Origin of the sequence: Pseudoxanthomonas koreensis (genome assembly GCF_041890415.1) — a bacterium.
Classification (GTDB): domain Bacteria; phylum Pseudomonadota; class Gammaproteobacteria; order Xanthomonadales; family Xanthomonadaceae; genus Pseudoxanthomonas; species Pseudoxanthomonas koreensis_A.
On record NZ_CP169056.1, the window covers coordinates 617274 to 727652 of the forward strand.

At 68.8% G+C, this 110379-nt stretch carries 112 protein-coding genes and 5 tRNA genes (2 of these 117 running past the window's edge); 92 read left to right on the plus strand and 25 right to left on the minus strand.

Features of this window, described 5'->3' with window-relative positions; genetic code table 11:
• The 8 genes from putP to ACEJ41_RS02860 form a co-directional block, all read left to right on the plus strand.
• Window positions 1-172 carry the 3' end of a sodium/proline symporter PutP gene (gene putP, locus ACEJ41_RS02825; protein ID WP_374013286.1) on the plus strand. Its footprint begins 1316 nt before the window's first position, so 172 of the gene's 1488 nt are visible here — the last part of the coding sequence; its start codon lies off the left edge, out of view; its stop codon occupies window positions 170-172.
• Window positions 173-183: 11 nt separating this feature from the next.
• Window positions 184-1155 carry a tRNA (adenosine(37)-N6)-dimethylallyltransferase MiaA gene (gene miaA, locus ACEJ41_RS02830; RefSeq protein ID WP_374013287.1) on the plus strand — a complete coding sequence of 324 codons (972 nt, stop codon included), beginning with the start codon at window positions 184-186 and terminating at the stop codon, window positions 1153-1155.
• A gap of 60 nt (window positions 1156-1215) precedes the next feature.
• A complete protein-coding gene (hfq, locus tag ACEJ41_RS02835) occupies window positions 1216-1491 on the plus strand; it encodes an RNA chaperone Hfq (RefSeq protein ID WP_374013288.1) in 276 nt (91 codons plus the stop codon).
• A 14-nt stretch (window positions 1492-1505) separates the two neighbouring features.
• Window positions 1506-2825 (plus strand): ribosome rescue GTPase HflX, encoded by a 1320-nt coding sequence (hflX, locus tag ACEJ41_RS02840; RefSeq protein ID WP_374013289.1) that lies wholly within the window; start codon window positions 1506-1508, stop codon window positions 2823-2825.
• A gap of 72 nt (window positions 2826-2897) precedes the next feature.
• Window positions 2898-3278, plus strand: coding sequence for a RidA family protein (locus tag ACEJ41_RS02845; protein ID WP_374013290.1), 381 nt, complete (start codon window positions 2898-2900; stop codon window positions 3276-3278).
• A gap of 34 nt (window positions 3279-3312) precedes the next feature.
• A complete protein-coding gene (recG, locus tag ACEJ41_RS02850) occupies window positions 3313-5448 on the plus strand; it encodes an ATP-dependent DNA helicase RecG (RefSeq protein ID WP_374013291.1) in 2136 nt (711 codons plus the stop codon).
• A 101-nt stretch (window positions 5449-5549) separates the two neighbouring features.
• The gene (locus ACEJ41_RS02855) at window positions 5550-5798 is read left to right on the plus strand and encodes a type B 50S ribosomal protein L31 (protein WP_374013292.1); all 249 of its coding nucleotides are present in this window, start codon (window positions 5550-5552) and stop codon (window positions 5796-5798) included.
• 260 nt (window positions 5799-6058) lie between these two features.
• Window positions 6059-7348 (plus strand): citrate synthase, encoded by a 1290-nt coding sequence (locus tag ACEJ41_RS02860; protein ID WP_374013293.1) that lies wholly within the window; start codon window positions 6059-6061, stop codon window positions 7346-7348.
• A gap of 227 nt (window positions 7349-7575) precedes the next feature.
• Here ACEJ41_RS02860 and ACEJ41_RS02865 read toward each other — a convergent pair whose 3' ends face one another.
• Both ACEJ41_RS02865 and ACEJ41_RS02870 read right to left on the minus strand, forming a co-directional pair.
• Complete coding sequence (locus ACEJ41_RS02865) at window positions 7576-8229, minus strand: hypothetical protein (protein ID WP_374013294.1); 654 nt, start codon at window positions 8227-8229, stop codon at window positions 7576-7578.
• A gap of 96 nt (window positions 8230-8325) precedes the next feature.
• The gene (locus ACEJ41_RS02870; RefSeq protein ID WP_374013295.1) at window positions 8326-10803 is read right to left on the minus strand and encodes a penicillin-binding protein 1A; all 2478 of its coding nucleotides are present in this window, start codon (window positions 10801-10803) and stop codon (window positions 8326-8328) included.
• Between the two features lie 220 nt (window positions 10804-11023).
• Between ACEJ41_RS02870 and ACEJ41_RS02875 the strand changes: the two genes are divergently transcribed.
• The 13 genes from ACEJ41_RS02875 (at window position 11024) to tkt (ending at window position 26248) form a co-directional block, all read left to right on the plus strand.
• Window positions 11024-12082 carry a pilus assembly protein PilM gene (locus tag ACEJ41_RS02875; RefSeq protein WP_374013296.1) on the plus strand — a complete coding sequence of 353 codons (1059 nt, stop codon included), beginning with the start codon at window positions 11024-11026 and terminating at the stop codon, window positions 12080-12082.
• The gene (locus ACEJ41_RS02880) at window positions 12082-12858 is read left to right on the plus strand and encodes a PilN domain-containing protein (protein ID WP_374013297.1); all 777 of its coding nucleotides are present in this window, start codon (window positions 12082-12084) and stop codon (window positions 12856-12858) included. Before ACEJ41_RS02875 ends, ACEJ41_RS02880 begins: the two co-directional genes overlap by 1 nt.
• Window positions 12855-13517 carry a type 4a pilus biogenesis protein PilO gene (locus ACEJ41_RS02885; protein ID WP_374013298.1) on the plus strand — a complete coding sequence of 221 codons (663 nt, stop codon included), beginning with the start codon at window positions 12855-12857 and terminating at the stop codon, window positions 13515-13517. Before ACEJ41_RS02880 ends, ACEJ41_RS02885 begins: the two co-directional genes overlap by 4 nt.
• Window positions 13518-13564: 47 nt before the next feature.
• Window positions 13565-14062 carry a pilus assembly protein PilP gene (locus ACEJ41_RS02890; protein ID WP_374014049.1) on the plus strand — a complete coding sequence of 166 codons (498 nt, stop codon included), beginning with the start codon at window positions 13565-13567 and terminating at the stop codon, window positions 14060-14062.
• A 14-nt stretch (window positions 14063-14076) separates the two neighbouring features.
• Window positions 14077-16056, plus strand: a complete 1980-nt coding sequence (locus ACEJ41_RS02895) for a type IV pilus secretin PilQ (protein WP_374013299.1) — start codon at window positions 14077-14079, stop codon at window positions 16054-16056.
• Between the two features lie 100 nt (window positions 16057-16156).
• Window positions 16157-17149 carry an AAA family ATPase gene (locus tag ACEJ41_RS02900; RefSeq protein WP_374013300.1) on the plus strand — a complete coding sequence of 331 codons (993 nt, stop codon included), beginning with the start codon at window positions 16157-16159 and terminating at the stop codon, window positions 17147-17149.
• Entirely contained in the window at window positions 17146-18099 is a 954-nt protein-coding gene (locus ACEJ41_RS02905; RefSeq protein WP_374013301.1) for a DUF58 domain-containing protein, read from the plus strand. The genes ACEJ41_RS02900 and ACEJ41_RS02905 overlap by 4 nt, the downstream gene beginning before the upstream one ends.
• A gap of 6 nt (window positions 18100-18105) precedes the next feature.
• Complete coding sequence (locus ACEJ41_RS02910; protein WP_374013302.1) at window positions 18106-18558, plus strand: DUF4381 family protein; 453 nt, start codon at window positions 18106-18108, stop codon at window positions 18556-18558.
• Complete coding sequence (locus ACEJ41_RS02915; RefSeq protein ID WP_374014050.1) at window positions 18558-19580, plus strand: VWA domain-containing protein; 1023 nt, start codon at window positions 18558-18560, stop codon at window positions 19578-19580. The genes ACEJ41_RS02910 and ACEJ41_RS02915 overlap by 1 nt, the downstream gene beginning before the upstream one ends.
• Window positions 19577-21316, plus strand: a complete 1740-nt coding sequence (locus ACEJ41_RS02920) for a VWA domain-containing protein (RefSeq protein ID WP_374013303.1) — start codon at window positions 19577-19579, stop codon at window positions 21314-21316. The genes ACEJ41_RS02915 and ACEJ41_RS02920 overlap by 4 nt, the downstream gene beginning before the upstream one ends.
• Window positions 21313-22731: a protein BatD gene (locus tag ACEJ41_RS02925; protein WP_374013304.1), complete on the plus strand. Its 1419-nt coding sequence runs from the start codon at window positions 21313-21315 to the stop codon at window positions 22729-22731. Before ACEJ41_RS02920 ends, ACEJ41_RS02925 begins: the two co-directional genes overlap by 4 nt.
• Window positions 22732-22778: 47 nt before the next feature.
• A complete protein-coding gene (locus tag ACEJ41_RS02930) occupies window positions 22779-24056 on the plus strand; it encodes a dicarboxylate/amino acid:cation symporter (protein WP_374013305.1) in 1278 nt (425 codons plus the stop codon).
• Between the two features lie 191 nt (window positions 24057-24247).
• On the plus strand, window positions 24248-26248 hold the full coding sequence (gene tkt, locus ACEJ41_RS02935) for a transketolase (protein WP_374013306.1): 2001 nt from the start codon (window positions 24248-24250) through the stop codon (window positions 26246-26248).
• Between the two features lie 105 nt (window positions 26249-26353).
• Here the strand turns inward: tkt and ACEJ41_RS02940 are convergent, their stop codons facing one another.
• Window positions 26354-26680 (minus strand): BolA family protein, encoded by a 327-nt coding sequence (locus ACEJ41_RS02940; protein WP_374013307.1) that lies wholly within the window; start codon window positions 26678-26680, stop codon window positions 26354-26356.
• A gap of 153 nt (window positions 26681-26833) precedes the next feature.
• Here ACEJ41_RS02940 and ACEJ41_RS02945 point away from each other — a divergent pair, with 153 nt between their 5' ends.
• From ACEJ41_RS02945 to ACEJ41_RS02955, 3 genes are read left to right on the plus strand one after another with little or no spacing between them, the layout of a single operon-like run.
• Complete coding sequence (locus ACEJ41_RS02945; RefSeq protein ID WP_374013308.1) at window positions 26834-27223, plus strand: BlaI/MecI/CopY family transcriptional regulator; 390 nt, start codon at window positions 26834-26836, stop codon at window positions 27221-27223.
• Window positions 27213-28832, plus strand: a complete 1620-nt coding sequence (locus ACEJ41_RS02950) for a TonB family protein (protein WP_374013309.1) — start codon at window positions 27213-27215, stop codon at window positions 28830-28832. The genes ACEJ41_RS02945 and ACEJ41_RS02950 overlap by 11 nt, the downstream gene beginning before the upstream one ends.
• 44 nt (window positions 28833-28876) lie before the next feature.
• Window positions 28877-29425, plus strand: a complete 549-nt coding sequence (locus tag ACEJ41_RS02955; RefSeq protein WP_374013310.1) for a hypothetical protein — start codon at window positions 28877-28879, stop codon at window positions 29423-29425.
• An 84-nt stretch (window positions 29426-29509) separates the two neighbouring features.
• Here the strand turns inward: ACEJ41_RS02955 and ACEJ41_RS02960 are convergent, their stop codons facing one another.
• Together ACEJ41_RS02960 and ACEJ41_RS02965 are read right to left on the minus strand one after the other, a co-directional pair.
• A complete protein-coding gene (locus tag ACEJ41_RS02960) occupies window positions 29510-30769 on the minus strand; it encodes a topoisomerase (protein WP_374013311.1) in 1260 nt (419 codons plus the stop codon).
• A gap of 101 nt (window positions 30770-30870) precedes the next feature.
• Complete coding sequence (locus tag ACEJ41_RS02965) at window positions 30871-31683, minus strand: S1/P1 nuclease (protein ID WP_374013312.1); 813 nt, start codon at window positions 31681-31683, stop codon at window positions 30871-30873.
• A 266-nt stretch (window positions 31684-31949) separates the two neighbouring features.
• Between ACEJ41_RS02965 and gap the strand changes: the two genes are divergently transcribed.
• From gap to ACEJ41_RS02985, 4 genes are all read left to right on the plus strand, one after another.
• The gene (gene gap / locus ACEJ41_RS02970; protein WP_374013313.1) at window positions 31950-32954 is read left to right on the plus strand and encodes a type I glyceraldehyde-3-phosphate dehydrogenase; all 1005 of its coding nucleotides are present in this window, start codon (window positions 31950-31952) and stop codon (window positions 32952-32954) included.
• 203 nt (window positions 32955-33157) lie between these two features.
• A complete protein-coding gene (locus tag ACEJ41_RS02975; RefSeq protein ID WP_374013314.1) occupies window positions 33158-35941 on the plus strand; it encodes a DUF2339 domain-containing protein in 2784 nt (927 codons plus the stop codon).
• The gene (locus ACEJ41_RS02980; RefSeq protein WP_374013315.1) at window positions 35938-37305 is read left to right on the plus strand and encodes a DUF3999 domain-containing protein; all 1368 of its coding nucleotides are present in this window, start codon (window positions 35938-35940) and stop codon (window positions 37303-37305) included. Before ACEJ41_RS02975 ends, ACEJ41_RS02980 begins: the two co-directional genes overlap by 4 nt.
• Window positions 37306-37463: 158 nt before the next feature.
• On the plus strand, window positions 37464-38639 hold the full coding sequence (locus ACEJ41_RS02985; protein WP_374013316.1) for a phosphoglycerate kinase: 1176 nt from the start codon (window positions 37464-37466) through the stop codon (window positions 38637-38639).
• Window positions 38640-38699: 60 nt separating this feature from the next.
• Here ACEJ41_RS02985 and rnk read toward each other — a convergent pair whose 3' ends face one another.
• The 4 genes from rnk to ahpC form a co-directional block, all read right to left on the minus strand.
• Window positions 38700-39131: a nucleoside diphosphate kinase regulator gene (gene rnk, locus ACEJ41_RS02990; protein WP_374013317.1), complete on the minus strand. Its 432-nt coding sequence runs from the start codon at window positions 39129-39131 to the stop codon at window positions 38700-38702.
• A gap of 147 nt (window positions 39132-39278) precedes the next feature.
• Entirely contained in the window at window positions 39279-40238 is a 960-nt protein-coding gene (locus ACEJ41_RS02995) for a LysR substrate-binding domain-containing protein (protein ID WP_374013318.1), read from the minus strand.
• A 58-nt stretch (window positions 40239-40296) separates the two neighbouring features.
• Window positions 40297-41898, minus strand: a complete 1602-nt coding sequence (gene ahpF / locus ACEJ41_RS03000; protein WP_374013319.1) for an alkyl hydroperoxide reductase subunit F — start codon at window positions 41896-41898, stop codon at window positions 40297-40299.
• A gap of 246 nt (window positions 41899-42144) precedes the next feature.
• A complete protein-coding gene (ahpC, locus tag ACEJ41_RS03005) occupies window positions 42145-42708 on the minus strand; it encodes an alkyl hydroperoxide reductase subunit C (RefSeq protein ID WP_374013320.1) in 564 nt (187 codons plus the stop codon).
• 226 nt (window positions 42709-42934) lie between these two features.
• Here ahpC and prmC point away from each other — a divergent pair, with 226 nt between their 5' ends.
• Window positions 42935-43798, plus strand: a complete 864-nt coding sequence (gene prmC / locus ACEJ41_RS03010) for a peptide chain release factor N(5)-glutamine methyltransferase (protein ID WP_374013321.1) — start codon at window positions 42935-42937, stop codon at window positions 43796-43798.
• A 31-nt stretch (window positions 43799-43829) separates the two neighbouring features.
• Entirely contained in the window at window positions 43830-44777 is a 948-nt protein-coding gene (pip, locus tag ACEJ41_RS03015) for a prolyl aminopeptidase (protein WP_374013322.1), read from the plus strand.
• 21 nt (window positions 44778-44798) lie between these two features.
• On the opposite strand, the gene ACEJ41_RS03020 is transcribed toward pip, so the two are convergent.
• The 5 genes from ACEJ41_RS03020 to ACEJ41_RS03040 all read right to left on the minus strand — a co-directional run bounded on the left by ACEJ41_RS03020 (window position 44799) and on the right by ACEJ41_RS03040 (window position 48460).
• Window positions 44799-45473, minus strand: coding sequence for a DUF2242 domain-containing protein (locus ACEJ41_RS03020; RefSeq protein WP_374013323.1), 675 nt, complete (start codon window positions 45471-45473; stop codon window positions 44799-44801).
• Window positions 45474-45574: 101 nt separating this feature from the next.
• Complete coding sequence (locus tag ACEJ41_RS03025; protein ID WP_374013324.1) at window positions 45575-46372, minus strand: N-formylglutamate amidohydrolase; 798 nt, start codon at window positions 46370-46372, stop codon at window positions 45575-45577.
• Window positions 46362-46925 carry an NUDIX hydrolase gene (locus ACEJ41_RS03030; RefSeq protein WP_374013325.1) on the minus strand — a complete coding sequence of 188 codons (564 nt, stop codon included), beginning with the start codon at window positions 46923-46925 and terminating at the stop codon, window positions 46362-46364. Before ACEJ41_RS03030 ends, ACEJ41_RS03025 begins: the two co-directional genes overlap by 11 nt.
• A gap of 9 nt (window positions 46926-46934) precedes the next feature.
• On the minus strand, window positions 46935-47888 hold the full coding sequence (locus ACEJ41_RS03035) for a 5'-3' exonuclease H3TH domain-containing protein (protein WP_374013326.1): 954 nt from the start codon (window positions 47886-47888) through the stop codon (window positions 46935-46937).
• Window positions 47885-48460 carry a nitroreductase gene (locus ACEJ41_RS03040; protein ID WP_374013327.1) on the minus strand — a complete coding sequence of 192 codons (576 nt, stop codon included), beginning with the start codon at window positions 48458-48460 and terminating at the stop codon, window positions 47885-47887. The genes ACEJ41_RS03035 and ACEJ41_RS03040 overlap by 4 nt, the downstream gene beginning before the upstream one ends.
• A 237-nt stretch (window positions 48461-48697) precedes the next feature.
• On the opposite strand from ACEJ41_RS03040, the gene ACEJ41_RS03045 reads away from it, so the two are divergent.
• Together ACEJ41_RS03045 and ACEJ41_RS03050 are read left to right on the plus strand one after the other, a co-directional pair.
• Window positions 48698-51046: a DUF1631 domain-containing protein gene (locus ACEJ41_RS03045; protein ID WP_374013328.1), complete on the plus strand. Its 2349-nt coding sequence runs from the start codon at window positions 48698-48700 to the stop codon at window positions 51044-51046.
• Window positions 51047-51231: 185 nt separating this feature from the next.
• The gene (locus ACEJ41_RS03050) at window positions 51232-52350 is read left to right on the plus strand and encodes an NAD(P) transhydrogenase subunit alpha (RefSeq protein ID WP_374013329.1); all 1119 of its coding nucleotides are present in this window, start codon (window positions 51232-51234) and stop codon (window positions 52348-52350) included.
• 85 nt (window positions 52351-52435) lie between these two features.
• Here ACEJ41_RS03050 and ACEJ41_RS03055 read toward each other — a convergent pair whose 3' ends face one another.
• From ACEJ41_RS03055 to ACEJ41_RS03065, 3 genes are read right to left on the minus strand one after another with little or no spacing between them, the layout of a single operon-like run.
• Window positions 52436-52861, minus strand: coding sequence for a DUF3106 domain-containing protein (locus ACEJ41_RS03055; protein WP_374013330.1), 426 nt, complete (start codon window positions 52859-52861; stop codon window positions 52436-52438).
• 3 nt (window positions 52862-52864) lie between these two features.
• Window positions 52865-53209 (minus strand): hypothetical protein, encoded by a 345-nt coding sequence (locus ACEJ41_RS03060; RefSeq protein WP_374013331.1) that lies wholly within the window; start codon window positions 53207-53209, stop codon window positions 52865-52867.
• Window positions 53206-53775 (minus strand): RNA polymerase sigma factor, encoded by a 570-nt coding sequence (locus ACEJ41_RS03065; protein WP_374013332.1) that lies wholly within the window; start codon window positions 53773-53775, stop codon window positions 53206-53208. The genes ACEJ41_RS03060 and ACEJ41_RS03065 overlap by 4 nt, the downstream gene beginning before the upstream one ends.
• A gap of 198 nt (window positions 53776-53973) precedes the next feature.
• Between ACEJ41_RS03065 and ACEJ41_RS03070 the strand changes: the two genes are divergently transcribed.
• Window positions 53974-54273 carry an NAD(P) transhydrogenase subunit alpha gene (locus tag ACEJ41_RS03070; protein ID WP_374013333.1) on the plus strand — a complete coding sequence of 100 codons (300 nt, stop codon included), beginning with the start codon at window positions 53974-53976 and terminating at the stop codon, window positions 54271-54273.
• Complete coding sequence (locus ACEJ41_RS03075) at window positions 54270-55685, plus strand: NAD(P)(+) transhydrogenase (Re/Si-specific) subunit beta (protein WP_374013334.1); 1416 nt, start codon at window positions 54270-54272, stop codon at window positions 55683-55685. Before ACEJ41_RS03070 ends, ACEJ41_RS03075 begins: the two co-directional genes overlap by 4 nt.
• 40 nt (window positions 55686-55725) lie before the next feature.
• Here the strand turns inward: ACEJ41_RS03075 and ACEJ41_RS03080 are convergent, their stop codons facing one another.
• Window positions 55726-56157 (minus strand): hypothetical protein, encoded by a 432-nt coding sequence (locus tag ACEJ41_RS03080; protein ID WP_374013335.1) that lies wholly within the window; start codon window positions 56155-56157, stop codon window positions 55726-55728.
• A 113-nt stretch (window positions 56158-56270) separates the two neighbouring features.
• On the opposite strand from ACEJ41_RS03080, the gene sufT reads away from it, so the two are divergent.
• The gene (sufT, locus tag ACEJ41_RS03085) at window positions 56271-56822 is read left to right on the plus strand and encodes a putative Fe-S cluster assembly protein SufT (protein ID WP_374013336.1); all 552 of its coding nucleotides are present in this window, start codon (window positions 56271-56273) and stop codon (window positions 56820-56822) included.
• A gap of 24 nt (window positions 56823-56846) precedes the next feature.
• Here the strand turns inward: sufT and ACEJ41_RS03090 are convergent, their stop codons facing one another.
• From ACEJ41_RS03090 to wrbA, 3 genes are all read right to left on the minus strand, one after another.
• Window positions 56847-57332, minus strand: coding sequence for an asparaginase domain-containing protein (locus ACEJ41_RS03090; RefSeq protein WP_374013337.1), 486 nt, complete (start codon window positions 57330-57332; stop codon window positions 56847-56849).
• Window positions 57333-57448: 116 nt separating this feature from the next.
• On the minus strand, window positions 57449-57787 hold the full coding sequence (locus ACEJ41_RS03095) for a DUF2069 domain-containing protein (protein WP_374013338.1): 339 nt from the start codon (window positions 57785-57787) through the stop codon (window positions 57449-57451).
• Entirely contained in the window at window positions 57787-58380 is a 594-nt protein-coding gene (gene wrbA / locus ACEJ41_RS03100; RefSeq protein ID WP_374013339.1) for an NAD(P)H:quinone oxidoreductase, read from the minus strand. Before wrbA ends, ACEJ41_RS03095 begins: the two co-directional genes overlap by 1 nt.
• Before the next feature lie 89 nt (window positions 58381-58469).
• Here wrbA and ACEJ41_RS03105 point away from each other — a divergent pair, with 89 nt between their 5' ends.
• Together ACEJ41_RS03105 and ACEJ41_RS03110 are read left to right on the plus strand one after the other, a co-directional pair.
• The gene (locus tag ACEJ41_RS03105) at window positions 58470-59750 is read left to right on the plus strand and encodes a YihY family inner membrane protein (RefSeq protein ID WP_374013340.1); all 1281 of its coding nucleotides are present in this window, start codon (window positions 58470-58472) and stop codon (window positions 59748-59750) included.
• 3 nt (window positions 59751-59753) lie between these two features.
• Window positions 59754-60398: a TlpA family protein disulfide reductase gene (locus ACEJ41_RS03110; protein ID WP_374013341.1), complete on the plus strand. Its 645-nt coding sequence runs from the start codon at window positions 59754-59756 to the stop codon at window positions 60396-60398.
• On the opposite strand, the gene prfA is transcribed toward ACEJ41_RS03110, so the two are convergent.
• Window positions 60340-61422 carry a peptide chain release factor 1 gene (prfA, locus tag ACEJ41_RS03115; RefSeq protein WP_374013342.1) on the minus strand — a complete coding sequence of 361 codons (1083 nt, stop codon included), beginning with the start codon at window positions 61420-61422 and terminating at the stop codon, window positions 60340-60342. The genes ACEJ41_RS03110 and prfA overlap by 59 nt on opposite strands.
• Window positions 61394-62692, minus strand: a complete 1299-nt coding sequence (hemA, locus tag ACEJ41_RS03120) for a glutamyl-tRNA reductase (RefSeq protein WP_374013343.1) — start codon at window positions 62690-62692, stop codon at window positions 61394-61396. Before hemA ends, prfA begins: the two co-directional genes overlap by 29 nt.
• A gap of 61 nt (window positions 62693-62753) precedes the next feature.
• On the opposite strand from hemA, the gene ACEJ41_RS03125 reads away from it, so the two are divergent.
• The 55 genes from ACEJ41_RS03125 (at window position 62754) to ACEJ41_RS03395 (ending at window position 106972) form a co-directional block, all read left to right on the plus strand.
• Window positions 62754-64484: a tetratricopeptide repeat protein gene (locus ACEJ41_RS03125; protein ID WP_374013344.1), complete on the plus strand. Its 1731-nt coding sequence runs from the start codon at window positions 62754-62756 to the stop codon at window positions 64482-64484.
• Window positions 64481-65137 (plus strand): lipoprotein insertase outer membrane protein LolB, encoded by a 657-nt coding sequence (gene lolB, locus ACEJ41_RS03130; RefSeq protein ID WP_374013345.1) that lies wholly within the window; start codon window positions 64481-64483, stop codon window positions 65135-65137. Before ACEJ41_RS03125 ends, lolB begins: the two co-directional genes overlap by 4 nt.
• Window positions 65134-66006, plus strand: a complete 873-nt coding sequence (gene ispE, locus ACEJ41_RS03135; protein ID WP_374013346.1) for a 4-(cytidine 5'-diphospho)-2-C-methyl-D-erythritol kinase — start codon at window positions 65134-65136, stop codon at window positions 66004-66006. Before lolB ends, ispE begins: the two co-directional genes overlap by 4 nt.
• Before the next feature lie 3 nt (window positions 66007-66009).
• Window positions 66010-66086: transfer RNA gene (locus ACEJ41_RS03140), tRNA-Gln, on the plus strand.
• A gap of 112 nt (window positions 66087-66198) precedes the next feature.
• Complete coding sequence (locus tag ACEJ41_RS03145; protein WP_374014051.1) at window positions 66199-67158, plus strand: ribose-phosphate diphosphokinase; 960 nt, start codon at window positions 66199-66201, stop codon at window positions 67156-67158.
• Between the two features lie 83 nt (window positions 67159-67241).
• On the plus strand, window positions 67242-67862 hold the full coding sequence (locus tag ACEJ41_RS03150) for a 50S ribosomal protein L25/general stress protein Ctc (RefSeq protein WP_374013347.1): 621 nt from the start codon (window positions 67242-67244) through the stop codon (window positions 67860-67862).
• Between the two features lie 53 nt (window positions 67863-67915).
• On the plus strand, window positions 67916-68497 hold the full coding sequence (pth, locus tag ACEJ41_RS03155; protein ID WP_374013348.1) for an aminoacyl-tRNA hydrolase: 582 nt from the start codon (window positions 67916-67918) through the stop codon (window positions 68495-68497).
• A gap of 74 nt (window positions 68498-68571) precedes the next feature.
• On the plus strand, window positions 68572-69663 hold the full coding sequence (gene ychF, locus ACEJ41_RS03160; protein ID WP_374013349.1) for a redox-regulated ATPase YchF: 1092 nt from the start codon (window positions 68572-68574) through the stop codon (window positions 69661-69663).
• Between the two features lie 103 nt (window positions 69664-69766).
• Window positions 69767-69852 (plus strand) — tRNA-Tyr (locus ACEJ41_RS03165).
• A 70-nt stretch (window positions 69853-69922) separates the two neighbouring features.
• A tRNA-Gly gene (locus tag ACEJ41_RS03170) sits at window positions 69923-69996 on the plus strand.
• Between the two features lie 39 nt (window positions 69997-70035).
• Window positions 70036-70111 (plus strand) — tRNA-Thr (locus ACEJ41_RS03175).
• A 95-nt stretch (window positions 70112-70206) separates the two neighbouring features.
• Window positions 70207-71397 carry an elongation factor Tu gene (tuf, locus tag ACEJ41_RS03180; protein WP_374013350.1) on the plus strand — a complete coding sequence of 397 codons (1191 nt, stop codon included), beginning with the start codon at window positions 70207-70209 and terminating at the stop codon, window positions 71395-71397.
• A 104-nt stretch (window positions 71398-71501) separates the two neighbouring features.
• Window positions 71502-71577: transfer RNA gene (locus ACEJ41_RS03185), tRNA-Trp, on the plus strand.
• Window positions 71578-71637: 60 nt separating this feature from the next.
• Window positions 71638-72051 (plus strand): preprotein translocase subunit SecE, encoded by a 414-nt coding sequence (gene secE / locus ACEJ41_RS03190; RefSeq protein ID WP_374014052.1) that lies wholly within the window; start codon window positions 71638-71640, stop codon window positions 72049-72051.
• Between the two features lie 13 nt (window positions 72052-72064).
• Window positions 72065-72622 (plus strand): transcription termination/antitermination protein NusG, encoded by a 558-nt coding sequence (gene nusG / locus ACEJ41_RS03195; protein ID WP_374013351.1) that lies wholly within the window; start codon window positions 72065-72067, stop codon window positions 72620-72622.
• A gap of 199 nt (window positions 72623-72821) precedes the next feature.
• The gene (rplK, locus tag ACEJ41_RS03200; protein ID WP_374013352.1) at window positions 72822-73250 is read left to right on the plus strand and encodes a 50S ribosomal protein L11; all 429 of its coding nucleotides are present in this window, start codon (window positions 72822-72824) and stop codon (window positions 73248-73250) included.
• A gap of 4 nt (window positions 73251-73254) precedes the next feature.
• Window positions 73255-73953 carry a 50S ribosomal protein L1 gene (gene rplA / locus ACEJ41_RS03205; RefSeq protein ID WP_374013353.1) on the plus strand — a complete coding sequence of 233 codons (699 nt, stop codon included), beginning with the start codon at window positions 73255-73257 and terminating at the stop codon, window positions 73951-73953.
• A gap of 363 nt (window positions 73954-74316) precedes the next feature.
• The gene (gene rplJ, locus ACEJ41_RS03210) at window positions 74317-74853 is read left to right on the plus strand and encodes a 50S ribosomal protein L10 (RefSeq protein WP_374013354.1); all 537 of its coding nucleotides are present in this window, start codon (window positions 74317-74319) and stop codon (window positions 74851-74853) included.
• A 55-nt stretch (window positions 74854-74908) separates the two neighbouring features.
• Window positions 74909-75283 carry a 50S ribosomal protein L7/L12 gene (gene rplL, locus ACEJ41_RS03215; RefSeq protein ID WP_374013355.1) on the plus strand — a complete coding sequence of 125 codons (375 nt, stop codon included), beginning with the start codon at window positions 74909-74911 and terminating at the stop codon, window positions 75281-75283.
• Window positions 75284-75729: 446 nt separating this feature from the next.
• Window positions 75730-79884 carry a DNA-directed RNA polymerase subunit beta gene (rpoB, locus tag ACEJ41_RS03220; protein ID WP_374013356.1) on the plus strand — a complete coding sequence of 1385 codons (4155 nt, stop codon included), beginning with the start codon at window positions 75730-75732 and terminating at the stop codon, window positions 79882-79884.
• 110 nt (window positions 79885-79994) lie between these two features.
• A complete protein-coding gene (gene rpoC / locus ACEJ41_RS03225; RefSeq protein WP_374013357.1) occupies window positions 79995-84194 on the plus strand; it encodes a DNA-directed RNA polymerase subunit beta' in 4200 nt (1399 codons plus the stop codon).
• A 249-nt stretch (window positions 84195-84443) separates the two neighbouring features.
• Complete coding sequence (rpsL, locus tag ACEJ41_RS03230; protein WP_374013358.1) at window positions 84444-84818, plus strand: 30S ribosomal protein S12; 375 nt, start codon at window positions 84444-84446, stop codon at window positions 84816-84818.
• 15 nt (window positions 84819-84833) lie between these two features.
• Window positions 84834-85301 carry a 30S ribosomal protein S7 gene (gene rpsG, locus ACEJ41_RS03235; RefSeq protein WP_374013359.1) on the plus strand — a complete coding sequence of 156 codons (468 nt, stop codon included), beginning with the start codon at window positions 84834-84836 and terminating at the stop codon, window positions 85299-85301.
• A gap of 131 nt (window positions 85302-85432) precedes the next feature.
• The gene (gene fusA, locus ACEJ41_RS03240) at window positions 85433-87562 is read left to right on the plus strand and encodes an elongation factor G (RefSeq protein WP_374013360.1); all 2130 of its coding nucleotides are present in this window, start codon (window positions 85433-85435) and stop codon (window positions 87560-87562) included.
• Between the two features lie 88 nt (window positions 87563-87650).
• Window positions 87651-88841 (plus strand): elongation factor Tu, encoded by a 1191-nt coding sequence (gene tuf, locus ACEJ41_RS03245; RefSeq protein WP_374013361.1) that lies wholly within the window; start codon window positions 87651-87653, stop codon window positions 88839-88841.
• A 320-nt stretch (window positions 88842-89161) separates the two neighbouring features.
• Entirely contained in the window at window positions 89162-89473 is a 312-nt protein-coding gene (gene rpsJ / locus ACEJ41_RS03250; protein WP_374013362.1) for a 30S ribosomal protein S10, read from the plus strand.
• Window positions 89474-89484: 11 nt separating this feature from the next.
• Window positions 89485-90135: a 50S ribosomal protein L3 gene (rplC, locus tag ACEJ41_RS03255; RefSeq protein WP_374013363.1), complete on the plus strand. Its 651-nt coding sequence runs from the start codon at window positions 89485-89487 to the stop codon at window positions 90133-90135.
• Between the two features lie 11 nt (window positions 90136-90146).
• Window positions 90147-90752 (plus strand): 50S ribosomal protein L4, encoded by a 606-nt coding sequence (gene rplD, locus ACEJ41_RS03260; protein WP_374013364.1) that lies wholly within the window; start codon window positions 90147-90149, stop codon window positions 90750-90752.
• Window positions 90749-91048, plus strand: a complete 300-nt coding sequence (gene rplW / locus ACEJ41_RS03265) for a 50S ribosomal protein L23 (protein WP_374013365.1) — start codon at window positions 90749-90751, stop codon at window positions 91046-91048. Before rplD ends, rplW begins: the two co-directional genes overlap by 4 nt.
• Before the next feature lie 10 nt (window positions 91049-91058).
• The gene (gene rplB / locus ACEJ41_RS03270) at window positions 91059-91886 is read left to right on the plus strand and encodes a 50S ribosomal protein L2 (RefSeq protein ID WP_374013366.1); all 828 of its coding nucleotides are present in this window, start codon (window positions 91059-91061) and stop codon (window positions 91884-91886) included.
• Between the two features lie 6 nt (window positions 91887-91892).
• The gene (gene rpsS / locus ACEJ41_RS03275) at window positions 91893-92159 is read left to right on the plus strand and encodes a 30S ribosomal protein S19 (protein ID WP_374013367.1); all 267 of its coding nucleotides are present in this window, start codon (window positions 91893-91895) and stop codon (window positions 92157-92159) included.
• 12 nt (window positions 92160-92171) lie between these two features.
• A complete protein-coding gene (gene rplV, locus ACEJ41_RS03280; protein ID WP_374013368.1) occupies window positions 92172-92507 on the plus strand; it encodes a 50S ribosomal protein L22 in 336 nt (111 codons plus the stop codon).
• Between the two features lies 1 nt (window position 92508).
• Entirely contained in the window at window positions 92509-93234 is a 726-nt protein-coding gene (rpsC, locus tag ACEJ41_RS03285; RefSeq protein ID WP_374013370.1) for a 30S ribosomal protein S3, read from the plus strand.
• A 5-nt stretch (window positions 93235-93239) separates the two neighbouring features.
• On the plus strand, window positions 93240-93653 hold the full coding sequence (gene rplP, locus ACEJ41_RS03290) for a 50S ribosomal protein L16 (RefSeq protein WP_374013371.1): 414 nt from the start codon (window positions 93240-93242) through the stop codon (window positions 93651-93653).
• On the plus strand, window positions 93653-93841 hold the full coding sequence (rpmC, locus tag ACEJ41_RS03295; RefSeq protein WP_374013372.1) for a 50S ribosomal protein L29: 189 nt from the start codon (window positions 93653-93655) through the stop codon (window positions 93839-93841). Before rplP ends, rpmC begins: the two co-directional genes overlap by 1 nt.
• 12 nt (window positions 93842-93853) lie before the next feature.
• The gene (gene rpsQ / locus ACEJ41_RS03300) at window positions 93854-94120 is read left to right on the plus strand and encodes a 30S ribosomal protein S17 (protein WP_374013373.1); all 267 of its coding nucleotides are present in this window, start codon (window positions 93854-93856) and stop codon (window positions 94118-94120) included.
• Window positions 94121-94134: 14 nt separating this feature from the next.
• Window positions 94135-94503: a 50S ribosomal protein L14 gene (rplN, locus tag ACEJ41_RS03305; protein ID WP_014161372.1), complete on the plus strand. Its 369-nt coding sequence runs from the start codon at window positions 94135-94137 to the stop codon at window positions 94501-94503.
• Window positions 94504-94519: 16 nt separating this feature from the next.
• On the plus strand, window positions 94520-94837 hold the full coding sequence (gene rplX / locus ACEJ41_RS03310; protein WP_374013374.1) for a 50S ribosomal protein L24: 318 nt from the start codon (window positions 94520-94522) through the stop codon (window positions 94835-94837).
• Window positions 94838-94848: 11 nt separating this feature from the next.
• Complete coding sequence (gene rplE / locus ACEJ41_RS03315) at window positions 94849-95391, plus strand: 50S ribosomal protein L5 (RefSeq protein ID WP_374013375.1); 543 nt, start codon at window positions 94849-94851, stop codon at window positions 95389-95391.
• Window positions 95392-95409: 18 nt separating this feature from the next.
• Window positions 95410-95715 carry a 30S ribosomal protein S14 gene (gene rpsN, locus ACEJ41_RS03320; protein ID WP_374013376.1) on the plus strand — a complete coding sequence of 102 codons (306 nt, stop codon included), beginning with the start codon at window positions 95410-95412 and terminating at the stop codon, window positions 95713-95715.
• A 184-nt stretch (window positions 95716-95899) separates the two neighbouring features.
• Complete coding sequence (gene rpsH, locus ACEJ41_RS03325) at window positions 95900-96298, plus strand: 30S ribosomal protein S8 (protein WP_374013377.1); 399 nt, start codon at window positions 95900-95902, stop codon at window positions 96296-96298.
• Between the two features lie 19 nt (window positions 96299-96317).
• Window positions 96318-96845 carry a 50S ribosomal protein L6 gene (gene rplF, locus ACEJ41_RS03330; RefSeq protein WP_374013378.1) on the plus strand — a complete coding sequence of 176 codons (528 nt, stop codon included), beginning with the start codon at window positions 96318-96320 and terminating at the stop codon, window positions 96843-96845.
• A 94-nt stretch (window positions 96846-96939) separates the two neighbouring features.
• A complete protein-coding gene (rplR, locus tag ACEJ41_RS03335; RefSeq protein WP_374013379.1) occupies window positions 96940-97296 on the plus strand; it encodes a 50S ribosomal protein L18 in 357 nt (118 codons plus the stop codon).
• 152 nt (window positions 97297-97448) lie between these two features.
• On the plus strand, window positions 97449-97985 hold the full coding sequence (gene rpsE / locus ACEJ41_RS03340; RefSeq protein ID WP_374013380.1) for a 30S ribosomal protein S5: 537 nt from the start codon (window positions 97449-97451) through the stop codon (window positions 97983-97985).
• Window positions 97978-98169 (plus strand): 50S ribosomal protein L30, encoded by a 192-nt coding sequence (gene rpmD, locus ACEJ41_RS03345; protein ID WP_162311770.1) that lies wholly within the window; start codon window positions 97978-97980, stop codon window positions 98167-98169. Before rpsE ends, rpmD begins: the two co-directional genes overlap by 8 nt.
• A 10-nt stretch (window positions 98170-98179) precedes the next feature.
• Window positions 98180-98617 carry a 50S ribosomal protein L15 gene (rplO, locus tag ACEJ41_RS03350; protein ID WP_374013381.1) on the plus strand — a complete coding sequence of 146 codons (438 nt, stop codon included), beginning with the start codon at window positions 98180-98182 and terminating at the stop codon, window positions 98615-98617.
• 7 nt (window positions 98618-98624) lie between these two features.
• Entirely contained in the window at window positions 98625-99980 is a 1356-nt protein-coding gene (gene secY, locus ACEJ41_RS03355; RefSeq protein WP_374013382.1) for a preprotein translocase subunit SecY, read from the plus strand.
• Window positions 99981-100305: 325 nt separating this feature from the next.
• Window positions 100306-100662 (plus strand): 30S ribosomal protein S13, encoded by a 357-nt coding sequence (rpsM, locus tag ACEJ41_RS03360; RefSeq protein WP_374013383.1) that lies wholly within the window; start codon window positions 100306-100308, stop codon window positions 100660-100662.
• 12 nt (window positions 100663-100674) lie between these two features.
• Entirely contained in the window at window positions 100675-101067 is a 393-nt protein-coding gene (gene rpsK / locus ACEJ41_RS03365) for a 30S ribosomal protein S11 (RefSeq protein ID WP_374013384.1), read from the plus strand.
• A gap of 15 nt (window positions 101068-101082) precedes the next feature.
• Window positions 101083-101712, plus strand: a complete 630-nt coding sequence (rpsD, locus tag ACEJ41_RS03370; protein WP_374013385.1) for a 30S ribosomal protein S4 — start codon at window positions 101083-101085, stop codon at window positions 101710-101712.
• Between the two features lie 157 nt (window positions 101713-101869).
• Complete coding sequence (locus tag ACEJ41_RS03375; RefSeq protein WP_374013386.1) at window positions 101870-102868, plus strand: DNA-directed RNA polymerase subunit alpha; 999 nt, start codon at window positions 101870-101872, stop codon at window positions 102866-102868.
• Window positions 102869-103164: 296 nt separating this feature from the next.
• Window positions 103165-103536: a 50S ribosomal protein L17 gene (gene rplQ / locus ACEJ41_RS03380; protein ID WP_374013387.1), complete on the plus strand. Its 372-nt coding sequence runs from the start codon at window positions 103165-103167 to the stop codon at window positions 103534-103536.
• Window positions 103537-103675: 139 nt separating this feature from the next.
• Window positions 103676-104197: a disulfide bond formation protein B gene (locus ACEJ41_RS03385; protein WP_374013388.1), complete on the plus strand. Its 522-nt coding sequence runs from the start codon at window positions 103676-103678 to the stop codon at window positions 104195-104197.
• 114 nt (window positions 104198-104311) lie between these two features.
• A complete protein-coding gene (locus tag ACEJ41_RS03390) occupies window positions 104312-105619 on the plus strand; it encodes a class II 3-deoxy-7-phosphoheptulonate synthase (RefSeq protein WP_374014053.1) in 1308 nt (435 codons plus the stop codon).
• Between the two features lie 168 nt (window positions 105620-105787).
• Window positions 105788-106972 (plus strand): mechanosensitive ion channel family protein, encoded by a 1185-nt coding sequence (locus tag ACEJ41_RS03395; RefSeq protein ID WP_374013389.1) that lies wholly within the window; start codon window positions 105788-105790, stop codon window positions 106970-106972.
• Here ACEJ41_RS03395 and ACEJ41_RS03400 read toward each other — a convergent pair.
• Together ACEJ41_RS03400 and typA are read right to left on the minus strand one after the other, a co-directional pair.
• Window positions 106955-108547 (minus strand): amidase, encoded by a 1593-nt coding sequence (locus ACEJ41_RS03400; protein ID WP_374013390.1) that lies wholly within the window; start codon window positions 108545-108547, stop codon window positions 106955-106957. The genes ACEJ41_RS03395 and ACEJ41_RS03400 overlap by 18 nt on opposite strands.
• Window positions 108548-108614: 67 nt before the next feature.
• Window positions 108615-110379, minus strand: the 3' portion of a protein-coding gene (gene typA, locus ACEJ41_RS03405) for a translational GTPase TypA (RefSeq protein WP_374013391.1). It continues 65 nt past the right edge of the window; the window shows 1765 of its 1830 coding nt (coding positions 66-1830); its start codon lies beyond the right edge, outside the window; its stop codon occupies window positions 108615-108617.

Sequence of the window (110379 nt, forward strand, 5' to 3'; positions counted from 1 at the left end):
AACGGTGATCGTCTGGAAGCACTCGGGCAGCGACCTGTACGAGATCGTGCCCGGCTTCCTCGCCGCCGGCGTGGCGGTGGTCGTGGTCAGCCTGCTCGGCCGCGCGCCGCCGCAGGCGGTACTGGCCACCCACGCCCGGGTGCGTGCCGCGCTGCACGCGCAGCGCGACTGAGCCGCCACTGCGTGGGCATCGATACCAGGCCACCGGCGATCGCGGTGATGGGGCCCACCGCCTCGGGCAAGACCGCGCTGGCGATCGCGCTGGCGCAGCGTCATGGCGGCGAGATAGTCAGCGTGGATTCGGCCCTGGTCTACCGCGGCCTGGACATCGGCGCGGCCAAGCCGGACATGGCCGAGCGCGCGGGCGTGCCGCACCACCTGATCGACGTGCGCGATCCGTGGCAGGCCTACTCGGCTGCCGAGTTTGCCGTCGATGCGCGCACGGTGATCGACGGGATCGTCGCCCGCGGCAGGCTGCCGGTGCTGGCCGGTGGCACCGGGCTGTACTTCCACGCCTTGCTGCACGGGCTGTCGCCGATGCCGGCGGCCGACCCGGCACTGCGCCAGGCCATCGCTGCCGAGGCCGCCGAACGCGGCTGGCCGGCGCTGCATGCGCAACTGGCCCGGGTGGATCCGGAGGCGGCCACGCGCATCAGCCCCGGCGATGCACAGCGCATCCAGCGCGCGCTGGAAGTACAGCGCCTGAGCGGGCGTCCGATCACTGCCTGGCAGCGCGACCGGCCACCGCCGCGGCTGCCGCTGCGGGTGCTCAAGCTGGTGCTGGCGCCGGCCGCGCGCGCCGAACTGCACGCGCGCATCGCGCAGCGTTTCGAGATGATGCTGGCCGCCGGCCTGCTGGACGAGGTGCGGCGCCTGCGCGCACTGCCGGCGCTGCGTGCGCATCCGCGCCCGCTGGACCTGCCGGCCCTGCGCGCGGTCGGCTACCGCCAGGCGTGGGAGCACCTGGACGAAGCGTGCGATGCATCGCAGTTCCGCGCGCGTGGCATCGCCGCCACCCGGCAGTTGGCCAAGCGCCAGCTCACCTGGCTGCGCGGGCAACTGGACGGGCGCTGGTTCGACCCCGGCCGGCAAGGCGCGGACATGCACGAAGCGGTGCGGCGTTTCCTGCCGGCCGCCGCGCACCGGCTTGTGTAACATGCCCGGTACCGGGCGGGGAGCCCGGGTGGCCCATAAGAACAAGAAGGGGGAAGCCAGATGTCCAAGGCGCAATCGTTGCAGGATCCTTTCCTGAATGCACTGCGGCGCGAGCGCGTGCCGGTGTCGGTCTATCTGGTCAACGGGATCAAGCTGCAGGGCACGATTGAGTCCTTCGACCAGTTCGTGGTACTGCTGCGCAGTACCGTCAGCCAGATGGTCTACAAGCACGCGATCTCCACCGTGGTACCGTCGCGCAACGTCCGGGTCGGTCCCGGCGGTGGCTATGTACAGCAGCCCGGAGAGCCCGCCGAAGGCGAGGACCCCGGCGAGTGACGACGGAGTACTGATTGTTCGAACGTTCCCGCAAGGGTGAACACGCGCTGCTGATCCAGCCCCACGCCGGCGGCGCGGTGGCCGAGGATGTCCTCGAGGAGTTTGCAGACCTGGCCCGTTCGGCCGGTGCCAGCGTGGCTGCCACCCTGACCGCGCGCATCGACCGCCCCAACCCGGCCATCCTGATCGGCAGCGGCAAGCTGGAGGAGGTCAAGGCCGCGGCCGAGGCCACCGGCGCCGACCTGGTGCTGGTCAACCATCCGCTCAGCCCGGTCCAGGAGCGCAACCTGGAAAGGGCGTTGCAGCGCCGCGTGGTCGACCGCACCGGGCTGATCCTGGACATCTTCGCCCAGCGCGCGCGCAGCCACGAAGGCAAGCTGCAGGTCGAGCTGGCGCAGTTGCGGCACATGGCCACCCGGCTGGTCCGCGGCTGGAGCCATCTGGAGCGCCAGCGCGGCGGCTCCATCGGCCTGCGTGGCCCCGGCGAAACCCAGCTGGAAACCGACCGCCGGCTGCTGCAGAAGCGCCTGGAGCAACTGCAGCGACGCCTGGACAAGGTGGAAGTGCAGCACAGCCAGATGCGCCGCGCGCGGGTGCGCAGCGAATTGCCGCGGGTGGCGCTGGTGGGCTACACCAACGCCGGCAAATCCACCCTGTTCAACGCGCTCACCGGCGCCGACGCCTACGCCGCCGACCAGTTGTTCGCCACCCTGGACCCGACCGTGCGCCGCATCGCGCTACCCGGTGGCAACGTGGTCCTGGCCGATACCGTGGGCTTCGTGCGCGACCTTCCGCATGAACTTGTGGCCGCGTTCCGTTCCACCCTGTCCGAAGCGCGCGAAGCGGACCTGCTGCTGCACGTGATCGACGCGGCCGACCCGCAGCGTGACGAGCGCATCGCCCAGGTCGACGTGGTGCTGGCCGAGGTCGGCGTGGGCGACCTGCCGCAGTTGCTGGTGTTCAACAAGATCGACCGGATCGAAGGCGCCGAGCCACGCCACGACAACGCCGGGGCCGCTGCCGACGAGCCGGGCCACCGCGAGCGCGTGTGGCTGTCCGCGCGCGACGGTCGCGGCCTGGAACTGCTGCAGGCCGCACTGGCCCGGCGCCTGGACCTGCAGCGGGTGCAGGGCGAACTGCGCCTGCCGCCACAGGCCGGGCGCCTGCGCGCGCGGCTGCATGCGCTGGATGCCGTGCGCAGCGAGCAGGCCGATGAACACGGCTGGCTGCTGCAGGTGGACCTGGCGCGCGCCGAGGCCGAGCGGCTGGCCGCAGGCGCCGGTGGCATGCCACTGCACGCGCTGCTGCCCGCCCGCGACGACGCGCAGGAATGAGCGCGGCCGGCGCGCCGCGTGCGCCGCCGGCCAGGCGCTAGAATCGGAGCTCGTTCCATCACGGGAAACCCCATGTTCCAGATCGTCCAGACCGGGCACGCGCCGGCGGCCATCGGCCCCTACTCGCAGGCCGTCCGCAGCGGCAACACCGTGTACTTCTCCGGCCAGATCCCGTTGCTGCCGTCCACCGGCGAAGTGGTCGACGGCGACATCACCGCGCAGGCGCGGCAGGTATTCGAGAACCTGCGCGCGGTCGCCGAGGCGGCGGGCGGTTCGCTTGACCGGTGCGTGCGCCTGGGCCTGTACCTGACCGACCTGTCGCAGTTCGCCGCGGTCAACGCGGTGATGCAGGAGTACTTCACCGCACCCTTCCCGGCGCGCTCGACCATCGGCGTGTCGTCCCTGCCCAAGGGCGTGGCGTTCGAGGCCGACGCAGTGATGGTGCTGGACTGACCCGCATCGCCGGCCCCCGCAGGTGCACGCCGACGTGAGCGCCACCCGGCAGGCCGCACCCGCGCTGGCCGGCGGCGATACGCCGCTGGCGTCGCTGCGTGGAGTGGGCGATGCGATGGCGGCCAGGCTGGCCGCGCGCGGCCTGGTGACGGTGCAGGATCTGTGGCTGCACCTGCCGCTGCGCTACGAGGATCGCACCCGCCTTGAGCGGATCGTCGAGCTGCGCCCGGGCGTGCCGGCCCAGGTGGAGGGCGTGGTCGAAGCGGTCGAGCGCGGTTTCCGCTATCGCCCGCTGCTGCGGGTCGCGCTGACCGACGATTCGCACGCCACCCTGGTCCTGCGCTTCTTCCATTTCCGTGCGGCCCAGGCTGCGCAGTTCAGGCCAGGGGCACGACTGCGCTGCTACGGCACGCCGCGTCCGGGCCAGCACGGGCTGGAGATGGTCCACCCCAGCTACCGCCTGCTCGGCGATGAGCCCGCGCCTGCGCTGGGCGACACGCTCGACCCGGTCTATCCGGCAGTGGAGGGCGTGGGGCCGGCAACCCTGCGCCGCCTGATAGGCCAGGCCCTGGACCTGCTGCCCGATGCCGCCACCCTGGAACTGCTGCCTGCCGGGCTGGCCGGGCTGGCCGGATTGCCGGGGCTGCGTAATGCATTGCTTGCATTGCACCGTCCCGCGCCGGATGCGGACCTGGCGGCGCTGGCCGCCGGCACCCACCCGGCACAGCGCCGCCTGGCGCTGGAGGAGTTGCTGGCCCACCACCTGAGCCTGCGCCGGCAGCGGCTGGCGCAGCAGCGCCTGCGCGCGCGCGCGCTGGACGGCCCCGGCGTGCTGGCCCGGCGCCTGCTCGAGTCGCTGCCTTTCTCCCTCACCGGCGCGCAGCAACGGGTGTTCGCGCAGGTGCGGGAGGACCTGGCCCGGCCCTCGCCGATGCAGCGGCTGGTGCAGGGCGATGTCGGCTCGGGCAAGACCGTGGTCGCCGCGCTGGCAGCGGCCCTGGCGGTGGAGCGTGGTGCACAGGTCGCGCTGGCTGCGCCAACCGAGCTGCTGGCCGAGCAGCACCTGGCCAACCTGCGCGCGTGGCTGGAGCCGCTGGGCATCCGGGTGGCGTGGCTGGCCGGCAAGGTGACCGGCAAGGCGCGCACGCTTGCGTTGGCCGACGTGGCATCGGGCGAGGCGCAGGTGGTGGTCGGCACCCACGCGCTGATGCAGGAGGGCGTGGCGTTCCATGACCTGGCCCTGGTCATCGTCGACGAGCAGCACCGCTTCGGCGTGCAGCAACGCCTGGCCCTGCGCGACAAGGGCCCGGCGCACGGCCTGGTGCCGCACCAGCTGGTGATGACCGCCACCCCGATCCCGCGCACCCTGGCGATGACGGCCTACGCCGACCTGGACGTATCGGCGATCGACGAATTGCCGCCCGGCCGCACCCCGGTGACCACGGTGGTGCTCAGTGCCGAGCGCAGGCCCGAACTGGTCGAGCGCATCCGCGCCGCCTGCGCCCAGGGGCGCCAGGCCTACTGGGTGTGCACCCTGATCGAGGAGACCGAGGAGGACGCCAGGCCGGGGCAGGGAGCCCGGCTGCAGGCGCAGGCCGCCGAACGCAGTTTCGAGCACCTGTCCCAGCAACTCCCGGGCGTGCGCGTGGGCCTGGTCCACGGGCGCATGAAGGCTTCGCAGAAGCAGGCGACGATGCGTGCGTTCAAGGACGGCGCGCTGGACCTGCTGGTAGCCACCACCGTGATCGAGGTCGGGGTGGACGTGCCCAATGCATCGTTGATGGTGGTCGAGAACGCCGAGCGCCTGGGCCTGGCCCAGTTGCACCAGTTGCGTGGCCGGGTCGGGCGCGGCGCGGCCGCTTCCAGTTGCGTGCTGCTCTACCAGCCGCCGCTGTCGGCCCTGGCGCGGCAGCGGCTGGAGGTGTTGCGCGGGACCGGCGACGGCTTCGTGATCGCCGAGAAGGACCTGGAACTGCGCGGTCCGGGCGAGTTGCTGGGCACCCGCCAGACCGGCCTGGCCGCCTTCAGGATTGCGGACCTGGCCCGGGATGCGGGCCTGCTGCCGCAGGTCCATGCACTGGCCGACCACCTGCTGGCCCATGCCCCGGACGTGGCCGGGCGGGTGGTCGCGCGCTGGGTGGGCGGCGCCACCCGCTACGCGTCCGCCTGACCGCAGCCGCCGTGGCAGGGGCCGATTGCCCCTCAGCTTGCGCCGGAGGCCATTGGGCCGCTAGAATGCCGGGCTTCGTTCCATTGCCAACGGTATGCGCCATGAAGGCCGACATCCATCCTGATTACCGCGACGTCGTCTTCCATGACGTCACGTCCGATTTCAAGTTCCTGACCCGCTCGACCATGGCCGGCAGCGCCAAGGACACCGTGAAGTGGGAAGACGGCAACGAGTACCCGCTGGTGAAGCTGGAAATCTCCTCGGCCTCGCACCCGTTCTACACGGGCAAGCACAAGGTCATGGACACCAGCGGCCGCATCGACAAGTTCCAGCGCCGCTACGCGCGCTGAGCCCGAGGCCGTCCCTGGCGGGCGGCCCGGCGATCGTATGCTGATCCGGGAACGGCCGCGCTTGCGCGGCCGTTCTGCCGTGCGCAGGACGGCGCAACGCGTGCCATCGGCAGGCCGAAACAGCGTGCGCGGGGCAGGCCGGGGTCCACGGGCTGTGCGATAATTCCGGGGTTTCGCGGCCGCGGCCGCGGACTCCCCTCCCGCGTTGCCCGGGCGTACCCGCGCCGGCGCGGCGCCTACCCCACAGAGGAGCGCACACCGTGTCCAATCCCGACCAGGTCACGTTGAATGCCGGCGACAAGTCGGTGTCCCTGCCGGTACTCAAACCGACCCTGGGCAACGGCTGCATCGACGTTTCGAAACTGACCAGGGAAACCGGTCTTTTCACCTACGACTCCGGCTTCACCGCCACCGCCAGCTGCAAGTCGGCCATCACCTATATCGATGGCGACAACGGCGTGCTGCTGTATCGCGGTTACCCGATCGAGCAGCTGGCCGAGCACTCCAGCTTCCTGGAAGTGGCCTACCTGCTGATGAACGGCGAACTGCCGTCAGCGGGCGAGTTCGAGAAGTTCGAAGACAAGGTGACGCATCACACGATGATGCACGAGTCGCTGAAGAACTTCCTGCAGGGCTTCAACTACGACGCGCACCCGATGGCCATGCTGGCCAGCAGCGTGGCCTCGCTGTCGGCGTTCTACCACGACACCCTGGACCTGGCCGACCCGGAGCAGCGCCGCCTGGCCGCGATCCGCCTGCTGGCCAAGATGCCGACCCTGGCCGCAGCGGCATACCGGTATTCGATCGGCTGGCCGATCCGCTACCCGCGCAACAACCTCAAGTACGTGGACCGCTTCCTGCACATGATGTTCGAAGTGCCCAGCGAGCCGCTGCAGCTCAACCCGGTGGTGGCCAAGGCGCTGGACCTGCTGTTCATCCTGCATGCCGACCACGAGCAGAACGCATCCACCTCCACGGTGCGCCTGGTCGGTTCCACCGGCGCCAATCCCTATGCCTCGGTGGCCGCTGGCATCACCGCGCTGTGGGGCCCCGCACACGGTGGCGCCAACGAGGCGGTGCTGAAGATGCTGGAGGAGATCGGCGACGCGAAGAACGTCGAGTCGGCCGTGGCCAAGGCCAAGGACAAGGAGTCGGGCTTCCGCCTGATGGGCTTCGGCCACCGCGTGTACAAGAACTTCGACCCGCGCGCCCGGATCATCCGCGAGATGACCCACAAGGTGCTGGGCGAGCTGGGCATCGACGACCCGCTGCTGGAAGTGGCGTTGCGGCTGGAAGAGGCCGCGCTGAAGGACGACTACTTCATCCAGCGCCGGCTCTACCCGAACGTGGATTTCTACAGCGGCATCATCTACAAGGCGCTGAAGATCCCGACCGAGATGTTCACCGTCATGTTCGCCATCGGCCGCACCGCCGGCTGGGTGGCGCACTGGCTGGAGCAGCAGGTGGACCCGGACGCCAGGATCGGGCGTCCGCGCCAGATCTACACCGGCTACGACAAGCGCGATTACAAGGCCCAGGGCCAGCGCTGAGCCGGCCGGCCCGGCCTGCGTGACCACGGACGCCCCGCCTTTGCGGGGCGTCCGTTTTTTCCCGGTTGCCGCAAGTGCATTCCGCGCCGCAGGCACCTCCCCTGCAGGAGCCGGCCTGCAGGCGACCAGCTATCCGGATTGGCCGCCGCGATCCATCCGCCTTCGGGTTGCCGGCAAGGCCGGCTCTGCAATGGAGCAACTCCGCCGGTCGCCGGCAAGGCCGGTTCCTACAGGGGGCGGGAGTCCTCGTAGGCGGCGATCTCTTCCTCGGCCAGCAGCTGGCGCAACCGGGCCAGCGAGGCGCGTGGCATCGGCCGCTCGTCGATGGCCGACAACGGCGCCTGGCGCACCGTGTCCAGCGGCAGCACCGCCACGTCGAAAGCCACCTCCTCGGCGACGAACAGCCATACCGGCGCGTCGATCGCACGGTGGCGGTCCAGGCGCATCCGGCGTTCGCGCGCCTGGGCGGGGATGCCGTGCAGGTCCAGGAAGTGGGCCACCGCGTCGGGGTCGTCCGCGTGCAGGTGCAGGTGCACCGGCGAGGCATCGTCGGCAGTGCCTTCGAGCACCGGCCCGACCAGCCGCGGCTGGAAATCGGCGAAGAATTCCAGCGCATGCGTGGCCGCCTCGCGCAGCCGCCGCAGCACGATGTCCTGGGCCTGGCCGAGGAAGATGCGCTGGTACTGGCGCAGCGCGTCCTCGATCTCGCGGTTGCGCGGCAGCGAGGCATCGTCGTGGATGCCCAGCCGGCCGGCGGCCTTGAGCTTGGCCTGGTGGTAGTCGCGGATGCCGCCCTCGGCCATCAGCCGGGCGGCCTCGTGGGCCAGGCGCTGGCGGCGCTCGCTGGTGCGGGTCTGGGCGTGCTGGCGGGCGCGGTGCATGGCGACACTCCCGTGACGAAGCCGCACCGACTGTAACGCACCGGCGTGACGGGTCAATCGACGCGCGCGGGCGATGGCCTGCGCGCGTCGCGGCACTCAGAAGATGTCGAACGCCGCCTCGTCGTCCAGTTGCTCGGGGCCGAGGAAGTCCAGGCTGCTGTGCATGCGATCCAGGTCCTCCACCTTCACGTACTCGGCCAGGCCGCTGCCGTCGGTGGAGATGTGGCCGGTATTGTCGACGTAAACCTTCACCATGCCCGCCGGCGGCTCGTTGGCCGCGATCGGCTTGTCCTCCAGGGCCACGCGCATGAAGTCGATCCAGACCGGCAACGCGGCACGGCCGCCGTATTCGCGATAGCCAAGCGAGCGGAAGTCGTCGCGGCCGATCCACACCGTGGTGGCCAGGGGCCCGCCGAACCCGGAGAACCATGCATCGCGGTGGTCGTTGGTCGAGCCGGTCTTGCCGCCCACGTCGTCGCGGCCAAGCACCCGTGCCGCGGCACCGGTGCCACGCCGGACCACGTCGCGCATCATCGATACCAGCTGGTAGGCGGTGCGTTCGTCGATGGCACGCGGTGCCAGCTTCGCGTCGGCCGCCGGCACCTGTTCGGCCGCCGCATCCTCGCCTGCGTTGCCGCTGTCCGCTGCGCCAGCCGCCGGTCGCGTCGGCCGCGTCGCCGGCAGGGCCCCGAAGTTGAAGCCGTCCACCACCTGCGACGCGCCGGCCACGGCGCGGCCGCCCACGGTGGCGCAGGTGCGGCAGGCGCGCGCGGGGTTTTCCTTGAACAGCACCTGGTTGTCGCGGTCGCGGATCTCGTCGATGAACCACGGGTCCACGCGCGAGCCGCCGTTGGCAAACACCGCATAGCCGCGCGCCACCGACAGCGGGGTCAGCGAGGCGGTGCCCAGCGACATCGACAGGTTCGGCGGCAGTTCGGCCGGCTCGAATCCGAACTGGGTGATGTAGTTGCGGGCGAACTCCACGCCGATGGTGTCGAGCATGCGCACCGAGACCAGGTTGCGCGATTGCACCAGCGCCTCGCGCAGGCGCATCGGCCCGCGGAAGCCGCCGCCGTCGTTCTGCGGCGACCAGGTGTTGCCGCGGCGGTCCCGGAACACCACCGGCGCATCCAGCATGATCGAGGCCGGGTTGAAGCCCTTCTCGAACGCGGCCGCGTACACGAACGGCTTGAAGCTGGAGCCGGGCTGGCGGCGCGCCTGGGTGGCGCGGTTGAACTTGTTGCCGGAGAAGCTGTAGCCGCCGACCAGGGCGCGCATCGCGCCGTCGTTGGCGTCCAGGCTGACCAGCGCGCCCTGGCCGCGTGGCACCTGGTCGAGCAGGTACTGGCCCGGCTCCTCGCCGGCACGCACCCGGACCACGTTGCCGCGCTTGAGCAGGGCGGCCGGTGACTTGCCGGCCCAGCGCGACGCGCCTGCGGCCAGGGTGACCCTGCTGGCGTCGGCCAGCACCACCTGGGCGCTGCCGTCGGCGGCGGTGGAGGCCACCACCGCCGGCAACAGGTCGGCCTGGACCACGCTGCCGGACAGGGCCTTGGCCAGGGCTGCATCGTCGGCACCCGCGGGCAGGTCCAGCTCGCGCTCCACCCCATGCCAGCCGTGGCGATGGTCGTAGGTGTGCAGGCCGTCACGCATGGCCTTGTCGGCGGCTGCCTGCAGCACCGGGTCGATGGTGGTGGTCACCCGGTAGCCGCGGGTCACCGCCTCCGGGCCGAAGCGCGCGATCATCTCCTGGCGCACCATCTCGGCCACATAGGGCGCGGGCACCTCCACCGGCGGCTCGTGCGGGGCCGCGTGCATCGGCACCGCGGCGGCCACGGCGGCCTCGGCGGCGCTGATGTATCCCAGCTCGGCCATCCGCTCCAGGATGTAGTCACGGCGCACCCGCGCACGCTCGGGGTTGCTGATCGGGTTGCCGGACGAGGGGAACTTGGGAATCCCCGCCAGCGAGGCCATCTCGTCCAGGTCCAGCTCGCCCAGCTTCTTGCCGTAGTAGAACTCGGCGGCGGCGGCCACGCCGTAGGCGCGGTTGCCGAAAAAGCTCTTGTTGAGGTACAGGGCCAGGATCTCGTCCTTGCCCAGCTCGCGCTCCATCCGCACCGCCAGCAGCATTTCGGCCAGCTTGCGCCGGTAGCTATACTCGGAGCTGAGGAAGAACTGCCGGGCCACCTGCTGGGTGATGGTCGAGCCGCCCGGCACCCGCTTGCCATCGGTGGTTGCCAGCAGCCAGACCGCGCGCGCCACCCCCTTGTAGTCGACCCCGCCGTGCTCGTAGAAGCGCGCGTCCTCGATCGCCAGGAAGGCCTGGCGCAGGCGTGCCGGCACCTCGTCGATTTCCACGGGATAGCGCCGGCCTTCGCCGAAGACCGCCATCAGGCGGCCGTCGGCGGCGTGGACATAAAGCGGCTCCTGCATTTCCACTTCGCGCAACGTCGAAACGTCCGGAAGCTGGTCGGAAATCACGTAATACAGGGCTCCAAGGGCAGTTGCGCCCAACAGGGCCAGGCCTGCGAAGGCGAACAGCGCCCAGCGCAGCAGGCGACGGAATCGGGGCATCGAGCGGGTTTCCGATTGCAGATTTTGCGGCCGCAGAGTATAGATGAGCGCAGGACCTGGCCGGGGGGCGGGCCCGGGGAGAGCGGCAGGGCATATCCACCTTTGCGTGACGGGCATCGCAGCCTGATTCGCAGGGGGGTGTTGCCAAGTCGGAAAAAGTCGTTATTTAATGTACGGGCACAGGTAGTGCGTCCAAGTGCCCGTCGGCAGGGGAGAAACCGTGGGGCTCATCCCGAAAAGCCAGTCGCCGCTGATCGGCGTCGACATCAGTTCGACTGCGGTCAAGCTGCTGCAGCTGTCGCGCAGCGGCAACCGTTATCGCGTGGAGCACTACGCGGTCGAGCCATTGCCACCCAATGCGGTGGTCGAGAAGAACATCGTCGAGGTCGAGGCGGTGGGTGAGGCCATTCGCCGCGCCGCCACCCGGTCCGGCACCCGGATCAAGCATGCCGCCGCGGCGGTGGCCGGTTCGGCGGTGATCACCAAGATCATCCCGATGCCTTCCGACCTGGACGAGGGCGACATGGAAGCCCAGGTCGAACTCGAGGCGGTCAACTACATCCCGTACCCGATCGAGGAAGTGAACCTCGACTTCGAGGTGCTCGGGCCCATGCCCAACAACCCGGAAATGGTCCAGGTGCTGCTGGCTGCCTCGCGTTCGGAGAACGTCGAGCTGCGCCAGTCGGCACTGGAGCTTGGCGGGCTGACGGCCAAGGTGATGGATGTGGAAGCGTTCGCGGTTGAGAACGCCTTCGCCCTGATCGCCGATGGCCTGTCGGTGGGCCGCGAGGGCGTGGTCGCGCTGGTCGACATCGGCGCCACCATGACCACCCTCAACGTGCTGCGCGACGGCCGCAGCCTCTACAGCCGCGAGCAGGTGTTCGGCGGCAAGCAGCTGACCGACGAGGTCATGCGCCGCTACGGCCTGACCTACGAGGAAGCCGGCCAGGCCAAGCGCCAGGGCGGCCTGCCGGAGGCCTACGAGGTCGAGGTGCTGGAGCCGTTCAAGGAAGCCACCGTCCAGCAGATCAGCCGCCTGCTGCAGTTCTTCTACGCCGGCAGCGAGTTCAACCGGGTCGACCAGATCGTCCTGGCCGGCGGCTGCGCGGCCATCGTCGGCCTGCCCGAGATGGTCGAGGAGCAACTGGGCGTGCCCACCCTGGTGGCCAACCCGCTGGCGCAGATGACCCTCGGTCCGCGCGTGCAGGCCCATGCCCTGGCCCAGGATGCGCCGGCGCTGATGATCGCCACCGGCCTGGCCCTGAGGAGCTTTGACTGATGGCCCGGATCAACCTATTGCCGTGGCGCGCCGAGCGCCGCAAGCAGCGCCAGCGCGAGTTCCAGAGCATGCTGGGATTGGCCGCCCTTGGCGGCCTGCTGCTGTCATTCCTGGTCTGGTTCCACTACGACCGGCAGATCAGCGGCCAGCACGAGCGCAACAGCTTCCTCGAAGACCAGATTGCCCAGGTCCAGAAGCAGAACGAGGAAATCAAGGAGCTGGACGCCAAGAAGGACCGGCTGCTGGCGCGCAAGAAGGTGATCGAGGAACTGCAGGCCAACCGCTCGCAGATGGTCCACCTGTTCGATTCGCTGGTGCGCACCATCCCGGATGGCGTGATCCTGACCTCGCTCAAGCAGGAAGGCGAAGTCCTCACCCTGCAGGGCAGTGCCCAGTCCAACGCCCGGGTCAGCAGCTACATGCGCAACCTCGAGGGTTCGGGCTGGATGACCAAGCCTGACCTGTCGATCATCGAGGCGCGCAAGGACGACAAGACGGCGTCGAGCGGCCGCACCCTGCCGTACGACTTCACCCTCAAGGTGCGCCTGGCCAACCCGACCACCGACGAGGACGGCAACCCGATCACCGATCCGGATGCGCAGGCCGCGGCCCTGGCCGCAGCCCAGGAGGCGGTGGCCGCGGAAGAGGGCCCTGCCGCCGCACCGGCTGGATCCGAGACGGCCCCGGCCACTGAAACAGCGCCCGCCGATGACGCGCCGCAGGAGCCGGCACCGGCTTCCGAGCCGGCCACGACCCAGGGGAGCCCGGCGTCATGAGCCAGAAGAAGAAGTTCAAGGTCAGCGATCTTGATTTCAACAACATCGGCGGCTGGCCGCAGCAGGCCAAGGTGGGGTTCTGCGTCCTGGTGGCCATCTTCATCCTGGTGATGGCCTACCTGCTGGTGATCCGCGGCAAGAGCGAGGAACTGCAGGGCCTGGAGAGCAAGGAGGCCCAGCTGCGCACCACCTTCGAGGTGGAGCAGGGCAAGGCCGCCAACCTCGAGCCGCTGCGCCAGCAACTGGCGCAGATGGAGCAGGTGCTGCAGCAGATGCTGCGCCAGCTGCCCAGCCGCACCGAAATGCCGGACCTGATCATCGACATCTCCCAGACCGCGTTGTCCAGTGGCTTGACCAACGAGCTGTTCCAGCCCGGTCCGGAGACGCCCAAGGAGTTCTACGCCGAGAAGCCGATCGCACTGCGCATGGTGGGCAACTACCACCAGTTCGGCGCCTTCGTCAGCGGCGTGGCCTCGCTGCCGCGCGTGGTCATCCTGACCATGCACGACATCCAGCTGCAGCCCAAGGAAAAAGGCCAGGGCATCAGCCGCGCCGGCTCGCTGGAGCTGTCGGGCACGGTGAAGACCTACCGCTACCTGGATGAGACGGAGATGGAGGAGATGGCAGCAGAGCAGGCCGTGCAGGGGGGAGCGCAATGAACATGCGACCTGACCACGGCTGGCTGCGTGTCGTCGGCGCCGTGGCGATGATGCTCGCCCTGGGCGCGTGCGGACGCGGTGTCACCAGCACGCCCGGTGATGCGCCGAACCTCGAGAAGTGGGTGGCCGACGTCCGCGCCCGTCCCGCACCGCCCCTGGACCCGCTGCCGGTGATGCAGCAGTTCGAGACCTTCGAGTACGCCGCCCAGGATGTCCGCGATCCATTCAGCGATGCCTGGAGCAGTCCCAATGGCGGTGGTACCGGGCTGCGGCCCGATCCCAATCGCCGCAAGGAGCCGCTCGAGCAGTACCCGCTGGACAGCCTGGACATGGTCGGCACGATCGGCGCGGGCGGCGGGCTGGTGGCGCTGGTAATGGCCCCTGACCGGGTGACCCACCGCATCCGCCCTGGCGCCTACCTGGGGCAAAGCGACGGCAGGGTGACCTCGGTGCACGAGGACAGGGTTGAGCTGGTTGAACTGGTGCCGGATGGCGCGGGTGGGTGGCTGGAACGTCCGGCTTCCATCGCGCTCGAAGATCAATGATTAGGGGACACACGATGACCTTTTCCACTGCCCAGAGCCTGCGCACGCCAAGGCGCCCGGCGATCTTCCGGGCCTGCGGCCTGGGGCTCGCGTTCGCCCTGTACTCGGTGGCTGCCAGCAGCATGGCCGCTACCACCACCGCGACGCCCGACGTGCAAGCCACGGCGGCGCCCGCACCCGCCAAGGCCAGCGTCTCGCGCATCGACTTCAAGCGCGGTGACGCCGGCGCCGGCCGCCTGATCCTGCACTTCGAGGGTGACGGCGTGGCTCCGGACCTGCGCAGCCAGGATGGCAGCGTGGTGGTGGACGTGGCCGATGCCACCCTGCCGGCCGAGCTGCAGCGCCCGCTGGACGTGGCCGATTTCGCCACGCCGGTGCAGCGCATCGACGCCCGGCCGTACGCCGGGGGCACCCAGCTGGTGCTGAGCACCCGCGGTGCGGTCGAATCGCTGGCCTACCAGTCCGGCAACGAGTACGTGGTCGAGGTGACCCAGCGTGCCGAAGCAGCGGTGGGCGCGGTCAACGCCGGCACCATCGCCAGCGCCCGGGCCAACCTGGCTGCCCGGCCCTACTCGGGCCGGCCGGTGACCTTCAACTTCCAGGACGTGCCGGTGCGCACCGTGCTGCAGTTGATCGCCGAGGAATCCAACCTCAACATCGTGGCGTCCGACACCGTGCAGGGCAACGTGACCCTGCGCCTGGTGAACGTGCCCTGGGACCAGGCGCTGGACATCGTGCTGCGCGCCAAGGGCCTGGACAAGCGTCGTGACGGCAACGTGGTGTGGGTGGCCCCGCAGCCGGAACTGGCCGCGTTCGAGAAGGCCAAGGAAGATGCGCGCATCGACCTCGAGAACCGCGTCGACCTGATCACCGACTACATCCAGGTGAACTACCACTCGGCCGCCGCCATCTTCAAGGCGCTGACCGAGGCCAAGGGCATCGGCAACAGCAGCGGTGGCGGCGGTGGTGGCGGTGGCAGCGACCAGAACGAGAATGGTTTCCTGTCGCCCCGCGGTCGCATCGTGGCCGACGAGCGCACCAACACCCTGATGATCAGCGACATCCCGAAGAAGGTCGCGCAGATGCGCGAGCTGATCGGCGTGATCGACCGCCCGGTTGACCAGGTGCTGATCGAGGGCCGCATCGTCATCGCCACCGACAACTTCGCCCGCGAACTGGGCGCGCGCTTCGGCATCAGCGGCAACCGCGACAATGCCTACTTCAGCGGCAACCTCAACGCGAACAGCACCAACCGCACCGCCGACGTGACCACCGCCACGGCCAACGCCAACGCGATGCGTGACTGGTCGATCGAGCGCAGCGAGGCCATCGCATCCGGCTCGCCGGTGCCGCCGCCGCCGGTGCTGGCCAATTCGTCCATCCTTCGCGGGCTCAACGTCGACCTGCCCAGCTCGCTGTCCAATGCGGGCAGCCTGGCGCTGTCGATCCTCAATGCCGGCTACCTGCTGGACATCGAGCTGAGCGCCATGCAGGAAGAGCAGCGCGGCGAAGTCATCTCCAACCCGCGCGTGGTCACCTCCAACCAGCGTGAGGCGGTGATCCGCCAGGGTCGCGAGGTGGGCTACGTGACCATGACCGGCGGCGTGGGCGCGGTGGCGACCCCGAACGTGCAGTTCAAGGACGTGCTGCTGGAGCTGAAGGTCACCCCGACCATCACCGACGACAACCGGGTGTTCCTGGACGTCAACGTGAAGAAGGACGAAGTGCTGCGCTACCTGGATACCAGCATCGGCCAGGTGCCCGAGATCGCCAAGCGCGAGGTCAACACCGCGGTCCTGGTCGAGGATGGGCAGACGGTGGTGATCGGTGGCGTGTACGAGTTCACCGACGCCAACAGCGTCTCCAAGGTGCCGTTCCTGGGTGACGTGCCGTTCCTGGGCGCCCTGTTCAAGAAGAAGGGCCGCACCAAGCAGAAGGCCGAGCTGCTGGTGTTCCTGACCCCGAAGGTGATGCGGGTCGAGAAGCGCCACTAAGCCGGCGCGGCAACCGGAATCAAGCGACGGGGCCCAAAGGGCCCCGTCGTTTTTTCAGGGTCGTGAACCGGGCCGATGCCGGATGGGTCAGAATCGGGGCATGGACACCCATTCCGCCGACGCCACCCCTGACCTGCACGCTGCCTTTGTCCGCCTGCGCGACAGCCTGTCCAGCACCATCGTCGGCCAGGCCGAGCTGGTCGAGCGACTGCTGATTGCCCTGCTGGCCGACGGCCACCTGCTGGTGGAAGGGGCCCCGGGCCTGGCCAAGACCACCGCCATCCGCACCCTGGCCGCGCACCTGGAGGCGGATTTCGCCCGGGTCCAGTTCACCCCCGACCTGCTCCCGGCCGACCTGACCGGCACCGAGGTCTGGCGGCCGCAGGAGGGCAGCTTCGAGTTCCAGCCCGGCCCGGTGTTCCACCCCTTGCTGCTGGCCGACGAGATCAACCGCGCCCCGGCCAAGGTGCAGTCGGCGCTGCTGGAGGCCATGGGCGAGCGCCAGGTCACGGTGGGCCGCCACACCTATCCGCTGCCGCGGCTGTTCCTGGTGATGGCGACCCAGAATCCGATCGAGCAGGAAGGCACGTATCCATTGCCCGAGGCGCAGCTGGACCGTTTCCTGATGTACCTGCGCATCGGCTACCCCGATGCGGAGATGGAGACCGAGATCCTGCGCCTGGCGCGCGAGCGTGCCAGGCAGCCCTCGCAAGCGCCGGTGGCTGCGCTGCGCATGTCGCAGGCGCAGGTGTTCGCCGCTCGCGAGCAGGTGCTGGCGCTGCACGTGGCGCCATCGCTGGAGCGCTACCTCATCGAACTGGTACTGGCCTCGCGCGACGCAGGCCGTTACGACCCGGCCCTGGAACGCCGCATCGCCTGGGGCGCCAGTCCGCGCGGCACGATTGCGCTGGAGCGCTGCGCGCGCGCCCGTGCCTGGCTTGCAGGGCGCGACTACGCTACCCCCGAGGACGTGCGCGCAGTGGCGCCCGACGTCCTGCGCCACCGGGTGCTGCCCAGCTACGAGGCGCAGGCCGAGGGCTGGGATGGCGAACGCCTGGTGCAGGCGTTGCTGGAGCGGGTACCGCCGCCGTGAACGACCGCGGTGACGCGCATGGCGATGACGCGGGTACCGCCGGCGTGGTACCCGGCCTGGCCGAACTTGTGGCCCTGCGCAGGCATGCGCCGCGCACGGGGCATCCACGGCGGGGACGCCATGGCCTGCATGGCCCGGCGACGTCCAGCCTGCTTGGCCGCGGCATGGAATATGCCGAATCGCGCGAGTACGTCGCCGGCGATGATGTGCGCCACATGGACTGGCGCCTGACCGCGCGCAGCGGGCGTGCACATACCAAGCTGTTCCAGGCCGAGCGCGAACGCTTGACCCTGCTGGTCGCCGATACCGCGCCGGCGCTGTACTTCGGTACCCGCACGCGATTCAAGTCGGTGCAGGCTGCGCGCGCAGGCGCGGTGGTCGCATGGTCGGCGGTTGCCGCAGGTGACCGGCTGGCCGCGCTGCGCGCTGGCGAGCCTGCGATCGCGCCGGCGGGAGGGACCCGCGGCGCGTTGCGGGTGCTCGATGCGCTGGTGCGCTGGTACTCGCAGCCGCCAGTGGCCGATGCCGGCCTGGGCGTGGCACTGGAACACGCCCAGCACCTGCTGCGCCCCGGCACGCGGCTGGTGGTGCTGGCAGATCCGCATGCGGCCGCACAGGTCCCTGCACAGCGCTGGCGCGCGCTGGCGCGACACCGCGAGGCCGAGCTGGTGTTGCTGCACGATCCACTGGAAATGGCACCGCCGCCGCGCCCCCTGGCCTTTGCCGATGGCCATCGCCGGGTGCTGCTGGAGCTGGACCGCCACGATGTACGCCAGCATTGGGATGCGGTATTCGCGGCCCCGCTGCGGGCCCTGGAGCAGGCGCTGCCGGGCATGGGCTGGCGCGTGCGCGCACTGTCCAGCGACGCGCCGGTGCAGCACGGGCCATGGGCATGGGAAGGGAACCGGCCAGGCAAACCGGCGGCCTTGCCCATGGCGGCACAGGACTGATCGCGCATGGATCCAGCCCGGCTGCCGCTGCGGGATGTGCACCTGCCCGATCCGCCCGGCTGGTGGCCACCGGCACCCGGATGGTGGTGGCTGGCCGCAGCGTTGCTGGCGGTGGTGGCCCTGGTCGCGGCATGGCGGCAGTGGCGGCGCGCGCGTCGCCGCCGCTGGCTGCGCTTGTTCGATGAGTGCACCGCGGCGGCTGATCCGGCGCAGGCAATCGCGCAGATGTCCGCGTTGCTGCGCCGCGCCGCACGCCACCACAGGCCGGGTGCCGAACTGCTGCGGGGCGAGGCATGGCTGCACTTCCTCGATGGCAATGCCGGGACCGACTTCAGCGCCGGTGCCGGGCACCTGCTGCTGGAAGGCGGATTCCGCCCGCAGGTACCGCCCGACGCCGTGGAAGCGGCGCGAGAACTGGCGCGGGCGCGGTTCCTGCAGCTGATGGAGGCCGGGCGATGATGGACGCATTGCCTGCCTGGCTTGGCGCCTGGCAGCAGGGATTTTCCGGCTTCGCCTGGCCGTGGGCCTGGTTGCTGTTGCCGCTGCCGGTACTGGTGCGCTGGATCCTGCCGCCGCGGCGTGGCAGCACCCCGGCGCTGCGCGTTCCCTGGGTGCGGCGCCTGGACCAGGGGCATCGCGCGATGCCGCGTCCGCGGCTGCACGGTGCATGGTGGTTGCCGGCGCTGGCCTGGTTGCTGCTGTGCGCGGCCACGGCACGGCCGCAGCAGTGGGGGCAGGCGCACGCGCCACCGGCGCAGGCCCGGCAGATGCTGCTGGCGGTGGACCTGTCCGGCAGCATGAACGAGACCGACATGCACCTCGGAGGGCAGGTCGTGGATCGCCTCACCGCAGCAAAGGCGGTGATCGCAGATTTCCTGGAGCGCCGTGCAGGCGACCGTGTCGGCTTGCTGGTGTTTGGCCAGCGTGCCTACATGCTCGCGCCGCTCACCCTGGACCGGGCCTCGGTGCGCAGCCAGTTGCGCGACAGCGTGGCCGGACTGGCCGGGCGCGAGACCGCGCTGGGCGATGCCATCGGCCTGGCGGTCAAGCGCCTGCGTGAGCAGCCGCAAGGTCAGCGCGTGCTGGTGCTGCTGACCGACGGGGTCAATACCGCCGGCGTGCTCGATCCGCTCAAGGCCGCTGAACTGGCCCGGGACGAGGGCGTGCGCGTCCATGCCATCGCGTTCGGTGGCGCCGGCGCCAGCATGACCCTGTTCGACATCCCGGTGCCGTTTGCGCAGGGTGGCGAGCAGGTGGACGAACATACGCTGCGCCAGGTGGCGCAGATGACCGGTGGCCGTTTCTTCCACGCGCGCGATACGGCCGAGCTGGCCGGCATCTATGCCGAGCTGGACCGGCTGGAGCCGATCGAGATTTCCGCCGAGCCGGTGCGGCCGCGGCTCGAGCGCTACCACTGGCCGCTGGGCGCAGCGTTGCTGCTGGGACTGGCGGCCTGGCCGCTGGGCAGGCGCGGCGCATGAGTGGCTTGTGGCTGTTGCCGCACCTCCAGCGCCCGGCGTGGCTGTGGGCGCTGCTGGCGTTGCCGCTGCTGTGGCTGCTGTGGCGGCGCGGTCGCCAGCGCAACTGGTGCGACGTGGTCGATCCGCACCTGCTGCCGCACCTGGTCGAACATGCGCGTGGCCATGCCGGCTGGCGCATGGCCGGCGTCGCACTCGCATTCGCGCTGGCGGTGCTTGCGCTGTCCGGCCCCGGCTGGCGCCAGCAGGCGCAGCCGCGCTGGCAGGCCCATGCGCCGCTGGTGATCGCGCTGGAGCTGTCTGAAGCGATGACCACGCCGGACCTGCCGCCCTCGCGCCTGGTGCAGGCGCGGGCCAAGCTGGCCGAACTGCTGCGCGCGCGCAGCGGTGGCGAGGTCGGCCTGGTGGCCTGGGCGGAGGATGCCTACACCGTCGCTCCGTTGACCGCCGATGCGGCCAACCTGGCGCTGTTCCTGGATGCACTGGAACCGGCGGTGATGCCGGTGGACGGGCAACGCTCCGAACGCGCACTGACCCACGCGGCATCGCTGCTGCGCCAGGCCGGATACGAGCGTGGCACCATCCTGCTGATCGCTTCCCAGGCCGATGCCGCCTCGCCGCCGATTGCCGCGGCACTGGCTGCCCAGGGCTATACGGTGTCCGTGCTTGGCCTGGGCACCGCCGCTGGCGCGGTCTACCGCGATCGTGGCGGTGCCATGCGCCGCACCCACCTTGATGCCGCATCGCTGCGTGCGCTGGCCGCCGCCGGTGGTGGGCATTACGCCGCCCTGAGCGTGGACCAGGCGGACCTGCATGCACTGGATGTGCTGCAACCCGGCGCAACCCGGGCGCGGACGGGCGCGACCGGCGAGCGGGTCTGGGTCGACCAGGGCTATTGGCTGCTGCTGCCGTTGCTGTTGCTGGCGGCGCTGGCGTTCCGGCGCGGTGCCGGCGTGCTTGCGGCGGTGCCGCTGGCCGTGCTGCTGGCGTTGCCGGTGCAGGGACATGCCGCCGGACCTGAGGGCCAGTGGTGGCTGCGCGCCGACCAGCGCGCGCAGCGGATGCTGGAGCAGGGCGTGGAGGCATATCGCCAGGGCGACTTTGAAGCGGCCCGGCACGCCTTCGATGCGGCCGGCGCCCGTGGCGCCGAGGCCGCCTACAACCTGGGCAATGCCCTGGCCCGGCAGGGCCACTACGACGCGGCAATCGAAGCCTATGACGATGCCCTGGTGCAGGCGCCCGGGATGGAGGATGCGATTGCGAACCGGCGCGTGGTCGAGGCTGCACGCAAGCGCCGGCAGTCCGCTGGAGAGGGCGATGGACGCGGAGGCGGACAGCCGCCCGCGGACAGCCGGCCGCAGGGCCAGGGTGCTCCCGGCCAGGGGGAGCAGCCGCCCGCGTCAGCGCAGGGTGGTGGCACGCCACCGGACACGTCCGCAGGCGCGCCCTCGCCGCCGCCTGGCCAAGGTGCGCCCGAGGCCGAGGCCGGGGATGCGGATGCGCGTGAGCGCCAGGAACAGGCTGATCGCGCGCAGCGCGAACGCATGCAGGCGGCGCTGGAACGCGCAACGCCGGCGCAGCCGCCTGCAGGGGAGCCAGCCGAGCCCCAGGATGCGCAGCAGCGTGAGCGCGTGCAGGCGCATGAGGCCTGGTTGCGCCGCGTGCCGGATGACCCGGGCGGCCTGCTGCGCGCCAAGTTCCTGCTCGAACACGAACGCCGCCAGCGGGAGGGACGATGAATCCACGCCGCACCACGCACGCGCTGGCACTGCTGTGCCTGCTGCTGCCCATGGCTGCGTTGGCGGCCATGCCGCACATGGCCGCGCAGGTGCCGGCGCGCGGCGACGTGTTCCTGGAAACTTCGGTGGACGATCTGTCGCCCTACGTGCAGCAGAGCGTGGGGGTGAGCGTGCGCCTGCACTACGCTACGCCGCTGCTGTCGGGCGAGCTGTCGCAGGATGCGCCGGAGGGTGCCTCGCTGCAGCGGGTGGGCGAGGACGTGCAGAGCAGCCGCCAGGTGGGCGAGCGCCGCTACCACGTGGTCGAGCGCCGCTACCTGCTGGTGCCCGAGCGCAGCGGCGAGTTGCGCCTGCCTCCGGCCCGCTTCCGCGGACGCAGTTCGGGCAACTTCTTCAATGACCTGTTCGGCACCGAGCGCAGCGTGTCGGCGCACAGCCAGGGCGCCGTGCTGCAGGTGCGCGCGCAGCCACCCGCGGCGCCGCAGCCGTGGCTGCCATTGCACGGGCTGGAGCTGCGCTACCGCAGCGCACCTTCGCGTGCGCGGGTGGGCGAGGCGGTGGAAATCGTGGTCGAGGCGCAGGCGCAGGGCGCGACCGGGGCGCAGTTCCCCGACATCCCGGCACCGTCGGTGCCCGGCGCGCAGGTGTTTGCCGAGCGTGCCCAGGCCAGCGAGCGCTTCGTCGACGGGCGACCCCACGTGTCGGTGGTCCGGCGCTTCTCGGTGGTGCCGCTGCGGCCTGGTGCGCTGGATGTGCCCGGCGTGGCCATGGAATGGTGGGACGTGGTCGCCGGGCGCGCCCGCCAGGCACGCCTGCCCGACCTGGAATTGGAGGCCGAACCAGCGGATGCCGGAGCCAGTGCGGTGATCCACGGCCCTGACGCCGGTCACCCGGCAACGGCTCCCGCCGCCGCGGGCGATGCGATTGGCGCCATCGACTCGCCTGCATCCGTTTCGCGGTGGTGGCGCGCACTGGCGCTGGTGCTGGCGGTGCTGTGGTTTGCCACCCTTGCCTGGGCGGTGTGGCTGCGCTGGCGGCGGTCCGGGCCGGACCCGCGCGCCGCCCGCACCGCTGCCCCCGGGGCGCGCGCGGCCGTGCCCGCACGTCCGGTCGCCACCGACCTGCGGCGCGTGCTGGACACCGGCAGCTTCGACGAGGCGGTGCGGACGCTGGAGCGGATGGCCGTGCCCCCGGCCTCGGGGCTGGACCAGGTGATCGTGCGGCTGTCGGATCCGCGCCAGCGTGCAGCGCTGGAAGACATGCGCCGCGCACTGTGGGCGGGCGCGGGCGACCCCGCCACGGCGCGTGCGGAGCTGCGCACGGCATTCCGGCAAGGTCCCGCGTGGGCGTCGGCGGGCAGCCAGCCGGCGCCACCGCTGGCGCCGCTGTATCCGCCCCGGCGGCCGGGCCACTGAACCGGCTTTGCTAAGCTGCCCGGCCTGCTTTACCCCGGAAGATCCGCATGCACGCAACCGCACGCCGCCCCTGGCCGATGCCGTGGAAGATGGCGCTGGGGTTTGCCCTGGGCCTGTTGCTGGGCCTGGTGGTGCACGTCACCGCCGCCGATGCAGGCTGGGTGCAGGCACTCACCGCTTACGTGACCACGCCGGCCTCGCGCTTGTTCCTCAACCTGATCTTCATGCTGATCGTGCCGCTGCTGTTCTCGGCGCTGGTGATGGGTATCGCCGAGATGGGCGACATCCGCGCGCTGGGCAGGATCGGCTGGCGCACCCTGGCCTACACGGTGGTGCTGTCCGGGCTGGCGGTGCTGCTGGGGCTGGTGCTGGTGAACGTGCTGGAGCCGGGTGCGGGCGTGGACCCGGCGCTTGCGCGCGACCTGCTGGCGCAGAACGTGGAGCGCAGCCGCGAGATCGTGGCCAGCGTGGAGACCCAGCCGCGCGGCATGGACATGCTGCTGTCGATCGTGCCCAGCAACGTTGTCCATGCCGCATCGGAAAACGCCTCGATCCTGGCGCTGATGTTCTTCGCGGTGATGTTCGGCGTGGGCATGGTGCTGACGCCCGATGACAAGGTGGCCACGCTCAAGCACGGGATCGAGGGCCTGTTCGAGATCTCGATGACGCTGATCGGCCTGGTGATCCGGCTGGCGCCATACGCGGTGTTCTGCTTCATGTTCAACCTGGCCGCCATCTTCGGTTTCGACCTGCTGCTGCGGCTGGGTGCCTACGTCGGCGTGGTGGTGTTGGCGCTGGCGCTGCACATGTTCGTGACCTATTCCATCGTGGTGCGCCTGGCCGGGCGTTCGCCGCTGGCGTTCTTCCGCGACATCCAGGAGGCGGCGGTGATGGCTTTTTCCACCGCCTCCAGCAACGCCACCCTGCCCACCGCGCTGCAGGTGGCCGACCGCATGGGCCTGCCGCACAAGGTTTCGCGCTTCGTGCTCACCGTGGGCGCCACCGCCAACCAGAACGGCACGGCCCTGTTCGAGGGCGTCACGGTGATCTTCCTGGCCCAGTTCTTCGGCGTGGAACTGAGCCTGGCCCAGCAGTTCATGGTGATGCTGGTGTGCATCCTCGGCGGCATCGGCACCGCCGGCGTGCCCTCGGGCTCGCTGCCGGTGGTGGCGCTGATCTGCGCGATGGTGGGGGTGGATCCGATCGGCATCGGCCTGATCCTGGGCGTGAACCACTTCCTGGACATGTGCAGGACCACGCTCAACGTCACCGGCGACCTGGCACTGGCCACCATCGTGTCGCGCGGCGAGCCGATGGAGGCGTGACCGGGCGGCCATTCCCGCGGACGTTTCAATCCCAACCTTCACCGCCGGCATCCGTGGAGCGGGCGGGATTTCCCCCCGTCGCCACCCGGATGCAGCTTTTCGACCCCGGTGGCAGGACAGGAGTGGACAAGGAATGGGACAATGGGCGGCCCGCAGCGCCGCGGGTGCCCTGAAGACCACGCCGACCCGATATGACGAAGCCCACCCGACGACAGCTCGCCAACGCCATCCGTTTCCTCGCCGCCGATGCGGTCGAAGCCGCCAAGTCCGGTCATCCGGGCATGCCGATGGGCATGGCCGACATCGCCGAAGTGCTGTGGAACGACTACCTGCGCCACAACCCGTCCAACCCGGACTGGTTCAACCGCGACCGCTTCGTGCTGTCCAACGGCCATGGCTCGATGCTGCATTACGCGCTCCTGCACCTTGCCGGCTACGACCTGCCGATGGATGAGCTCAGGCGCTTCCGCCAGCTGCACAGCAAGACCGCCGGCCACCCGGAGCGCTACGAGACTCCCGGCATCGAGACCACCACCGGCCCGCTGGGGCAGGGCCTGGCCAATGCGGTCGGCTTCGCCCTGGCCGAGAAGCTGCTGGCGCAGCGCTTCAACCGGCCGGAGCTGGAGATCGTGGACCACCGCACCTGGGTGTTCATGGGTGACGGCTGCCTGATGGAGGGCGTCTCCCACGAAGTGGCCTCGCTGGCCGGCACCTGGCGCCTGGGCAAGCTGACCGCGTTCTGGGACGACAACGGCATCTCCATCGACGGCGAGGTGCACGACTGGTTCACCGACGACACCCCCGCGCGCTTCGAGGCCTATGGCTGGCACGTGGTGCGCGACGTGGACGGCCATGATCCGGAGTCGATCAAGGCCGGCATCGAGGCGGCGCTAGCGGTGGATGACCGCCCCAGCCTGATCTGCTGCAAGACCACGATTGGTTTCGGCGCGCCGAACAAGGCCGGCAAGGAAGACTCGCACGGTGCCCCGCTGGGCAAGGACGAGATCGAAGGCGCCCGCAAGGCGCTGGACTGGCCGCATGCCCCGTTCGAGATCCCGCAGGAGATCTACGGCGGCTGGCGCGCCAATGGTGCCGGCACCCTGCGCCAGGCCGAGTGGGAACAGTTGTTCGACAAGTACGCCAAGCAGTACCCGGAGCAGGCTGCCGAGCTGGTCCGCCGCTCGCGCGGCGAGCTGCCGGCCGATTTCGTCGCCAGCGCCGATGCCTACATCGCCCAGGTCCAGGCCGAAGGCCCGACCGTGGCCTCGCGCAAGGCCTCGCAGAACGCCATCACCGCCTTCGCCCCGCTGCTGCCGGAACTGATCGGCGGTTCGGCCGACCTGGCCCCGTCCAACCTGACCCAGTGGAAGGCCAGCAAGTCGGTCACCGAGGTCGGCCCGGACGCCAACTACGTGCACTACGGCGTGCGCGAGTTCGGCATGAGCGCCATCGCCAACGGCATCGCCCTGCATGGCGGCTTCCTGCCGTTCGACGCCACCTTCCTGGTGTTCAGCGACTACGCCCGCAATGCGCTGCGCATGAGTGCGCTGATCCCGGCGCACGTGATCCACGTCTATACCCACGACTCCATCGGCCTGGGCGAGGATGGCCCCACCCACCAGCCGGTCGAGCACCTGTCCGCGCTGCGTTACATCCCCAACAACGACGTGTGGCGTCCGTGCGACGCGGTCGAGTCGGCGGCGGCGTGGAAGGCCGCGATCGTGCGCAAGGACGGGCCCAGCGTGCTGGTGTTCAGCCGCCAGAACCTGCCGCACCAGGCGCGTACCGGCGACCAGGTCGCGCTGATCGAGCGCGGCGGCTACGTGCTGGCCGACGCCGAAGGCGGCACCCCGGACGTGATCCTGATCGGCACCGGTTCGGAAGTCTCGCTGGCGGTGGAAGCCAAGAAGGAACTGGACGCGGCCGGCCTGAAGACGCGCGTGGTGTCGATGCCGTCGACCGACGTGTTCGATCGCCAGGATGCGGACTACCGCGAGTCGGTGCTGCCTCGTTCCGTGCGCAGGCGCGTGGCGGTGGAAGCGGGCGTGACCGGCTTCTGGCACAAGTACGTGGGCCTGGATGGCGCGGTGATCGGCCTGGACCGCTTCGGTGCCTCGGCCCCGGCGGGCGAACTGTACGAGTACTTCGGCATCACCACCGCCAAGGTGGTCGAGGCGGCCAAGGCGCTGTAGGCCCGCCGGATCGTTCGCCGGCGTACATCCACCGGCGGCATGCATGACGCGAAGGGGCCCACGTGGCCCCTTCCGCGTTTGCGCTGCCGGTGGGTGGCCTGCGCCTTACCGGGAGGGGCCGCCGGCCGGATCGTGCTTGCTGCCGCCGCGGCAATGCGGCGAGTCGGGCACCGCGGCACCCGCGTCCCACTCCGCCGGCGTGTAGGTGTGCAGGCCCAGCGCATGGATCTGCTGCATCAGCCCGCCCATCGCCGCGTAGGCGGCCTGGTGGCGCTGCAGCGTGCGTCGGCCCTCGAACGCGGCGCTGACGATGACCGCCTTGTAGTGCGTCTGCTGGCCACGGCTGTGCATGTGGCTCTCGTCGATCACCTCCAGGTGGCTCGGCTGCAGGGCGGACAGGGCGTGGCGGATCTGGTCGGCGCGGGTGTTCATGCGTGCTACGTGGTGGAGTGGGCGGTGTCACGGCCATGTTAGCGCCGGTGCCGCGGGTACGGGCTGCGCATGCAGGGGCCACGTCGGGAGGGGCTTGACACAGGTTTGGATTACGCATGTAATCGGTAGAAATTACAGGCGTAAACGGAACCCATGACTCCGATCAGTGATGCCGAGGCGATGGTGATGGAGGTGCTGTGGGCAGGTAGCCCGCGCAGCGCCGAGGACGTCATCGGTGCGCTGGCCGATGCCACCGGCTGGGCCGAGCCCACCATCAAGACCCTGCTCAACCGCCTGCTCAACAAGGGCGCCATCGACGCGTGCCGGGACGGGCGCCGTTACCTGTATTCGCCGGTGTTGCAGCGCGAGGCCTGGGTGCAGCAACAGAGCGAGGGCCTGCTTGCGCGCCTGTTCGGCGGTCGCGTCGCGCCGCTCGTGGCCCATTTCAGCGAGCGTGGCAGGCTCAGTGCCAGCGATATCGCCGAACTCAAGCGGCTGGTGGCCGAACTCGACGACGGAAGGGAGCCTGGCGATGGACGCTGACCCGCTGGCGATGCTGTGGGAAGCAACCCTGGCCAGCAGCGCGGCGCTGCTGCTGGTGCTGGCCATGCGCCGGCCGGTACGTGCGCTGCTGGGCGCCAGCGCTGCATATGCATTGTGGCTGTGCGTCCCGGTCGTCGTGCTGGCGGTGCTGCTGCCACGCGGCATGGATGCACCATTGGCGCTGCCGGTGGCCTGGCAGGTGGCGCCCGTTGGCGCCGTGGCGGCGCTGCAACCACGCGCGCAATGGCATTGGCATCAATGGCTGCTGCCGTTGTGGGCAGCGGGTGTGCTGGTGGCAATGGCATTGCAGGGCTGGCGGCAGCAGCGTTTCCAGCGTGGGCTGGGTGTCGTGCAGCGCGGTGACGATGGCCTGTACCGCTCGACCAGTGCAACTGCGGGCCTGCCGGCGGTGATCGGGCTGGTGCGCCCGCGGATCCTGCTCCCGGCCGACTTCGACCGGCGCTACACCGCGCAGGAAAAGGTGCTGGTGATCGCGCACGAACGCCTGCACGTGCGTCGCGGCGACCTCCTGGCCAATGCGCTGGCCGCGTTGCTGGGCTGTTTGTTCTGGTTCAACCCGCTGCTGCCTTTCGCGATGCGGCGCTTCCGGCTGGACCAGGAACTGGCCTGCGATGGACGGGTGATCGCGCGCCACCCGCACGCCCGACGTCAATACGGCGAGGCGATGCTCAAGACCCAGGTCGACCCCTCGCTCCTGCCACTGGGTTGCCATTGGCAGGCAAGCCACCCGCTCAAGGAGCGCATCGACATGCTCAAGCGCCCAATTCCCTCGCCGTTGCACTGGCTGGCATCCATGCTGCTCGCGCTCGTGGTCACGGCGGCAACCGGCTACCTGGCATGGGCCACGCAGCCGCCCGCCCCGTCCCCCCTGGCATCGATGGCCGGGGCGGGCCCGCTCTACTCGGTCGATGTGCGGATGGAGGTGGACGGCAATGCGCGTGCCGTGCGGCTGCGCGAGCGTGCGGGCCGGACGTTCGTCCTCCGCAGCGCCGACGGAACCACGCCGGCCTGGAAAGCCGAATTCGTGGTCGGGCAGGCGGATGATCCGGCGCAGGCGTGGGTTGCCGGGACGATCCACATCGACGGCAGCCAGGCATCCACGCCGAGGATGCTGGTCGCCCTGGGCGAGCCGGCGCGCATCACCACCGGTGCCCCGGGTGGTGGCCCGGTCGCCACCCTCGAACTGACCGTGCTGCGCCTGGGCGGAGATCAGGATGCAACGGGCGGCCGGCAGCAACCCACGGACGCGATGCAGGTACCGGCGCGGATCGCCGCTGCGCAAGCCGACCCGGAGCAGGCCGCGGTGATCGACATGACCCGGCCGCCGGCCTATCCGCCCGAGGCGGCCCGGCAGGGCATCGGCGGCCAGGTGCTGCTGCTGGCCACGGTGGCCGCCGACGGCAGCTTGCGCGATGTCCAGGTCGAGCGTGCCGAGCCGGCGGGCGTGTTCGAACAGGTGTCGCTGGAAGCGGCGCGCCAGTGGCGCTTCCGTCCAGCCATGCGCGACGGAAGCGCGGTGGAAGGATGGGTGCGGATACCGGTCACGTTCGCGATCCCTGAGGACGACACCGATACCGTGGAAAACTGAGCATGCACGGTGACGGGAGCCGGCCATCCGCGATGTGCCCGCATGTGCGCAACGCCATCCGGCATCGCGTGGCGATGGCCTGCATCGCCCTGGCCTGCGTGGCCGGCTGTGCCACCCGCAGCACCGGCATCGGCCAGCGCATGATTCTTCCCGAAGGCGTGGCGCAGTACGGGATGGATGCACGCCAGGCCTTCGTGTTCCCGGCGGTGGACGACGGGCCGCTGCCGGAGTTCCCGGAAGCCCTGGCGCAGCGCGAACTGGCGCCAACCACGCTGTGCGTAAGCCTGGTGGTCGATGCCGGGGGCGCGGTGCACCGGGTGTCGCCGCTGGCGCAGGCCGGATGCGAGGCGCCGGCGCGGTTCCCCATGCTGGCCGAGGCCGCGCGTGCGGCGATGGAGCGCTGGCGGTTCCGGCCGGCGATGCTGTGCACCTATCCCGACGCGGCGACCCGCGATCGCGACTGGACCGGGCACGGCTGTGCAGGCGCGGTGGCGGACGCTACGCCGGTCGCGGTCACCCTGGGATGGGCATTCACCTTCGAGGTGCGTGAAGGCCGCGCCCGGGTCGGCACGCTGCGGCTGGATAATCGCTGACCAGCCGGTCAGCGCACTCGTCCCCGCAACCTGGCAGCGCATGCCGCGCGCGAACCTCGCGCCGGCATCAGCGCCGATCCGGCGTCATTCCAGTTCCGGTGTGTTCCAGTCGCGCAGGTCGTCCAGGGTGGCGGTGGCACCGTCTGCCGCGTTGATCGCCAGGTCCGGTGCGGGCTCGTGCAGCAGGTGCCTGCCGATAGCCGCGCGCGTCGGTGCGTCCCATTGCGGTCGCCATTTGCAGTGGGTGCCGTCCTCCACGTCGGAGTGGTAGCCGAGGTTGCCCGCCGCGCCGAGCGCGCGGTAGATTTCGGCGCCGGCCAGCGCACTGGCGTGGCCCTGGCGTGCACCGAGCCAGGCCACGTGCGGGTTGTCCAGGATCAGCAGCCCGCGCGGCGCGACCAGGCCCAGCACCTGGTGCTGGTCGATGGCCAGCCGCTCGACCGCGCCGGTGTATGCGGCGAATGCATCACCCAGCCACGGCTGTTCGCCATATGCGCTGTGCGCCGGCTGCGTGCCCGCACCATCGCTGCCGCCACGCCATGTCGGCACGCCACCGGCACCGGATTCGATCGGAATCGTCAGCGCCACCCGCTGGTCGAATGCGCCGGCGGCCAGTGCACCCTTGCCCAGCCGCGAGCAGCCGGTGACGCCGATCGCGTCGGCGCGCAGCATTCCCTGGCCGGCGCCGGCGATCACGTCGATGATGCGGCTCACGCCCCAGGCCCAGGCCATCAGGGTGCCGCTGGATTGCACCTGCTGCCCGTACAGGTCGAAGAACGCGCCCTGGCGTTCGCGGCCCTGGCCGGTTTCCGCGCCGAGCTGGGTAGGCAGGTAGTCGATGCGCGCCACGCCGTGCTCCACCAGCAGGCGGTCATCCACGCCGGCAACCCCGCCGACCACGATCATCGCCGGGTGCGGCCCCGGCCCGGGCGGCAGGCGCAGGTTCGCGCTGAAGCTCACCTGGCGGCCGCCGTGGGCCACGGTCACGTCGATCCGCTCGCCGGTGATGGTGCCAGTCACTGCATCCGGCTGCGGACCCTTGTCGCCGTAGAGTTGGGCCTGCGCGGTCCGCAGGGTCCGTTGCCGCTGGCAGCGCCAGTCCGCGCGCGTATCCAGCCGCGATCCATCCGCACGGACGAAAGGGTCTGGCAGCAGTGGCCCGCCTGCGTCCACCAGTGCCTGGGCCGGGCAGTCGCGGCCACGGTCCTCGACCAGTCCACCGGATCCGGTGGCATTCGGCGTGGCAGGCAGCACGGCGCCAGCGCTGTTGGCGGCATCCGCTGGAGGTGGCAGTGCGCACAGCAGGGCGAGCACGACGCATCGGGACAGCAGCAGGGTGGGCATTGGAACTCCAGGACGGGCGGTCGTCGTCGGCGGCGCGGCCAGTGCGCGTACCAGTGTGCGTGCGCTCGCAGGCGTCGGCGGGATCTGGACGTTACACCAGGTCAGTGTGGCTCGAACGCGGCATTGAGAACGGCGGCCAGGCGCGCGCCGGCCAGACGCAACTGGTGTTCGACCTGCGGCAGGTGGGCGTCCACGTAGGCCTGGTCGACCGCGTGGCCCGATGGATAGATGCCGGTGCGCGGGATCAGGCGGCAGGATTCGACAGCCCAGGCCGCCGCGCCTGCGGCCGGCAGCGGCGTGACCGCGGGCGGCGGCGTGGCACGCAGGCGTTTGAGCCATGCTGCTTCGCCCATGCGCCGGGTGCCGAGCAGGCCGCTGTCCCACAGGGCATGCAGGTTGGTGCCGCGACCGGCATGCTGCAGCTGGTAGGTGTTGCCGCCGCGGTCATGGCGGTTGCCGGCATGCAGCGGCTGGTGGGCGTCGCCGACCAGGTGGACCACGAACTTCAGTGCCTGCAGGCGTTCGGCATCGCTGCGCGAGGCGTCGGCCAGGATCCGGACCTGGGCGTCGAGCGCGGCCACCAGGCAGTTGCCGCCGGCGCAGTCGCGCGCGGCCACGTAGGTGCAGCCGTGGTCGCCGAGGTTGACGTAGTGCCAGCGCGCGCTGCGGCGTCCGAGGTTCGGATCGCGTGCGCGCAGTTCGTCGACCCAGGAGGCGATGGCGGCCAGGTCCGGCGCCTGTTCACTGCGCAGCAAGCGGGCCACGCCGGCGCGTGCCTGTGGGCCCAGGCCGTCCTCGGCCAGCCGTGCCACAAGGCGGTGGCCCAGCGGTCCCCATGCCTGCGCGGGCAGGACGAAGGTCAGCGCCAGCAATGCGGCCAGCCAGCGCGCGGCGTGGGGAGCGCGGGACGGCATGCAGGGACGGCGGCGGTGGCGCATCCGGGCACTGTAACCGAGGCACGCACCCGCGTTGCCGCGGCATTGCCGGCAACAGGGGCCGGCCCTGCGCGGCTGCCGCCCGGCAGGTGATTTCCGTTGCAACGGCAACGCCCGCGTGCACCGGCCGTTACGGCCGCCGCCGCTGCGGCTGCGCTGGGCTGGAGGGGCGCGGGTGCTAGAATACGGACCCTCTTTCCACCCACATGGGCCACGCCGGACGTGGCCGTCAGGAGTCACGCGCAATGGCGATCAAGGTTGGCATCAACGGGTTCGGCCGCATCGGCCGCAACGTGCTGCGTTCGGCGGTGCAGAACTTCGGGGACGACATCCAGATCGTCGCGATCAACGACCTGCTCGAGCCCGACTACCTGGCCTACATGCTGCAGTACGACTCCGTGCACGGCCGCTTCCAGGGCGAGGTGAAGGTCGAGGGCAATACCCTGATCGTCAACGGCCAGAAGATCCGCCTGACCCAGGAGCGCGACCCGGCCAACCTCAAGTGGGACGAAGTCGGCGCCGAGGTGGTGCTCGAGTCCACCGGCCTGTTCCTGACCAAGGAAACCTGCCAGAAGCACCTGGACGCCGGCGCGAAGAAGGTGATCCAGTCGGCCCCGTCCAAGGACGACACGCCGATGTTCGTGTTCGGCGTGAACCACCACGAGTACGCCGGCCAGGCGATCGTGTCCAACGCCTCGTGCACCACCAATTGCCTGGCCCCGCTGGCCAAGGTCATCCACGACAAGTGGGGGATCAAGCGTGGCCTGATGACCACCGTGCACGCCGCCACCGCCACCCAGAAGACCGTCGACGGCCCGTCCAACAAGGATTGGCGTGGTGGTCGCGGCATCCTCGAGAACATCATTCCGTCCTCCACCGGCGCAGCCAAGGCGGTTGGCGTGGTGATCCCGGCGTTGAACAAGAAGCTGACCGGCATGAGCTTCCGCGTGCCCATCTCCGATGTCTCGGTGGTCGACCTCACCTGCGAGCTGGAGAAGCCGGCGACCTACGAGGAGATCAAGGCCGAGGTCAAGGCGCAGAGCGAGGGCGCGCTGAAGGGCGTGCTGGGCTACACCGAGGACAAGGTGGTGGCCACCGACTTCCGCGGCGACACCCGCACCTCGATCTTCGACGCCGACGCCGGTATCGCCCTGGACAGCACCTTCGTCAAGCTGGTGTCGTGGTACGACAACGAGTGGGGCTATTCCAACAAGTGCCTGGAGATGGTGCGCGTGGTGGCCGGCAAGTAGGCCGGTTCCCGCCAGGCATGACCCAGACGCGAAGGCGCCCCCGGTGGGCGCCTTCGACGTTTGGTGCCGCCGGCAGGGCGGGTGCCGACGCCTGGCGGCCGGCGTCTTGCAATGAGGCGGCGCATCGTTGACTCTGCGCGCGCCGGGTCGGTGGGGTTGCGCCGGCAACCAGCGCAGTGGACCTGACGGGACGGGGGCAGGGGATGGATGGATTCATTGGGTTGTTGGTCGTGCTTGGCCTGGCATTGCTGGTCATGCCGGTCCTGCTGATCGTGGCGCTGGTCTCGTTGGCCGGGTTGAAGGGGCGCGTGACCGCGCTCGAAGACGATCTGGCCGCCCTGCAGCACGCATCGGCACGCGCACCGGCACCGGCATCTGCGCGCACGGCTGCACCGGCACCTGCACCTGCACCAGCCACTGCCGCGTCGGCCAGGGACGATGATGGTGGACCGGTCCTGGCGGACCTGATGCGTGCGCGTGCCACGCCTGCAACGCGGTCGTCGCCATTGCCGCCGGCCGAGCCTGCCGCACCCGCACCCGCACCCGCACCTTCTCCTGCCGCGCCCGCACCATCCGCGCCGCCACCACTGCCTGCCGCAGCCCGGGTCGCACCGGCGCCTGGCCCCGCGCCGGCGTCGGCTGCAGCCAGTGCCCGCCGGCCGGCGCACACCACCACCACCACCGAACCGGGCGATGCGCTGGTGCGCATGGTCAAGCGCTGGTTCACCGTGGGCAACCTGCCGGCCAAGGTGGGCGTGCTGGTGATGCTGGCCGGCGTGGCGGCGCTGCTCAAGTACGCCGCCGACCAGGGCCTGTTCGTGTTGCCGATGGAGCTGCGCCTGGCCGGCGTGGCCGCCGCGGCCCTGGCAGCGCTGGGCTTTGCATGGCGCAAGCGCGAGAGCAACCGCGCCTTCGCCCTCAGCGTGCAGGGCGGTGCCATCGGCGTGCTGCTGCTGACGGTGTTCGCCGCGTTCAAGCTCTATGACCTGATCGACCCGGCGCCTGCGTTCGCCCTGAGCGTGATCCTGGTCGCCGGTGCGATGTTGCTGGCGGTATTGCAGAACAGCCAGGCCCTGGCGGCCTTCGCCCTGCTGGCCGGTTACCTGGCGCCGATCTGGCTGTCCACCGGCAGTGGCAACCACGTGGCGCTGTTCTCCTATTACGCGCTGCTCAATACCGCAGTGGTGGTGGTCGCGTGGTTCAAGGCATGGCGCTCGCTGAACCTGCTCGGCTTCGTGTTCACCTTCGGCATCGGCACCCTGTGGGGCATCGATGCCTATGTGCCGGAGAAGTACGCCAGCACCCAGCCGTTCCTGGCCCTGTTCTTCGCCTTCTACCTGGTGGTGCCGCTGCTGTTCGCGCGGCGCCGGCCGGAGAATCGCCGCGACCTCGTCGATGGCTGCCTGGTGTTCGGCACGCCGCTGATCGCCTTCAGCCTGCAGGCCGCCTTGATGGAAGGGCAGCGCTTGCCGCTGGCATTCTGCGCGCTTGGCCTGGCGGCACTGTACGCACTGCTGGCCTGGTCCCTGCTGCGGCGCAGGGGCTACGAGGTGCTGGCCCAGTCCTACGCGATCCTGGCCGTGGGCTTCGCCACCCTGTCCGTGCCACTGGGCCTGAGTGCGCGCGCCACCGCCAGCGTGCTGGCGCTGGAAGGTGCCGGCCTGGTCTGGCTCGGGCTGCGCCAGCAGCGCTGGATGCCGCAGTTCAGCGGCGTTGCCCTGCAGTTGCTGGCCGCCATCGCACTGCTGATCGGGCTGGAGCGGGTGGACGAGGACCTGCGCGCGGTGCTCAATCCCACCGCCATGGGCATGGTCCTGATCGCGCTGGCGGGCCTGGCCAGTGCCTGGGTGGCGCGGGCATACGGGCGCACGCTCATGGCCTCGGTGTTCTACCTGTGGGGCCTGGCCTGGTGGGCAGGCAACGGCCTGCACGAAGGCTCGCGTTTCGTCGAGTGGGGCTTGCGTGCGGACCTGTGGCTGGTGTTTGCCGCGGTGACCGGGTGGCTGGCAGCCGAGGTCCACCGCCGCCGCCCCGCGCCCTTGCTTGCGCTGACCCTGCTGGGCGCGTTTGTCATCGCCGCCCCGCTGGCTGCATGGCAGGGCCATGCGCATGTGCACCCGGCCGGCGGCAACTTCGGTGCAATGGCCTGGCTGGCGTTCGCGCTGCTTGGCCTGCGCGCATTGGCCTGCCTGGCCCAGGACCCCGGGCGCAGCGCCCGCGCCGCGCAGTTCGCCTGGTGGCTGGTGTGGCCACTGGTGTTGTCGATGGAAGGTCGATGGATCGCGGGCGAGGCGGGGTTGGGCCAAGGTTGGACGCTGGGCCTGATGGGCCTGCCCTGGCTGGCGCTGGCGGCACTGGGACTGTGGCGCTGGTCGTGGCTGGTCGCGCCGCGTCGCCCCGAGGTCGCGGCCCCGGCGCACCTGGCCCTGCTGTGCGTGGTGATGGTGGTGCTGGGTGGCGGCTGGCTGCTGGCACTGCCCAGGCCACTGGGCGCCGCGCCGCTGCCATGGCTGCCGCTGCTCAACCCGGGTGAACTGGCGCAGTTGGCTGTCCTGGGCCTGATGGCCAGCTGGATGGTGGCCGGGCAGCTGTCGTCCGGCATGCGCAACGCGGTGGTGGCCAGCGGCGGTTTCCTGCTGTTGAGCATGAGCACGCTGCGCACGGTGCATCACTGGGCGGGCGTGGAGTGGTCCTCGCAGATGCTGTCCACCAGCCTTGCCCAGACCAGCCTGACCGTGGTCTGGAGCGTGCTCGGCGTGATCGGCTGGATCGTCGGTTCGCGCGGTGGCCGGCGCGGGCTGTGGCTGGCAGGTGCGTTGCTGATGGGCGTGGTGCTGGCCAAACTGGTGCTGGTCGATCGCCAGCACCTGGGCAACCTGATGGGGATCATCTCCTTCATCGCCTACGGCATGCTCTGCTCGATCGTCGGCTACTTCGCGCCTGCGCCGCCGCGCGCGGCGTCCGTCCACGGGGAGGCGCGCGCATGAGCAGGTCCGCCTGGCTGTGCCTGTTGTTCCTTGTGCCCGTGCTTGCCGCGGCCGGTACCCGCGAGGAGTACGCCCGGCAGTGGCTGCTGACCGCCGGCCAGGCCGATGCCGGTGCCTATCGGGTGGTCCTGGACGAAGCGGTGTACCGCAGCGCCACGCAGCCGTCACTGCGCGACCTGGAGGTGTTCAACACCTCGGGCCAGCCGATGCCGGCGGCGCTGCTGTCGCCGGCGCAGCCGCTGGCACAGCCGCCGCGCACGCTGGACCTGCCGTGGTTCGCGCTGCCGGACGCCGGGCGGCGTGCCAGTGGCGATATCCGCCTGATTGCCGAGCGCAGTGCCGATGGCGGCATCCTGAGGGTCGAGGCCGGAACCGTGGCCGGGCCGGATGCCCCCTCCGGCGATCACTGGCTGGTCGATGCCAGCCGCCTGCGCGAGCCGGTGCGTGCGCTGCTGCTGGAGTGGGAGGCACCAGCGCAGCCGTTGCAGGCGGGATACAGGGTTGAAGGCAGCGACGACCTGAGCCGCTGGCGCACGCTCAACGCCGGCACCACCCTGCTGGACCTGCAGCGTGATGGCCAGCGCTTGCGCCAGGGCCGGATCGAGCTGGACGGGCAGGCGCGCTACCTGCGCCTGCTGCCCACCGGCACGGGCACCGCGCCGGGGCTCACCGGCGTGCGCGCCGAGCTGGCGCCGCCAGCCGCGCAGGAGTCCTGGCAATGGCTGGAAATCTCCGGCGAGCGGCGCCGCGAGGGCGGCCGCGACTATTTCGAGTTCGTGCTGCCGGGCCGCTTCCCGGTCGCGCGTGCGGATGTGCGCCTGCCCGGCAACAGCGCGGTTGAATGGACCCTCTACAGCCGCGAGGACGCCGACGCTGGCTGGGCCTGGCGCGCAGGCCCGTGGATGGCCTACGAGGTCGGCACCGGCGCCGATGCGGCCAGCCGCTCGGCGCCCAAGGCACTGTCCGCCCCGGTGCGTGACCGCCACTGGCGGCTGGCCGCCGCGACCCCGACCGGCGAAGCCGAGCCGGTGCTGCGCCTGGGCTATCGGCCCGAGGTGGTGGTGTTCCTGGCCCAGGGCGCGCCGCCGTATGCGTTGGCCGCCGGCAGCGGCAATGCACAGCGTGCCGATGCACCGATCCCGGCGTTGCTCGAAGCACTGCGTCGGCAGCGAGGACCAGGCTGGCAGCCTGCGCCCGCCTACCTGGCGGATGCGCCACAGGAACTGGCGGGCGAGCGTGCACTGCGCAGCCAGCGCACTTACGACTGGAAGGCATGGTTGTTGTGGTCGCTGCTGATTGTCGGCGCGGTCGCGGTGGCCGGGTTGGGGATGAGCCTGCTGCGCAAGCGCCCGTCGCCAGAGTGATCCACGCCGCCGCAGCGGCGCCGGTCCGCGCAGCGCGACCGGCGCCGATTTGCCGCCACCGGGCCGCGGCGGGACAATGCCGGGCTTCGTGGACGCGCCGCTGCATCGCCGCGCCGCCGCCACGGTTGCCCTTTCCCCCCGATGACGAGTAGCAGCCCATGACGATCCTGCGGATGACCGACCTCGACCTTGCCGGCAAGCGCGTGCTGATCCGGCAGGACCTCAACGTTCCACTCGAGGACGGCCGCATCACCTCCGAGCAGCGCATCACCGCCTCGGTGCCGACCCTGAAGCTGGCGCTGGAACAGGGCGCAGCAGTGATGGTGACCTCGCACCTGGGGCGGCCGAAGGAAGGTGCCTGGAGCCAGGCCGACTCGCTGGCACCGGTGGCCGCGCGCCTGTCGCAATTGCTCGGCGTGGACGTGCCGCTGGTCAAGGACTGGGTGGATGGCGTGGACGTGGCGCCCGGCCAGGTCGTGCTGCTGGAGAACTGCCGCATGAACGTGGGCGAAGGCAAGGACGACGAGGCGCTGGCGAGGAAGTACGCGGCCTTGTGCGACGTGTTCGTGATGGATGCGTTCGGCACCGCGCACCGCGCCCAGGCCTCCACCCATGGCGTGATCCGCTTCGCCCCGGTCGCCGCCGGCGGTCCGCTGCTGATGGCCGAGCTGGACGCGCTGGACAAGGCACTGGCCAACCCGGCCCGTCCGCTGCTGGCCATCGTGGCCGGCAGCAAGGTCTCCACCAAGCTGGAACTGCTCACCAGCCTGGTGGGCAAGGTGGACCAGCTCATCGTCGGTGGCGGCATCGCCAACACCTTCATCGCCGCAGCCGGGCACGGCGTGGGCAAGTCGCTGCACGAGGCCGACCTGCTCGACACCGCGCGCAAGATCGATGCCGATGCCAAGGCACGCAACGCGCAGATCCCGCTGCCGGTGGACGTGGTGGTGGCGCCGGCGTTCGCCGCCGACGCGCCGGCCACGGTCAGGCCGGTCGATGCGGTGGCGGCCGACGACATGATCCTGGACATCGGTCCGCAGACCGCCGCGCAGTACGCCGAGCTGATCAAGGCCGCCGGCACGGTGGTGTGGAACGGGCCGGTGGGCGTGTTCGAGTTCGACGCCTTCGGCAAGGGCACCGAGACCCTGGCACGGGCGATTGCCGCGTCCGATGCGTTCTCCATCGCCGGTGGCGGCGACACCCTGGCGGCGGTGGACAAGTACGGGATCGCCGGCCAGGTCAGCTACATCTCCACCGGCGGCGGCGCGTTCCTGGAATTCCTGGAAGGCAAGACCTTGCCGGCCGTGGCGGCGCTACAGGCGCGCGGCGGCTGAGTGGGCCGCGGGGGTGGCGCCTGCCATCCCCGCGACCGCCGCAGGATCAACGATGCAGGATCAGCGATGCAGGTCGCCGGCGGCCTCCGGCTGGTAGCGCACCGCCTTGACCTGGAGCTTGAGCGGACGGCCGCCCGGCGCCTGCCAATCGATGGTCTGGCCCACCGACAGGCCCAGCAGCGCGCTGCCCACCGGGGCCAGCACCGACACCCGGCCCTTTTCCACGTCGGCCTCGTTCGGGTAGACCAGGGTCAGCACGTGCTGCTCGCCGGTGGACGCGTCCTCGCACTCGACCTGGGAGTGCATGGTGACCACGTTGGCGGGCATCTGCTCCGGCGGCAGCACTTCGGCACGGTTGAGCTCATCCATCAGCGCGAGCGCGGCCGGATGGCGGCTCAGCACCGGGGAGTCGAGCAGGGCCTCCAGGCGCGCCATGTCGCGACTGGAAATGATCAAGGTGGGGGGCAGGCCGCTGGCGGACTGGGTGGACATGGGGGTTCCTCGGGGTTGGCGGTGCGCGGCGGGCGCGCATGAAGAAAAAGGCGGCGCGTCTCCGCATCCGCCTAGGGTCACTGACTATGACAGGAAACGTAGCCCGGAATGCGATCGGGTTCAACCGGGGGATTCAACCCGGAGGGCTCAAGCGGGGCGCTTCGGGCCGCGGCCGGGCCCGGGGTGCGGCCGCGGGGCGGCCGGATCGGGCTCCAGCAACCCCGCCGGCAGGCTGCGCAGCACCTGGGCCAGGCGCGACAGGAACCCGGCCATCGCCGAGCTGTGCCGCCAGCAGATGGCGATGCTGCGGGTCGGTGCGCTGCCGGTGAACGGCAGCAGGCGGATGTTCTCCGAACGCGCCACCGGCGGCTTGACCGCCAGGATCGGCAGCAGGGTGGCGCCGACATTGGCCGCGACCATCTGCCGCAGCGTCTCCAGGCTGGTGGCGCGGAACCCGGTCTTTTCCTGCGCACCGGACAGCTGGCACACGTCCAGCGCCTGGTCGCGCATGCAGTGGCCATCCTCCAGCAGCAACAGCGGCTGTTCGGCCAGCGCGTCCAGGCTCAGCGCCTGGCGGCTGGCCAGCGGGTGGTCCTCGGGTACCGCCAGCACGAACGGTTCCTCGAACAGCAGCTCGGTGTGCAATTGATCGTCGTGCACCGGCAGTGCCAGCAGGGCGGCGTCGAGCCGGCCATCGCGCAGGCGGGCCAGCAGTTCGTCGCTCTTTTCCTCCACCAGCAGCAGTTCCAGTTGCGGGAAGCGCGCGCGCATGTGCGGGATCACGTGCGGCAGCAGGTAGGGCGCCAGGGTCGGAAAGATGCCCAGGCGCACGCTGCCGGCCTCCGGATCCTGGCTGCGGCGGGCGGCCTCCTTCATCTGTTCGATCTCGGCCACGATCCTGCGCGCGCGTTCGGTGGCCTCGCGCCCGGCCGGGGTCAGCATGACCTTGCGCGGGGCGCGCTCGACCAGGGCCACGCCCAGTTCCTCCTCCAGCTTGCGGATCTGGGTGGACAGCGTGGGCTGGCTGACGAAGCAGGACGCGGCGGCACGGCCGAAGTGGCGGTGTTCGGCCAGGGCCACCAGGTACTTGAGGTCGCGCAGGTTCATTGCTTGCCTCCCGGCCGGGCGTGCGGGTCCGACTCTACGCCGGTGCGCCCGGCGGTGCTCAGGCCGTCTCGGCGACCGGCTCGGGCGTCGGCGCCGACACCCTGATCAGGTGGTCGAAGGCGGCCAGCGCGGCCTTCGAGCCTTCGCCCATGGCGATCACGATCTGCTTGTACGGCACGGTGGTGCAATCGCCAGCCGCGAACACGCCGCGCACGCTGGTCTGGCCACGCTCGTCGACCAGGATCTCGCCGCGCGGGCTCAACGCGACCGTGCCCTCCAGCCACTCGGTGTTGGGCAGCAGGCCGATCTGCACGAACACGCCCTCCAGCTCCACCCGATGGTTGTCGCCGCCCACGCGGTCCCTGTAGGCCAGGCCGGTGACCCGCTCGCCGTCGCCCAATACCTCGGTGGTCTGGGCGCTGGTGAGGATGCGCACGTTGGGCATGCTGCGCAGCTTGCGCTGCAGGACCTCGTCGGCGCGCAGCTTCGCGTCGAATTCCAGCAGGGTGACGTGGCCGACGATGCCGGCCAGGTCGATGGCCGCCTCCACGCCGGAGTTGCCGCCGCCGATCACCGCCACGCGCTTGCCCTTGAACAGCGGGCCATCGCAGTGCGGGCAGTAGGCCACGCCCTTGTTGCGGTACTGGTCCTCGCCGGGCACGCCCATCTGCCGCCAGCGCGCGCCGGTGGACAGGACCACGGTCTTCGACTTCAGCGATGCGCCGTTGGCCAGCCGGATTTCAATCAAGCCAGCCTCCGCCAGGCCGTCATCGGCCGGCACCAGTGCGGTGGCGCGTTGCAGGTTCATCACGTCCACCTCGTACTCGCGGACATGCTGTTCGAGCTGGGCTGCCAGCTTCGGTCCCTCGGTGTGCGGCACCGAGATGAAGTTCTCGATCGACATGGTATCGAGCACCTGGCCGCCGAAGCGCTCGGCCGCCACGCCGGTGCGGATGCCCTTGCGCGCGGCATACACCGCCGCCGCCGCGCCGGCCGGGCCGCCGCCGACCACCAGCACGTCGAACGGTTCCTTGCGCGCGATCTTCGCCGCCTCGCGCTGCTCGGCGCCGGTGTCGAGCTTGGCGACGATTTCCTCCAGGCCCATGCGGCCGTAGGCGAACAGCTCGCCATTGAGGAACACGGCCGGCACCGACATCACCTGGCGCGCCTCGACCTCCTGCTGGAACAGCGCGCCGTCGATGGCCACGTGTTCGATGCCCGGATTGAGGACGGCCATCAGGTTCAGCGCCTGGACCACGTCCGGACAGTTCTGGCAGGACAGCGAGAAGTAGGTTTCGAAACGGAACCTGCCGTCCAGCGCCTTCACCTGTTCGATCACGTCGGCCGCGGCCTTGGACGGGTGCCCGCCGACCTGCAGCAGGGCCAGCACCAGTGAGGTGAACTCGTGGCCCAGCGGCAACCCGGCAAAGCGCAGGCTGATCTGCTGGCCGGGGCTGGTGACGGCGAACGAGGGCTTGCGCTGGTCGTCGTCGCGGCTCACCTGCAGGGTGATCCTGTCGGACAGCGCCTCGATGTCCTGCAGCATGCCGAGCATCTCGCCCGACGCCTCGCTGTCGTCGAGCGAGGCGACCAGGTGCACCGGGCGGGTCAGGCGCTCCAGGTAGGCCTGCAACTGGGTCTTGAGGTTGGCGTCCAACATGGCGGGAGGCTCCGTGAAGGGGTGTCGGGTGTGCGCGTCGTTATCCGCCGGTGCGGGAACGCGGGGCGTGCGGGCGTCCGGCAAGCCGGTGCCGTCGCGGCCTGCGGGGGACGCGTCATGCAGGGGAGTGGATGCAAGCCGACGTGGCCTGGCGCTGGCGGCGCTGGACGAGGGCTTGCATCCACTCCCGTCCGTGGGGACGGGAGCGGAGGTCCTTCCCGCGCTGCGGGAAGGACGCTGCGGCGATCAGATCTTGCCGACCAGGTCCAGCGAAGGAGCGATGGACTTGGCGCCCTCCTTCCACTTGGCCGGGCACACCTGGCCGGGGTTGGCGGCCACGAACTGGGCGGCCTTGAGCTTGCGCAAGGTCTCGCTGACATCGCGCGCGATCGCGTTGTCGTGGACTTCCAGGGTCTTGATCACGCCTTCCGGGTTGATGATGAAGGTGCCGCGCAGGGCCAGGCCTTCCTCGTCGATGTGCACGCCGAAGGCACGGGTGAGCTGATGGGTGGGGTCGCCGACCAGCGGGAACTTCGCCTTGCCGACGGCCGGCGAGGTCTCGTGCCACACCTTGTGCGAGAAGTGGGTGTCGGTGGTGACGATGTAGACCTCGGCACCGGCCTTCTGGAACTCGGCGTAGTTCTCGGCGGCGTCTTCGACTTCGGTCGGGCAGTTGAAGGTGAAGGCGGCCGGCATGAAGATCAGGACCGACCACTTGCCCTTCAGGTCCGCATCGGAAACCTCGATGAACTCGCCGTTGTGGAATGCGCTGGCCTTGAAGGGCTGGACCGTGGTGTTGATCAGGGACATCAATGGATCCTCAGGTGGTTGGTGAAAGGGGCGGGGAGGGAGCGGACGTCATACTAGGAAGTGGCAATAGATAAGGCAAATCGATTAGTGGTATTGGATAGATAGGCATTGACTATCAATATTCAAGGGCCGGCCTTGTGCCGAGGCGCCGCCAGGCAGCCGCGGGCGGATGGGTTGGCGGGCCGGGGCATTGGCAGGCAGCCGCCGGTGGTCCATCGTCTTGCCGATGGACCAGACCTCACTCTACTCCCGGCGTGTGGACGCGCTGTTGCGGCAGGCATGCACCGGGATCGCGCGTGCCGATGCCGAATCCCTGTTCGCGCACGCACTGGGCAAGGACCGCGCCTGGCTGTTCGCCCATGCTACCGACACGCTGACCGATGCCCAGGCCGCTGACGTCCAGGCGCTGGTGGCCCGGCGCGCGGCCGGCGAACCGGTGGCCTACCTGATCGGGCGTCGCGGCTTCTGGACCCTGGACCTGGAGGTCTGTGCAGATACGCTGATCCCGCGGCCGGAAACCGAACTGCTGGTGGAGCTGGCGCTGGAACGGCTGGACCCCGAGGCACCGGCGCGGGTGGCCGACCTGGGCACCGGCAGCGGTGCGGTCGCCCTGGCCATTGCCAGCGAGCGGCCGATGGCGGCGGTGGTGGCCACCGACGCCAGCCCCGCGGCGCTGGCAGTGGCACAGCGCAATGCACAGGCCCACGGCCTGGGCAACGTATGGCTCCGGCGCGGCGACTGGTGCCAGGCGCTGGGTGGCGAACGCTTCGATCTGGTCGCCAGCAATCCCCCGTACATCGCCCAGGACGACCCGCACCTGGTGCAGGGAGACCTGCGTTACGAGCCGGCCACCGCGCTCGCCTCGGGCAGCGACGGCCTGGAGGCGATCCGCGCCATTGCCGCGGCGGCGCCGGCGCACCTGGTGCCCGGGGGCTGGCTGCTGCTGGAGCATGGTCTTGACCAGGGCGTCGCGGTGCGCGCCCTGCTGCAGGAAGCCGGCCTGGCCGATGTGCGCACCGTGCGCGACCTGGAGCAGCGCGACCGCGTCACCCTCGGCCGCCTCGACCGTGCGGCCACCGGTGCACGCTAGAATCGCCCATCCCTTCCGCAGCGAGGCCGGCATGCGCACGCTCTACCCGGACATCGCGCCGTTCGATACCGGCATGCTCCCGGTCGATGGCCGCCACCGCCTGTACTACGAGCAGTGCGGCAACCCGCGCGGCAAGCCGGTGGTCCTGCTGCACGGCGGGCCCGGCGGCGGCTGCAATACCAAAATGCGCTGCTTCCACGACCCGGCGCGCTACCGCATCGTGCTGTTCGACCAGCGTGGCGCCGGCCGCTCCACCCCGCACGCGGACCTGGTCGACAACACCACCTGGCACTTGGTGGACGACATCGAGGCGTTGCGCACGCACCTTGGCATCGAGCGCTGGCAGGTGTTTGGCGGAAGCTGGGGCTCCACCCTGGCACTGGCCTATGCCCAGGCGCACCCGCAGCGGGTGACCGAACTGGTGCTGCGCGGCATCTTCCTGCTGCGTCGCTGGGAACTGGAATGGTTCTACCAGGAAGGCACCAGCCACCTGTTCCCCGACGCGTGGGAACGCTACGTGGCCGCCATTCCCGAGGACGAGCGCCACGACCTGATGGCGGCCTACCACCGCCGCCTGACCAGCGCGGACGAAGCCACCCGGCTGGCAGCAGCGCGTGCCTGGAGCACGTGGGAGGGCGCGACCAGTTTCCTGCGCGGGAACCCGGAGTTCGTCGCCAGCCATGAGGACGCGCACTTCGCCCTGGCCTTTGCCCGGATCGAGAACCACTACTTCGTCAACCGCGGCTTCTTCCAGTCGGAGGACCAGCTGCTGCGCGACGCGCACCGGATTGCCGACATCCCCGGGGTGATCGTGCATGGCCGCTACGACGTGATCTGTCCCTTGCGCAATGCCTGGGAGCTGCACCGCGCCTGGCCCATGGCGCGCCTGGAAATCACCCCGGTGTCGGGCCATTCCGCGTTCGAGCCCGGCAACGCCGATGCGCTGGTGCGCGCGACCGACGCGTTCGCCGCCGGCTGACCGTCCCCGGCCCGCGCGCCGCTATTGCACGGGGGCGAACGGGGGTGCCGGCAGGTCCGTTGCCGCCGGCTGCTCCGGCACCGGCTCGGCTGCAGACGGCTGCGGATACTGCTCGATGGGAAACAGGGTCGGCTGCGCGCGCGGCGCCGGCCGGGCCGCACGCTCGACCTGGTCGGGCAGGAAGCGCTGCAGCACCGCGTAGAAGCGGTGGTAGAAATCCGGATCCTGCAGGGTTTCGCTGGCGACCTTGACCAGCGAGTCCTCGGTCGAGCCGATCGGCAGCGACACCGAGCCCAGTGCACTTACGCCCAGGCTGGCGCTGGTGTTGCTCTTGCGCAGCACGTAGCGGTCCTGGACCGCATTGACGAACACCACGGTCTGGTGCTCGCCGCGGGTCTGCGGCATGCAGACCGTGCGGAACTCCACCTGCTCGTGGCTTTCGTCCTTCTGGAAATACTTGCGTGCCTCGACGATGTCGGGCTCGGCGCGAGCGACCACGAAGCCCTGGCTGAGCAGGGCGCGGCGCGCGGCCTCGCAGGCCTGGGCCGGGGAATGGTCGAAGCTGCGCGAATAGGTGTTGGACGAGTCGAACGCCTCGAACGCGGATCGCTCGGGCATGGAGCGGGTCATCATGCAGCCGCCCAGGGCCAGGGCGAGCAGCGGGAACATCAGGGTCGGGCGGCGGGGGCCGGGCATCGTGCACGAAATCGGCAAAAGGGAGCCGGCCGAGTATGCCGGATCGTGGCCGCGCTGCCGAGCCGGCGGCACCCGGCCCGGTGCTGCCGCCATGCCTGTGTTCAGCCGTGCAGGAAGGCCGGGGCGACCACGTCGAACAGCCGTGCCAGGCGCCGCGCCCAGGCCTGCTGGCCGGCTGCGTCGGCGATCAGGTCCTGGCGGATCTCCAGTTCCACGTGCGCCAGGCCGCGTGCCTCCCCGTGCACGGGGATCGCGTAGTCGCTGGCATCGCTCACCGCGTAGGGCTGGTTGTCGCCCACCACCAGGTCGCCTTCGGCCTGCAACGCATCGCGCAGGGCATGGGCCAGGCGCGGATCGCGGTGATAGAGCACGCCGCAGTGCCAGGGCCGGTCGATGCCGCCCATCGACGGGGTGAAGCTGTGCAGGGTGGCCAGCAGGGTCGGCCGTCGCTGCGCTGCGCGCGCATCGAGTTCCCGCCGGATGCGGTCGTGGTAGGGCGCGAAGATCGCCTGGATGCGCGCCTGGCGCTGCGCACCGTCCAGCGCGGCATTGGCCGGCACGGCGGTACCGTCGCTGGCCGCCGCGATCAGGGTGGGCGCATCCAGCGGCCGGTTGCAGTCGATCACCAGCCGCGAGAAGTTCTGCAGCACGGTCCAGGCATCCAGTTGCGGTGCCAGTTGCCGGGCCACGCCGCCGATGCCGATGTCCCAGCCGATATGGCGATCGATCTCGCCCGGTGGCAGGCCAAGGTCGCCAAGCGCGCGCGGCACCGTGCGCTCGGCATGGTCCACCACCAGCAGCCACGGCGAACCGCCGTGCGGCTGCAGCACTTCGAACGGCGGCGGGTCACCGGGGCCCAACAGCGCGGGCACGGCCGCGTGGGCGGTATCAGGGCTCACGCGGGCTGCCGTCGAGGTTGTGGTCGATCATCCACAGGCCGGCCCACAGTTTGGCGTCCAGCTCGTAGCCCTGGGCCATCCGCTCGGCCAGCCAGGCCGCTGCGCCGGTGCGCGGCACTTCGTGCACGGTGATGTCCTCGCCGGGGTCGCCGCCGCCGGCACCGACCTTGCGCAGTGCGCTGGCGCGCACGAAGGCGATCTTCTCGCTGCTGGCGCCGGAGGACGTGGGTCCGATCATCAGCACCTGCGCATGCGCGGCGGTCCAGCCGGTCTCTTCTTCCAGTTCGCGGATCGCCGATTGCTCGATCGACTCCCCGGCGTCCACGTCGCCGACCAGGCCGGCGGGCATCTCGATCGTGCGCGCCTGCAGCGGAATCCGGAACTGCTCCACGAACAGCACCCGGTCATCCGGCGTGACTGCGATGATGATCGCCGCCAGGCCGCCCGGATGGGTGCGCTCGGAGTATTCCCAGTGGCCGCGCACCACCATGCGCTGGTAGCGGCCTTCGTAAACGACGCGGGGTGGTTCGCTGGCGCGGGAGGGAGGCTTCATGGCGCCATGCTAAGCCGGAAGCGAGGAGGGCTGCGCGTCGTGGTCGGCCTCCAGGCCGGCGGCTGCGCGCAGCCGGCGCCGGGTCAGGGGGCCGAAGCGCAGTGCCTGGGCCAGCGCGTCGAGCATTTCCGCATCGGGCTCGGTGCGCAGGGCCGCCGGACCCTCGTAGGCCAGCGGCGCGTCGCAGGCGATGGTGGTCAATTGCCGCCACAGCAGCGCAAGCTCACGCTGTTCGCGCAACCGCACGGCCACCTGGGCCGCACCGCGCAGGCGCAGGAACGCGACCTCGTCCACCCGCTGCAGCAGCGCGTCCAGGGTGCCGAAATGGGCCAGCAGCACCGCCGCGGTCTTGGCGCCCACCCCGCCCACGCCGGGGATGTTGTCCACCGCATCGCCGGTCAGGGCCAGGTAGTCGGCGATCTGGTGCGCATGCACGCCATGCCGGGCCTTGACCCCGGCCGCGCTCCAGCGCAGGCCGCGGGCGTAGTCCCACTGTTCGTCCTGCCCGACCAGCAGTTGCGACAGGTCCTTGTCGGCCGAAACGATCACCCCGCGGTAGCCGGCCGGGCGCGCGCGCTGCAGGGCGCTGCCGATCAGGTCGTCGGCTTCGTACTCGCGGTCGGCCAGCACGGTCAGGCCCAGCGCCGTGCACAGCGCCTTGCAGTGGGCGAACTGGCGCCGCAACGCTTCCGGCGCCGGCTCGCGGTTGGCCTTGTAGGCCGGGTAGATGCGGTGGCGGAAGCAGCTGTCCAGCGCCTCGTCGAAGGCAATGGCGATGTGTGCAGGGCGCTCGCGCTCAAGCAGGTCGAGCAGGAACCGCGCAAAGCCATGCACGGCATTGGTCGGCCAGCCGTGGGTATCGTGGAACTCGTCGGGCAGCGCGTGCCAGGCGCGGAACACGTACAGGCTGGCGTCCACCAGGTGCAGTGCCGGGCGCGCACCGGCCGCGCCCGCGTCGGTCATGGCGCCCAGTCCTGGAGCAAGGCCTGCGGATCCGGACGCTCGCGTTCCGGCGCAGGGCGCTGGGCGGTGCCGATATGGACGAAGCCGACGATGCGTTCGTGCCCGTCCAGCCCCAGCATGCGCGCCACCTCCTGGTCGTAGGCCATCCACGCGGTCAGCCACTGTGCGCCGAAGCCCAGCGCCTGCGCCGCCTGCAGCAGCGCAAAGCACACGCAGCCGGCGGTGAGCAGTTGCTCCTGCTCGGGCACCTTGTGCCCCGGCTGCAGCCGCGCGATCACCGCGATCGCTACAGGTGCATGGGCAAAGCGCTGGCGTTCCTTGTCCAGCAGCGCCCTGGATGCCTCGGGCTGGAGCTGGGCGGTGCGTGCGGCGAGGAATTCACCCAGGGCGTGGCGCGCAGCGCCCTGGATGCGCAGGAACCGGAACGGCACCAGGCGGCCATGGTCGGGCACGCGCACGGCCGAGGCCAGCATGCGCAGCAAGGTGGCATCATCCGGGCCCGGCTCGGCAAGGAGGACGGAAGGCACCGAGCGGCGCTGGTCCAGAGCCTGCAGTGAAGAAGGGGTGTGCATGATCCGGGAAAGCTCAAGTCAGGGGCGAATGCGCCGATAGGCCGGAGTATAGGCGCCCGTTTCCGGGCAGGCCGCGGGCGCGGGGCATGAACCGGGCCCGACCGCACGACCTCCATTCACTGGAACTGCCCACTGCATCACGGTCCCCCGCCCGGGGAGCACGTACAGTGCAGGTGCGGAAATGGGGGTCCGTGTCACTGTCCGTCACCGTATCGCCCGAGCGGGAGCCAGGCGCGCATGAGCCCAGAACAAGCCGATCCCAGTTCTTCCAGCCGCGACGCCGTGCTGCTGGCCCAGGCGCGTGATGCCTTCCTTCCCGCGCTGTGTGACGCGTTTGCCACGTCCGTTGCGCGCTATGACGATGCCCTGTTCGACCGCGCCGAGCACGCTGGCCATTCGCAGCTGCTGTTCCTGGACGGCATGCGCGAGTTGCGTCGCCATCGCGACGAGATCGCCGCCCGGTTCCGTACCCAGCTCGGCCTGGCCTGGCAATCGCTGGAGCTGGGGGCGCCGGTGTCGGCCGAAGCTGTGTTTTCGGGCCAGGAGGAGACCGGGCTGAGCCTGGTGCCCGAGCATGAACTCGAATCGCGCCTGGCGGCGCGCCACCTGGCCGGCGCGCTGATGCGCGGCTGCAAGCCGGTGCTGGCGCGGCTGGACCGTCGCCTGGGCTGGATCGGCGGCGGCCTGGAACTGGACGAGGACAGCAACCCCATCGGGCCCGAGCACATCGGCGTGGCCGTGCACGAAGCCTTCGCCAACTGCGAGCTGGCCCCGGAAGTGCGCCTGGTGCTGATCAAGTTGTGCGAACGCGACCTGGCGCCGGTAGCCGCCAAGCTGTACGAGATGCTGGACCAGCGCCTGGTCCAGGCCGGCGTGCTGCCGGGTGGCCCGGTGCGAAGCCGGGCACCCTCGCGCCCGACGCCCTCGCGCAGTGCCGAACCGCTGTTCGAGCAGGTGGCCGAAGAGCCGCACGGCGGCTGGGGCGAATCCCAGGCGGACGACCATTCGCCGGCCTGGGCCGCGCGCTTCATGCAGCGCTGGAGCCAGACCCGCGGCGTGATGCAGGGTGGCTTCGACCCGACGCAGGGCCAGGAGGGTGCAGGCGGTGACAGCGCGCCCGGCATGCTGCTGGACGCGCTGCACCAGTTGCTGGAGCACAGCCGCCAGATGCGTGGCGGCGCCGAGCAGGCCGCCGACGACATCCACGCCGCGCAGGCGCATCAGCGCCCGCTCAGCCAGCGCGAGATGCTCTCGGTGCTGTCGTTGTTGCAGGCCACGCCCACCGCGACCCTGCGTGCGGCCATCGGCGACGAGCGCGAGTCGTTGTCGCAGCGGCTCAAGAGCGAGGTGCTGACCAATGCCAGCCAGCTGGGGATGGATCCGTCCAGTGCCCGCCTGGACCCGAAGGACGAGGATGCGATCGACCTGGTCGGCATGCTGTTCGACGTGATGCTGGACGAGCGCGACCTGGCCGGACGCCCGCGCGAGCTGATCGGCCGCCTGGTCGTGCCGTTCGTGAAGGTGGCGCTGCTGGACCGGCGCATGTTCGTGCAGAAGACCCACCCGGCGCGGCGCCTGCTCAACGCGCTGGCCGAGGCCTGCGAGGGCAACCAGGGCGAGAGCGCGGCCGAGCGCACGCTGCTGGCCAAGGTTGAGGAAATCATCGAGCGGCTGGTGGCCGAGTTCAACGAGAACCTCGCCATCTTCATGACCCTGGAGGAGGAGTTTCGCGATTTCCTCAACCAGCATCATCGCCGGGTGGAGATCACCGAGCGCCGCACCGCGGAGATCCAGCGCGGCCAGGAGCGGCTGGAGCTTGCGCGGGCACGCGCGCAGTCCGAGCTGGCCATGCGCACCGAGGACATGCAGTTGCCACAGGCGGTGGGCGATTTCCTGCGCAGCCCCTGGCAGCACCACGTCACCCTGGCGCTGCTGCGCGACGGCGAGGATGGCGAGGTGTTCGTCGAGGCCATGGCACTGGCCGATGGCCTGCTGGACGAAGTGGCCGAGGCCCAGCGCCACATCGTCGGCAAGCCGTGGCTGCAAGCCTGGCAGCCGGGCCTGCGCAAGGTGTTCGCCAGCATCGGCCTGCATGGCGATGCGGCCGACGTGGCCATCAGCGCACTGCACGACACCCTGCAGGCGGTGGCCGATGCGCGCCCGGAACTGGAGAAGCCGCTGCCGGAACTTCCGGAACTGGCCCTGCCGCAGCCGGCCGCGGTCGAGCAGCAGAGTGCGATCGAACTGGTGGCCGGCACCGACACCCTGGATTTCGACCACGCCGACGCCGACCACATCCGCAAGCTTGCGATCGGCACCTGGCTGGACTTCATCGACAAGGACGGCCGGGTGCAGGCGGGCAAGCTGTCGTGGGTGAGCCCGATCTCCTCGCGCCTGCTGTTCGTCAACCGCCGTGGCGTGCGCTTCTGCGTGGCCTCGCCCGAGGAGCTGGCGGTGATGGTGCGGCTGGGCCGCCTGCGCATGCACGTTGCCGACGACGGGGCCTTCGACAGCGCCATGCAGGGCGTGATCGAACGCCTGGACACCTCGGTGTCGCAACAGCAGCAGTCGGTGACCTTGCACTGAACCCTGGCGGCAGTGCGTCCCGCGCCCGCGCCTGACGGTGTGGCGTGTGGCGTGTGGCGGTGCCGGCCTGTGTCGCCAATGGCGCGGGACATTGCGGCGGAACGGATGAAACCATCGGCTGGCGCCGACCTCGCACCTGCATTTTGCTAGCATCGCCGCTCCACCTGGAGCGTGACGAGGGATGCATGGCGGTCGAAGTGCTGGTGCTGAAGGAATCCGCGGCCGGGGAACGGCGCGTGGCGGCCACGCCGGAGACGGTGAAGAAACTGCTGGCCGCCGGTGCGCAGGTCCGGGTGGAACCCGGTGCCGGGCTGGGTGCGGGGATCACCGACCAGGCCTACCAGGACGCCGGCGCGCAGCTGGCCGGGGCCGATGCGCGGGCCCAGGCCGAGTTGGTGCTGTGCGTGCAGTCGCCGCCGGTCGAGACCATTGCCGGGCTCAGGCAGGGCGCCACCCTGGTCGGCCAGTTGCAGCCGCAGGCCGACGAAGCACGCGCCCAGGCGCTGCAGGCGCGCGGGCTGCGCGTTTTTCCGCTGGAGCGGCTGCCGCGCACCACCCGCGCACAGGCGATGGACGTGCTCAGTTCGCAGGCCGGCATGGCCGGCTACAAGGCCGTGCTGATCGCCGCCCAGCTTGCACCGCGCTTCTTCCCGATGCTGACCACCGCCGCCGGTACCATCCGCCCGTCCAAGGTGCTGGTGGTGGGCGCCGGCGTGGCCGGCCTGCAGGCCATCGCCACCGCGCGCCGCCTGGGTGCGCAGGTGGAGGGCTTCGACGTGCGCCCGGAGACCCGCGAGCAGATCGAATCGCTGGGCGGCAAGTTCCTCGACCTCGGCGTGAGCGCCGCCGGCGAGGGCGGTTATGCGCGCCAGCTCACCGACGAGGAGCGCGCCGAACAGCAGCGCCGCCTTGCCGACCACCTGCGCGGCGTGGACGTGATCGTCTGCACTGCCGCCGTACCCGGGCGCCCGGCACCGAAGATCATCGGTGCCTCGATGGTGGCCGGGATGAAGCCGGGCAGCGTGATCGTCGACCTGGCCGCCGAGACCGGCGGCAATTGCGAGCTGACCGTGCCGGGGCAGACGGTGGAACAGCACGGCGTGGCCATCGCCGGTCCGCTCAACCTGGCCAGCATGGGCGCGGTGCATGCGAGCGAGATGTTCGCGCGCAACGTCTACAACTTCGTGGTCCTGTTCCTGAAGGACGGCGCGCTGGCGTTCGACTGGGACGACGAACTGTTGGCCAGGACCGTGTGGCCGGAGGCGCCGGTGGCGGCCACGGACGCGGTGGCCGGGGCGGCCTGAGCAGGGGCGGCCTGAGCAGGGCACTTCACCTGCAATGACCTGTCGACGGGCCCTGAGGGGCCCGTCCTGGTTTCAGGCTTTGGGTCTAGGGGTGATCGGGTGCCGGGTGCGCACGCAGCCACTCGCCGCGTTCGGCCGGGCTCATCTGTTTCCAGCGCTGCATGAACTGGCGACGCTGTTCCGGAGCCATGTCGCGGGTCTGGTGGAAGATCGCGCGCGCGCGCTGGCGCTGTTCCGGACTCATCTGCTCGAAGCGGCGCACGCCACGGCGCGCGCGTTCGCGCTGGTCCGGCGGCAGGTCGCGCCAACGGCGGGCATGTTCGAGCAGGCGCGCACGATCGTCCGGCGAGGCGTTCCAGCGCTCGCGCAACGGCGCCACCAGCAGTTCGCGTTGTTCGGCACTGAGCTGTTCCCAAGCCGGCAGGGCGGCATCGGCCGCCGCCGGCGAGGCCGGGGCGATGGCCGGCAAGGCCAGCGCGAACATGCACACGACAAGGCGCAAGGCGTTCATGTCTTACTCCAAGGCCAGAAGGGGGGCATCGGCCGACGCCAGCCACAGGTAGAAGCCAGGGTCTTCCTGCAACGGGGCGGCCACTTCGGTGGTGGCCAGCGCGGCGGCGGGTGCGGTGCCCGGCGGTGCCGGCTGGGGCCACAGCACGATGGCCAGCACCAGCGCTGCAGCCAGGGCACCGCCGCCGGCCAGCCACGCCGGCAGCCGCGGTGCTGCATGTACCGGGGCGCTTGCCGCCGCATGCCGGGCCTGGCGCAGTCGTGCCAGCACCGGGGCCGAGACGTTGGCCAGCGCGCTGGCGTGCAAGGCCTTGGCGTGCAGGTCGAGGGGATCGGGTGCGGTCGTCATCGGACGTCCTCCATTCGCGTTTGCAGGGCCTGGCGCGCACGCGACAGGTGGGTTTTGACCGAGCCTTCCGAGCAGCCCATGGCGCGGGCGGTGGTAGCCACGTCCAGTTCCTCCAGCACGCGCAGGGTGAACGCTTCGCGCTGGCGCGCCGGCAACCCGCGCAGGGCCTGGACCAGGTGCTCGTATACCTCCCGCTGCGTGTGCGCCTGCGCCGGGCCGGCGGCGGGATCGGCCCAGTCGATGCTGGCGTCCTGGCCGTGCGCGCCGTCACCGGCCGGCAGCAGCCAGCCCAGCCGGAACCTGGAGCGGCGCTGCAGGTCGATGATCCGCCGGCGCAGGATGCTCCAGAACAGCGGCGTCCATTCGCTGGCCGGGCGCTCGCGGTAGGCCAGCATCTTCATCATCGCGTCCTGCACCGCGTCCAGCGCATCCTCGCGCTGGCGCAGGCCGGCTTCAGCGAAGCGGAACGCGCGCGGTCCGACCTGCGCCAGGAATGCATCCAGCGACGCCCAGGCGGGCGTGGGCGGGGCTTCCCATGTGGGGTCGAGCGATGTGGTCACCAGCACAGCTTAGCCTCATCGGTGGCGCCGCCACGGGCGGAACCGGCATGCCTGGGGCATGCCGGGCGCAGCGGTTGCAACGGAAATTTCCGTGGCCGCCTTGAACAGGTAAACGCACGCGCGGCGATGCCGTTGACCGGGCAGGATTCGGTTAATGCTGCGTTATCATCCTGCCGGGCGCCGTGCCCGGGGAGCGATGCGGTAATGAATGACGGTCTGGTAGCGCTGTACATCTTCATGCTCGCGGCGATCGCGGGCCACGTGATCATCTCGCGGGTACCGGTGATCCTGCATACACCGCTGATGTCCGGGTCCAACTTCATCCACGGCATCGTCCTGATCGGCGCAATGGTGGTGCTGGGCCACGCCGACACCACGCTGGAAAAGGCGATCGGCTTCGTCGCGGTGGTGCTGGGGGCGGGTAATGCCGCCGGCGGCTATGTGGTGACCGAGCGCATGCTGGACATGTTCAAGTCGTCCAAGAAGCCGGAGAACAAGGCATGACCGGCATGGACCTGCGCACCTGGCTGGTGGCGGTGAGCTACCTGGTTGCCGCGACCCTGTTCCTGCTCGGGCTGCAGCGCATGGCCTCGCCGGCCACCGCGCGCAGCGGCATCCGCTGGGCGGGCATGGGCATGGTGATCGCCACGGCGGTCACCTTCCTGCTGCCGGACCTGCACAACCTGCCGCTGATCGTCACCGCGCTGGTACTGGGTACGGTGGTGGCGTGGATTTCCGGCAAGAAGGTGGCGATCACCGACATGCCGCAGATGGTGGCGCTGTACAACGGCATGGGCGGCGGTTCGGCCGCCGCGATCGGCGCGGTGGAACTGCTGCGCTATTCGGACCGGGTGGCGCTGGCCGGCCCGGCCGCCGGCCCCGGCCCGGTGGTGCTGACCCTGGCCGTGCTCGGTTCGGCGATCGGCGCGGTGTCGCTGTCCGGCTCGATCATCGCCTGGGCCAAGCTCGATGGCCGCCTGGACAAGCGCATGGCCTTCCCGGGCCAGCAGGTGTTCAACCTGCTGGTGGCGGTGGCCATGGTCGTGCTGGGCGTGTGGGCCGGGGTCACCCTGGATACCACCGCGATCATCGCGTTCTTCGTCGTCGCCCTGCTGCTGGGCGTGCTGATGACCCTGCCCATCGGCGGCGCCGACATGCCGGTGGTGATTTCGCTGTACAACGCCTTCACCGGCCTTGCGGTCGCGTTCGAGGGCTATGTGCTGGGCAACGAGGCGCTGATCATCGCCGGCATGATGGTCGGCGCGGCCGGCATGCTGCTGACCCGGCTGATGGCCAAGGCGATGAACCGGCCGATTTCCGGCGTGCTGTTCGGCAGTTTCGGCGGCGGTGGCCAGGCCCAGGAAATCACCGGCGCGCAGAAGCCGATCGAGGCCGGCGACGTGGCCGCGATGATGGCCTACGCCGAGCGCGTGGTGATCGTGCCGGGCTACGGCCTGGCGGTGGCCCAGGCCCAGCACAAGATCTGGGAGCTGGCGCAACGGCTGATCGACCGCGGGGTCAAGGTGAAGTTCGCCATCCACCCGGTCGCCGGGCGCATGCCCGGGCACATGAACGTGCTGCTGGCCGAGGCCGGCGTGCCCTACGACCTGATCGCCGACATGGACGACATCAACCCCGAGTTCCCGAACACCGACGTGTCGCTTGTGATCGGCGCCAACGACGTGGTCAACCCGGTGGCCAAGACCGACCCGGCCAGCCCGATCTACGGCATGCCGATCCTGGACGTGGTCGAATCCAGGAACGCCATCGTGATCAAGCGCGGCAAGGGCACCGGTTTTGCCGGCATCGAGAACGCGCTGTTCTATGCCGACAACACCCGCATGCTGTACGGCGACGGTGCCGAGATGGCCAGTGCGCTGGTCAGCGAGCTCAAGGCGCTGGACGGCGGGCACTGAAGACCTCGCCGGCCGGAGCCTCGCCGCTCCGGCCGGCCTGCTATCGCGCCATCCGCAGCGCCAGCAGTGGTGCCAGCGCCAGGCACAGCAGGTCCAGGCGGGTATTGGCCAGCAGGCTCAGGGTGCAGACGTAGGACGCACCCATCTTCGGTGCGGCCAGCCACGCCGGCAGGCCCATCTGGCCGCCGATGTGGCCGGCGGCGATCAGCCATTGCGCGGTGCCCGACACGGCCAGCGCCGTGGTTGCGGCCAGCAGGCGCCGTGGCCAGCCGCCGGGCATGCCGCCCACGCGCAGCAGCCAGGCCGCCTGCAGCGCGGCCGCCAGCGCGATCCAGCCGTGCTGGCGACCCGTGCCCAGCGCCAGCGTGGCCCATGCGACCACCGCGGTCGCCGCGCCGATCAGCAGCAGCGGGGGCCAGAGCCAATGCGAGGTGCGGGACGGCGCAGGATGAGCTGGCTTGACGGAGGTCATGGCGGGGCCGATGTGGATCGCCAAGGATACGCGGTGCCGGCATCGGCTAGAATCCACGTATTCCCTGGAGCCGAGCGCTTGCGCCTGCGCCCCTTCGGCCCCATATCCAGACCATGTATTCCCGCAGCAGCGAACCCGTCCGATTCGAGCGCGATTGCGCCGCCGTCATGGTGCCGCAGGGCGAAGCCGTGACCCTGCCTGCAGGCAGCGTCGGCTACATCACCCAGGGCCTGGGTGGCAGCTACACCGTGTTCGTAGAAGGCAACCTGTTCCGCATCGCGGGCAAGGATGCCGATGCCATCGGCAAGGAACCCGAACAGGAACTGGAACTGCCGGTCGGCGCCGGTGACGACGAGGTCGAGGCGATGGTCTGGCGGCAGTTGCGCACCTGCTTCGACCCGGAGATCCCGTTCAACATCGTCGACCTGGGCCTGGTGTACGAAGCCAACCTGAAGTCGCGCGAGGACGGCCAGCGCATGGTCGAAGTGCGGATGACCCTCACCGCGCCCGGCTGCGGCATGGGCGAGATCCTGGTGGACGACGTGCGCAGCAAGCTGGTGCAGATCCCCACCATCGCCGACGCAGATGTCGAGCTGGTGTTCGACCCGCCCTGGGGCCGGCACATGATGTCCGAGGCCGCGCGGCTGGAAACCGGGATGTTCTGACCCGGCGCCGGCCCGCGTGCCGGCTCAGCAGGCTTCGAAGCGGTTGGCATCCACGTTCTTGCGCACCGCGTCCGGGTGCCAGATGCGGCCGTTCATGGCGATGTACACCCCGGGCGCCAGGGTCTGCACCGCGCCGACCGCGCAGCCGATGTTGAATTCCGCGTCCGAGCCCCGGAAGCGTGCCGGGTTCAGCGCGCCGGTCATGACGATGGTGCGGTCCGGGATCGCCTGCAGCACCTGCGCGGTGGCGACCATCGAGTCGGTCCCGTGGGTGACCAGCACGTGGCGTGCGGACCGGGCCGCGATGGTGTCGCGGACCAGTTCGCGGTCCTCCCCGGTGATGTGCAGCGAGTCCTTGCGCAGGATCGGGATCACCTCGAAGCGGAACGCCACCCCGAGTTCCTCCAGGATGCGTCCGATCTGCGGCGCGCCGACCTGGAAGTCGGACTTGTCGTCGAAATAGACCTTGTCGATGGTGCCACCGGTGGTGACGACCAGAAGCTCGTCCATGTGAGGGCTCCTGTACGGCGCGCATGGCGGGTTGGGCGAGGCGCGCGGTACCGGGCCGAGGACGCCGCGCCGCGCGCTCCGGGCATTATCCGTGCATCACATGAACGCTGCGGCGGTCAGCGTGCACGCCCGAAGCGCGCGCGCAGGCCCGCCCAGCTCGAGGCTCCGACCACCATCAGCGAAAGCAGTATTTCGCCCCAGGCAAAACCGGCGCGCTCCGGATGGGCCCAGGCGCTCATCACGCCGTGGCTGAACCAGAACAGGGCCAGCACGCCGGCCCAGAATGCCGCCCGCCGCCCGCCGCGCCAGCACGGCACGGCTAGCAGCAGGGGCGGCACGGCGAATACCAGCAGCGCGGCGGCCGCATGGCGGTCGTCATGGAACCAGGCCAGATACAGCACCGCCAGCAATGCCAGCGCGGTTCCCAGCAGACGTTGCGCGGTGCGCGGCGCCATCAGCGCACCAGCCTTGCAGCAATGTCGGCCAGGCGCCGGCCCAGGGCGCGGGCCAGCGCGGCTTCCTCCTCGCTGGGCTGCGGGTCGTCCTGCCCGCCGGCCACATGGCTGGCACCGTAGGGCGTGCCGCCGGTGCGGGTGCTGCTGAGCAGCGGCTCGGTATACGGGATGCCGACGATGAGGCAGCCGTGGTGCAGCAGCGGTACGTGCATGGTCAGCAGGGTCGATTCCTGGCCGCCGTGCTGGGTGGCGGTGGAGGTGAACACGGCCGCCGGCTTGCCGGCCAGGGTCCCGCTGGCCCACTCGCCGCCGAGACCGTCGAGGAAATGCTTGAGCGGCGCGGCCATGTTGCCGAAGCGGGTGGGGCTGCCCAGCGCCAGGCCGACGCATTCGGCCAGGTCGTGCGGTTCCACGTAGGGAGCCCCGTCCTCGGGCACCGGCGCGGCCGTCTGCAGGGTCACCGCCGCCACCGGCGGCACGGTGCGCAAGCGGGCCTGCATTCCCGGCACTTCCTCCACGCCGCGTGCGATCTGGCGGGCCAGGCGGGCGACCGAGCCGCCACGGCTGTAGTACAGGACCAGGATTTCAGCCATCGGACGGGTTCCGCGCGTCGGGAGGGCGCCAGTATCGGCGATCCGGGCGGCGATGCGGCCAGCGCCGCGCATCGGGTAGGCTTGCGCCGGTGGGCATCATCGACACCGCCATCCGCTGGAGCGAACGTGTGCGCGACCGCGCCCGTGCAACCACGTTCGCCCGTTTCCTGTGGCGCCGCTTCCTCGATGATCGCCTGTTCCAGGCCGCTGCCGCGCTGGCCTATACCACCGCCTTCGCCCTGGTGCCGCTGGCGGTGGTGGTGTTCGGCGTGCTGGCCGCGTTCCCGGTCTTCGACCGCTGGAGCGACCAGCTCAGCCATTACGTGTTTTCCAACTTCGTACCCAGCGCCGCGCGCACGGTGGAGTCGTCGTTGCGCCAGTTCTCGGCCAGCGCCGGGCAGTTGACCGCGGCGGGCATGGCGGCCCTGGTCGCCTCGTTGCTGGTCACCCTCAACAGCGTGGAAAGCACCTTCAACCGGATCTGGCGGGTGGCCTCGGCGCGGCCGCGGCTGAGCCGCTACCTGGTCTACTGGACCGTGCTGACCCTGGGCGCGCTGCTGGCCGCCGCATCGTTGTCCATCTCCGCGCGCTTCTTCGCCCTGCCGCTGTTCGCTACTCCCGAGGGACGTTGGCTGGCGGATGCAAGCCTGCGCCTTGCGCCGGTCATGATCGAGCTGGCGGCGGTGATGCTGATGTACCGGGTGGTGCCGCACCACACGGTGCAGTGGCGCCACGCATTTGCCGGCGCATTGCTGGCCACGGTGTTGCTGGAAGCGGTGAAGGTGGGCCTGAGCCTGTACCTGGGCAGCTTCCAGACCTACCAGAAGCTGTATGGCGCGCTGTCGATCGTGCCGATCCTGATGCTGTGGATCTACCTGGGCTGGGTGGCGATCCTGCTTGGGGCATCGCTGGCATCCTCGCAGGCGGCGTTCCGCTACCAGCCCGCGTCGATGCGCTTGCCGCCCGGGTATGAGGCGTATGCGCTGTTGCGCCTGATCGGCCGCTTCCACCATGCCCGCCAGGAAGGCCGCGGCCTGCACGCCGACGAGTTGCTGGCGCTGGAGCCCCTGCTCACCGACTCGCTGCTGCAGTCGTTCCTGTGCCAGTTGGCCGATATCCGGATCCTGCGCCGGGATGAACTGGGCGAATGGCTGCTGGCCCGTGACCTGGACCGCCTGACCCTGGCCGAGCTGTATGAGGCCTGCCAGCTGCGCATCCCGGTCGGCGAGGCCTGGCTGCCCTGCCATGACGATCCACTCGGTGCCGCGGCAATCGGGGTGATCGATGACTTGCGCCTGCCGCTGCGCGACGTGCTCAAGCGTCGCATGGGCGACCTGTATCCCGATTCCAGCCAACCTCCCGGAGCCTGACCCATGCGCCTGCCCCTCATCGCGCTGCTGTTTCCCTTGCTGCTTGTGGCCGCGTGCGAACGTGCGCCGCAGGCGGCGCCGGCACCTGAGGCCGCCACGCCCGCCGCAGCCGGGCCTGCGCCTGCCGCCGCCGAAACACCCGCTGACGACGGCGCGACTCCCGGTGTGGTCGAGAAGACCGCCGAGATGCCGCAGTTCTCGGGCACCACCGTGGATGGCCGGGCGTACGACCTTGCCGCGCATCGCGGCAAGTGGGTGGTGGTGAACTTCTGGGCCACCTGGTGCGCGCCCTGCCTGAAGGAGATGCCCGAGCTGTCGGCCCTGCACGCCATGCGCGAGGAAGTGGAAGTCGTGGGCCTGGCTTACGAGGACATCGAGCTGGAGGACATGCGCCAGGTGTTGGAAAAGCGGCCGGTGTCCTATCCCATCGTGATCCTGGACCCGTACGATCCGCCGCAGGATTTCGCCACCCCGCGCGGCCTGCCGACCACCTACCTGATCGCGCCGGACGGCCGTGTCGCCCATCACTTCCTCGGCCCGGTGACCGCGGCCGACCTGGAGGCGGCCATTGCCGACGGGGGCGCTTCCTTCAATCCGCAGTCAGCCGCGCCAGTTCGTCGGCCTGGTGTTCCTGCTGCAGGCGCGTGACCAGGGACTCCAGGCCGCCCTCCAGCACCTCCGGCAGGTCGTATACGGTCAGCCCTTCCACCCGGTGGTCGGTGATCCTGCCCTGCGGGAAGTTGTAGGTACGGATGCGCTGGCTGCGGTCCCCGCTGCCCACCTGCAGCCGCCGGCTCTGCGCCTGCGCGGCCTGCTGGCGGCTGCGCTCGGCGTCCAGCAGTTGTGCCTTCAGGCGCTTCATCGCCTTGTCGCGGTTGGCGTGCTGGCTGCGCTCGGTCTGGCTCTCCACCACCGTGCCGGTGGGCAGGTGGGTGATGCGGATGGCCGAGTCGGTCTTGTTGACGTGCTGGCCGCCGGCGCCGGATGAGCGGAACGTGTCGACCTTCAGGTCGGCCGGGTTGATGGCCACGTCCTCGACCTCGTCGGCTTCCGGGATGATCGCCACGGTCGCGGCCGAGGTATGGATGCGGCCCTGCGACTCGGTGGCCGGCACCCGTTGCACGCGGTGGGTTCCGGATTCGAACTTCAGCTTCGAGTAGGCGCCACGGCCGACGATGCGCGCCACGATCTCCTTGTGCCCGCCATGTTCGCCGGGGTTTTCCGATTCCACGTCCACCTTCCAGCCTTGGCGCTCGGCGTAGCGGGCGTACATGCGGAACAGGTCGCCGGCGAAGATCGCCGCCTCGTCGCCGCCGGTGCCGGCACGCACTTCCAGGAACAGGTTGCCTTCGTCGCGCGGGTCACGCGGCACCAGCAGCAGGGCCAGGTCGCGGTCCAGCGCATCCAGGCGTGCACGCGCGGCCGCGATTTCCTCTTCGGCCAGTTCGGCAAGCTCCGGATCCGGGCGCATCGCCTCGGCGGCGGCCAGGTCGGCCTTGGCGCGCGCCTCCTCCGCCAGCGCGACCGCCACCGGCTCCAGTTGCGCGAACTCGCGCGACAGGGTGCGGAAACGTGCGTTGTCCGCCGCCGCGCCAGGGTCGGCGAGCAGGCGTTCCAGTTCCTCGCGGCGCTCGGCCAGCGCTTCAAGCTTGCGGCGCAGGCTCGGGGTCATCGGAAGATTGGGTATCAAGGCAGGAGCGGACGTCGCCGGGCAGGGCCGGGAACAGGCGTTCGGCGGCACGGGCCAGCTCGGCGTCGCCGCTGAGCGCGGCTTCGCGCAGGGCTGCGGTGGGCGGGTGCAGCAGCCGATTGGTCAGGGTGTGGGCAAGGAACCGCAGCACTTCGTCCGGATCGCGGCCACCGGCCAGTTGCTGGCGGGCCCGGGCCAGGATCTCCTCGCGGGTGCTTTCGCCCTGGGCGCGCAGGCGCTTGAGCGTTTCCTGGCGGCCAACGGCCCGCGCCGCTTCCATGTAGCGGGCCACCTGCAGGTCGATGATCGCTTCGGCCGCTTCGGCCGCTTCGTGGCGCCCGCGCCGGTTGTCCTGGACCGCACGCTCCAGGTCGTCGACCGTGTACAGGTAGGCGTCGGCCAGGGCGGCCACGTCCGGCTCGATGTCGCGTGGCACGGCCAGGTCGAACAACAGCACCGGCTTGCGCCGGCGCGCCGAAAGCGCCGCTTCGACCTGGACCCTGCGCAGCACCGGTTCACGGCTGGCGGTGGCGGAGAACACCACGTCGGCCTCGGCCAGGTGGCGGTCCAGCTCGGCCAGCGGCAGGGCGTAACCGCCGTGGCGGCCGGCCAGGTCCTGGGCGTGGGCGAGGGTGCGGTTGGCCACCAGCAGCCGGCCGACGCCGCCCTTGACCAGGTGCCGGGCGGCCAGCTCGATGGTTTCGCCGGCGCCGACCAGGAGCACCGTCGAGCCGGGCAGGTGGGCGAAGGAATCCTGCGCCAGGCGCACCGCGGTGGATGCCACCGAGATCGGGTTCACTCCGATCCGGGTGTCGGTGCGCGCGCGCTTGGCCACCGCGAACGTCTGCTGGAACAGGCGGTCAAGGCGGGTGCCCAGGGCGCCGTGCTGGCGCGCCAGTGCCCATGCCTCCTTCACCTGGCCCAGGATCTGCGGCTCGCCCAGCACCATCGAGTCCAGTCCGGTCGCCACCCGGAACAGGTGGCGCACTGCATCGGCTTCGCTGTGCCGGTACAGGTAGCCGCCGAGGCCGGGCGCATGCGCATCCAGCCATTGCTCCAGGGCCGCGCCGTCGCCGGCCACCGCGTAGATTTCGGTGCGGTTGCAGGTGGACAGCAGCGCCGACTCGGCCACCCCGGGCAGGCCCTGCAGCGAGGCCAGCGCCGTCGCCAGCGCATCGCCGGCAAAGGCGACCCGTTCGCGCAGGTCAACCGGCGCGGTCTGGTGGTTCAGTCCGAGGAGCCACAGCGTCATGTTCAGGTGCTTGCGCTAATCTGCTGGCTTTGGTTTGGGCCGCCATTTTACGGCCCGGTGGGTGCCAATGCCCGTATCGATCCTTTCCGCCCGCATTGCCGGGAGCACGCCGGACCGCCGCGCAGGCTCGCGCAGGCGCCTGCGCAGCCTGCTGTGGCTGGCGCTGGCGCTGGCGCCGGCAGCCGTTGCGGCACCCGGCGATACGCTCTCGCCGTTGATGGCGGGCGAGTTCGCCCTGCAGGCCGGACAGCTCGATGAAGCCGCGCGCTGGTATCTGCAGGCGGCCCGGTCCACCCCAGAAGACGCGGCCGTGGCCGAACGCGCCACCCGGATCGCGCTGCTGGCCAACGACGATGGCAGTGCCGCGCAAGGATTGCGGCTGTGGCGGCAGCGCGCGCCGCAGTCCAACGAGCTGCGCGCGGCCACGGCCACCCTGGCCCTGCGCCAGGGCAGGCTGCGCAAGGCCCGTCGTGAACTGGACGCGCTGCTGCGTTCGCCTGATCCGCGCAACTGGCAACACGCCCGTTTGGCCCTGGCCGGGGGGCGCGATCCGCAGCGGGTGGCGCGGGTCCTGGGCTGGCTGGTCGACGATGGCGCCATTCCGAACGAACTGCGTGCCTGGCAGGAATTCGGGCAACTGGCACTGGGCCTGGACGATGCGGCGCTGACCCGGCGCATCATCGACCAGTTGGCCGCCCGCTTCCCCGAGGAGCCACGGGTGGCGGTGCTGCGCGCCAGCCAGCTGCAGCATGCCGGCCGGGAGCAGGAAGCCCGGGAGATGCTGCGCCAGGCCGAGCCGCGCGCGGCCGACGATCCGGAAGTGCGTGCCCTGCTGGCCATGGCATACGAATCGCTGCGCGACTATGGCGAGGCGGCACGGGTCATGGCCCTGGGCGCGCAGGACACCTTCACTTACGGCACCCGCGCCGGGCTGCTGGCACGCAGTGGCGATACCGCCGTGCTGGCCGCGCTGTACGCGGAGCTGGCCGACGATGCGGCACGGCCTGACCCGGCCCGACGCCTGCTGCTCGGGCGCATGGCCGAATTCCTCGGGCGCCCGGCCGAGGCGGTGGAGTGGTATCGCGGGGTGCCCGGCGGGCCGCAGCGGCACGAGGCGCGCGCGCGTACGGCCGTTGCGCTGCATGAGCTGGGCCGCACCGACGAAGCCTACGCAGAGGCGCGTGCATTGCAGGAGGAGAGTGCGGCGTCAACCGGGGTGCGGCGTGACGCCTACCTGCTGGAAGCCGAATTGCGCCACCGCGCGGGCGAGGGCGATGCCGAGCTGGACGTACTGGACCGCGGCCTGGCCGCCTGGCCGGACGACACCCAGCTGCTGTACGCCCGTGCGCTGGCATTCGAACGCCGGGACCGCATCGATCGCGCCGAGGCGGACCTGCGCCGGCTGCTGGTGTCCGAGCCGGAGAACGTGGCTGCGCTCAACGCCCTCGGATACACCCTGGCCGACCGCACCAGCCGCTACCAGGAAGCCCTGGAACTGATCGACCGCGCCCGCGCCGCCGACCCGGACGACCCGGCCATCATCGACAGCCACGGCTGGGTCCTGTACCGGCTGGGACGCCACGCCGAGGCGCTGGTCGAACTGCGCCGCGCCTGGGGAATGCTGAAGGATCCTGAAGTGGCCACGCACTTGGGCGAGGTGCTGTGGACGCTGGGCCGCCGCGAGGAGGCGCAGAAGTACTTCGACGAAGCCGCCAGGCTCGATCCGGCCAACCGCGCCCTGCGCCGCGCCCTGCTGCGCTTCGGCCTGCCGCTGCCGGAGCCGGAGCCATGAGCCGTCGCGTCCTGCGCGCCAGCACGGTGATGGTGGTCCTGGCCGTGGCCGGTTGCACCACCGCACCGCCACGTCCGGCCCCGCCGCTGGTGGCTCTGGAGCAGGTTTCCGCCGAGGCGCGCCAGGATGAGGCGGCGCGGCGTGCCTGGCTGCAGGCCCGCCCGGACTGGACATTCGAAGGCCGGGTGGCGATTGCGCGTGGCAGTGACGGTGGCAGCGGCCGGGTGGACTGGCGCCAGGACGGGACCGCATACGAGGTCCGGCTCAGCGCCCCGGTCACGCGCCAGGGCTGGCGGCTGCTGGGCGACACCCGCGGCCAGGGTGCCCGCCTGGAAGGGCTGGGCGGCGGCCCGCGCGAAGGCGAGGATGCCGAACGCCTGCTGCGCGAGGCTGCCGGCTGGGAGATTCCAGTCACCCTGCTGGCCGACTGGGCGCGCGGCATCGAAGCGCAGGGCGCGCACCCGGAAGTGGCCCTGTATGCGGCCGACGGCCGCCTGCGCCAGCTGCGCCAACAGGGCTGGACGATTCACTACCGGGACTGGTCCGGGCAAGGTGCCGACGGCCAGCCGCCGCTGCCGCGCCGGATCGAGGCCGACAACGGCACGGCGCGGGTGAAGCTGCTGGTGGACCACTGGGAGTTCGACCCACCATGACCGCACCCCCGTGCGCAGGCTGGTCGGAGTGGCCGGCCCCGGCAAAGCTGAACCTGTTCCTGCGCATCACCGGCCGTCGCGACGACGGATACCACGACCTGCAGACCGTCTTCCGGCTGCTGGACTGGGGCGACCGGATCCGGCTCAGGGTCCGCGGCGACGGCCGGATCGAGCGCCACGGAGGGCTGCTGCCCGGCGTGGCCGCTGACGAGGACCTGGCCGTGCGGGCCGCGCACCTGCTCAGGCAGGAGGCCGATTGTCCCCATGGCGCGGACATCGTCGTCGAAAAGCGCATCCCCCTGGGAGGCGGCTTCGGCGGTGGCTCGTCGGACGCTGCGACCGTGCTGTGCGCCCTGGACCGGCTCTGGGGCCTGGACCTGGGCGAGGACCGGCTGGCCGCGCTGGGGTTGCGCCTGGGTGCGGACGTGCCGGTGTTCGTGCGCGGCCGCAGCGCCTGGGCCGAGGGCCTGGGCGAACGGCTGGTTCCGCTGGACCTGGCGCCGGCCTGGTACGTGCTGGTTGACCCGGGTGTACACGTGGCCACCGCCGAGCTGTTCTGCAGCCCGGATTTGACGCGTCATGCCCGGCCCGCGAAAATAGCCGACTTCGTTGCGGGAACGGTGCTCGACAATGCGTTCGAGCCGGTCCTGCGCCGCCGCGAACCGCCTGTGCAGGCGGCATTCGACGCGCTGGCGCGGATTGGCCTGCCGCGCCTGACCGGCACTGGCAGCGGATGCTTCGTCGAGTTCGTTGATCGCGCCGGTGCGGATGACGCACTGGCGCGGTTGCCGCGCGGGCTGCGCGCCTGGGTCGCGGCCGGCGTGACCGAGTCACCGCTGCGGGCCGCTCTGGCGCGTCCGCATGTGTAATCCAGGGGCGTCGCCAAGAGGTCCAAGGCACCGGGTTTTGATCCCGGCATTCGCAGGTTCGAATCCTGCCGCCCCTGCCAGGCTCGCCCGCGGCCTTTCGCGGGCACCGCGCCAAGGCGCGGCGCTCCACCAGGCCCAGTTTGTGGCCTTCCATCCGCCCACTGACTGTAGCTGCCGCCGAAAATGAAGAAGATGCAAGAAGATCGCAACCTGCTCATCTTCACCGGCAATGCCAACAAGTGCCTGGCTGCGAGCATCTGCCGCGAACTGGGCGTGCGCCCGGGCAAGGCGCTGGTCACCACGTTCTCCGACGGTGAGGTCCAGGTCGAGATCGAGGAGAACGTGCGCCGCCAGGAAGTGTTCGTGATCCAGCCCACCTGTGCGCCGGCGGCCGAGAACCTGATGGAACTGCTGGTGCTGATCGACGCGCTCAAGCGCGCCAGCGCCGCCAGCGTCACCGCCGTGGTGCCGTACTTCGGCTACTCGCGCCAGGACCGCCGCCCGCGCTCCTCGCGGGTGCCGATCACCGCCAAGGTCGCGGCCAAGATGTTCACCTCGGTCGGGGCCGACCGGGTGCTCACCGTCGACCTTCACGCCGACCAGATCCAGGGCTTTTTCGACATCCCGGTCGACAACGTATACGCTTCGCCGCTGCTTCTGGCCGACATCTGGCGGGCGCACGGCACCGAGAACCTGATCGTGGTGTCGCCGGACGTGGGTGGCGTGGTCCGCGCCCGTGCCGTTGCCAAGCGCCTGGACGACGCCGATCTGGCGATCATCGACAAGCGCCGGCCGCGCGCGAACGTGTCCACGGTGATGAACATCATCGGCGACGTGTCCGGCAAGACCTGCGTGCTGGTGGACGACATCGTCGATACCGCCGGCACCCTGTGTTCGGCCGCCGTCGCGCTCAAGGCGCAGGGCGCGACCAAGGTGGTCGCGTACTGCACCCATCCGGTGCTGTCCGGCCCGGCGGTGGACAACCTCACCGGCTCGGAGCTGGACGAGCTGGTGGTGACCGATACGATCCCGCTGTCGCCGGCCGCGCGCGCCTGCGACCGCATCCGCCAGGTCAGCGTGGCCGAGTTGCTGGCCGAGACCATCCGCCGTATCGCCTTCGGCGAGTCGGTCAGCTCGCTGTACGTGGATTGAAGCGTTCCCATTCGGCTCCTCTGGTCGCGGAAGAGCCACCCAAGCCGCTGCAAGGCGGTTCATCAACCTAGGTAGTGAAGAAAATGGCAATTCATGTGATCAACGTCGAACGTCGCGAGGACGAGGGCAAGGGTGCGAGCCGCCGCCTGCGTCGCGACGGCAAGGTGCCGGCCATCGTGTATGGCGGCGAACTCAAGCCGGTCGGCATCCAGCTGGACCACGAAAAGCTGTGGCTGGCCAGCCAGAACGAGTGGTTCTACTCCTCGATCCTGGACCTGAGCCTGGGCGGCGACGTGCAGAAGGTCCTGCTGCGCGATCTGCAGCGCCACCCGTACAAGCAGCAGATCCTGCACGTGGACTTCCAGCGCGTGAACGAGAACGAGATCCTGCGTGCCGCCGTGCAGCTGCACCTGGTCAACGGCGAGAAGTCGCCGGCCGGCAAGATCGCCGGCGTGGTGATCATGCACGAGCTGACCGAAGTGACCGTGTCCTGCCTGCCCAAGGACCTGCCCGAGTCGATCCAGGTCGACCTGTCCGACCTGGCGGTCGGCGCGGTGGTCCATCTGTCCGACCTGAAGCTTCCGGCCGGCGTGGAAATCCCGCAGCTGAAGCTGGGCAAGGAGCACGACGTGGCCGTGGTCGTGGCCAAGCACGCGCGTGTCGAGGAAGAGCCGGCCGCCGACGCGGACGAAGAGCAGAAGTAAGCGTTGCCGCTTCCGCCCGGTCCGCCGGGCGGAAGCCGCGGTGCCTTCCTGGAATGGCTGGACTTCGCCTCATCGTCGGGCTCGGCAACCCCGGGCCGGAGCATGCCAACACCCGGCACAACGCCGGGTTTCGTTTGGCCGATGCCCTGGTCGCGCGCTCGGGCGCGCGCTTCGGGCTGGAGCCGAAGCTGTTCGGCGAGACCGCCAGGGTCGACCTGGGCGATCGCAGCGTGTGGGTGCTCAAGCCGGCCACCTTCATGAACCTGTCCGGCAAGTCGGTGGCCGCCGCGCTGCGGTACTGGAAGTTCGCACCCGACGAAGCGCTGCTGGTACACGATGAACTGGACCTGCCGCCCGGCGCGGCACGGCTGAAGTTCGATGGCGGCCACGGGGGCCAGAACGGCCTGCGCGACACCATCACCCACCTGGGCCATGGCGGGTTCCACAGGTTGCGCATCGGCATCGGCCATCCCGGGCACAAGGATCGCGTCACCAGTTGGGTCCTGGGCCGCGCCGGCAAGGACGACCAGATCCTGATCGACCGCGCCATCGACGATGCCATCGACGTGCTTCCGCTGGCCGTGGCGGGCGACGTCAACGAGGCGATGAAACGGCTGCACACGAGCAGGGATTAGTGATTGGGGATTCGGGATTGGCGCGTACGCCGGCAATCCCGAATCCCGAATCCCCAATTCCGGATCTCATCAAGATGGGCATCAAATGCGGCATCGTCGGCCTGCCGAACGTCGGCAAGTCGACCCTGTTCAACGCGCTGACCAAGGCGGGCATTGCGGCCGCCAACTTCCCGTTCTGCACGATCGAGCCGAACGTGGGCGTGGTTCCGGTGCCGGACCCGCGGTTGAACCAGTTGGCGCAGATCATCAATCCGCAGAAGGTCGTGCCGACCGCCGTGGAGTTCGTGGACATCGCCGGCCTGGTCGCAGGCGCGGCCAGCGGCGAGGGCCTGGGCAACAAGTTCCTGGCCCACATCCGCGAGGTCGATGCGATCACCCACGTGGTGCGCTGCTTCGAGCACGGCGACATCATCCATGTCGCCGGCAAGGTCGATCCGATCTCCGACATCGACACCATCGACACCGAGCTGGCCCTGGCCGACCTGGACAGCGTGGAGAAGGCGCTCAACCGCGCCGAGCGCGCGGCCAAGGGCGGCGACAAGGAGGCGATCGCACGCAAGCCGGTGCTGCTCAAGCTGCAGGCCGCGCTGGCCGAGGGCCGGGCCGGGCGCCAGGCCGGTCTGGACGACGAGGAGAAGGCGCTGGTGCGCGACCTGTTCCTGCTCACCCTCAAGCCGGTGCTGTACATCGCCAACGTGCTCGAGGACGGCTTCGACGACAACCCGCACCTGGAGTCCGTGCGCGCGCGTGCCGCCGCCGAGGGTGCCGAGGTGGTGCCGGTGTCGGCGGCCATCGAGGAGGAGCTGGCGCAACTGGACGACGCCGACCGTGACGCCTTCCTGGCCGACCTCGGCCTGGACGAGCCGGGCCTGAACCGGGTGATCCGTGCCGCCTACAAGCTGCTGGGCCTGCAGACGTACTTCACCGCCGGGGTGAAGGAGGTCCGCGCCTGGACCGTGAAGGCCGGGGCCACCGCGCCGCAGGCCGCCGCGGTGATCCACACCGACTTCGAAAAGGGCTTCATCCGGGCCGAAACCATCGCCTTCGACGACTTCATCCGGTACAAGGGCGAGGCCGGAGCGCGCGAGGCCGGGCGCATGCGCCTGGAGGGCAAGGAATACCGGGTCCAGGAAGGCGATGTGCTGCATTTCCGCTTCAACGTCTGACCTTGCCGCCGGAGCGCGCCGATGCGTTGACATCGGCTTCGGGGGTGGTCAGAATTGAGGGCTGTTTCACCCCGGTTGCATTTGTTGGCCGGCGGGAAATTCCGGAGGGATACCCAAGCGGCCAACGGGGGCAGACTGTAAATCTGCTGGCTTACGCCTTCGGTGGTTCGAATCCACCTCCCTCCACCAGGTTTTTGCAGTGCGGTACCGGAACATCGTGGCAACACCCGGAGCGGTCGGCCGGGTAGCGGTTCCCCTCGCGGGAGTAGTTCAATGGTAGAACCTCAGCCTTCCAAGCTGATGGTGCGGGTTCGATTCCCGTCTCCCGCTCCATTGCGCCGCGCCCGTTGTTCCATGCAGTAGCAGTTTCACGCTCACGTAGCTCAGTCGGTAGAGCACCTCCTTGGTAAGGAGGAGGTCGAAGGTTCGATTCCTTTCGTGAGCACCATCTTCTCCGTCGCCCCTGCGGGTGGCGGACACGCGGGAAGCCCTTCACCCGGGCTACCGGTTCCAAGACAACCCCGATATCGAGAAGAAGCAGCCATGGCCAAGGGTAAGTTCGAGCGCACCAAGCCCCACGTGAACGTGGGCACGATCGGTCACGTTGACCACGGCAAGACGACGCTGACGGCGGCGCTGACGAAGATCGGCGCTGAGCGTTTTGGCGGCGAGTTCAAGGCGTACGACCAGATCGACATGGCGCCGGAAGAGAAGGCGCGTGGCATCACGATCTCGACCTCGCACGTGGAGTACGAGTCCCCGACGCGCCACTACGCGCACGTGGACTGCCCGGGTCACGCCGACTACGTGAAGAACATGATCACCGGTGCTGCGCAGATGGACGGCGCGATCCTGGTGTGTTCGGCCGCTGACGGTCCGATGCCGCAGACGCGCGAGCACATCCTGCTGGCCCGCCAGGTGGGCGTGCCGTACATCGTTGTCTTCCTGAACAAGGCGGACATGGTGGACGACGCCGAGCTGCTGGAGCTGGTGGAGATGGAAGTACGCGAGCTGCTGAGCAAGTACGACTTCCCGGGCGACGACACCCCGATCGTGAAGGGTTCGGCGCTCAAGGCGCTGGAAGGCGACCAGTCCGAGATTGGCGTGCCGGCGATCCTGCAGCTGGTGGAGGCACTGGACACCTACATCCCGACGCCCGAGCGCGACGTGGACAAGGCGTTCCTGATGCCGGTGGAGGACGTGTTCTCCATTTCGGGTCGCGGCACGGTGGTGACCGGGCGCATCGAGCGCGGGATCATCAAGGTGGGCGACGAAGTGGAGATCGTGGGCATCCGTCCGACGGCCAAGAGCACGGTGACGGGCGTTGAGATGTTCCGCAAGCTGCTGGACCAGGGCCAGGCGGGCGACAACGCGGGCCTGCTGCTGCGCGGCACCAAGCGTGACGAGGTGGAGCGCGGCCAGGTGCTGTGCAAGCCGGGTTCGATCAAGCCGCACACCGACTTCGAGGCCGAGGTGTACGTGCTGAGCAAGGACGAGGGTGGCCGTCATACCCCGTTCTTCAAGGGCTACCGTCCGCAGTTCTACTTCCGCACCACCGACATCACCGGCGCCTGCGAGCTGCCGGAGGGTGTGGAGATGGTGATGCCGGGCGACAACGTGAAGATGGCGGTGTCGCTGATCAACCCGGTGGCGATGGACGAAGGCCTGCGCTTCGCGATCCGCGAAGGCGGCCGTACCGTCGGCGCCGGCGTGGTGGCCAAGATCATCAAGTAAGCCCATGCGGACCCCCGGCGACGGGTTCGCCGGAAAGCGCGAAGGGCGGGCCGGAACCACGGTCCGCCTTCGCCGTCTAAGGGAAGGCAAGGTTTCAGCAACGTACGCCAGTAGCTCAATTGGCAGAGCAGCGGTCTCCAAAACCGCAGGTTGGGGGTTCGAGTCCCTCCTGGCGTGCCACTTCCCGACAAGCCTGCGGCCGGCTTCCAGGGCCGCAACGGTAACGAGAGCGACAGCCACTTGAACAGCAAGACCGATTCGGCCCAGTCCACCGCCAGCAGTGGCGAGGTCATCAAGTACGTGCTGGCCGCACTGCTGGTGCTTGCCGGCCTGTTCGTCTGGTTCTGGTTTTCCTCGCCCGAGCGCGGGGCCGGGCTTGGCGACTGGTCCGGTCCGCTGCGCGGACTGGCGGTGGCTGCCGGCGTGGTGGCGGGCGCCCTGGTATTCCTGACCAGCCAGCGCGGGCACGACCTGCGCGAGTTCCTGGCCGAATCGCGCTTCGAGTTGCGCAAGGTCGTCTGGCCGACCCGCCAGGAGGCCACCAGCATGACCTGGGTCGTGATTGCCGTGGTGGTGATCCTGAGCCTGATCCTGGCCGGCTTCGATTTCGTCGTGAAGTGGGCGATCGAACTGTTCCTGAACCTGGGTCGCTGAGGAGAATGTCGCAGTGAAGCGCTGGTACGTGGTCCACGCCTATTCCGGTTTCGAGAAGTCCGTCGCGCAGGCGTTGCGCGATCGCATCGTGCGCGCCGGCATGGAAGACCGTTTCGGCGATGTGCTGGTGCCGACCGAAGAAGTGGTGGAGATGCGTGCCGGCCAGAAGCGCCGTTCCGAGCGCAAGTTCTTCCCGGGCTATGTCCTGGTGCAGATCGAGACCCACGACGAGGCTGGCATCCCCCGCATCGACAGCGAGAGCTGGCACCTGGTCAAGGAGACCTCCAAGGTCATGGGTTTCATCGGCGGTACCGCCGATCGCCCGCTGCCGATCAGCGATGACGAGGCCGATGCAATCCTGCAGCGCGTGCAGGAAGGCGTGGAGAAGCCGCGCCCGAAGGTGCTGTTCGAGCCGGGCCAGATGGTCCGGGTCAACGACGGCCCGTTCAACGACTTCAACGGCGTAGTCGAGGAAGTCAACTACGAGAAGAGCCGCCTGCGCGTGGCGGTGCTGATCTTCGGCCGCTCAACCCCGGTGGAGCTGGAGTTCGGCCAGGTCGAGAAGGCCTGACCGGCGCGGCCTGCGCCGCGGCAAAAAGCTTGCTACAATGCCCGGCTTCCTGCCTGGAATCGCCGGGCATGCGCGTCGGCCGCCGTCCAGGCGGCCTCCTGCGTGATGTTTTCAAGTGTCGACGCGACGCCGGGACGCGTGAGTCCTTCCCGGAACGATGGGGAGCCCGCATGGGCGCTTGCACCCGGAGAGCATTGAAATGGCAAAGAAAGTCGTCGGTTACATCAAGCTGCAGGTGAAGGCCGGGCAGGCCAACCCCTCGCCGCCGGTCGGTCCCGCGCTGGGCCAGCGCGGCCTGAACATCATGGAGTTCTGCAAGGCGTTCAACGCCGCCACGCAGAAGCTCGAGCCGGGCCTGCCGATCCCGGTGGTCATCACTGCGTATTCGGACCGCACCTTCACTTTCATCACCAAGACGCCGCCGGCGACCATCCTGCTGAAGAAGGCCGCGGGGGTCACGTCCGGCTCCAAGCGCCCGAACACCGAGAAGGTCGGCAAGGTCACCCGCAAGCAGCTCGAGGAGATCGCCAAGGCGAAGGAGCCCGATCTGACTGCGGCGGATCTGGATGCAGCTGTACGTACCATCGCGGGCTCGGCCCGTTCGATGGGCCTGTCGGTGGAGGGCTGAGGACATGGCACTGAACAAGCGACAGAAGGCGATCAAGGCGGCGGTCGTGCCCGGCAAGGCCTACCCCATCGATGACGCGCTGAAGATCATCAAGGGCTTCACCAAGGCCAAGTTCGTCGAGGCCGTGGACGTGTCCGTGCGCCTGGGCGTGGACGCCAAGAAGTCCGACCAGCAGGTGCGCGGTTCGACCGTGCTGCCGGCTGGTACCGGCAAGAGCGTGCGCGTGGCCGTGTTCGCCCCGGCCGGCGCCAAGGCCGACGAGGCGCTGGCTGCCGGTGCCGACGCGGTGGGCATGGATGACCTGGCCGAGAAGATGCAGGCCGGCGACCTGAACTACGACGTGGTCATCGCCACGCCGGACGCCATGCGCGTGGTCGGCAAGCTCGGCACCCTGCTGGGCCCGCGCGGCCTGATGCCCAACCCGAAGGTCGGCACCGTGTCGCCGAACCCGGCCGAGGCGGTCAAGAACGCCAAGTCGGGCCAGGTGCGCTACCGCACCGACAAGGCCGGCATCATCCACACCACCATCGGCAAGGCCGATTTCGGTGACGATGCGCTGAAGTCGAACCTGCAGGCGCTGCTGCTGGACCTGATCAAGGCCAAGCCGGCGACCTCCAAGGGCACCTACCTGCAGAAGGTCTCGCTCAGCTCGACCATGGGCCCGGGCGTGACCATCGATCAGGCCTCGCTGAGCCTGAAGTAATCGTTTCATCCGCCTGGCGCGCGAGCGTCGGGCGGCATTTTGAGGGCGGTTGCCGGTTCACCCCGGCGACAGCCGTCAAAGACCGCAGGTGCGGTCGGCGCACATCGACGACGGGCATGGATGCTCGCACTGGCACGGATTCGCCGTCGATGCAGCGGGACTGCTTAATCGAAGGCCCGAAGGGGCCGGAAACCTGCGCAGATGGTGCCGCCTTCTGGAAGTTTTCCCGGTAGACCCGACTCGGGACGCCGGATCAGATGGCCAGCACCGGGATGCCCGAGGCATCCCCGGCGCGCACGGAAGGGCGCCGCCCAGGACCGCAAGCGGCAGGAGCCGCAAGCGGAGTGACTACGGAGGAGTGTTATGGCTCTCAATCTGTCCCAGAAGAAGGAAGTCGTCGCCGAACTGGCCGACGTCGCCGCCAAGGCGCACTCCCTGATCGCCGCCGAATACGCAGGCACCACGGTCGAGCAGATGACCGCGATGCGCAAGAAGGCCCGCGAGAACGGCGTGTACTTGAAGGTTGTCAAGAACACGCTGGCCGCGCGCGCCGTCGAAGGCACGGAGTTCGAGTGCACCAAGGAAGCGCTCGTGGGTCCGCTGCTGTATGCGTTCTCGACCGAGGAGCCCGGCGCTGCCGGTCGCCTGATCAAGGAGTTCGCCAAGGGCAACGACAAGCTGCAGCCGAAGGTGGTCGCCGTGGGTGGCCAGGTGTACCCGGCCAGCCATGTCGAAGTCCTGGCGTCGCTGCCGACGCTCGAGCAGGCGCTGTCCATGCTGGCCCGCGTCCTGGCCGAGCCGGCCACCATGTTTGCCCGCGCGGTCAAGGCCGTTGGCGAGCAGCAGGGTGGTGGCGAAGCTGCGCCGGCCGAACCAGCCGCTGCCGAAGCGGAAGCGTAAGCGCGTCGACGAACCCGCAACCCTTTCCAGAAAACATTTCAGAAGGTAAATCAAAATGTCCCTGTCCAACGAGCAGATCGTCGAAGCCGTCGCCGGCAAGACCCTCATGGAAGTGATGGAGCTGGTCAAGGCCATCGAAGAGAAGTTTGGCGTGTCCGCCGCCGCCCCGGTCGCCGTGGCTGCTGGCCCGGCCGCCGCCGGCCCGGCTGCCGAGGAGCAGACCGAGTTCACCGTGGTGCTGAAGGCCACCGGCGACAAGAAGGTCGAAGTCATCAAGGCCGTGCGTGCCATCACCGGCCTGGGCCTGAAGGAAGCCAAGGACCTGGTCGAAGGCGCACCGAAGGACGTCAAGGAAGGCGTGTCCAAGGACGAGGCCGAGAAGTTCAAGAAGGACCTCGAGGCTGCCGGCGCCACCGTCGAGCTCAAGTAATGCATCGGGCCGTCGGCGCCACATGGCGTCGGCGGCCTTGCCGGTGCGTCATCCCATGTCCCTGCGAGTCCAGCGTTGCTGGTTTTCCGGCATATCGACTTGATCGAAAGAACAGAAGGGATTGAATGATCAGCCATTCGGCTGCTGCAACGCGCTTCCCGCTCCGGCGGGAATGAAGGCAACAGGCCAAGGCTGGGGGCGGATGCTCCCGGCCTTTGGTCGTTACGGATCCAGCAACCCGGCGTGACCAGGTTGCGGACCGGCGGGACCCGGGCTTGACCCGGCGCAACACAGCCAAACCCAGTTTCCCCGCATGCGGAGCTGGTAGTCGGAAGTAGCGAGAGATGGCGTGCTGGTGCCGGCAATACCAGCGACTCCCGACTGACAGCTTCACGTATTCCCCCGAGCCGCGGACGCGCGGCCCGCACTGCCAAAGGTGGTAGACCATGACGTCCTATTCGTTCACCGAAAAGAAGCGCATCCGCAAGGATTTCGGCAAGCAGCGCTCGATCCTGGAAGTGCCGTTCCTGCTGGCCATCCAGGTCGACTCGTATCGTGATTTCCTGCAAGCCGACACCGATTCGGCCAAGCGCCGCGAACAGGGCCTGCACGCCGCCCTGAAGTCGGTGTTCCCGATTTCCAGCTACAGCGGCAATGCCGCGCTGGAGTACGTCGGCTACAAGCTGGGCGAGCCCGTGTTCGACGAGCGCGAGTGCCGCAACCGCGGCCTGTCCTACGGTGCCCCGCTGCGCGTGACCGTGCGCCTGGTGATCTACGACCGCGAGTCGTCCACCAAGGCGATCAAGTACGTCAAGGAGCAGGAGGTCTACCTCGGCGAGATCCCGCTGATGACCGAGCACGGCACCTTCATCGTGAACGGCACCGAGCGCGTCATCGTCTCGCAGCTGCACCGCAGCCCGGGCGTGTTCTTCGACCACGACCGCGGCAAGACCCACAGCTCGGGCAAGCTGCTGTACAGCGCCCGCATCATTCCCTACCGCGGCTCCTGGCTGGACTTCGAGTTCGACCCGAAGGACGCCCTGTACACCCGTATCGACCGCCGTCGCAAGCTGCCGGTGACGATCCTGCTGCGCGCGCTTGGCTACAACAACGAGGAAATGCTGCGCGCATTCTTCGAGATCAACACCTTCCACATCAACCCGGACGAAGGCGTGCAGCTGGAGCTGGTGCCCGAGCGCCTGCGCGGCGAGACCCTGGGCTTCGACCTGGCCGACGGCGAGAAGGTGATCGTCGAGGCCGGCAAGCGCATCACCGCGCGCCACGTGCGCCAGCTGGAGCAGTCGGGCATCACCGCGCTGGCGGTGCTGGACGAGTACCTGCTGGGCCGGATCCTGGCCCATGACGTGGTCGATGCCAGCACCGGCGAGTTGCTGGCCGCCGCCAACGACGAGATCACCGACGAGCACCTGGTGGCATTCCGCAAGGCCGGTGTGGACAGCGTCGGCACCCTGTGGGTGAACGACCTCGATCGTGGCCCGTACCTGTCCAACACCCTGCGCATCGACCCCAGCCGCACCCAGCTGGAGGCGCTGGTCGAGATCTACCGGATGATGCGTCCGGGCGAGCCGCCGACCAAGGAAGCGGCGCAGAACCTGTTCCACAACCTGTTCTTCACCTTCGAGCGCTACGACCTGTCGGCCGTTGGCCGGATGAAGTTCAACCGCCGCGTCGGTCGCAAGGACGTGCTCGGCCCCGCCGTGCTGTTCGATTCCAAGTACTTCGGCGAGCGCAATGACGAGGAGTCCAAGCGGCTGGTCGCCGCCCAGGGCGATACCTCCGACATCCTCGACGTGCTGCGCGTGCTGACCGAGATCCGCAACGGTCGCGGCGTGGTCGACGACATCGACCACCTGGGCAACCGCCGCGTGCGTTCGGTCGGCGAAATGGCCGAGAACGTGTTCCGCGTCGGCCTGGTCCGCGTCGAGCGCGCGGTCAAGGAGCGCCTGTCCATGGCCGAGTCCGAAGGCCTGACCCCGCAGGAGCTGATCAACGCCAAGCCGGTGGCCGCCGCGATCAAGGAGTTCTTCGGCTCCTCGCAGCTGTCGCAGTTCATGGACCAGAACAATCCGCTGTCCGAAGTCACCCACAAGCGCCGTGTCTCGGCCCTGGGCCCGGGCGGCCTGACCCGCGAGCGCGCCGGCTTCGAGGTGCGTGACGTGCACCCGACCCATTACGGCCGCGTCTGCACCATCGAAACCCCGGAAGGCCCGAACATCGGCCTGATCAACTCGCTGGCCGTATTCGCCCGCACCAACCAGTACGGCTTCCTGGAGACGCCGTACCGCAAGGTCGTGGACGGCATGATCACCGACGCGGTCGATTACCTTTCGGCGATCGAGGAGAACGAGTACGTCATTGCCCAGGTCAATGCCGCCCATGACGGCAAGGGCAAGCTGACCGAAGCCTTCGTCCCGTGCCGCCACCAGGGCGAGTCGCTGCTGAAGCCGGCCTCGGAAATCCACTACATGGACGTGTCGCCGATGCAGACCGTGTCGGTCGCCGCGGCGCTGGTTCCGTTCCTGGAGCACGATGACGCCAACCGCGCACTGATGGGCGCCAACATGCAGCGCCAGGCCGTGCCGACGCTGCGCGCCGAAAAGCCGCTGGTGGGCACCGGCATCGAGCGTGCGGTGGCGCGCGACTCGGGCGTGACGGTGAACGCCCGCCGTGGCGGTGTGATCGAGCAGGTCGATGCAGGGCGCATCGTGGTCAAGGTCAACGAGGTCGAGATCTCCGGCGAACACGACGCCGGCGTGGACATCTACACCCTGACCAAGTACACCCGTTCCAACCAGAACACCTGCATCAACCAGCGCCCGCTGGTGCATGTCGGTGACCGGGTGGCGACCGGCGACGTGCTGGCGGATGGTCCCTCGACCGACATCGGCGAGCTGGCCCTGGGCCAGAACATGCTGATCGCGTTCATGCCGTGGAACGGCTACAACTTCGAGGACTCGATCCTCCTGTCCGAGCGCGTGGTCCAGGAGGACCGCTACACCACGATCCACATCGAGGAGCTGACCTGCGCGGCCCGCGATACCAAGCTGGGTCCGGAAGAGATCACCGCCGATATCCCGAACGTGTCCGAGCATGCGCTGGGCCGGCTGGACGAGTCCGGCGTGGTGTACATCGGTGCCGAGGTGCGCGCCGGCGACATCCTGGTGGGCAAGGTCACGCCGAAGGGCGAGAGCCAGCTCACCCCGGAAGAGAAGCTGCTGCGCGCGATCTTCGGCGAGAAGGCTTCCGACGTGAAGGACAGCTCGCTGCGCGTGCCGCCGGGCATGGACGGCACCGTCATCGACGTGCAGGTCTTCACCCGTGACGGCATCGAGAAGGACAAGCGCGCCAAGCAGATCGAAGAATCCGAGATCAAGCGCGTCAAGAAGGACTTCGACGACCAGTTCCGGATCCTGGAAGCGGCGATCTATGCGCGCCTGCGCTCGCAGATCGTGGGCCAGGTCGCCAATGGCGGCCCCGGCCTGAAGAAGGGCGACACCATCTCCGATGCCTACCTGGATGGGCTGAAGAAGGCCGACTGGTTCGCCCTGCGGATGAAGGACGAGGATGCCTCCGACGCCATCGAGCGCGCACAGAAGCAGATCGCCGCGCACGAGAAGGAGTTCGAGCGCCGCTTTGCCGACAAGCGCGGCAAGATCACCCAGGGCGACGATCTGGCCCCGGGCGTGCTGAAGATGGTCAAGGTGTTCCTGGCGGTGAAGCGCCGCATCCAGCCCGGCGACAAGATGGCGGGCCGCCACGGCAACAAGGGCGTGGTCTCCAATGTCGTGCCGGTCGAGGACATGCCGTACATGGCCAGCGGCGAGTCGGTGGACGTCGTGCTCAACCCGCTGGGTGTGCCGTCGCGCATGAACATCGGCCAGATCCTGGAAGTGCACCTGGGGTGGGCGGCCAAGGGCCTGGGTCGCAAGATCCAGCGCATGCTCGAGGCCCAGACCGCGGTGGCCGACCTGCGCAAGTTCCTCGAGGACATCTACAACCACGACCGCACCGCGGTAGGCGAGCGCGTGGACCTGTCGCAGTTCAGTGACGAGGAGCTGCTGGGGATGAGCCGCAACCTCACCGAGGGCGTGCCGATGGCCACCCCGGTGTTCGACGGTGCCACCGAAGCAGAGATCAAGCGGATGCTCGAGCTGGCGGAGCTGCCCAGCAGCGGCCAGACCGTTCTCCACGACGGCCGTACCGGCGAGGCGTTCGAGCGTCCGGTCACGGTGGGCTACATGCACTACCTGAAGCTCAACCACCTGGTCGATGACAAGATGCACGCCCGTTCGACCGGCCCGTACTCGCTAGTCACCCAGCAGCCGCTGGGCGGCAAGGCGCAGTTCGGCGGCCAGCGCTTCGGCGAGATGGAAGTCTGGGCGCTGGAAGCCTACGGCGCGGCCTACACCCTGCAGGAAATGCTGACGGTGAAGTCCGACGACGTGCAGGGCCGCAACCAGATGTACAAGAACATCGTCGACGGCAACCACGAGATGGTCGCCGGCATGCCGGAATCCTTCAACGTCCTGGTGAAGGAAATCCGCTCGCTGGCCATCAACATGGAGTTGGAAGACGAGTGAGGTCCGTAAACCGGAACCCGGGGGTTGGGGATTGGCGGCAGCCGTCCTCGACCACCTGAATTCCGGATCGACGCATACCGAATCTCGAATCCCGATTCCCGGAGAAGAAAATGAAAGACCTGCTCAATCTCTTCAACCAGCAGCGCCAGACGCTGGATTTCGACGCGATCAAGATCGCCCTGGCTTCGCCGGACCTGATCCGCTCGTGGTCCTTCGGCGAGGTGAAGAAGCCCGAGACGATCAACTACCGCACCTTCAAGCCCGAGCGTGACGGCCTGTTCTGCGCCGCCATCTTCGGGCCGACCAAGGACTACGAGTGCCTGTGCGGCAAGTACAAGCGCATGAAGCACCGTGGCGTGGTCTGCGAGAAGTGCGGCACCGAAGTCACCCTGGCCAAGGTGCGCCGCGAGCGCATGGGCCATATCGACCTGGCCAGCCCGGTTGCGCATATCTGGTTCCTCAAGTCGCTGCCCTCGCGCATCGGCCTGATGCTGGACATGACCCTGCGTGACATCGAGCGCATCCTGTATTTCGAAGCCTACGTGGTCACCGAGCCGGGCCTGACCCCGCTCGAGCGTCGCCAGCTGCTCAACGAGGAGCAGTACCTGATCGCGCGCCAGGAGCACGGCGACGACTTCGACGCCGCCATGGGCGCCGAGGCGGTGTACGAGCTGCTGCGCACGATCGACCTGCAGGCCGAGATGGCCCGCCTGCGCGAAGAGATCGCCGCCACCGGTTCGGAGACCAAGCTCAAGCGCCTGACCAAGCGGATCAAGCTGGTCGAGGCCTTCATCGAGTCCGGCAACCGTCCGGAGTGGATGGTCATGACCGTGCTGCCGGTGCTGCCGCCGGACCTGCGTCCGCTGGTGCCGCTGGATGGTGGCCGCTTCGCGACCTCCGACCTCAACGACCTGTACCGCCGCGTCATCAACCGCAACAACCGCCTGCGCCGCCTGCTGGAACTCAATGCGCCCGACATCATCGTGCGCAACGAGAAGCGCATGCTGCAGGAGTCGGTTGACGCGCTGATGGACAACGGCCGCCGTGGCCGCGCCATCACCGGCACCAACAAGCGCCCGCTCAAGTCGCTGGCCGACATGATCAAGGGCAAGCAGGGCCGGTTCCGCCAGAACCTGCTCGGCAAGCGCGTGGACTACTCCGGCCGTTCGGTCATCGTGGTCGGCCCGTACCTGCGCCTGCACCAGTGCGGCCTGCCGAAGAAGATGGCGCTGGAACTGTTCAAGCCGTTCGTGTTCGCCAAGCTGCAGCGTCGCGGCCTGGCCACCACGATCAAGGCCGCCAAGAAGCTGGTCGAGCGTGAAGAGGCCGAGGTGTGGGACATCCTCGAAGAGGTGATCCGCGAGCACCCGGTGCTGCTGAACCGCGCGCCGACCCTGCACCGCCTGGGCATCCAGGCGTTCGAGCCGGTGCTGATCGAGGGCAAGGCCATCCAGCTGCACCCGCTGGTCTGCACCGCGTTCAACGCCGACTTCGACGGTGACCAGATGGCCGTGCACGTCCCGCTGAGCCTGGAGGCCCAGCTGGAAGCGCGCGCACTGATGATGTCGACCAACAACATCCTCTCGCCGGCCAACGGCGAGCCGATCATCGTGCCGTCGCAGGACGTGGTGCTCGGCCTCTACTACATGAGCCGCGCCCTGGAGAACAGGAAGGGCGAGGGCATGGTGTTCTCGGATGTGGCCGAGGTGAAGCGCGCCTATGACAACCGGGTGGTCGAGCTGCACGCCAAGGTCAAGGTCCGGATCACCGAGCTGGTGACCGAGGAGGACGGCACCAAGCAGAGGAAGACCTCGATCGTGGATACCACGGTCGGGCGCGCGCTGCTGGCCGAGATCCTGCCGGAGGGCCTGCCGTTCGAGCTGGCCAACACCGAGTTGACCAAGAAGAACATCAGCCGCCTGATCAACTCCTGCTACCGCAAGCTGGGCCTGAAGGACACCGTGGTGTTCGCCGACCAGCTGATGTACACCGGCTTCGCCTTCGCCACCCGCGCAGGCGTGTCGATCGGCATCGACGACATGCTGATCCCGGACGAGAAGAAGGGCATCCTGAACGAGGCCGAGGCCGAGGTCCTGGAGATCCAGGAGCAGTACCAGTCCGGCCTGGTCACCGCCGGCGAGCGCTACAACAAGGTGGTCGACATCTGGTCGCGCACCAACGAGCGCATCGCCAAGGCGATGATGGACACCATCGGCACCGACAAGGTGGTCAACGCCAAGGGCGAGGAAATCGCGCAGAAGTCGATGAACTCGCTGTACATCATGGCCGACTCCGGCGCGCGTGGTTCGCAGGCGCAGATCCGCCAGCTGGCCGGCATGCGTGGCCTGATGGCCCGCCCGGACGGCTCGATCATCGAGACGCCGATCAAGGCCAACTTCCGCGAAGGCCTGAACGTGCAGGAGTACTTCAACTCCACCCACGGCGCGCGAAAGGGCCTGGCCGATACCGCGCTCAAGACCGCCAACTCCGGTTACCTGACCCGTCGCCTGGTCGACGTGGCCCAGGACGTGGTGATCACCGAGGTCGACTGCGGCACGGTGCATGGCCTGACCATGACCCCGATCGTGGAAGGCGGCGACGTGGTCGAGCCGCTGCGCGACCGCGTGCTCGGCCGCGTTGTGGCCGAGGACGTGTTCCTGCCCGGCAACGACGAGGATCCCATCGTCACCCGCAACACCCTGCTGGACGAGATCTGGGTGGCGCGGCTGGAAGAGGCTGGCGTGCAGGCGATCAAGGTCCGCTCGACCATCACCTGCGAATCGGCGTTCGGCGTGTGCTCGCATTGCTACGGCCGCGACCTGGCCCGTGGCCACCTGGTCAACATCGGCGAGTCCGTGGGCGTGATTGCTGCCCAGTCGATCGGCGAGCCCGGTACCCAGCTGACCATGCGTACCTTCCACATCGGCGGCGCGGCTTCGCGTGCGGCGGCGGTGGACAGCATCACGGTCAAGACCACCGGCTCGGCGAAGTTCACCAACCTCAAGTCGGTCGAGCATGCCGCCGGCCACCTGGTGGCGGTGTCGCGTTCGGGCGAGATCTCCATCCTCGACCCGCACGGCCGCGAGCGCGAGCGCTACAAGCTGCCGTACGGCGCGACCATCACCGTCAAGGATGGTGCCGACGTCAAGGCCGGCCAGTCGGTCGCCAACTGGGACCCGCATAACCACCCGATCGTGTCCGAGGTGGCCGGTTTCATCCGCTTCGTGGACTTCGTCGACGGCATCACCGTCATCGAGAAGACCGACGAGCTGACCGGCCTGGCCTCGCGCGAGATCACCGATCCCAAGCGCCGCGGCTCGCAGGGCAAGGACCTGCGTCCGCTGGTGCGCATCGTCGACAAGGACGGCAAGGACCTGAGCATCCCGGGCACCGACCTGCCGGCGCAGTACCTGCTGCCGCCGCGCTCGCTGGTGAACCTGCAGGACGGCGTGCCGGTGGGCGTGGGCGACGTGGTTGCCAAGATCCCGCAGGAGGCCTCCAAGACCCGCGACATCACCGGCGGCCTGCCGCGCGTGGCCGACCTGTTCGAGGCGCGCAAGCCGAAGGATCCTGCGATCCTCGCCGAGCGTTCGGGCGTGGTCAGCTTCGGCAAGGACACCAAGGGCAAGCAGCGTCTGATCATCCGTGATGGCGAGAGTGGCGAGCACGAGGAGCTGATCCCCAAGTACCGCCAGATCATCGTGTTCGAGGGCGAGCACGTGACCAAGGGCGAAACCGTGGTGGACGGCGAGCCGAGCCCGCAGGACATCCTGCGCCTGCTCGGTATCGAGCCGCTGGCGGCCTACCTGGTCAAGGAGATCCAGGACGTGTACCGGCTGCAGGGCGTGAAGATCAACGACAAGCACATCGAGGTCATCACCCGGCAGATGCTGCGCAAGGTCGAGATTTCCGACCAGGGTGGTTCGAAGTTCCTCAATGGCGAGCAGGCCGAGCGCCAGCGCGTCATCGAGGAGAACGCCCGCCTGGTGGCCCGCAACGAAATCCCGGCCAAGTTCGAGCCGGTGCTGCTGGGCATCACCAAGGCCTCGCTGGCGACCGAGTCGTTCATCTCGGCGGCCTCCTTCCAGGAGACCACCCGCGTGCTGACCGAGGCGGCCGTGCGCGGCACCCGCGACGGCCTGCGCGGGCTCAAGGAGAACGTCATCGTCGGGCGCCTGATCCCGGCCGGTACCGGCCTGGCGTACCACAGCCAGCGCCGCCGCAGTGCCTCCGGCCTCACCGAGTCGGAGATGCAGACGCTGGCCGGGGCACCGGAGCCGGCCGCGACGCCGGAAGCCGCCGGCGAGTAATGCCCCGGGTCCATCCCGCCGGCAGGCTGGATGGACCCGTGAGCCGTGCAGGCAGGGATGCCTTCACCGGCTGCCGGTGCCGCCCCCGCGGGCGGTCCGGCTGCCAGATCCAGGGATGGCAGGTCGGTTGACGCAGTTTTGCGCCGGCCGCTATACTTTCCTGTCTCGGCAGGCCGTCCTTCGGCCTGCCGTCGTTTTCACGTACCGGCCCCGGCACCAACGCGGGCCCCAAGCAGAAGAACCTTAAGAATGGCGACGATCAACCAGCTGGTCCGCAAGTCGCGGCAGGCGGCGACCTACAAGAGTGCCTCGCCGGCGCTCGAGAAGTGCCCGCAGCGCCGCGGTGTGTGCACGCGCGTGTACACCACCACCCCCAAGAAGCCCAACTCGGCCCTGCGCAAGGTTGCCAAGGTGCGGCTGACCAACGGTTACGAGGTGATCTCGTACATCGGCGGCGAAGGCCACAACCTGCAGGAGCACAGCGTGGTGCTGATCCGCGGCGGCCGCGTCAAGGACCTGCCGGGCGTGCGCTACCACACCGTGCGCGGCTCGCTGGATGCCGCCGGCGTGACCAAGCGCCGCCAGGCGCGTTCCAAGTACGGCGCCAAGCGCCCGAAGAGCTAATCGAGGAAGAACGACATGTCCCGTAAAGGTTCCACCCCACAGCGTGCCGTCCTCCCCGATCCCAAGCACGGGAGCGAGACCATCGCCCGCTTCATCAACATGGTGATGAAGAGCGGCAAGAAGTCGATCGCCGAGAACATCGTGTACGACGCGATGGACGTCATCGGCGAAAAGAACCCCAATGCCATCGAGCTGGTGCAGAAGGCGCTGGACAACGTGGCTCCGGCCGTCGAGGTGAAGTCCCGCCGTGTCGGTGGCGCGACCTACCAGGTGCCGGTTGAAGTGCGCACCTCCCGCCGCCTGGCCCTGGCCATGCGCTGGGTGATCGATTCGGCCCGCAAGCGCGGCGAGAGCTCGATGGCCCGCAAGCTGGCCGGCGAGCTGATGGACGCCTCCGAAAGCCGCGGTGCAGCCATCAAGAAGCGCGAAGAAACCCACCGCATGGCCGAGGCCAACCGGGCCTTCGCGCACTACCGCTGGTAACGGGCCGGGCCCCGCCGGGGCCCGCCTGACCGGCACGGGCAGCGCGCCCAGGCGCGCTTGGCCCTACTGCGGAAGCTGGCGCCACGCGCCGCTCCGTCATCCACAAAGTCAAAGCAAACGAGAGGCTCACCGTGGCCCGCACCACTCCCATCGAACGTTATCGCAATTTCGGCATCATGGCCCACATCGATGCCGGCAAGACCACCACGTCCGAGCGCATCCTGTTCTACACCGGCAAGAGCCACAAGCTCGGCGAGGTGCATGACGGTGCCGCCACCATGGACTGGATGGAGCAGGAGCAGGAGCGTGGCATCACGATCCAGTCGGCTGCCACCACCGCGTTCTGGACGGGCATGGACAAGTCCCTTCCCGAACACCGCTTCAACATCATCGACACCCCCGGGCACGTGGACTTCACCATCGAGGTGGAGCGTTCGCTGCGCGTGCTCGACGGCGCGGTGTTCGTGCTGTGCGCGGTTGGCGGCGTGCAGCCGCAGTCGGAGACGGTGTGGCGCCAGGCCAACAAGTACCACGTGCCGCGCATCGCGTTCGTCAACAAGATGGACCGCACCGGCGCCAACTTCTACAAGGTCCGTGACCAGCTGAAGTCCCGCCTTGGTGCGTCGCCGGTGCCGATGCAGGTGCCGATCGGCGCCGAGGACGGCTTCGAGGGCGTGATCGACCTGCTCAAGATGAAGGCGATCCATTGGGATACCGCGTCCCAGGGCTTGACCTTCGAGTACCGCGACATCCCGGCGGAGCTGCAGGCCAAGGCGACGGAAGACCGTGCCTTCATGGTCGAGTCCGCCGCTGAGGCCAGCGAAGAGCTGATGAACAAGTACCTCGAAGAGGGTGACCTCTCGGAGGACGATATCGTCAAGGGCCTGCGCGATCGCACCCTGAAGACCGAAATCGTGCCGATGTTCTGCGGCACTGCATTCAAGAACAAGGGCGTGCAGGCGATGCTCGACGGCGTCGTCAAGCTGCTGCCGTCCCCGGTCGACGTGCCGGCGATCAAGGGCGTCGACGTCGATGACGAGAGCAAGGAGCTGCTGCGCGAGTCGAGCGACAGCGCGCCGTTCTCGGCGTTGGCGTTCAAGATCATGACCGACCCGTTCGTGGGCTCGCTGACCTTCTTCCGGGTGTACTCGGGCAAGCTCAATGCCGGCGACCAGGTGCTGAACTCGATCAAGGGCAAGAAGGAGCGCATCGGCCGCCTGCTGCAGATGCACTCCAACAACCGTGACGAGATCAAGGAAGTGCTGGCCGGCGACATCGCCGCGGCGGTGGGCCTGAAGGATGTCACCACCGGTGACACCCTGTGCTCGCAGGACGCCCCGATCATCCTGGAGCGCATGGCGTTCCCGGAGCCGGTGATCTCGATGGCTGTCGAGCCCAAGACCAAGTCCGACCAGGAAAAGATGGGCAACGCGCTGAGCCGCCTGGCCCAGGAAGATCCCTCGTTCCGTGTCCGTACCGACGAGGAATCCGGCCAGACGATCATCTCCGGCATGGGTGAGCTGCACCTGGACATCATCGTCGACCGCATGCGGCGCGAGTTCAACGTGGAGGCCAATGTCGGCAAGCCGCAGGTGGCCTACCGCGAGACCATCCGCGCCACCGACGTGAAGTCCGACTACAAGCACGCCAAGCAGTCCGGCGGCAAGGGCCAGTACGGCCATGTGGTCATCGAGATGTCGCCGATCACCGCAGAGGACCGCGAGAAGTACGCGACCGACATCAAGGACGACTTCCTGTTCCTCAACGAGATCACCGGTGGCGTGATCCCGAAGGAGTTCATCCCGTCGGTCGAGAAGGGCATGCGCGAGACGATCACCAGCGGCCCGCTTGCCGGCTTCCCGGTGGTGGGCGTGAAGGCCAAGCTGGTGTTCGGTTCGTACCACGACGTCGACTCGTCGGAAATGGCGTTCAAGCTTGCCGCCTCGATGGCGTTCAAGCAGGGCTTCGCCAAGGCGCGCCCGGTGCTGCTCGAGCCGATCATGAAGGTCGAGATCGTCAGCCCCGAGGATTACATCGGTGACGTGATGGGCGACGTGAGCCGCCGCCGCGGCGTGCTCCAGGGCCAGGATGACAGCCCCTCGGGCAAGATCGTCAACGCGATGATCCCGCTGGGCGAAATGTTCGGTTACGCCACGTCGCTGCGCTCGATGAGCCAGGGCCGGGCGACCTTCTCGATGGAGTTCGACCATTACGAAGAAGCGCCGAACAACATCGCCGAGACCGTCATCAAGAAGGCGTGATCCGTCCCCGGGTCCGCATCATTCGCGGATCCGGCTGCACGGTCGCCAACCATCAACCACGCATCACGAATCACTGAGGTAGCAAACCATGGCCAAGGGTAAGTTCGAGCGCACCAAGCCCCACGTGAACGTGGGCACGATCGGTCACGTTGACCACGGCAAGACGACGCTGACGGCGGCGCTGACGAAGATCGGCGCTGAGCGTTTTGGCGGCGAGTTCAAGGCGTACGACCAGATCGACATGGCGCCGGAAGAGAAGGCGCGTGGCATCACGATCTCGACCTCGCACGTGGAGTACGAGTCCCCGACGCGCCACTACGCGCACGTGGACTGCCCGGGTCACGCCGACTACGTGAAGAACATGATCACCGGTGCTGCGCAGATGGACGGCGCGATCCTGGTGTGTTCGGCCGCTGACGGCCCGATGCCGCAGACGCGCGAGCACATCCTGCTGGCCCGCCAGGTGGGCGTGCCGTACATCGTTGTCTTCCTGAACAAGGCGGACATGGTGGACGACGCCGAGCTGCTGGAGCTGGTGGAGATGGAAGTACGCGAGCTGCTGAGCAAGTACGACTTCCCGGGCGACGACACCCCGATCGTGAAGGGTTCGGCGCTCAAGGCGCTGGAAGGCGACCAGTCCGAGATTGGCGTGCCGGCGATCCTGCAGCTGGTGGAGGCGCTGGACACCTACATCCCGACGCCGGAGCGCGACGTGGACAAGGCGTTCCTGATGCCGGTGGAGGACGTGTTCTCCATTTCGGGTCGCGGCACGGTGGTGACCGGGCGCATCGAGCGCGGGATCATCAAGGTGGGCGACGAAGTGGAGATCGTGGGCATCCGTCCGACGGCCAAGAGCACGGTGACGGGCGTTGAGATGTTCCGCAAGCTGCTGGACCAGGGTCAGGCGGGCGACAACGCGGGCCTGCTGCTGCGCGGCACCAAGCGTGACGACGTGGAGCGCGGCCAGGTGCTGTGCAAGCCGGGTTCGATCAAGCCGCACACGGACTTCGAGGCCGAGGTGTACGTGCTGAGCAAGGACGAGGGTGGCCGTCACACGCCGTTCTTCAAGGGCTACCGTCCGCAGTTCTACTTCCGCACCACCGACATCACCGGCGCCTGCGAGCTGCCGGAGGGCGTGGAGATGGTGATGCCGGGCGACAACGTGAAGATGGCGGTGTCGCTGATCAACCCGGTGGCGATGGACGAAGGCCTGCGCTTCGCGATCCGCGAAGGCGGCCGTACCGTCGGCGCCGGCGTGGTGGCCAAGATCATCAAGTAATACCCGATTTACCGGCCCCCGCCGGCCTGGGCGGGCGGGGGCTCAAAGCGAAAAGAGGCACAGGAAGTGCCTCGTGTTCGCCGGACAGGGAAGGTTCGCGTGACAAATGCGCGGAAACAGCCGAATGGCTGTTGACCGCGCCGTTTACGCGTTCTATACTTTTCCGTCTGGGCAGGCCGGCTAGCTGGTCTGCCCGCGCTTTTGGGGCCGCGTCGCCCCGCCTGCCGGCCGGTCACGGCGCCAGGCAGACCAAATGGACCATTCGGGGCAGGCATCCCAGAGGCCGCGCCCGTCGCTCTTTATAACGAAGGAACTCCGTCATGGCGGACCAAAAGATCCGGATTCGGCTCAAGGCGTACGATCATCGTCTGATCGATCGTTCGGCCAGCGAGATCGTCGAGACAGCGAAGAGGACCGGCGCGCAGGTGCGTGGCCCGATTCCGCTGCCGACCAAGATCGAGCGCTACACCATTCTCGTCTCCCCGCATGCCGACAAGGATGCGCGTGACCAGTACGAGACCCGCACGCACAAGCGCGTGCTCGATATCGTCGACCCCAACGACAAGACCGTGGACGCGCTGATGAAGCTCGAGCTCGCGGCTGGCGTCGACGTCCAGATCAAGCTCGCCTGAGGACAGCCGACATGACGAAGAAATATTCGTTGGGTCTGGTCGGCCGCAAGGCCGGCATGAGCCGGGTGTTCACCGAGGACGGTCGTTCCATCCCGGTGACCCTGATCGAAGCCACCCCGAACCGCATCACCCAGGTCAAGACCGTCGAGGTCGATGGCTACAGCGCTGTCCAGGTCGCCGCCGGCACCCGCCGCGCCGCGCTGGTCAACAAGCCGCTGGCCGGGCATTACGCCAAGGCCAAGGTCGAAGCGGGTCGTGGCCTGTGGGAGTTCCGCGTCGCCGACGAGAAGATCGGGGATTTCGCCGTTGGTGGCGAGATCAAGGCCGATATCTTCGAGGTCGGCCAGATCGTGGACGTCCAGGGCGTGACCAAGGGCAAGGGCTTCCAGGGCACGATCAAGCGCCACAACTTCACCATGGGTGATGCCACCCACGGCAACTCGCTGTCGCATCGTTCGCCGGGTTCGATCGGCCAGCGGCAGACACCGGGCCGCGTGTTCCCGGGTAAGAAGATGTCCGGCCACATGGGTGCCGAGGTGCAGAGCACGCAGAACCTCGAAGTGGTTCGCGTCGATGCCGAGCGCGGCCTGATCGCTGTTCGCGGCGCCGTGCCCGGTGCTCCGGGTGGCGACGTGATCGTGCGTCCGGCGAGCAAGGCGTAAGGAGAAGCACGATGGAACTCACCATTACGGGTAGCGCCAACAAACTGTCGGTTTCCGACGAAGTGTTCGGCCGCGATTTCAGCGAAGACCTGGTCCACCAGGTCGTGGTCGCATTCCGCAACGCCGGTCGCGCTGGCACCAAGGCGCAGAAGACCCGGTCCGAAGTCAGCGGCACGACCAAGAAGTCGAAGAAGCAGAAGGGTGGCGGTGCCCGTCACGGCGCCCTGACCGCTCCGATCTTCGTCGGCGGCGGCGTGACCTTCGCGGCCAAGCCGCGCAGCTTCGCGCAGAAGGTCAACCGCAAGCAGTACCGCGCCGCGATCAGCTCGATCCTGTCCGAGCTCAACCGCCAGGGCCGGCTCAAGGTCGTCGATGCGTTCGAGGTCGATTCGGCCAAGACCAAGGGCCTGGTCGAGAAGCTGTCAAGCCTGGAGCTGGGCAACCGTCCGCTGATCGTCACCGAGGAGGCCTCGGAGAACCTGTTCCTGTCGGCGCGCAACCTGCCCTATGTGCAGGTCCGCGACGTCCAGGGGCTGGACCCGGTCACCCTGGTCGGCGCCGATTCCGTGCTGATCACCGCCGATGCGGTCAAGAAGATCGAGGAGTGGCTGGCATGAGCACCAACGAGAAGGTTTTCAGCGTCCTGCTTGCTCCGCGCGTGTCTGAAAAGACCGCGCGCCTGCAGGAGCTCAACAACCAGTACGTGTTCGAAGTTTCGAACGACGCCACCAAGGCCGACGTCAAGGCTGCCGTGGAACAGCTGTTCGACGTAAAGGTCGAGGCGGTCAACGTCGTCAATGTGAAGGGCAAGAGCAAGTCCTTCCGTTCCCGTGCCGGCCGCCGTGGCGACTGGCGTAAGGCGTACGTGCGCCTGGCCGACGGCCAGAGCATCGACGTGTCCGCCAAGGCCTGAGGGTAATCCCATGCCATTGATGAAATTCAAGCCCACTTCCGCCGGCCGCCGTTCTGCGGTCCGCGTGGTCACGCCCGAGCTGCACAAGGGTGCACCGCACGCGCCGCTGGTTGAAAAGCAGAGCAAGTCCGGCGGCCGCAACCACCACGGCCGCATCACCACCCGGCACATGGGTGGTGGCCACAAGCAGCACTACCGTCTGATCGACTTCAAGCGCAACAAGGAAGGGATCGTGGCGCGTGTGGAGCGGATCGAATACGACCCGAACCGCACCGCGCACATCGCCCTGCTGTGCTATGCCGACGGCGAGCGCCGCTACATCATCGCGCCCAAGGGGCTGAAGGCCGGCGACCAGGTGATCGCCAGCTCGGACGCCCCGATCAAGGCCGGCAACACCCTGCCGCTGCGCAACATCCCGGTCGGTACGACGGTGCATTGCATCGAGCTCAAGCCGGGCAAGGGTGCGCAGGTCGCACGCGCCGCTGGCGCTGCGGTGCAGTTGGTTGCCCGCGAGCAGGGTTACGCGACCCTGCGCCTGCGTTCGGGTGAGATGCGCAAGGTTCCTGCCGAGTGCCGGGCCACCATCGGCGAAGTCAGCAATGACGAGCACAGCCTGCAGAAGCTGGGCAAGGCCGGCGCCAACCGTTGGCGCGGCATCAAGCCCACCGTCCGCGGCGCCGCCATGAACCCGGTGGACCACCCGCACGGTGGTGGCGAGGCCAAGGCCGGCCAGGGCAACCCGCACCCGGTCACCCCGTGGGGCGTGCCGACCAAGGGTTACAAGACGCGCAACAACAAGCGCACCCAGCAATTCATCGTTCGTGATCGTAGGGGCTAATCGACCATGCCACGTTCCCTCAAGAAAGGCCCGTTCGTCGATCACCACCTGATCAAGAAGGTGGAGGCCGCCGGCGGCAGCAGGCGCCCGATCAAGACCTGGTCGCGCCGTTCCATGATCCTGCCCGACATGGTGGGTTTCACGATCGCCGTGCACAACGGCAAGAACCACGTTCCTGTGCTCGTCAACGAGAACATGGTCGGCCACAAGCTTGGCGAGTTTGCCGTCACCCGGACCTTCAAGGGTCACGGTGGCGACAAGAAGTCGAAGTAAGGAGAGATGACCATGGAAGCGAAAGCCATCCTGCGCACCGTGCGCATCTCCCCGCAGAAGGCCCGCCTGGTTGCTGACCAGGTGCGCGGCCTGCCGGCCGAGCGTGCGGTCAACCTGCTGAAGTTCTCCGACAAGAAGGCTGCCCACCTGATCAAGAAGGTGGTCGAGTCGGCCATTGCCAATGCCGAGAACAACCAGGGCGCCGACGTCGACGCGCTGAAGGTCAAGACCATCATGGTCGACGAGGGCCCGACCCTGAAGCGCTTCATGGCGCGAGCGAAGGGCCGCGGCACCCGCATCCTCAAGCGGACCAGCCACATCACCGTCGTCGTGGGAGAGGGCAAGTAATATGGGTCACAAAGTTCATCCCACCGGCATCCGTCTGGGCATCGCCAAGGACTGGAACTCCAAGTGGTACGCGGGGAAGCGGCAGTACGCCGAGTACCTTGCGGCCGACCTGAAGGTGCGCGAGATGCTGCGCAAGAAGCTGGCCCAGGCCGGGATCAGCAAGATCATGATCGAGCGTCCGGCCAAGACGGCGCGCGTCACCATCCACACGGCCCGCCCGGGTGTGGTGATCGGCAAGCGCGGTGAGGACATCGAGAAGCTGCGCAAGGAAGTGAGCGCGATGATGGGCGTTCCGGCGCACATCAACGTGACCGAAGTGCGCAAGCCCGAACTGGACGCGCAGTTGGTGGCCGAGTCGATCGCCCAGCAGCTTGAGCGCCGCATCATGTTCCGCCGCGCGATGAAGCGCGCCGTGGGCAACGCGATGCGCCTGGGCGCCCTGGGCATCAAGGTCAACGTGGCCGGTCGCCTCAACGGCGCCGAGATCGCCCGTTCGGAGTGGTACCGAGAGGGCCGTGTGCCGCTGCACACCCTGCGCGCGGACATCGACTACGGCTTTGCCGAGGCGCACACCACCTACGGCGTGATCGGCATCAAGGTATGGGTTTACAAGGGCGAGATCTTCGACTTCGCCCAGGTTGGACAGGAAAAGCAGGAAGAGGCTTCGTCGCGCCCCGAGCGCGGTGACCGCGACCGCCCGTCCCGTCCTGCACGTGAAGCGAGGTAACGGCGATGTTGCAACCCAAGCGAACCAAGTTCCGCAAGCAGTTCAAGGGCCGTAACGAAGGCCTGAGCTGGAGCGCGAATGCCGTGTCGTTCGGCGAGTTCGGCCTGAAGGCCACCGCCCACGGCCGCCTGACCGCGCGCCAGATCGAGGCCGCGCGCCGCACCATCAGCCGCTACGTCAAGCGTGGCGGCAAGATGTGGATCCGCGTGTTCCCGGACAAGCCGATCACCCAGAAGCCCATCGAGGTCCGCATGGGCTCGGGCAAGGGTGGCGTGGAGTACTGGGTCGCCCAGATCCAGCCGGGCCGCATGATCTATGAAATCGAGGGCGTGCCGGAAGATACCGCGCGCGAGGCCTTCCGTCTGGCGGCGGCCAAGCTCTCGGTCACCACCACCTTCGTGACCCGCACGGTGCGCTAATGGCTACGAACAACGAACTCCGTGAGAAGTCGGCCAACGAGCTCAAGGCTCATCTGCTGGACCTGCGCAAGGAGCAGTTCTCCCTGCGCATGCAGCGGGTGACCGGTCAGCTGACGAAGACCCACGAAACCCGCCGGGTGCGCCGCGAAATCGCGCGCGTGAAGACCCTGCTCGGCAGCAACAAGTAAGGGATCGCAGCGATGAGCGAGAACAACAACAAGCAGCTGCGCACGGTCGAAGGCCGGGTCGTCAGCAACAAGATGGACAAGACGGTGACCGTACTGGTCGAGCGTCAGGTCAAGCATGCCCTGTACGGCAAGTACATCAGGCGCTCGACCAAGCTGCACGCCCACGATGCCGACAACAGCTGCAACGAGGGCGACGTGGTGCGCGTGACCGAAATCGCGCCGCTGTCCAAGACCAAGAACTGGCGCGTGGTTGAAGTCGTCACCCGCGCGGCCGACTAAGGGAGATCTGAATCATGATCCAGATGCAGAGCTACCTCGACGCCGCCGACAACTCCGGCGCCAAGGAACTGATGTGCATCAAGGTGCTCGGCGGCTCCAAGCGCCGCTATGCGGGCATTGGCGACATCATCAAGGTGACCGTCAAGGACGCCATTCCGCGCGGCAAGGTCAAGAAGGGCGAAGTCTACGACGCCGTCGTGGTCCGTACCCGCAAGGGCGTGCGTCGCGCTGACGGCTCGCTGATCCGCTTCGACGGCAACGCCGCTGTCCTGCTGAACAACAAGCAGGAGCCGATTGGCACCCGTATCTTCGGACCGGTGACCCGTGAGCTGCGTTCCGAGAAGTTCATGAAGATCGTTTCGCTCGCGCCTGAAGTGCTCTGAGCGGAGGAAAGCAGACATGGCAAACCGTATCAAGAAGGGCGACCAGGTGGTCGTCACCACCGGCAAGGACAAGGGCAAGCAGGGCGAAGTTGTGCGCGTGGATGGCGATCGCGTGATCGTATCCAACGCCAACCTGGTCAAGCGGCACACCAAGCCGAACCCGCAGGCGGGCATCGCCGGCGGCGTGGTCGAGCGTGAAGCCTCGATCCACATTTCCAACGTAATGCCGCTCAACCCTGCCTCCGGCAAGGGCGAGCGCATCGGCTACAAGGTCCTGGAGGATGGACGCAAATTGCGTGTGTTCCGCTCCAGTGGTGAGGCGCTCGACGCCTGAGGAATGAAGCAATGACCACGCGGCTTGAAAATATCTACAAGGAACAGGTTGTGCCGGCTCTCATGGAGAAGTTCGGCTACAGCAACCCGATGCAGGTGCCCCGGTTCGTCAAGATCACGCTCAACATGGGCGTGGGCGAGGCTGCGGCCAACAAGAAGGTGCTGGAGAATGCCGTGGCCGACATGGCGAAGATCTCCGGCCAGAAGCCTGTGACCACCAAGTCCCGGGTTTCGGTGGCTTCGTTCAAGATCCGCGACGGCTGGCCGATCGGCTGCAAGGTGACCCTGCGCCGGGCCCAGATGTTCGAGTTCCTGGATCGCCTGATCAACGTCTCGCTGCCGCGCGTGCGCGACTTCCGTGGCGTGTCTGCGCGCTCGTTCGACGGCCGTGGCAACTTCAACATGGGCGTGAAGGAGCAGATCATCTTCCCGGAGATCGACTTCGACGCGATCGATGCGACCCGCGGCATGGATATCGCCATCACCACCACTGCCAAGACCGACGCCGAAGCCAAGGCGCTGCTCGAGGCGTTCAAGTTCCCGTTCCGGAACTGAGATAACAAGGAATTCAGAATGGCAAAGACCTCCATGGTCAACCGCGACCTGAAGCGGGCGAAGCTGGCCAAGAAGTACGCGGCCAAGCGCGACGCGCTGAAGAAGGTCGTTTCCTCGCCGACCGCTTCGTACGACGAAAAGATCGAAGCGGCGACCAAGCTTGCCAAGCTGCCGCGCGATTCCTCGCCCAGCCGCCTGCGCAACCGCTGCGAGCTGTCCGGCCGTCCGCGTGGCGTCTACCGCAAGTTCGGCCTGGGCCGCAACAAGCTGCGCGAGGCCACCATGCGCGGCGACGTGCCGGGCCTGCGCAAGGCCAGCTGGTAAAAGTACGGCCGGACGGTCCGCCGTCTGGCCCGTGTTGTCGACGAGCCGGCCCCCCAAGGGCCGGGTTGTCTGCTATGATTCCGCGCTTGCCCCGGCCAATCGGGCGGCGCACAGGGCCCCGGCCCCTCCCGGGAACAATCCAGATTTCGCGAAAGCGGATATCGGTGCACTCAAGGAACCACTCATGAGCATGACTGATCCCATCGCCGACATGCTGGTCCGCATCAAGAATGCGGCCGCAGTTGGCAAGCCCACGGTGAAGCTGCCGTCTTCCAAGATCAAGGTTGCGATTGCCAACGTCCTCAAGGACGAGGGCTACATCGCCGACCTGCGCGTCGTCCCGGTCGAGAACAACAAGTCCGAGCTGGAGATCGTGCTGAAGTACTTCGAAGGCCGTCCGGTCATCGACCAGCTCAAGCGCGCCTCGCGCTCCGGCCTGCGCCTGTATCGCGGCAAGAGCGAGCTGCCCAAGGTCCTCGGCGGTCTCGGCGTGGCCATCATTTCCACCTCCCAGGGCATCATGACCGACAAGCAGGCGCGCAGCGCCGGCGTGGGCGGCGAAGTCCTGTGCTACGTGGCCTAATCGAAGGAGTACGACGACCATGTCCCGCGTAGCCAAGCAGCCGATCGCCCTGCCCAAGGGTGTGGAACTGAACATCCAGGACGACAGCGTCAGCGCCAAGGGCCCGAAGGGCGCCTTGACCCTGGCCAAGCCGGCCGGCGTGCAGATCGCCATCGAGGACGGCAGCGCCGTCCTGTCCGCCAACGACCCGTCGCTGGTCCCCCTCACCGGCACCGTCCGCTCGATCCTGGCCAACATGGTCAAGGGTGTGTCGGAGGGCTTCGAGCGCAAGCTGGAGCTGGTCGGCGTGGGTTACCGTGCCGCCATGCAGGGCAAGGACCTGAGCCTGTCCCTGGGCTTCTCGCACCCGGTGGTGTTCGAGGCGCCGGAAGGCATCACCCTGGCGACCCCGACCCAGACCGAAATCCTGGTGCAGGGCGCCGACAAGCAGCGCGTCGGTGAAGTGGCGGCCAAGATCCGCGCCTTCCGCCCGCCGGAGCCGTACAAGGGCAAGGGCGTGAAGTATTCCGACGAAGTCATCATCCGCAAGGAAGCCAAGAAGGCGTAAGCGTACGCGGGTCCTTCCACGGAATCCGGCCACCGCGGCCGCAATCCAGGGCAGGGGCCCGGACCATCCTTCAGCTTCCACGAGGTCAAAACACATGAGCATCAAGAACGACGCCCGTCTGCGCCGCGCCCGCTCCACCCGCGCCCACATCCGCAAGCTCGGCGTGCCGCGCCTGTCCGTGCTGCGCACGGGCCAGCACCTGTACGCCCAGCTGTTCACTGCCGATGGCGACAAGGTCATCGCGGCCGCCAACACCCTCCAGGCCGACGTCAAGGACGGCCTGAAGAGCCGCAACAACGTGGACGCCGCCGCCAAGGTCGGCCGGATCCTCGCCGAGCGGGCCAAGGCGGCAGGCATCGAGAAGGTCGCTTTCGACCGCTCGGGCTACCGCTACCACGGCCGCATCAAGGCGCTGGCCGACGCCGCCCGCGAAGCGGGCCTGCAGTTCTGATTCCCCCGGGCCCGCTGCGGCGGGCCGGGCCTGCCGGCGCAGGTGGCGCCGGGCGCCGTCCTCCTTCTGCGGGGGCGTGACGCTTCACCGCGACAGCCCACAACCATAAGCGGCCCAAGCCGTACATATCCGGACAACCCAAGGAATTCGAAATGGCAGAAGAGCGTCAGCCGCGCGGTCGCGACCGCAACCGCGAAGAAAAGATCGACGATGGCATGATCGAGAAGCTGATCGCGGTCAACCGCGTCAGCAAGACCGTCAAGGGCGGCCGCCAGTTCACCTTCACCGCACTGACCGTGGTGGGCGATGGTGACGGCAAGGTCGGCTTCGGCTACGGCAAGGCCCGTGAGGTCCCGGTGGCCATCCAGAAGTCGATGGAGTATGCGCGCAAGGGCATGCTCAGCGTCGATCTCAACAAGGGCACCCTGTGGCATCCGGTCAAGGCCGGTCACGGCGCCGCGCGCGTGTTCATGCAGCCGGCCTCGGAAGGTACCGGCGTGATCGCCGGCGGCGCCATGCGCGCCGTCCTGGAAGCGGTGGGCGTGAAGGACGTGCTGGCCAAGGCCGTCGGTTCGCGCAACCCGATCAACCTGGTCCGCGCCACCCTCCGGGGTCTGGAGGCCATGCAGTCGCCGGAGCGTATTGCGGCCAAGCGCGGCAAGAAGGCGGAGGAACTCCTCAATGGCTAACGAGTCGAACAAGACCGTCAAGGTGCGCCTGGTGCGTGGCCTGCGCGGCACCCAGGCCCGCCACCGGTTGTCGGTGAAGGCACTGGGCCTGAACAAGCTCAACGACGTGCGCGAGCTCAAGGACAGCCCCCAGGTTCGTGGCCTCATCAACCAGCTGCACTATCTGGTGCGGGTCGAGGACTAAGGAGAACATCATGCGTCTCAACACTCTCAAGCCCGCAGAGGGCGCCCGCCAGGAGCGCACCCGCGTTGGCCGCGGCATCGGTTCGGGCCTGGGCAAGACCGCCGGCCGCGGTCACAAGGGTTCGTTCGCGCGCTCGGGCAAGGGCAAGATCAAGGCTGGCTTCGAAGGCGGCCAGACCCCGATGCAGCGCCGCTTGCCGAAGATCGGCTTCCGTTCGCTGACCGCCAAGGACACCGCCGAGGTGCTGCTGTACAAGCTGGCCCTGGTGGAAGGCGACGTGGTCGATTTCGCTACGCTGCGGGCAGCCAAGCTGGTGCCGAGCACCGCCAAGCGCGCCAAGATCGTCAAGAAGGGCGAGCTGTCGCGCAAGCTGACCATCAAGGGCGTTCTGTTGACCGCCGGTGCCAAGGCCGCGGTCGAGGCTGCCGGCGGCAGCGTCGAGGAGTAAGTCACACATGGCGCAGAGCGGCATCGGCAATCTCGGCGGTAGCCTGGGCAAGTTCACCGAACTGCGCCAGCGCCTGCTGTTCGTGCTTGGCGTGTTGGTCGTCTATCGCATCGGCTGTTTCGTGCCGGTGCCGGGCGTCAATCCCGATGCCATGCTCGCGATGATGCAGGCGCAGGGCGGCGGCATCGTGGACATGTTCAACATGTTCTCGGGCGGCGCCCTGCACCGTTTCAGCATCTTCGCGCTGAACGTGATGCCGTATATCTCCGCATCGATCGTGATGCAGCTGGCCGTGCACATCTTCCCGACGCTCAAGGCGATGCAGAAGGAAGGAGAGTCCGGTCGTCGCAAGGTCACCCAGTACTCGCGCATAGGCGCAGTGGGCCTGGCAGTGGTGCAGGGCGGCAGCATCGCCATGGCGCTGCAGGGCCAGGTCGCGCCGGGCGGGATGCCGGTGGTGTACGCGCCGGGCATGGGCTTCGTCCTGACTGCGATGGTGGCGTTGACTGCCGGTACCATCCTCCTGATGTGGCTGGGTGAACAGGTGACCGAGCGTGGCATCGGCAACGGTGTGTCGCTGATCATTTTCGCCGGCATCGTTGCGGGCCTGCCCAGCGCGGTCATCCAGACCATCGAGGCCTACCGCGCCGGGAGCATGAGCTTCCTTGCCCTGTTGCTGATCGTGGCGCTGGTGCTGGCGTTTACCTGGTTCGTGGTGTTCGTCGAGCGCGGCCAGCGCCGGATCACGGTCAACTACGCGCGCCGCCAGGGCGGTCGCAACGCGTACATGAACCAGACCTCGTTCCTGCCGCTCAAGCTCAACATGTCGGGCGTGATCCCGCCGATCTTCGCATCCAGCATCCTGGCCTTCCCGGCGACGCTGAGCATGTGGTCGGGGCAGGCGACATCGGCCACCTGGCTGCAGCGCATCTCCAATGCGCTGGCCCCGGGCGAGCCGCTGTACATCATCGTGCTGGCCGGGTTGATCATCGGTTTCACGTTCTTCTATACCGCGCTGGTCTTCAACTCGAACGAAACGGCCGACAACCTCAAGAAGTCGGGCGCGCTGATTCCGGGCATCCGTCCGGGCAAGGCCACTGCCGACTACATCGACGGCGTGCTGACCCGCCTGACCGCCGCTGGCGCCGCCTACCTGGTGATCGTGTGCCTGCTGCCGGAATTCATGCGCACCGAGCTGAATACCTCGTTCTATTTCGGTGGCACTTCGCTGCTGATCGTGGTGGTGGTGGTGATGGACTTCATTGCGCAGATCCAGGCGCACCTGATGTCCCACCAGTACGAGAGCCTGCTGAAGAAGGCCAACCTGAAGGGCGGTTCGCGCGGCGGGTTGCCACGCAACTGAGCACCATTCCAAACCCGGCGGACGTGTTCCGCCGGTCTCCGGCCACGGCCGGGGCATAGCAAATGGGCGGCCCGCGCGACGTCTCGCGCGTGGGTGAGACTCTGCGGTGCGGCGCTGGAGTAGCGCGGCCGGCCCCGGGAAACCGGGTTGCCAGCAGGGTCCGACGCCGGAGCATGGGCACACTCCCCATGCCGGGTCGGGGGTCTTCGGGCCACGGACTTCCAAGTAATCCGGGACATTGATAGAATTCGCAGTTCACTTTTGAACCAATCCTGTCGGGCGGGCCTTGTGCGCGTGCCGACCCATCAAGTTTGGAGATCGCGTCATGGCGCGTATTGCAGGCGTCAACCTGCCGACCCACAAGCACGCCTGGGTGGGACTGCAGGCCATTTACGGAATTGGTCGCACCCGCTCGAAGAAGGTGTGCGAGGCCGCGAGCGTGGCCCCCACGACCAAGATCCGTGACCTGTCCGAGCCGGAAATCGAGCGCCTGCGCGCCGAGGTCGGCAAGTACATCATCGAAGGCGACCTGCGTCGCGAAATCGGCATCGCCATCAAGCGGCTGATGGACCTGGGCTGCTACCGCGGCCTGCGCCATCGTCGCGGCCTGCCCCTGCGCGGTCAGCGCACCCGCACCAATGCACGCACCCGCAAGGGTCCGCGCAAGGCGATCAGGAAGTAAGGGATACCGATCATGGCAAAGCCGGCAGCAGGCAAGACCAAGAAGAAGATCAAGCGCGTCATCACCGACGGCATCGCCCACGTGCACGCTTCCTTCAACAACACCATCGTGACCATCACCGACCGCCAGGGCAATGCACTGTCGTGGGCGACCTCGGGCGGCGCGGGTTTCCGCGGCTCGCGCAAGTCGACCCCGTTTGCAGCGCAGGTGGCCGCCGAGAAGGCCGGCCGTGCCGCGCTGGACTACGGCGTCAAGTCGCTGGAAGTGCGCATCAAGGGCCCGGGTCCGGGTCGCGAGTCCGCCGTGCGTTCACTCAACGCCGTCGGTTACAAAATCACCAACATCATCGACGTGACGCCAATCCCGCACAACGGGTGCCGTCCGCCGAAGAAGCGTCGCGTCTAAAGGGGGCGATAAGAAATGGCTCGTTATATCGGTCCTACCTGTAAGCTCGCGCGCCGCGAAGGCGCCGACCTTTCGCTCAAGAGCCCGGCCCGCGCGCTGGATTCCAAGTGCAAGCTCGAGCAGAAGCCCGGCCAGCATGGCGCCACCATGCGCAGGGGCAAGCTGTCCGACTACGCCACCCAGCTTCGCGAGAAGCAGAAGGTCAAGCGTATCTATGGCCTGCTGGAGCGCCAGTTCCGCAACTACTACAAGAAGGCGACCACCAAGAAGGGCAACACCGGTGAGAACCTGCTGCAGTTGCTGGAAACCCGCCTGGACAATGTCGTCTACCGCATGGGCTTCGCGGTGACCCGGCCGGCCGCGCGCCAGCTGGTCAGCCATCGCGGCGTGCTGGTCAACGGCAAGCCGGTGAACCTGCCGTCCTACCAGGTCAAGGCTGGCGACGCGATCGCGCTGTCGGAGAAGGCCCAGAAGCAGCTTCGCGTCCAGGAAGCGCTGACCGTGGCCGAGCAGCACGACATGAACCCTTCGTGGGTCGAGGTCGATGCCAAGAAGTTTGCCGGTGTGTTCAAGGCGGTGCCTGACCGCGCCGACCTGCCGGCCGACATCAACGAAGCACTGATCGTCGAGCTGTACTCGAAGTAACAGTGGCTGGCTGCCGCGCCCTGGCGGGCGCGGCGCCGCATCCCACCCCCGGCCGGATCGCGTCGCCCCGCCTTCCGGCTGTCCCCGGATGAAGGGGCCACACATCAGGGCCGGCGCTTTCCCCGGATCGTCGGCTCATTGCAGGAGAATCCGCAACATGACGGTTACCGCCAATCAGGTCCTGCGTCCCCGCGGACCGCAGATCGAACGCCTCACCGGCAATCGCGCCAAGATCGTGATCGAGCCGCTCGAGCGTGGCTACGGCCACACGCTCGGCAACGCGCTGCGCCGCGTCCTGCTGTCCTCGATTCCCGGTTTCGCGATCACCGAGGTCGAGATCGACGGCGTGCTGCACGAGTACACCACCGTGGAAGGGCTGCAGGAGGACGTGCTGGAAGTCCTGCTGAACCTCAAGGATGTCGCCATCCGCATGCACACCGGCGAGAGCTCCACCCTGAGCCTGTCCGGGCAGGGCCCGGGCGTGGTCACTGCCGGTGACATCCAGACCGACCACAATGTCGAGATCCTCAATCCCGACCACGTGATCTGCCACCTGACCAAGGACACGGCGCTGAACATGCGCCTGAAGATCGAGCGCGGCTTCGGCTACCAGCCGGCCACCTCGCGTCGCCTGCCCGACGAGGAGACCCGCACGATCGGCCTGCTGGTCCTGGATGCGTCGTTCTCGCCGGTCCGTCGTGTCGCCTACGCCGTGGAAGCCGCGCGCGTGGAGCAGCGTACCGACCTGGACAAGCTGGTCATCGATATCGAGACCAACGGCACCATCGATGCCGAGGAAGCCGTGCGCACCGCCGCCGACATCCTCAGCGACCAGCTGTCGGTGTTCGGCGACTTCACCCACCGCGACCGTGGTGCGGCCAAGCCGACCCCGGCGGGCGTGGACCCGGTGTTGCTGCGGCCGATCGACGACCTGGAGTTGACCGTGCGTTCGGCCAACTGCCTCAAGGCCGAGAGCATCTACTACATCGGTGACCTGATCCAGAAGACCGAGGTCGAGCTGCTCAAGACCCCGAACCTGGGCAAGAAGTCGCTCACCGAGATCAAGGAAGTCCTGGCCCAGCGTGGCCTGTCCCTGGGGATGAAGCTGGAGAACTGGCCGCCGGCCGGGATCGCCGCCCACGGGATGCTTGGCTGAGCCGCCGACGCCAATCCGCAAGACCCCGCGCGACGCCGCGCGGGGGGTCGGCAACACACCGGTCACGGATGGCCGGGCAAGGCTCTCCGGAGCCAGCGTGACGCCACGGCCGGCATCGCACCGTTCCAGTGCCCGCGAACGTACCCGCGGGTTGTCAGCGCCGATGGGCCCATGAAGGCCTGCGGCGACTCTTCGGCAGGGAATGCCGGAGCGGACCAGCGCAGTCCACAGCACCACCGCCAGGATGGCGACAACGACGTCCAACGATCCAGCATTGAGTCCACAAGGAAACCGCCATGCGCCACCAGAAAGCCGGCCGCAAGTTCAGCCGCACCAGTGCCCACCGCGAAGCGATGTTCAAGAACATGGCTGCCTCGCTGTTCAAGCACCAGTTGATCAAGACCACCCTGCCCAAGGCCAAGGAACTGCGCCGCGTTGCCGAGCCGCTGATCACCCTGGCCAAGGTCGATAGCGTGGCCAATCGCCGCCTGGCCTTCGCTCGCCTGCGCGACAAGGAAGCGGTGGGCAACCTGTTCACCACGCTGGGCCCGCGTTACCAGGCCCGCCCGGGCGGGTACCTGCGCATCCTCAAGTGCGGCTTCCGCGCCGGCGACAATGCGCCGATGGCCTACGTCCAGCTGGTCGATCGCCCCCAGGCTGCCGAATAAGCGCAGCCTGACCAAGGCATCCGAGGATCCCGGCCCCGTGCCGGGATTTTCGTTTCAGACGCCACGATTGCCTGCGATTACCGTTGCCCGCACGGATGCGGAATAATCCGCCGGATCCCTTCCCGCTGGACCATCGCCGATGAACCCGTTCCACTGGAGTTTCCGTGCGCAGTTCCTGCTCGGCTTTGCGGGCTGCGCAGCGACGCTCGCCTATGTGGTCTACACCCAGCTTTACCAGGGGTTGGACCCGTGCCCGTTGTGCATCTTCCAGCGCATCGCCTATGCCGCACTGGCGCTGGTGTTCCTGGCTGGTGCGCTGCATGCGCCGCGCGGCGCGGGTGGTCGGCGCGTCTATGGGTTGCTGGTGGCGCTGGCCACGCTGGTGGGCGCCGGGATTGCAGGCCGCCATGTCTGGGTGCAGATGCAGCCGGCAGGGGCGGCACCCTCCTGTGGGCCGCCGCTGTCGTTCCTGCAGGAAACCATGGGTCCGATGGAGCTGGTGCGCAAGGTGCTGACCGGCACCGGCGACTGCGGCACGGTCGACTGGACCCTGTTCGGCCTGAGCATGCCCGCCTGGAGCCTGGCCTGGGTGGTGGTGCTTGGCAGCTGGGGCATCCTGGCTGCGTTGCGCCGTCGCAAGGGCCGCGGCCACCGTCTTTGAAACCCCCACGATCCCCCGAGTGCAACCATGAGCATCACTGAACGCAACCTGCAGCCCGTCCGCCTGGCCGAAGGCTGGTCGCCAGCGAGTTGGCGGGAGCGGCCAGCGCTGCAGATGCCGCAGTATCCCGATGCACAAGCGCTCGAGCGGGCGCTGGCCCAACTCCGGCGCTTGCCGCCGCTGGTCACCTCCTGGGAAATCTTCGCGCTGAAGCGGCAGATCGCCGAGGCGCAGGAGGGGCGCCGTTTCCTGCTGCAGGGCGGTGATTGCGCGGAAAACTTCAGTGATTGCGAATCCGGCACCATCTCCAACCGGCTCAAGGTGCTGTTGCAGATGAGCCTGGTCCTGGTCCACGGCCTGCGCCTGCCGGTGGCGCGGGTCGGGCGTTTTGCCGGCCAGTACGCCAAGCCGCGTTCCGCCGACATGGAGACCCGCGACGGGGTCAGCCTGCCCAGCTACCGGGGCGACGTGGTCAACGGCCCGGAGTTCACCGCCCAGGCCCGTGTGCCCGACCCGCAGCGCATGCTCACCGCGCACGCGCGCTCGGCGATGACGATGAATTTCGTGCGTGCGCTCACCGATGGCGGGTTTGCCGACCTGCACCATCCCGAGTACTGGAGCCTGAACTGGGTCGGCTGCTCGCCGCTGGCCGAGGACTACCAGCGCATGGTGAGCTCGATCGGCGATGCGGTGCGCTTCATGGAAACGCTGGCCGGATCGCAGATCCACAACCTCAACCGGATCGACTTCTACACCTCGCACGAGGCGTTGCTGCTGCCGTACGAGGAGGCGCTGACCCGCCAGGTTCCGCGGCAGTGGGGATGGTTCAACCTGTCCACGCACTACCCGTGGATCGGCATGCGTACCGCCGCGCTGGACGGGGCGCACGTGGAGTACTTCCGGGGGATCCGCAACCCGGTCGCGATCAAGGTGGGTCCGTCGGTGCAGCCCGAGCAGTTGTTGCGCCTGATGGATGTGCTCAATCCGGACGACGAGCCGGGCCGGCTGACCTTCATCCACCGCATGGGTGCCGCACAGGTCGCCTCCAAGCTGCCGCCGCTGCTGGATGCGGTGCGCCGCGACGGGCGCCGGGTGCTGTGGGTGTGTGATGCCATGCACGGCAATACCGAAAGCACCTCCAACGGCTACAAGACCCGGCGCTTTGCCAACATCCTCAGCGAGGTCGAACAGTCCTTCGACCTGCACGCGGCCGCCGGCACGCGCTTGGGCGGCGTGCACCTGGAGCTGACCGGCGAGGATGTCACCGAGTGCACGGGTGGCGCCCGCGAGCTGACCGAGACTGATCTGGAGCGCGCCTATCGCTCCTCCGTCGACCCCCGCCTGAACTACGAGCAGTCGCTGGAAATCGCACTGGCGATCGTGCGCAAGCAGGGCTCCAGGCAGGCGCCCGTCCGCAGTTGAAGCGCAACCCGTGGCTGCGGCCGCGCCTCATCGATGCGCGGCCGCACCGCTCCCGGTTGCAGAACCATCACGCGCCGGCTGGCATCATCAGCAATCCCGAACCGATGCGTCGGCTTGCGTTCCCTTTCGCGTTCCGGCCATCGCCCATGGCAGCGAAGGAGGAACACGATGCCCTATCCGGCCACAGATCCAGACTGGAGCGCGGTCGCCGCCTATGCGGTCCCGATTGGCGGCGCGTTGCTGCTGGGCGTGCTGGTGCACGTGGTATTGCGCCTGCTGGCGCGGCGGATCGCACAGCGTGAATCCACCCGTGCGCGCGTCGTCCGGGCGCTGATCCTGCCGCTGGCGTTCATCCTGCCGCTGCTGTTCTTCAGCGCGGCACTGCGCACCGTGCCCATGCCCGCCGACCATCTGGAAGCGTGGGCGCACGGGCTGCGCCTGGCGCTGATCGGTGCATTCACATGGCTGCTGGTGCGGGTGATCGGAGCGGTGGAAGCCTCGATCCTGCACCACAATCCGATGGAGGCCGCCGACAACCTGCACGCACGCCGGATCCAGACGCAGACCCGGGTGCTCAGCAGGGTCGCGATGGGCGCGATCATCCTGCTTGGCGCCGGGCTGGCCCTGATGACCTTTCCGGCGGTACGCCAGGTCGGCGCCACCCTGCTGGCATCGGCCGGCATCGCCGGACTGGTGGCGGGCATCGCGGCCCGCCCCGTGTTCGGCAACCTGATCGCCGGCCTGCAGATCGCGCTGGCCCAGCCGATCCGGCTGGACGATGTGGTGATCGTGGAAGGGGAGTGGGGCCGGATCGAGGAGATCACCAGCACCTATGTGGTGGTCCGCATCTGGGACGAGCGGCGCCTGGTGGTGCCGCTTTCATGGTTCATCGAGAACCCGTTCCAGAACTGGACCCGCAGCAGTGCGCAAATGCTGGGGACCGCGTTCCTGTGGCTGGACTACCGCACCCCGATGGACGAAGTGCGGGCGGAACTGGAACGGGTCTGCAGCGATGATCCGCGCTGGGACGGCCGGGTCTGCATCGCCCAGGTCACCGAGACCGGCGAACACGTGATGCAGGTGCGGCTGCTGGTGAGCGCGCGCAATTCTGGCGAGGCGTTTGACCTGCGCTGCGCGGTGCGCGAACGGGTGATCGGCTTCCTGGCCTGCAATCACCCGTATGCGTTGCCGCGGCTGCGCGCAAGCCTCGGCCGTGATGCCGAGGACGCCGCGTCGCCCGCGGCCACGCGCCAGGTGCCGGGGTCGCCGCACGCCGAGGACAGCGACACCGGGCCAGAGGCTGCGGAGCCGGATGCGGTGGCCTCGGGCCAGCCCTCAGGGAGTGGCGGCTGATGCGGCCAGCGGTGGAGGTCGACGCGCGCGGGTCAGCTGTTCGTAGGCATAGCCGACCTGCAGCAGGCGGGTTTCGCTCCATGCCGGGCCGATGAAGCTCAGCCCCAGCGGCAGGCCGCCGCTCTGGCCCATGGGTACGGTCAGCGACGGATAACCGGCTACGGCGGCGGCGCCATAGCTGCCGCCGGGAAAGCGGTCGCCGTGTCCCGGGTCGATCGGCCAGGCCACGCCGGTGGTGGGGGCGACCAGCACATCCAGGCGCTGCTCGCGTAGCGCGGCATCGATGCCCTCGGCGCCGGCCAGGCGGCGCGCGCGCATGCGTGCGGCGATGTACACCGGCGAGGCGAGGTCGCCGCGCGCGGCCGCCTGCTCGAACAACTCCTGGCCGAACAGCGGCATCGTCGCGTCCGCATGCGCGCGGTTGTACTGGATCAGTTCGTCCAGGGTTTGCACCGGTGCCTGGCGCTGCTGCAGGTAGCGCTCCACGCCAGCCTTGAATTCGTGCAGCAGCACTTCCAGCTCGTCGGCGTCCCATTGGCCCTCGGTGGGGATGCGGGCGTCGACGACGGTGGCGCCGGCCTCGCGCAGGACCGCGATCGCGCGCTCGGTGGCGGCCGCGACATCGGGAGAGATGGCCATGGCGTCGCGCAGCAGGCCGATGCGCATGCCCTGCAGGCGGCCCTGGCGCAGTTGCCCTGCATAGTCGAACGTGGTCAGGGTGGGGTTGGCCGAGGTCGCCGGATCGGCCGGGTCGCGGCCGATCATTGCGGTCAGCACAAGGGCCGCGTCCTCGACACTGCGCGTCATCGGCCCGGCGGTGTCCTGGCTGTGGGAAATGGGCACGATGCCGTCGCGGCTGACCAGACCGACGGTCGGCTTGAGCCCGACCAGGCCGTTGACCGCGGCCGGGCACAGGATGCTGCCATCGGTCTCGGTGCCGACCCCGGCCACGGCAAGATTGGCGGCCACCGCCACGGCAGTGCCGGAACTGGAGCCGCAGGGCGAGCGGTCCAGTGCATACGGGTTGCGGGTCTGGCCGCCGCGCGAACTCCAGCCCGAGGTGGAGTGGGGCGAGCGGAAGTTGGCCCACTCGCTGAGGTTGGCCTTGCCCAGGATCACCGCACCGGCCTGGCGCAGGCGCTGCACCAGGAAGGCGTCGCTGCCGGGGCGCAGCCCGGCCAGGGCCAGTGAGCCTGCGCTGGTGGCCATGGGCGTGGCGTCGATGTTGTCCTTCAACACCATCGGGATGCCGTGCAGCGGCCCGCGCACGCGGCCGGCGCGGCGCTCGGCATCCATCTGCGCCGCTTCGGCACGGGCGCGCGGGTTGATTTCCAGATAGGCGTTGAGCTGCGGGCCGTTGCGGTCCAGCGCCACGATCCGTTCCAGGTAGGCCTGGACCAGGGCGTGGCTGCTGGTCTCGCCGCGCTCCATGGCCAGCTGCAGCTCGCCAATGCCGGCCTCGGCATAGGCGAAGGATGCCGCTGACGGCGGCCTTGCCTCTCCGTCAGGCTGACAGGCTGCGGTCACCCCGCACAGCACCATCGCGACAAGCAATGCGATCCGGCACATCCGCATTCTCCCCGGGCCAGCCCGTGAGACTACGGGCCGGCGCGGTGCTTGGCAAACCTGCCGATGGCGCCGCTCAGGCCGCGCGCGAGGCGCGCTTGCGGTCGCTCTCGGTCAGCTGCTTCTTGCGCAGGCGGATCTCCTTCGGGGTGATCTCGACCAGCTCGTCGTCATCGATGAAGTCGAGCGCCTGCTCGAGGGAGAACTTGATCGCCGGCGACAGCTGGATCGCGTCGTCCTTGCCGGATGCGCGCATGTTGGTCAGCGGCTTGGGCTTGATCGCGTTGACGGTGAGGTCGTTGTCCTTGGAGTGGATGCCGACCAGCTGGCCCTCGTAGACGTTGTCGCCCTCGGCGGCAAACAGCTTGCCGCGTTCCTGCAGCGGCCCCAGCGAGTACGCAGGCGTGGTGCCCGGCGCATTGGCGATCATCACCCCGTTCTGGCGCTTGGCGATCGCGCCCTGCTCCTTCGGGCCGTAGTGGTCGAACACGTGGAACAGCAGGCCGCTGCCGGAGGTGAGCGTCTTGAACTCGTTCTGGAAGCCGATCAGCCCGCGTGCGGGGATCATGTAGTCCAGGCGCACGCGGCCCTTGCCGTCGGACTCCATGTTCTTGAGCTGCGCCTTGCGCATGCCCAGCTTCTCCATCACGCCGCCCTGGTGGACTTCCTCCACGTCGACCACCAGTTGCTCGATCGGCTCCATCGGCTGGCCGTCGATCTCCTTGATGATGACTTCCGGGCGCGAGACTGCCAGCTCGAAGCCTTCGCGGCGCATGTTCTCGATCAGCACCGACAGGTGCAGCTCGCCGCGGCCGGAGACCAGGAACTTGTCGGCGTCCTCGAGCTGTTCGACCCGCAGGGCGACGTTGTGCACGGCCTCGCGCTCCAGCCGGTCCTTGATCTGGCGGCTGGTGAGGAACTTGCCGCCCGACAGGTCCTTGCTGCCGGCGAACGGCGAATTGTTGACCTGGAAGGTCATCGAAATCGTCGGCTCGTCCACGGTCAGCGCCGGCAGCGCCTCGGGCATGTCGAGCGCGCAGACGGTGTCGGAAATGGTCAGCTCGGAGATGCCGGAGATCGCGACGATGTCGCCGGCCTGGGCGGTGTCCTGCTCGATGCGCTCCAGGCCCATGAAGCCCAGCACCTGCAGCAGCTTGGCCTGGCGCTTCTTGCCGTGGCGGTCGATCACCGCCACCGGCATGTTCTTCCTGGCGGTGCCGCGCTGCACGCGGCCGATACCGATCACGCCGACGAAGTTGCTGTAGTCCAGCTGGCTGATGCGCATCTGGAACGGACCTTCCAGGTCCACCGGCGGCGCCGGCACGTGGGTCATGATCGCCTCGTACAGCGGGGTCATGTCGCCCGAACGCACGTCGTCGGTGAGGCCGGCGTAGCCGTTGAGGCCCGATGCATAGATGATCGGGAAGTCCATCTGCTCGGCGGTCGCTCCCAGGCGGTCGAACAGGTCCCAGACCTGTTCCACCACCCACTCCGGGCGCGCGCCCGGGCGGTCGACCTTGTTGATCACCACGATCGGCTTGAAGCCCATCGCGAAGGCCTTCTGGGTCACGAAGCGGGTCTGCGGCATCGGCCCGTCCATCGCGTCGACCAGCAGCAGCACCGAGTCGACCATCGACAGCACGCGCTCCACCTCGCCGCCGAAGTCGGCGTGCCCGGGCGTGTCGACGATGTTGATGCGGTTGTCGCGCCAGGTGATGGCCGTGTTCTTGGCCAGGATGGTGATGCCGCGTTCCTTCTCCTGATCGTTGCTGTCCATCACCCGCTCGGCGAGGACGGTGCGTTCGTTCAGGGTCCCCGACTGCTTGAGCAGCTGGTCGACG

Excerpts from the sequence above, each read along its gene's own strand:
- hfq (WP_374013288.1), top strand. The coding sequence starts at position 1,216 with ATGTCCAAGGCGCAATCGTTGCAGGATCCTTTCCTGAATGCACTGCGG.
- ACEJ41_RS02845 (WP_374013290.1), top strand. The coding sequence starts at position 2,898 with ATGTTCCAGATCGTCCAGACCGGGCACGCGCCGGCGGCCATCGGCCCC.
- ACEJ41_RS02855 (WP_374013292.1), top strand. The coding sequence starts at position 5,550 with ATGAAGGCCGACATCCATCCTGATTACCGCGACGTCGTCTTCCATGAC.
- ACEJ41_RS02865 (WP_374013294.1), bottom strand. The coding sequence starts at position 8,229 with ATGCACCGCGCCCGCCAGCACGCCCAGACCCGCACCAGCGAGCGCCGC.
- ACEJ41_RS02870 (WP_374013295.1), bottom strand. The coding sequence starts at position 10,803 with ATGCCCCGATTCCGTCGCCTGCTGCGCTGGGCGCTGTTCGCCTTCGCA.
- ACEJ41_RS02880 (WP_374013297.1), top strand. The coding sequence starts at position 12,082 with ATGGCCCGGATCAACCTATTGCCGTGGCGCGCCGAGCGCCGCAAGCAG.
- ACEJ41_RS02885 (WP_374013298.1), top strand. The coding sequence starts at position 12,855 with ATGAGCCAGAAGAAGAAGTTCAAGGTCAGCGATCTTGATTTCAACAAC.
- ACEJ41_RS02890 (WP_374014049.1), top strand. The coding sequence starts at position 13,565 with ATGATGCTCGCCCTGGGCGCGTGCGGACGCGGTGTCACCAGCACGCCC.
- ACEJ41_RS02895 (WP_374013299.1), top strand. The coding sequence starts at position 14,077 with ATGACCTTTTCCACTGCCCAGAGCCTGCGCACGCCAAGGCGCCCGGCG.
- ACEJ41_RS02900 (WP_374013300.1), top strand. The coding sequence starts at position 16,157 with ATGGACACCCATTCCGCCGACGCCACCCCTGACCTGCACGCTGCCTTT.
- ACEJ41_RS02910 (WP_374013302.1), top strand. The coding sequence starts at position 18,106 with ATGGATCCAGCCCGGCTGCCGCTGCGGGATGTGCACCTGCCCGATCCG.
- ACEJ41_RS02915 (WP_374014050.1), top strand. The coding sequence starts at position 18,558 with ATGGACGCATTGCCTGCCTGGCTTGGCGCCTGGCAGCAGGGATTTTCC.
- ACEJ41_RS02920 (WP_374013303.1), top strand. The coding sequence starts at position 19,577 with ATGAGTGGCTTGTGGCTGTTGCCGCACCTCCAGCGCCCGGCGTGGCTG.
- ACEJ41_RS02925 (WP_374013304.1), top strand. The coding sequence starts at position 21,313 with ATGAATCCACGCCGCACCACGCACGCGCTGGCACTGCTGTGCCTGCTG.
- ACEJ41_RS02930 (WP_374013305.1), top strand. The coding sequence starts at position 22,779 with ATGCACGCAACCGCACGCCGCCCCTGGCCGATGCCGTGGAAGATGGCG.
- tkt (WP_374013306.1), top strand. The coding sequence starts at position 24,248 with ATGACGAAGCCCACCCGACGACAGCTCGCCAACGCCATCCGTTTCCTC.
- ACEJ41_RS02940 (WP_374013307.1), bottom strand. The coding sequence starts at position 26,680 with ATGAACACCCGCGCCGACCAGATCCGCCACGCCCTGTCCGCCCTGCAG.
- ACEJ41_RS02945 (WP_374013308.1), top strand. The coding sequence starts at position 26,834 with ATGACTCCGATCAGTGATGCCGAGGCGATGGTGATGGAGGTGCTGTGG.
- ACEJ41_RS02950 (WP_374013309.1), top strand. The coding sequence starts at position 27,213 with ATGGACGCTGACCCGCTGGCGATGCTGTGGGAAGCAACCCTGGCCAGC.
- ACEJ41_RS02960 (WP_374013311.1), bottom strand. The coding sequence starts at position 30,769 with ATGCCCACCCTGCTGCTGTCCCGATGCGTCGTGCTCGCCCTGCTGTGC.
- ACEJ41_RS02965 (WP_374013312.1), bottom strand. The coding sequence starts at position 31,683 with ATGCCGTCCCGCGCTCCCCACGCCGCGCGCTGGCTGGCCGCATTGCTG.
- gap (WP_374013313.1), top strand. The coding sequence starts at position 31,950 with ATGGCGATCAAGGTTGGCATCAACGGGTTCGGCCGCATCGGCCGCAAC.
- ACEJ41_RS02975 (WP_374013314.1), top strand. The coding sequence starts at position 33,158 with ATGGATGGATTCATTGGGTTGTTGGTCGTGCTTGGCCTGGCATTGCTG.
- ACEJ41_RS02980 (WP_374013315.1), top strand. The coding sequence starts at position 35,938 with ATGAGCAGGTCCGCCTGGCTGTGCCTGTTGTTCCTTGTGCCCGTGCTT.
- ACEJ41_RS02985 (WP_374013316.1), top strand. The coding sequence starts at position 37,464 with ATGACGATCCTGCGGATGACCGACCTCGACCTTGCCGGCAAGCGCGTG.
- rnk (WP_374013317.1), bottom strand. The coding sequence starts at position 39,131 with ATGTCCACCCAGTCCGCCAGCGGCCTGCCCCCCACCTTGATCATTTCC.
- ACEJ41_RS02995 (WP_374013318.1), bottom strand. The coding sequence starts at position 40,238 with ATGAACCTGCGCGACCTCAAGTACCTGGTGGCCCTGGCCGAACACCGC.
- ahpF (WP_374013319.1), bottom strand. The coding sequence starts at position 41,898 with ATGTTGGACGCCAACCTCAAGACCCAGTTGCAGGCCTACCTGGAGCGC.
- ahpC (WP_374013320.1), bottom strand. The coding sequence starts at position 42,708 with ATGTCCCTGATCAACACCACGGTCCAGCCCTTCAAGGCCAGCGCATTC.
- prmC (WP_374013321.1), top strand. The coding sequence starts at position 42,935 with ATGGACCAGACCTCACTCTACTCCCGGCGTGTGGACGCGCTGTTGCGG.
- pip (WP_374013322.1), top strand. The coding sequence starts at position 43,830 with ATGCGCACGCTCTACCCGGACATCGCGCCGTTCGATACCGGCATGCTC.
- ACEJ41_RS03020 (WP_374013323.1), bottom strand. The coding sequence starts at position 45,473 with ATGCCCGGCCCCCGCCGCCCGACCCTGATGTTCCCGCTGCTCGCCCTG.
- ACEJ41_RS03030 (WP_374013325.1), bottom strand. The coding sequence starts at position 46,925 with ATGAAGCCTCCCTCCCGCGCCAGCGAACCACCCCGCGTCGTTTACGAA.
- ACEJ41_RS03035 (WP_374013326.1), bottom strand. The coding sequence starts at position 47,888 with ATGACCGACGCGGGCGCGGCCGGTGCGCGCCCGGCACTGCACCTGGTG.
- ACEJ41_RS03040 (WP_374013327.1), bottom strand. The coding sequence starts at position 48,460 with ATGCACACCCCTTCTTCACTGCAGGCTCTGGACCAGCGCCGCTCGGTG.
- ACEJ41_RS03045 (WP_374013328.1), top strand. The coding sequence starts at position 48,698 with ATGAGCCCAGAACAAGCCGATCCCAGTTCTTCCAGCCGCGACGCCGTG.
- ACEJ41_RS03050 (WP_374013329.1), top strand. The coding sequence starts at position 51,232 with ATGGCGGTCGAAGTGCTGGTGCTGAAGGAATCCGCGGCCGGGGAACGG.
- ACEJ41_RS03055 (WP_374013330.1), bottom strand. The coding sequence starts at position 52,861 with ATGAACGCCTTGCGCCTTGTCGTGTGCATGTTCGCGCTGGCCTTGCCG.
- ACEJ41_RS03060 (WP_374013331.1), bottom strand. The coding sequence starts at position 53,209 with ATGACGACCGCACCCGATCCCCTCGACCTGCACGCCAAGGCCTTGCAC.
- ACEJ41_RS03070 (WP_374013333.1), top strand. The coding sequence starts at position 53,974 with ATGAATGACGGTCTGGTAGCGCTGTACATCTTCATGCTCGCGGCGATC.
- ACEJ41_RS03075 (WP_374013334.1), top strand. The coding sequence starts at position 54,270 with ATGACCGGCATGGACCTGCGCACCTGGCTGGTGGCGGTGAGCTACCTG.
- ACEJ41_RS03080 (WP_374013335.1), bottom strand. The coding sequence starts at position 56,157 with ATGACCTCCGTCAAGCCAGCTCATCCTGCGCCGTCCCGCACCTCGCAT.
- sufT (WP_374013336.1), top strand. The coding sequence starts at position 56,271 with ATGTATTCCCGCAGCAGCGAACCCGTCCGATTCGAGCGCGATTGCGCC.
- ACEJ41_RS03090 (WP_374013337.1), bottom strand. The coding sequence starts at position 57,332 with ATGGACGAGCTTCTGGTCGTCACCACCGGTGGCACCATCGACAAGGTC.
- ACEJ41_RS03095 (WP_374013338.1), bottom strand. The coding sequence starts at position 57,787 with ATGGCGCCGCGCACCGCGCAACGTCTGCTGGGAACCGCGCTGGCATTG.
- wrbA (WP_374013339.1), bottom strand. The coding sequence starts at position 58,380 with ATGGCTGAAATCCTGGTCCTGTACTACAGCCGTGGCGGCTCGGTCGCC.
- ACEJ41_RS03110 (WP_374013341.1), top strand. The coding sequence starts at position 59,754 with ATGCGCCTGCCCCTCATCGCGCTGCTGTTTCCCTTGCTGCTTGTGGCC.
- prfA (WP_374013342.1), bottom strand. The coding sequence starts at position 61,422 with ATGACCCCGAGCCTGCGCCGCAAGCTTGAAGCGCTGGCCGAGCGCCGC.
- hemA (WP_374013343.1), bottom strand. The coding sequence starts at position 62,692 with ATGACGCTGTGGCTCCTCGGACTGAACCACCAGACCGCGCCGGTTGAC.
- lolB (WP_374013345.1), top strand. The coding sequence starts at position 64,481 with ATGAGCCGTCGCGTCCTGCGCGCCAGCACGGTGATGGTGGTCCTGGCC.
- ispE (WP_374013346.1), top strand. The coding sequence starts at position 65,134 with ATGACCGCACCCCCGTGCGCAGGCTGGTCGGAGTGGCCGGCCCCGGCA.
- ACEJ41_RS03145 (WP_374014051.1), top strand. The coding sequence starts at position 66,199 with ATGCAAGAAGATCGCAACCTGCTCATCTTCACCGGCAATGCCAACAAG.
- ACEJ41_RS03150 (WP_374013347.1), top strand. The coding sequence starts at position 67,242 with ATGGCAATTCATGTGATCAACGTCGAACGTCGCGAGGACGAGGGCAAG.
- pth (WP_374013348.1), top strand. The coding sequence starts at position 67,916 with ATGGCTGGACTTCGCCTCATCGTCGGGCTCGGCAACCCCGGGCCGGAG.
- ychF (WP_374013349.1), top strand. The coding sequence starts at position 68,572 with ATGGGCATCAAATGCGGCATCGTCGGCCTGCCGAACGTCGGCAAGTCG.
- tuf (WP_374013350.1), top strand. The coding sequence starts at position 70,207 with ATGGCCAAGGGTAAGTTCGAGCGCACCAAGCCCCACGTGAACGTGGGC.
- rplK (WP_374013352.1), top strand. The coding sequence starts at position 72,822 with ATGGCAAAGAAAGTCGTCGGTTACATCAAGCTGCAGGTGAAGGCCGGG.
- rplA (WP_374013353.1), top strand. The coding sequence starts at position 73,255 with ATGGCACTGAACAAGCGACAGAAGGCGATCAAGGCGGCGGTCGTGCCC.
- rplJ (WP_374013354.1), top strand. The coding sequence starts at position 74,317 with ATGGCTCTCAATCTGTCCCAGAAGAAGGAAGTCGTCGCCGAACTGGCC.
- rplL (WP_374013355.1), top strand. The coding sequence starts at position 74,909 with ATGTCCCTGTCCAACGAGCAGATCGTCGAAGCCGTCGCCGGCAAGACC.
- rpoB (WP_374013356.1), top strand. The coding sequence starts at position 75,730 with ATGACGTCCTATTCGTTCACCGAAAAGAAGCGCATCCGCAAGGATTTC.
- rpoC (WP_374013357.1), top strand. The coding sequence starts at position 79,995 with ATGAAAGACCTGCTCAATCTCTTCAACCAGCAGCGCCAGACGCTGGAT.
- rpsL (WP_374013358.1), top strand. The coding sequence starts at position 84,444 with ATGGCGACGATCAACCAGCTGGTCCGCAAGTCGCGGCAGGCGGCGACC.
- rpsG (WP_374013359.1), top strand. The coding sequence starts at position 84,834 with ATGTCCCGTAAAGGTTCCACCCCACAGCGTGCCGTCCTCCCCGATCCC.
- tuf (WP_374013361.1), top strand. The coding sequence starts at position 87,651 with ATGGCCAAGGGTAAGTTCGAGCGCACCAAGCCCCACGTGAACGTGGGC.
- rpsJ (WP_374013362.1), top strand. The coding sequence starts at position 89,162 with ATGGCGGACCAAAAGATCCGGATTCGGCTCAAGGCGTACGATCATCGT.
- rplC (WP_374013363.1), top strand. The coding sequence starts at position 89,485 with ATGACGAAGAAATATTCGTTGGGTCTGGTCGGCCGCAAGGCCGGCATG.
- rplD (WP_374013364.1), top strand. The coding sequence starts at position 90,147 with ATGGAACTCACCATTACGGGTAGCGCCAACAAACTGTCGGTTTCCGAC.
- rplW (WP_374013365.1), top strand. The coding sequence starts at position 90,749 with ATGAGCACCAACGAGAAGGTTTTCAGCGTCCTGCTTGCTCCGCGCGTG.
- rplB (WP_374013366.1), top strand. The coding sequence starts at position 91,059 with ATGCCATTGATGAAATTCAAGCCCACTTCCGCCGGCCGCCGTTCTGCG.
- rpsS (WP_374013367.1), top strand. The coding sequence starts at position 91,893 with ATGCCACGTTCCCTCAAGAAAGGCCCGTTCGTCGATCACCACCTGATC.
- rplV (WP_374013368.1), top strand. The coding sequence starts at position 92,172 with ATGGAAGCGAAAGCCATCCTGCGCACCGTGCGCATCTCCCCGCAGAAG.
- rpsC (WP_374013370.1), top strand. The coding sequence starts at position 92,509 with ATGGGTCACAAAGTTCATCCCACCGGCATCCGTCTGGGCATCGCCAAG.
- rplP (WP_374013371.1), top strand. The coding sequence starts at position 93,240 with ATGTTGCAACCCAAGCGAACCAAGTTCCGCAAGCAGTTCAAGGGCCGT.
- rpmC (WP_374013372.1), top strand. The coding sequence starts at position 93,653 with ATGGCTACGAACAACGAACTCCGTGAGAAGTCGGCCAACGAGCTCAAG.
- rpsQ (WP_374013373.1), top strand. The coding sequence starts at position 93,854 with ATGAGCGAGAACAACAACAAGCAGCTGCGCACGGTCGAAGGCCGGGTC.
- rplN (WP_014161372.1), top strand. The coding sequence starts at position 94,135 with ATGATCCAGATGCAGAGCTACCTCGACGCCGCCGACAACTCCGGCGCC.
- rplX (WP_374013374.1), top strand. The coding sequence starts at position 94,520 with ATGGCAAACCGTATCAAGAAGGGCGACCAGGTGGTCGTCACCACCGGC.
- rplE (WP_374013375.1), top strand. The coding sequence starts at position 94,849 with ATGACCACGCGGCTTGAAAATATCTACAAGGAACAGGTTGTGCCGGCT.
- rpsN (WP_374013376.1), top strand. The coding sequence starts at position 95,410 with ATGGCAAAGACCTCCATGGTCAACCGCGACCTGAAGCGGGCGAAGCTG.
- rpsH (WP_374013377.1), top strand. The coding sequence starts at position 95,900 with ATGAGCATGACTGATCCCATCGCCGACATGCTGGTCCGCATCAAGAAT.
- rplF (WP_374013378.1), top strand. The coding sequence starts at position 96,318 with ATGTCCCGCGTAGCCAAGCAGCCGATCGCCCTGCCCAAGGGTGTGGAA.
- rplR (WP_374013379.1), top strand. The coding sequence starts at position 96,940 with ATGAGCATCAAGAACGACGCCCGTCTGCGCCGCGCCCGCTCCACCCGC.
- rpsE (WP_374013380.1), top strand. The coding sequence starts at position 97,449 with ATGGCAGAAGAGCGTCAGCCGCGCGGTCGCGACCGCAACCGCGAAGAA.
- rpmD (WP_162311770.1), top strand. The coding sequence starts at position 97,978 with ATGGCTAACGAGTCGAACAAGACCGTCAAGGTGCGCCTGGTGCGTGGC.
- rplO (WP_374013381.1), top strand. The coding sequence starts at position 98,180 with ATGCGTCTCAACACTCTCAAGCCCGCAGAGGGCGCCCGCCAGGAGCGC.
- secY (WP_374013382.1), top strand. The coding sequence starts at position 98,625 with ATGGCGCAGAGCGGCATCGGCAATCTCGGCGGTAGCCTGGGCAAGTTC.
- rpsM (WP_374013383.1), top strand. The coding sequence starts at position 100,306 with ATGGCGCGTATTGCAGGCGTCAACCTGCCGACCCACAAGCACGCCTGG.
- rpsK (WP_374013384.1), top strand. The coding sequence starts at position 100,675 with ATGGCAAAGCCGGCAGCAGGCAAGACCAAGAAGAAGATCAAGCGCGTC.
- rpsD (WP_374013385.1), top strand. The coding sequence starts at position 101,083 with ATGGCTCGTTATATCGGTCCTACCTGTAAGCTCGCGCGCCGCGAAGGC.
- ACEJ41_RS03375 (WP_374013386.1), top strand. The coding sequence starts at position 101,870 with ATGACGGTTACCGCCAATCAGGTCCTGCGTCCCCGCGGACCGCAGATC.
- rplQ (WP_374013387.1), top strand. The coding sequence starts at position 103,165 with ATGCGCCACCAGAAAGCCGGCCGCAAGTTCAGCCGCACCAGTGCCCAC.
- ACEJ41_RS03385 (WP_374013388.1), top strand. The coding sequence starts at position 103,676 with ATGAACCCGTTCCACTGGAGTTTCCGTGCGCAGTTCCTGCTCGGCTTT.
- ACEJ41_RS03390 (WP_374014053.1), top strand. The coding sequence starts at position 104,312 with ATGCCGCAGTATCCCGATGCACAAGCGCTCGAGCGGGCGCTGGCCCAA.
- ACEJ41_RS03395 (WP_374013389.1), top strand. The coding sequence starts at position 105,788 with ATGCCCTATCCGGCCACAGATCCAGACTGGAGCGCGGTCGCCGCCTAT.
- ACEJ41_RS03400 (WP_374013390.1), bottom strand. The coding sequence starts at position 108,547 with ATGCGGATGTGCCGGATCGCATTGCTTGTCGCGATGGTGCTGTGCGGG.